Origin of the sequence: Sphingopyxis sp. SE2 (genome assembly GCF_032227185.1) — a bacterium.
GTDB lineage: Bacteria > Pseudomonadota > Alphaproteobacteria > Sphingomonadales > Sphingomonadaceae > Sphingopyxis.
Map to the genome: position 1 here is coordinate 2,980,262 of NZ_JAPMXW010000001.1, position 115,343 is coordinate 3,095,604.

Genomic DNA, 115,343 nt, shown 5'->3' on the forward strand with positions numbered 1-115,343 from the left:
GGACGCCTTCGGCAATCTGACGCATCCGGTCGAGACGGTGGTCGGCGTCTATTTCCGCCAATGCGCGATCGCCATGTCGTGCCGCCAGCTCGCGCGCGCCGGGCTGTTCCTCGCGATGGAGGGGCGCGACCCGCTGACCGGCGAGCAGCTCGTCGAACCGCACCGCGCACGGCGGATCAACGCGATCATGATGCTGTGCGGCCATTACGACAATAGCGGCGAATTCGCCTTCCGCGTCGGCCTTCCCGGCAAGAGCGGCGTCGGCGGCGGCATCCTCTGTATCGCGCCGGGTCAGGGATCGATCGCGGTCTGGTCGCCCGCGCTGGGCGAGGCGGGAACCTCCTTGGCCGGCGCCGTCGCGCTCGAACATTTCGCCTATGCGGCGGGATGGTCGGTGTTCGACTAACCCTCAGTCGTCAGCGAGCAGCGCCAGCTTGACCCGCGCGGTGCCGCTGCGGTGCATGCCGATCTCGCGCGCCGCGGCTTGGCTGACGTCGATCACGCGGCCGTGGGTAAAGGGACCGCGGTCGTTGATGCGGACGATCACGCTATCGCCGGTCGACATGTTGGTGACGCGCACCTTGCTGCCGAAGGGCAATGTGCGGTGCGCCGCGGTCAGCTGGCCGGGGTCGAAGCGTTCGCCGTTCGCGGTGCGGTTGCCGGCGAGTTCGTTGCCATAATAGCTCGCCATGCCACCGTCGATTTCGGTTTCCACGTCGGCGGCGTCGGCAAGGGGAATCGCGCCGGCGGCGACGGCGGGTATGGCGGCGGCGTCACTGTCCTGTGCAGCGGCCGACGCAACGAGCATCAGCGGCATGACCATGGTCGCAAGAGCCCGCATGGCATCCTCCCTTTTCGGTGAAGCGCCAAAAGCAGCGGCGGCCTGCCGAAACAAGCCGCCGCGCGTTAAACTGAACAGATTTTGCGTTCGAAAGTGCGTTTCGGCCCGTTTTTAAGAACCAAACCGAAATCAGACGTCGAGATTCGCCACCGAAAGCGCGTTCGTCTGAATGAAGTCGCGCCGCGGTTCGACCTCGTCGCCCATCAGCCGTTCGAAGATTTCATGCGCGACATCGGCTTGTTCGGCCTCGACACGCAGAAGCGAACGGTTGGCGGGATCGAGCGTCGTTTCCCAAAGCTGTTCGGCATTCATCTCGCCCAGCCCCTTGTAGCGGCTGATGGCGAGCCCCTTGCGGCTGTGCGCAAAGATCGCCTCGAGCAGTTCGGACGGGCGCGTGACCGGATTGGCCTTCGCGTTCGTCGCGGCGGGGACATCGCCCTCTTCGCCGTCGGCAATCTCGGTTTCGACATCGGCCGCCGCGCCACTCGCCTTCACCAGCCGGCCGGGGCGGGCATAGGTGTCGGCCTGTTCGGCGGCGAGCTTGTGCATCCGGCGCGCTTCCTGGCTGGCGAGGAAACCCGCGTCGATCGCATGATGATCGCTGACCCCGCGCCAGCGGCGCTCGAGCGTATAGCCGCCACCCTCGACCGCTTCGACGGTCCACACCGCTTCGGCCCCGCCCGTCAGCGCGCGCTCGGCGGCATTGAGCCAGGTCGCAGCGGTCGCGGCGGCGCTGTGGCGGCCCGCGGTGTCGAGATCGGGATCGAGCGCGCCGGTCAGCGCGAGCGCCTCGACCAGCCCGTGATTGAGGGTACGCGGCACATAACGCATCAGCGCGCGCAGCCGCCGGCCGTGATCGATCAGCGAGCGGAGATCGGCGCCCGAGCGCGCGCCGCCCGCGGTTTCGAGCAGCAGCGCATCGATCCCCGCGTCGACGAGATAATTTTCGAGCGCGGTGTCGTCCTTGAGATAGACCTCGCTCCGCCCCTTCGCGACCTTGTAGAGCGGCGGCTGGGCGATGTAGAGATGGCCGTTCTCGATGATCTCGGGCATCTGGCGATAGAAGAAGGTGAGCAAAAGCGTGCGGATATGCGCGCCGTCGACGTCGGCGTCGGTCATGATCACGATCTTGTGATAGCGCAGTTTTTCGAGGTTGAACTCGTCGCGAATCCCGGTGCCGAGCGCCTGGATCAATGTCCCGACTTCCTTCGACGAGATGATGCGGTCGAAGCGCGCGCGCTCGACGTTCAAAATCTTGCCCTTCAGCGGCAGGATCGCCTGCACATGGCGGTCGCGGCCCTGCTTCGCCGATCCGCCCGCCGAGTCACCCTCGACGAGGAAGAGTTCGCATTTCGAGGGGTCGCGTTCCTGGCAGTCGGCGAGCTTGCCGGGCAGGCTCGCAATGTCCATCGCGCCCTTGCGCCGCGTCAGCTCGCGCGCCTTTTTCGCGGCTTCGCGCGCCGCGGCGGCGTCGATGACCTTCTGGATCACCGCCTTGGCATGCGCGGGATTTTCCTCGAGCCATTCGGTCATCCGGTCGGCCATCAGGCTTTCGAGCGGCTGGCGGACTTCGGACGACACGAGCTTGTCCTTGGTCTGCGAGCTGAACTTCGGATCGGGCAGCTTGACCGAAACGATCGCGGTCAGGCCTTCGCGCATGTCCTCGCCGGTCAGCGAGACCTTCTCCTTCTTCAGCATCCCCGACTTTTCGCCATAGCCATTGAGCGTGCGCGTCAGCGCGGCGCGGAATGCCGCGAGATGCGTGCCGCCGTCGCGCTGCGGGATGTTGTTGGTGAAGCAGAGGACATTTTCATAATAGCTGTCGTTCCACTCGAGCGCGACGTCGATGCCGATGCCGTCGCGTTCGCTGCTGATCGCGATCGGATCGGGGAGCAGCGCATTCTTGTTGCGGTCGAGATATTGGACGAACGCCGCGATCCCGCCCTCATAGAAAAGGTCGTGCGTTTCATGCTCGGCGTGGCGCGCATCGACGAGCTTGATGCGCACGCCCGAGTTCAGGAAAGCGAGCTCGCGATAGCGATGCTCGAGCTTTTCGAAATCGAATTCGGTGACATTTTTGAAGGTTTCGGTCGAGGCGCAGAAGGTGACGCGCGTCCCTTTCTTGCCCGCGGGGGCAGGACCGGTGACCTTGAGCGGCGCGACCGAATCGCCATGTTCGAAGCGCATCCAATGCTCTTCGCCGTCGCGCCAGATCGTGAGTTCGAGCCATTCGCTGAGCGCGTTGACGACCGAAACGCCGACGCCGTGCAGACCGCCCGACACCTTATAGGCATTGTCGTCGCTCGTATTCTCGAACTTCCCGCCCGCGTGGAGCTGGGTCATGATGACCTCGGCCGCCGAAATGCCTTCCTCGGCGTGGATGCCGGTCGGGATGCCGCGGCCATTGTCCTCGACGCTGACCGAGCCGTCGCTATTGAGCGTGATCAGCACGAGGTCGCAATGCCCCGCGAGCGCCTCGTCGATCGCATTGTCCGAAACCTCGAACACCATATGATGCAGGCCCGAGCCGTCGTCGGTGTCGCCGATATACATGCCCGGGCGCTTGCGGACCGCGTCGAGGCCCTTCAATACCTTGATCGAATCGGCGCCATAGGCGTTGCTGTTGGGCTGATTGGCGGGCGCGACCGGCGCCGTATTTTCTGGGGTGTCCGTCATAACGATTATATAGGGTCGCGGACCCGAAAACCCAAGCGAAAATGCGGCTCTCGGGCCTTGGGCGACGAGCGTTGCGCGGGGACGCCGCGGCGGCTAGTTTCAGGGGCATGAAACAAGGCCTCGCTTCTCCCCTCGCCCTGCTCCTCGCCGCCTCGCTCGCCGCGTGCAGCCAGCCCGCTCCGCCCGCCGATAACGCCCCCGTTGTCGCGGGCGAACCCATCGCGACGCGCGCGGTGATGATCGGCACCGAGGGACCGAGCCTGCCCGCCTGTTCGAGCATCAGCCGCGTCAAGACGGGCGGCACCGACGTCTATTGGGCGCCGAACGAGACGCGCGCGGTCAAGGCGAAGCTCGCCGGCGGCGCGAATGTGTCGCTGTGCGAAGCCGCGGAAAACGACGCCTGGTTCGGCGTCGTCTTCGCCGCGCCCGGTACCGACCCCGACATGTGCGGCGTCGGCAAGTCGGTCCCCAACGCGCGCGAATATCAGGGCCCGTGCCGCTGGGGCTGGATCAAGGGCGGGACGGTCCAGCTCGGCGGCTAAAGCCACAAAATATACGGATGAACGCGCCGAAACTGTCGCCTTGGTCGCTTTAGGACCGGCGCGCGATACAGTCGCTTGCGGGCGATGATCGACGGTTCAAAGAGCCAGCTTTCAGGCTGGCACAGCTGGGTAATGTAGGAAAGTCGTCTTTTCGAGTCATCCTTACCCCTCTCTTGTCGGGAGCTGAAAGGATGGCGAATGTCCGGAAACGACCGGTTGCGGCCATTGAGAAGAAGCCCTCCTTCAGGGGAGGGGTTGAGTGAGTCTATCGGCCTGCGCAAGGCCGATAGACCCCACTACGACCAGGCAGCAGCTGCCAGTCTGCGTTGCCCCTCCCTGAAGGGAGGGCCAAATTGCCGCAACGTCCGCTCCCCACCCCGAAGCCGACGCCCCTACCCCCGGCAATCCTCGATCACGCGGCCGATTTCCGATTGCACCGGCAGCGTGAGCGCGCCGCCGCCCGGGGTTTCGAGCGCGAAGCGGCCGCGGCTGAACGCGATGCGGTCGAGCCGCGGGTCGCGGGTCGGCAGGTTCGCGCTGCCGCCGTCGAAGCGGATCGCATCGGTACCGGCGCTGGTGCGCAGGCTGACATTGCCCGAGAGCGCCGATGTCATGCGGATGCCGCCGCCGCTGCACGCCATCGTCAGCAACGGATTCGCGCTGCCCGTCGGAACGAAGGCGGCGGTGCGGCTCGCGGCGTCATAACGCCACGCGCCGCGATCGATCGCGCGATCCTCCCAGCCCGCCGTCGACGTCGGCAGCGGCGCCGGCGCCGGCGCGGGCGCGACGGGCCGCGGTGCGGGGGGCGGGGCCTCAGGCTGGGGGATCGCGGCGCAGCCCGCGACGACCAGCATCAGCGTCGCTGCCGCCGCATAACGGAACCCGGACATTTGCATCCTCAAAACCCCTGCCAATCGATCACTTCATTCAGCGGCGCGCGCGGCACCGGCCACCGGTTCACCGCCGCTTCGGTATCGGCATAGCCGATCGCGAGCCCGGTGAACAAAATCTGTCCGTCGTCGAGCCCGAGCGTGCGGCGCACCGTCGCGCCGTACATCGCCCAGCATTCCTGCGGGCAGCTCGCGAGGCCCTGTTCGACGAGCAGCAGCATCACCGATTGCAGCCACATCCCCATGTCCGACCATTGCGGCGGCCCCATGATGCGCGAGCAATGGAGAAAAAGCATCACCGGTGCGCCGAACCCCCGGTAATTGTCCATGAACCGAGCGAGCCGCCCCGCCTTGTCCTCGCGCGGGATGCCGAGCGAGGCGTAGAGCGCCTCGCCGACCCCGAAGCGGCGGTCGGTCCAGGGCTCGGTCAGCGCCGGCGGATAGATATCATATTCGGGCTCATGCCCCTCGCGCCCCATCGCGATGCGCGCCGCCACGGCATCCTTCACCGCCTGCCACGGTTCGCCGGTGAGTAGCGTCACCTGCCACGGCTGCAGATTGCCGCCCGAGGGCGCGCGCTGCGCCGCCGCGAAAATCTCCTTCAGCAGCGCCGGATCGACCGGCCTGTCGGTAAAGGCACGCACCGAGCGGCGCGCGTGGAGAGCCTCGGTCACGCTCGTATCAGTCGCTGGCATATTTATCCTCTCGCCTTTTGCCGAACAGCAGCTTGCGTTCGAGCCGGGCTTTCAACTGGCGGTAATAGGAAAGCAGGAAGACGTCATCCTCTTCGGCGACCGGGCGCCCGATCTTGGCGCGGATCGCGTCGGCGACCTCGCGCATCGCGCGCGGATCGCGGCCGCGTAGAACCCGCTCCAGTTCCTGCAGCTCGAAAATGCCGTAGACCGCGAGTTCGGCCTCGGTGAAGGTCATCGCGCCGCCCGCCGCATCGACTCCGATGTCTGCGTCGAGCTTGACGCGCTGCGCCATCACCACCCACGTGCCCGCGATCAGATCGCCCATTCGCATCCGGTCGCGGTTGAACAGCAGAAACAGGCTGAGCGTCAGCGACCAGAGAATGCCGGCAAGCATGATCCAGCCCGAAACCATATCCTCCGCCGCGCCGGCCCCGAGCATCATCAGCGGCAGAAAGATTTCGAGCTCGCGGATCAAATTGCGTGCGACCACCGCGTCGGCGGTCAGGCGGCCGCCGTCGCGCGCGACGACGCGGATGCCCATCAGGCGTTTGCCGGGCGTCGCGGCGCGCGAGCCGAGCTCGAAGCCGATGAACCAGAAGGTGCGCAGCACGAAAGCGCCGAGCAGCCACACGACGACGGTGACGTCGGACTGCGAAGCGAGGCCGACCCACAGCATGAACAGCGAAAAGAGGAACAGCGCGAGCAGGATCAGCAGCAGATCGACGAGCAACGCGCCGAAGCGCAGTCCCGCGCTCGCGATCTTGAGCTCCAGATCGACGCCTTCGGGGGTCACGAACTGGCGGATCTTCTTCGCGCTGGCGGCGCGATGTTTCGCGTTGGCGGCGGCGGTCACGTCACATCCTCGCGCCGCGGGATGTAATAATAGGCGAGCCAGAAGAGCAGCATCAGCGTGCCCGTCGCATAGCGCAGCATCGTGTCGGTGATGAGCTGGCGCCCGAAGCCTTCGAGCAGCCCGGCCGCGAACAGCATCAGGATCACGCCGACCATCACCTTGCCCGCGGTTCGCCCCGCCTGCGACGCTGCCTGCAACCGCCCGCGCGCGCCGGGAAAGACGACCGCCGTCCCGATCCGCAGGCCCGCGGCGCCCGACAAGGCGGCGGCGAACAATTCGGTGGTGCCGTGGATGAACAGCCAGCCGCCGAAATCGAAACCGAGCCCCTTGGCGGAAAAGACCGCCATCATCGCGCCGAGCCCGATCCCCTGATAATATTCGAGCATCAGCGTCGGGACGCCGAAGGCGAAGCCGAGCGCGAAGGACAGGATCGACACGCGGCTGTTGTGCGTGAACAAATAGGTCGCGAAGACGTGCAGCCCGCTTTCGCCCTTTTCCGCCGCCGCCTTGCCGTGCCCGAGCGTCGTCTGGAGATATTCGGCGGTCGCGCGCGGGTCGCGGCCGCCCGACATCTCCTCGTCGACGAAATTGAAATACCATTCGGGGTTGCTCGCGACGAGCGAATAGCTGGTCAGCGCGCCGAGCAGGATGACGAGCGCGATGATCAGCGTCTCTTTCCACACCGAGCGCACCGCGGCGGGCCAGTCGTAGAGGAAGAAGCGGCGGAGGCGGTTCCAGCGGCTTTCACGCACGCCATAGACGAGGAAATAGCCGCGGATCGACAGCGCCTCGAGATGATCGAGCAGCGCCCTGTCGAGGCTCGTCGCGCGCGCGATCGACAAGGACGAGAGCGTCGCGCGATAGAGGATGGGAAGCTGGAGCAGCTCGTCGCTGGTCAGCGCCTTCGCACCCTTCTTCTCGAGCTTGGTGAGCAGAAGGTCGAAGGCGATCCAGTCGGCCTCGCGCTCGGCGCGGAAACGGCTGGTCGAGAAGTTCGGCGCGTCGATCACGCGGGCTGGAGCGGCGGGCGGGATCACAGGCTGCCCTGCCTCTTGATGCCGAGATAGGCCTCGACCGCGCTCGCCCCCATCGCGTCGGCGGGAACTTCGATTACATCCGCGCCGAGGCGCTGGAGCCGCGCGATCACCAGCTGCCGGTCGCGCAGCATCGCCGCGGCGACGTTCGACCGCGTCACGTCGGCGCCGGTCTCGGGCCGGCGCCGCTCCTCGCTCTCGACCTCCTCGTCGCGGATCACGACGAAGAGCAGGCGGTGTTTTTGCACGAGCCGCCCCGCTGCGCGGATCATCAGGTCGGCGCTCGTCGCGTCGGTGAATTCGGTGAAGAGGATGATCAGCGAGCGACGGTTGAGCTGCGCGCTGAGCGTCGTCAGCGCGAGGGTGAAATTGCTCTCGACATGCGCATAGTCGATCAGGCTCGCGGCGCGCTGCAGCGCCGGGAAATCCTGCGTGTGCATATAGGCGGGGGTCAGCGCCTGCGGCTTGGCGGCAAAGGAGAAGAAGCTGATGCGGTCATTGAGCTTCAGCCCGACATAGGCGAGCAGCAGCGCCGCCGACACCGCGCGGTCGACGCGCGGCATGCCGCCGACGGGTTCGGCCATCGTCCGCCCGCTGTCGATTGCGAGCACGACGCGGTTGTCGCGCTCGACGCGATATTCCTTGGCGAGCAATTTGACGTGGCGCGCCGACGCGTTCCAATCGATTGCGCGCCGGTCCATCCCCGGCTGATATTCGGCGAGCGCCTCGAACTCGGTACCTTCGCCGCGGAAACGCTGCTGGCGAAGGCCGAACCAGCTGTTGCGCTGGAACAGCCGGCTGCCCTCGTCGGTCACCGCGCGCAGGCTGGGGACGACATGGGTCGCGCCGCCGATCTCGAACTTGCGCTGTTTCCATACGAGTCCGAGCGGTCCCGCCCAGCGGATCCACAGCGCGTCGAGCCGCGCCTGCCCGCGCCGCGATGCGGTGAGCGATAATGTGCGGACGAGTGCATCGCCCGTGGCCACCCTGCGCATATCGCCCGCGAGGCGCCCGTCCTCGGCGAGTCTTTCGTCTAGCGCGAGCGCGAATTCGGCATGCGGCGGAACGCTGTGGCCGCTTGCGATGAGCGACAGGTCGAACGGGTCGCCAACGCCGACCTGATGCGGGAAGCGGGCATCGAGCGTCAGATGGCGGGGATTCGCACCCGAAATCGTGTCGAGGATCAGGCAGGCAAGGATCGCCCCGATCCAGCCGGGCGCGACAAGCCACAGCTCGGGCCGGATCAGCCCGAGCGCGAGCGCCATCGGGGCGCCCGCGAGCAGCAGATAGATCGCGCGGCGGGTCGGATAGATCAACGCGGCACCTCTTCGCGTTCGAGCAGGGCCGAAACGACCTGTTCGACATTGCGGCCCTCGATCTCGGCCGCCGCCGACAGGATGACACGGTGGCGAAGCACGCCCGCGGCGAGGCGCTGGACGTCGTCGGGGATCACATAGTCGCGCCCGTCGAGCGCCGCCGCCGCGCACGCCCCGCGCGCGAGCAGGGTCGCGGCGCGCGGCGACGCGCCGCATTCGAGGTCGGCGCTCTCGCGCGTCGCGCGGACGAGGCGGACGACATAATCGACGATCTCCTCGGCGAGGCGCACCGTCGCGATGGTGTCGATCGCGTCGCCGATCGCCTTCGCATCGGCGACCTGCGTCACCCCGAAATCGCCGACCACCGGGCTCTTGAAGCGCCCGCCATGGTCGGCGACGATGCGGCGTTCCTCGTCGGCGTCGGGATAATCGACGACAAGCTTGAACAGGAAGCGGTCGAGCTGCGCTTCGGGAAGCGGATAGACGCCCTGCTGTTCGATCGGATTCTGCGTTGCGAGCACGGTGAAACGCGGGCTCATCGCGTGCGGCTCGCCATTGATCGTCACATGCCGTTCCTGCATCGCCTCGAGCAATGCCGCCTGCGTCTTGGGCGGCGTGCGGTTGATTTCGTCGGCGAGCAGCAATTCGGTGAAGATCGGCCCCTTGGTCAGGGTGAAGCTCGACGTCTGGAAGTTGAACAGATTCGACCCCAAAATGTCGCCGGGCATCAGGTCGGGGGTGAACTGGATGCGCCCGAAATCGAGCCCCGTCGCGCGCGCGAAGGCCTGCGCGAGCAACGTCTTCGCGGTCCCGGGCGGACCTTCGAGCAGGACGTGGCCGCCCGCGAGCAGCGCGATCGTCACCATGCGGGTGAGCGGCCCTTGCCCGAACACGGCCTTGGCGACCTCGCTCTCGATCGCGGCGCCGAGCGCCTGAACGCTTTCGAACCTTTGGGCGACGGGATTAGCTGTCACGGAGTAGATCCTTCCTGATGTCGTGCAGCGCCTGCGCGTCTGCAAGGAATTCATGCGTGTTGCGCGCGAGCGGCAGCCGCCGCGCGAGCGACGAGAAAAGGTCGCTGCCTTTCCCCAAATGCCGGTCGATCCACGCGTCGGTTTCGGCGCCGTCGAGTCCGGCGGGCGCGTGCAGGCGCCGCGCGATCGCGATGCGCTGGCTCTTTACATAAGCGTCGGCACCGTCGAGTTCGCGGCGTGCCTGCTTGATGAGGTCGGCGCTGTTCGCGATCAGCGCCGCCTTCGACACCGGGATCGCGCGGCCGGGCTTCAACGCCGGACCGAAGCGCATCCACGCCTGCCACAGCGCGAGCAGCCCCGCCGCGAGTAGGCAGAGCGTGATGCCGATGAAGGGCGGGACGAAAGCGAAGCGGAGCAGCGAACGCTGCCCGCCGAAGCCGTTGAGCGTCACGTCGAAGGCGAGCCCGTCGGCATCGGCATAGTCGGCGATGGCGTCGATCAGCATCGCGCCGCCGACCGCCCGGTCGCGCGAGGCAAAGGCTAGATTGTTGATGAGGTCGGGGTCGGCAAGAATGTAAAGATCGTGGTCGCCGACCTGCGCCAGCACCGCCCCCCCACCCGGCGCGGCGATCAGCGTTTCGAGTTTGTCACCCGAAATCGTCTGCACATTGGCCGGCAGCCAGGCAGTGAAGCTGTGTCCCGCCAGGCGCGCTTGCACGTCCTGCGCCTTGCCCGGCGCGGCCTTGATCGCAACCTTGCCGAAATGCGTGGGCGGAAGCATGGCATCGCGCGGCTTGACCGGAAGGCCGACGCTGACCCAGCCGGGCTTGGGCGTCTGGCCGGGCACTGCCATCGTTTGCCATTTGGGCAGTATGATCAGCGCGGGGCCGGCCCGGTGTCCGTCGAGTAGTTCGGCGATCTCGGGAGCCCGGGTGCGGTGTGTCGGCGTCAGAACCAGCAGCGGCTCATATTCCCCATAAGACTCCGTCTCGACCCTCCGCCGCAGTTCGACCTCGGCGCCCGCGCGCTCGGCAAGGTCAACGATCGCGGCATAGCCCGGCGCCGCCTTCGACAGCGCATGGCCGCCGCCGTCATTGCCGCTGCTGAGCTGCGGCCCGAGCGCGATCAGCGCCCAGAGCGCGATGAAAGCGACCACGCCGATCGCGACGACCGCGGCGATCAGTCGCGGGTTAAACCCATGATCGTCGGTGAAGGCCCCGCTCATGCGCGCGCCCAATTCTTCGGCACCGTCAGCTCGGCATAGGCCGCGCGGCATTGCTCCCACGCCCCGGCGTCGATCGATCGCCCGCCGAACAGGCTGATTTCGACCGCGCGCGCGATGCGGCCGAACGCGCCGCGCGCAACCGACGGCAGGTCGTGCGCATCGGCCAGGTCGCGCGAAGTCATCGCGGGTTTGACAAGCCCGGGGCGGCGCCCTTCGATATCCTCGACGCTGCGATAGAGGAGTAGATGCACCGCTTCGGCGAAGCGCCCCTCGGCGGCGAGTGCATCGGCCTCGGCGAGCAGTGCGCGCGCCGCGCCGGCCTCGGCCTGTCCGACAGGATCGTCGGCATCCGCGTCGCCGCGCTTGCGGCCAAAGCGCAGATTGTCGACCCACCGCGCAAAGGCGGGGACGAAATGGTAAAGGAGGAACAGCAGGATCAGCGCGATCCCGATCCACATCAGCGGCTTCGCCGCGGGCGCGCTCCACTCGAAGAAATTGCCGATCGCATTGAGCAGCGACTTCAGCCACTCCGGCGTCGGCGGCGGGGGTGGAGGCGGCGGCGGAAAGGCGGTCTGGATCTCGCCCCCCGCGATCGTCTGGCTATAAGCCGGGTCGACGAGTTCGGGGTCGAGCAGCCACCCCTGACCCCCACCGGCGCCGGACGTGTCGGCGGCGGCCGACGTCTGGGCGATCCACATGGATATCATGTTGAAAAGATGATCTCGCCCCGCTCGCTCATTGCCGATCTTGGTAGCGCGAGCGTGCTCCGCAAGGCAAGAGATGCTTGCGCGCCGAACTGCCCCGTTCTAGCGCGCGGAAAAATCGGCCGGTTCGTTACAATGGAAACCACCGGCCGCGCGACAGGAGAGACAGGTGGACGCGGCGCAGGCGGTACATGAAAAATTCCTTGGTGCGCTGGCGAGCGGCAGACTGCCCGGCCGCGCCGATGCACCCGACCCCGCCGCGGCCGGCCTGTCGCGCGGCGACGCCACCGACATTTTCCTGTCGCAGCTGACGAGCCGCCAGATGGACCGGCTCTCGCGCCATCTGCAGGCGCGCGGCGAAGGTTTCTACACGATCGGCTCGTCGGGGCACGAAGGCAATGCGGCGGTCGCGGCGGCGCTGCGCGTCACCGACATGGCCTTCCTCCACTATCGCTCGAACGCCTTCCAGCTCCACCGCGCGCGCCAGCTTCCCGGCGGCACGCCGACATGGGACATGCTGCTGAGCTTCGCCGCGTCGTCGGAGGATCCGATCTCGGGCGGGCGGCACAAGGTTATCGGGTCGAAGCCGCTCAATATCCCGCCGCAAACCTCGACGATCGCCTCGCATTTGCCCAAGGCGGTCGGCGCCGCCTTTTCGATCGGCATCGCGCGCCGCCTCGGCATGACCGGGCTGCCGCTGCCCGACGACGCGGTCGTGCTCGCCAGCTTCGGCGATGCCTCGGCGAACCATTCGACCGCGCAGGGCGCGTTCAACACCGCTGGTTGGGCGGCCTTCCAAGGCTCGCCGATGCCGTTGATCTTCCTGTGCGAGGATAATGGTATCGGCATTTCGACACGCACGCCGACCGGCTGGATCGAGGCGCAGTTCCGCAACCGCGCGGGTCTCCACTACATCAAATGCGACGGTACCGACCTCGTCTCGGCCTATGCCGGTGCCATCGAAGCTGCCGATTATGCGCGGCGCACGCGCAAGCCCGTGTTCCTCCACATGGGCACCGTCCGCCTCTATGGTCACGCCGGATCGGACGTGCAGGGCGCCTATCTGCCCAAGGCGCTGATCGAGGCCGACGAGGCGCGCGACCCGCTGCTCGCGGGCGCTGCGCTGATGGTGGAGCATGGCTGGATGAGCGCGGCCGAGATAGCCGACGCCTATGAAGGGATCGGCGCGACGCTCGCGCGGCAGGCCGAAGCGGCGATCCTGCGTCCGAAGATCACCACGTCCGCGCACGTCATGGCGAGCCTGATCCCGCCGAAGCGCGACGTGGCGCGGGTCAACAGCCCGTCGGACGAAGACCGCAAGGCGATGTTCGGCAGCGACGCTGGGCAGATGGACAAGCCGCAGCATATGGCGCGCCTCCTTTCCTGGGCGCTCGCCGACCTGATGCTCGCGCACAAGGAAATCGCCGTAATGGGTGAGGATGTCGGGCCGAAGGGCGGCGTCTACAACGTCACGGCGAAGCTCCACCAGCGCTTCGGATCGGCGCGGGTGGTCAACACGCTGCTCGACGAACAGGCGATCCTCGGACTCGCGATCGGCATGGCGCACAATGGTTTCCTTCCGATGCCTGAGATCCAGTTCCTCGCCTATGTCCACAATGCCGAGGACCAGATCCGCGGCGAGGCGGCGACCCTCAGCTTTTTCTCCGACGGGCAATATAGCAATCCGATGGTCATCCGCATCGCGGGGCTCGGCTATCAAAAGGGCTTCGGCGGCCATTTCCACAACGACAACAGCCTCGCGGTTTTCCGCGACATTCCCGGCGTCATCCTCGCTGTGCCATCGAACGGGCGCGACGCCGTGGCGATGCTCCGCGAATGCGCGCGGCTCGCGCGCGAAGAACAGCGCGTGATCGTCTTCGTCGAACCGATCGCGCTCTACATGACGCGCGACCTTCACGAAGAGGGCGACGGCCTGTGGACCAGCGTCTACGAGGCGCCGGGCGAAGGTGCGCCGATCCGCCTCGGCGACGTCGGCGTCCACGGCGACGGCACCGACCTCGCGATCGTCACTTACGGCAATGGATATTATCTGTCGCGGCAAGCCGAAAAATTGCTCGCCGACGATGGGGTCAAGGCGCGCGTGATCGACCTTCGCTGGCTCGGCCCGGTCGACGACGCGAAGCTGGTGGCGGCCGTCGGCGATGCGCAGCGCATCCTGATCGTCGACGAATGCCGCATCACCGGTTCGCAGAGCGAAGCGTTGATGGCGGCTTTCGTCGAGCGGGCTCCAGACAAGAAGCTCGCGCGGATCGCCGCCGACGACAGCTTCATCCCCCTCGGCAAGGCGGCGACGCTGACGCTGCCGAGCCGCGATTCGATCTATGCCGCCGCGAAGGAGCTGATCGCATGAGCGGGCGCAAGACCGCGATCGTCGTCGCCTCCGGCCGCGGAACCTATGGCAAGGGCGAACTCGGAAGCATCGCGCGGTTTCACGGTGCACGCTTCGGCGAACTGATCGCCGATTTCGATGCGCAGCGCCGCGACCGCGGTCAGCCGACGGTCACCGAACTCGACGGCGCCGACCGCTTCAGCGTCGGGGTGCATATGCGCGGCGACGTTGCGGCGCCGCTGATCTACACCGCGACCGCGCTCGATTATCTGAGCATCGACCGCGACAAATATGACATCGTCGCGGTTCTCGGCAATTCGATGGGCTGGTACAGCGCGCTCGCACTCGGCGGCGCGGTTTCGGTCGAGGACGGCTTTCGCATATCTAACGCGATGGGCCTCAACAGCCAGACACACGGTCCGGGCGGGCAGATTTTGCTGCAAGTGGTCGACGAGGATTGGCGTCCGGTACCCGGGCTGCGCGAAATGCTGCTGGACCTTGCCGCGGCGATCGACACCCGTCCGGACCACGCGCTCGCGCTGTCGATCGACCTCGCCGGCATGCTCGTGCTCGCGGGCAATGAGGAGGGGCTTGCCGCGCTGCTCGCCGAAGCGCCGCCGACCCCGGCGCGCGATCCGTTACGCCTCGCGGGTCACGGCCCCTTCCACACCCCGCTGATGTTCGGCAGTTCGGACAAGGCCCGGGCCGAGCTGCCCGCTGCGCTTTTCGGCCGCCCCGACATTCCGATGGTCGACGGCCGCGGCCATATCTGGCGCCGCTTCTCCAGCGACCCGGCCGAGATCTGGGATTATACTTTCAGCCACCAGATTCTCGCGCCTTATGATTTCGCGCTGTCGGTGCAGGTCGCGGTCAAGGAATATGCGCCCGACGCGATCATCCTGCCCGGCCCCGGTGACACGCTCGGCGGCGCGATCGCGCAATCCCTGATCGGCGTCGGCTGGCAGGGCATGACAAGCAAGGCCGATTTCATGGCGCGGCAGGCGTCGGACCCCATCCTGCTCTCGATGGCGCGCGCCGATCAGCGAGGGCTGGTTACCGGACAGCGATAGGGCCGGCAGAGAGGAACGTCCCTGCCGGCCCTGTTGTTTGCCCGGGGTCAGGTGGGGTTGACCCCGGGCGGATGAACGGCAGCGCCAATGGGGACCAACTCAAGGGCGGTACACCGTTCATTTTCCTTATAGGCGCACCGCGCGGCACCTGGCCGGGTTCCCGTGCGATCATGCACCGAAACGGACCCGATCGCCCGGCGCGGCGCGCGCATATTCGGCGGTGAACTGCAATCGCAACAGTTCGGCGACATTGCCCGCTCCGGCGCGGCGCATGATATTCGCGCGGTGCACCTCGACGGTGCGCGGGCTGAGGTCGAGCCGCCGCGCGATCGCCTTGTTGCCGAGCCCGGCGGCGATCGCATCCAAAATGTCGCGCTCGCGCGGGGTCAGCGCCGCCAGCCTCGCTTCGGCCTCACGGTGCCGCGCGAGCGCGCCTTGCGCCGCGTGCCAGTCGGCAAGCGCCGCGTCGATCGTGCGCCGGACGAGGCGGAGGTCGAGCGGCGCGGGCAACAGATCCTGCGCGCCGCCGCGCAGGATCGCGCGCGATTCGGCGATACTGAGCCGCTCGGCAGCGACGAAGGCGAAGATCGCGGGGCGCCCCGCGATCCGTTCGAGCAGCGCCGTGCCGTCGGTTCGTCCCGGCTGGCGCCAGCGAAAAAGCAGCACGCCGGACAGATCGTCGCCCTCGGCCTCGATCCACGCGTCGGCGCTCGCAAAGCTGCGAACGACCCGCGCATGACCTGTGGCAAGCGTGCGGAAACAGGCCGCCCGTTCGACAGGGTCGGGCAGGATCAGATGGATATGGCCCCCGCTTTCGGTCACGCTGCGATGCTGCGCGCGGAACGATCGGGCCGACAGCGCGAAAGGATCGGCGGCGGCGCCATATCGGCGCGTTTTCGAATTTCGCGCCCCGCGTTCCGGATTTTGGTGACCCCTACGGGAGGGGTCCATTTAAATCTTAGCCTAACAAAATCAATAACTTAAAGACAACCCAATGTGATCCTTTTAGTGCTTTCGTACTACCATTTTGTACCAGCATCGCAAGCACCAAATGGCCTCTCAGATCGCTTCAATATAGCACCATGCGGGTGCGGCCCACGACAACTTTGCGCCCCATCTCAGTCATCGAAGCTTCTCTGCCCGATCGCCTGGAAGCAGACATCGAATGAGCTGGCTCGACCCAGTCGAAATGAGCGTCGCCGAAATCACGATGATGGGAAAGGCCATTGCCTACGCCGACGCGGCGACCGTTCTCAAGGATCGGCATCGCCCTTGCGGACGGCAGCGTTGCCTTGGTGGCCGAATTTGATCCATTTACCTGATGGCCCCTCCGGGAGCCTACTGCTCCCGGCTTTGCCATGGAAGGCGTGTCTTTGATTCAACGAAAATAAAGGCAGCAGCGCTAGGCGTTTGGCATGGATGACGGTGCGCCAATCGAAATTGCCAACGATGATCCCCTGTGGAACCAAGCGATCCAAGATGTGAACGCGTGGCGCGGCGCGTGTTTGCTGCATTTCTCGGCGGCTGAAGCAGCCGTCACCGAAACGCTGCTCCTTCTCAAGGCCATTCCGGGTCGACGGGAAACGGTACGGCTGCGGCATTTGATCGGTCAGCGGTTCGATGACCTCAGCAAGCTTATCGAGGCAGAAGGCGCTTTCGCTCAAGAAGGCAAGGCGGCCGCCAAGGCCCTTTCGGATCTCCGCTCACTCGAGGGCCTGAGGTCGTTTCTTGCCCATGGTCAGGCCAAGATCGCGCTCGAGCGAACCGGAAAATGGGTCGTGATCTTGCGCCATGTCTCGATCCGCGGGCAGCAGGCTGAACGCCTGATGCTGCTTTTCGAACAAGCCGAAGCCGAAGAAAGGCTCGCCGATCTGAAGCGCAAAAGCCAGAAGCTTTGCGCGGTTCTCGGCAATTTTCGGCGAATCGTGAAGAGCTGAACGGGCGGCACCGGCATGGCCGGACCGGGCTCTAGGCTTCGCCCTGAGCCTTGGCTTTCCAAGCCGCATCCCATTCGGGTGACGATCCCGGCCGTGAGCGGTGCGCTATTTTGCCAGTGAAGCTCTCTTCCTAGGGCTGCGGCTGTGATACGTTACGAGTAGAGGGGGAAGAATGCTTACTCAGATCAAGAAGATTAAGGGCTTAGGCGTTTTTGGCGACTACGCGGCGGCCGCCGATTTTCCGGCCTTTGGCCGCTACAATGTAGTCTATGGCGAGAATGGCTCTGGCAAGACAACCCTCTCACGCCTGCTTGCCTGCCTAGAGGTGGGGGAGCATCCGGATCACCCCGATCTTGAGTTCACAGTTGAATCGCAGTCCGGTCAGCTCACGAAGGGGGTGAAGTACGGCCGCCGTGTACGTGTCTTCAACAGCGACTTTGTCGAAGCGAACATCGGTCGTTTCGACGGGCCGCTTCGGCACATTCTCATCCTCGGGGAAGAGAACAAGACCATTGCTGAGGAGCTGAAGGCTGAAATCGCCATTCGCGACGATCGGGTAAAGCGTATCCAGGCCAATGAAGCTGCCGTGGTCAAGCTTGTGAATGACAAGGGCAAGCTGTTTTCTGCCATCGCCAAGACCATTGGTGAGGCCACCAGCGGGTCAACCCTTCGCAGCTATCGTAAGCCCGACGCCGAGACCGCCTACGCCAAGCTTGGGGATGAGAGGGCTCTATCCGACGACGAATACGAGGTTCACAGCGGCACGGTTCGTCAGGAGCAAATGCCCGAGATCAACCCGCTCACCATCCCGCGCGGTCCCGAACGACCGGGGCAGGCGCCCATCAGCGCCTTGCAGGCTGCCGCTGGCGCCGCGGATCGTGCCAAGGCACTGACGATGCGTTCGGCGCAGTCAGCCGTTATCGCCCGTCTTGCGGAAAACCCCGATATAGCCCTGTGGGCCGAACAAGGCGTTGGCATCCATGCCAAACATGCAACCGGTCGCTGCGAATTCTGCGACCAGCTCATGCCCGCTGACCGCCTCAAGGCACTTTCCGACCATTTCAGTGTCGAAGACCAAAGACTGAAGGAAGAAATTGAGGCGGAGCGTCTCAGCCTCCGCGCCATCATCGATGCGCTTGGTAGGACAGCGCTGCCCGATCGTCTGATGTTCTATTCCGAACTTCGAGCAGATTGCGACGCGGCGCAGACGTCGGTTGAAGCTGAGCTCGCGACCCTTCAGCTGGACCTCGAGAAGATCGATGGGACCCTCGCCGAAAAGCTGACTTTGCGGACCACGACCTATGATCCGGAAATCGCCAGTGATACTACACAGCTGACCGCAGCGCTTGGCCTGATCAAGGCGCTCATCGCGCGTCATAATGACAAAACGGCAGGCTTCGAGAGAGAGAAGCGGGCGGCCCGCGACGCCATTGAGGCGCATCATCTTCAGTCCATCAAAGCCGACGTCGAAGAATTAACCGACAAGGCTGCAAAGCTGAATGCCGAAATCGAGCTGTGGCAATACGGCGGTGAGGATCTGGAGGAAAAACGCGGGATCGAGGCTCTGTCTCAGTCAATTCGAGAGAAGCAAGCCAAGGTTTCAAGTGCGCATGCGGGCGGCGTGGGTCTGACCGACCTTCTCAAACAGTTCCTTGGTAGGACGGAGCTACGCTTTGAGTCCGGCGATGAGGGCTATCGCGTCCTGCGGCGCGGCAAGCCGGCCAAGCGCCTAAGCGAGGGCGAAAAGACAGCCGTCGCCTTCATCTACTTCCTCGTGCAGCTCAAGGATCAGGATTTTAACATTGGCGAAGGAATTGTCGTCATCGACGATCCGATTTCCAGCCTTGATGCTTCGGCGATCTATCAGGCCTTCGCATTCCTTAAGAATGAGACCCAGCGCGCGAAGCAACTATTCATCCTGACCCATAATTTTGAATTCCTGAAATTGGTCATAAACTGGCTACAGAATGCGCGTGGCCAAGAAAATACGAAATCCTATTCGATGGTACTGTGCGCAGAGACTGCGGAAGGTAGATCCGCGAGGCTAACTCCGCTGGATAGACTATTGGTCGATCACCCGACCGAGTATCATTATCTTTTCAAGGTGCTCCATACGTTCAAATCAGATGGCACAATCCTCGGTTGCTATCACGTTCCAAATATTTCTCGTAAATTACTTGAGACGTTCCTCGATTTCCATGTTCCATCGCGTAAATCACTTTATCAGAAAATGGATGACGTGGATTATGACCCGCTCAAGAAGACAGCAATTTATAAATTTGCAAACGACCTGTCGCATCATACAGGAAAGAGTTTCGATCCTGCCCTTGTGGCAGAGGCGCAAAAGAACGCGGAATATTTATTGGATATGATCAAGTCCGTAGCGCCACTTCACTACGAAGGCCTGAGGAAACTCTCTGAGGGGTAATTTGGTTCTCCGTCCCCCGTTGATCGATGGCATTTTCCATCAGCGTTCTGGGGGTGCGCTGAGGGCTGCGTCTTCACACAGGAGTAGGCGGCGCAGGCGCGCAAGCATGTCGATGCTGCTCGACACATCGATGGTCGCAGTCTCTAAAAGGGTCGTGTGGCCGGTGATCCGGTGCTGGGCGTGGACTGCCTCTGTCATGCCCAAGCCTGGATGGTGCGGATATAGCAGCGTTAGCCGCGGAGCATGATAGAGCTGCGCATAGGCCATCATCTGATAGACGTCGGCTTGGGAGACCCCCTGCTTGGGATCATCGATTCGTGATGCGATCCTTTTCCATTTGGTGTCGATAACATGCGCCACGACGCCCGAACGACGGATCAGGATGTCCGGTTTGGTCTGGAACAGGCCTCGGCCGCTGTCCTCGGTAGAGAGGCAGAACAACCGCCCGCCCTGCAGAGATACGGTAAACTCTGTTCCGACAAGTGCGCGTGCTATCAGCCGCCCGACATACTCCTCAAACAAGGTGTTCATTTCGAAAAGGAGGGCCGTCCCCTGACCCGTCCCGCCGGTCGTTGTTTGGTAGCGGCCCCGGAGGAATAGCTGGGCCATGGCGTACAAGTCCCGCCAAGGACGATTGGTACGATCGATGACTGCTTCATCCCATCGCAGTCCCGACACCGATACATCGGTGATGTCCGCATAGACGAAGGCGAGTTCGCGCAATCGCTGTTGGTTGGCCGGACGACGCGATATGCGGGACACATGGGAAATGGCCGCCTTCATGATGCGGTTAAGCGCTATGTCCTCCGACAGAAGATCGAAGCGGCAGGCCAGTCGGGATGGGTTGACCGCATGGCGGGTGAACTGCCGGGTAATGTCGAGCCTGCCGCGTAGTGTGGGCAGATCTTCCTCATGCCCGACATAGCGACGCGGCATTCCCTTACGCAGGGCTTCGGTCAGCTTGTCGCAGAAGATGCGGATCAGGATTTCAAGCAGCGTTTCGCGCTGCCAGGCAAGATCAGTCACTGTACCAAGGTCAATTTTGAGATCGAGCGCGACAGCCAGCATGTGAATCAGGCGTTTTCGGATCGCCGCATTCTGATGATCGATCTTTTCGCCTGGCGCTACGTCTATCTTGGGTAGAATCTCCAAACTGCAATCGTGGGTCGCCAGAATTCCTACCACGCCCCGCGCGCGCAAGGCGTGTCGACCGTGATCGAGCACGCCGCCTCCGCCCCGCCCGGCAAATGCCGATCGGGCGGCTAGACTGGCCAGCTTATCAGCGTGGTGCGGGGGAATCTGGTCCTCGCCGTCACCATAGGTGAGATTGTCCCACTCACGAACGGTGTAGGACGGCATCAGATTTCGAATTCCGAGAAATCGAAGCTTGCCTTCACGCTCCAGCGCAGCTTGTCGCCCCCAAATTCATCTTCAGCAAAGCCCGCCGGCGCGGAAAGCCTTTTTGCCTCAATGAACCGAGCACCCGCCGCGCCGTCGCTGTCGCCGAGCACGGCAGCGACCTTTGACCAGTCCTCATAGAAATACTCGGCCAGAAGCGGGATGACCTTGTGGCGCATGACGTCCTCAACGTCCGCACGTCTGCGGCATCCTGTGAAATAGGCGTGACCGATCTGGTGTTCTCGATCGAAAAGATACTCGATCCGTTCATTGATGGTTCGCATTAGTTTGCACACATCGATTCCGTCGACATTATTGGCGTCGATTTGCTTTGCCGCCAGCGCTCCGCGAAGCGCTTCGGTGTCTGGCATCAACTCGCGGAACGTGAAGCGGCGGCGCAGCGCGGTGTCGAGCAACGCGATTGAACGGTCAGCGGTGTTCATGGTGGCAATGATGTGGAGGTTCGACGGTACGCCGAAGCTTGTTCCGGAATAGGGTAGCCGGACCCGTACTTCGTTCTCGCAGCCCAAGCGTTTGTCCACTTCGAGCAACGTAATCAGCTCGCCGAACACCCGCGAGATGTTGGCCCGGTTGATTTCGTCGATGACCAGCACATGTGGCCGTGCGCCGGCGACGGGGCGCTCCGCGTTGGGGCCAATGACGACAGTTTCCAGCGCATCCCAATCGATCTCGTCCGGATCCAATCGATAGGCGGACTGCCGCCGAAAGTTCCGCGGGTAGAAGGCACTTCGCTCTGCGCCCTCGTCGTCGCGCCAGATCCATTTGACGCTGCGACGGTGGGGATGGAAGCTGGCATCAGGATCGAATCGATACTCGCCGGTCACCTGACCGAAGGCGCGATAGCTATCCCGTCCATCGGAAATGATCACATAATCATCGATCTGAAGGCCCGATCGGAAAGCGTAGGTCATCTCGATATTGGGGTCTTTGCCGGAGGCATCGGGATCCTTTTTCTCGTTCCACTCCTTCCGAATTTCTTCGAAATCGTCGAAGCGTTCGTCGGACCAGTTGATATCGCCACCCCAGCCCAGATGGATCAGCGCTCCGTCGAGCCCTTCCTTAATCCGATCCTCTTGATTGCCGCGCTGTCCGAGGGCGATCTTATAAATCGATCTCGAGCGGTCGAGCCGGTGCGTGGGCGCGTCACCCGTGTCGAGCCGCGCTCTTTCGCTGATGAGCTTGAAGACGCCGGCATGCGGCTTGAGGCTGAAGCCGCCTGATGCGCTAACATCCTGCTCCTGGTCACCCTCCAGTTCGGTTCGGGTCGTCGGCCTCAATCCTTCGACGAAATCCTCATAAGAGAAAGACTGGTGGAAGGTGACGAACTCGATCTGCCCTTCGCCAGCGAGGCGGCGATATTCGGCCATCAGGCCATCCCTGTCGTGGCACAAGTGCGCCGCCGCAGCGTCTCCGAGACAGAGCCGCACGGCTTCCCACGCCGTGGCGTAGGTCTTGCCGGTTCCGGGCGGGCCGTAAAGGATCAGGTTAGTGGCTGTGGATGGCCCAGCCATGGGTTCGGACGTCATGGTTTCTTGCCTTTCGTGCGCGACAAGCTGATAAGTGAAGACGGTGGAGCTGCTCGGATTTGGTGTAGTGTGTTTAGGTGCGGGGACGTTGGCACATTGCTGGAACTTCACGCTCCCAAGCGCGCTGCAGATTGCGGGGAACGCATCCTGCAGCCCCATGTCCCGGCTCAGGTCTCCGGCACGGATTGAGATCTCTGCCGCGCCTTTGTCGCGGGCAGGCTCGACAAAATAGTTGCGGGCGCATAGCCGGATGCGATCCGCATTGCGGATAAGATGCTCGTACCGCTCGGGTGGGGTGACGGGGGAGTCATCGCTGTCGACGATGATATAGCCCGCATTATGCAACAGGGCTGCGGCATCGTCCTTTTGGCCCCAACCTCCATTCAACTTGGTCTTGCTGCGCAAGAAGCCGACGATCGGTTTTGTCGGATAGACGCGATCGGGCCGCTCGCGTGTAGATCGGACCCAGTAGTCGCGCGGGTCGCCGAAAGCGTCGAATATGGCGCCGTGCTCGCCGGCTTGGCGGTAGCTGTCATAGGCGTCCATCGCGGTCTCGATGCCCTCACGGGCAATGGATACGGCGTCCAGCTCCTTGTAATTATGGGCGACCCATAGCGCGCCCTGTACATCGATCATGTCGCGTGGCGCGAGGCCGCGCACTTCGAAGGCCTGACGCACTGCCTGCATGAAGCGGAGTTCGTCGCGATAGGTCTCCGCCATCGATGCATGATCTGGAAACCGGCGGCCCAACGCTTCCTGCCAGAAATCCTGGCGCACCGAATGACGGATGTAGATGCCGTCATTCGGCGCCAAATGCAGGTACATGAACTCTGCAATCTGGCGTGCCGGATCAGGCTTGCCCTGCGGAACGGCCTCGACCCAGGCAGCGACAAAGGTCGCCAGTGCATCGGGAAAGCCGTCGGGTGGGCCCAAGGCAGCGGTTACAAGGGCACGCAAGGCTGGCCAGAGACGCTCGCGATCCGCGTCGCCTTTGGGGGACATTGGCCAATAAGCACGCCACTGTAACAAATTGCTTTTGACCAGTGCTGTGTGAATCGCGTCGGCGAGCTTTTCATCGGTGCTGGCCTGATCGATCGCTGTTCTGAGCTCGTGCGCGACCTCCAGCTTATAGTTCCGCTCTCCTTCGTCGAATTCTGGATCGGGGTGATCGAAACGATCGAGCGCCGGAAAGAAATGGCGCAAGCGGTCGATCCAGCGGGTGACGGCCGCCGGATCGAGGACGAGTGCAGAGTTCGGTTGCAACAGGGTGTCTAGCAGCCGATGCAATTGGTCAGCGTCATTGATCCGGACGACAAGGCAGTCGGATTCGCCGAAGGACCAGTCTCGGCTGAGAGCGGAATGCCGTCCGCCATCCTTCACCCCCCGTTGATAGGGACGGGCGTCACAGGCGAAGCCACTGGCTGCCAGAAGCCCCCGCCACTTTCCGTCCAGAAAGACGTTACGCGCCGGATACTCGATTTCCCAGAGGAGGCGATCACCTTTGCCAAATTCGAAGGCGAGCATCTTCTTTGTGACGCCTGCTCCAGGGCGCAGGGCCGAACTGCGGATCACATCGAAAAGCGAGCGGCGCAACGGCGCGGTACGCTCTTGTTCATTTTCTTCGAGGCGTGCCTCGAATTCCCCCCACATTCAGATCTCTCCAATTTCCAGCAAGGCTGATTCAGTGCCGAGCCAAAGTTAAATCATCCAAAATCTGGGGCATGCACACTATCCAAACTGCAGCCGTGAGGCCCCGCCCGTTGCCGGGGTGGAGACGTCCGCGTTTCTCATTGCGCTCAAGCCCCGCGAAATTTTCGAGTCGAACCTTTGCCCTTATCAAGGGTCTAGCCATAGCGGGCGAGGGTGACAAATTCTGTCGCTGCCGATGGACCGCTCGGCTCGGGGATGGTCAGCGTCAGTCTGCTGGGTGCAACCGGAAGGAGCAACGCCATCAGGTTCCTTGTCCGTTGTCGGCTTCCTGGTCGGCGCGCGGGGCCGCGCGCCGGCGCTCGACGCGCCGGAGTCTGTGAATGCGATCGTCCAAGCACTCGCGCATCTGGGGAAGGGCAATATCGACGCGGATGCGATCGGGCGCTTCGCCGCGCGGCTCGACGATGCCGGTACGCGTGCGCTCGTTGCGGCCCGTCCGGCCATGCCGGGCTGGATGGGCGACATTGTCCTTAAGATTCAGGCGACGCGCGATAAACTTTCCCGATAGGGAAATTTTGGGCGTTTCGCGCATAACGTCGCTTGAAATACCCCGTTCGGGAAAATTATAACTTGAAATCGTCCGGTCGATCTCATATTTCCCGCTCGGGAAAGTGAGGGCATATGCTCGATATGACGACGATCGGCCAGATTGTTCGAGACGAGCGCAAAGAACTGGGGCTGCGCCAGGACGAATTGGCGGCTGCCAGCGGAGTGGGCTTGCGCTTCATCGTCGAACTTGAGCGCGGCAAGGCAACGGCACAGATTGGCAAGGTCATTACGGTTCTTGCGGCTTTAGGCTGCGAGCTTCAGATCCTTCGTCCCGACGGGATCGTGATCGCGGGACAGCCAACATGACCGCCGACATTCTTGAGCGACTTGTCGTTTGGTCGGATCAGCGGGTCGCCGGTGAACTTTCCATCGACCGTGGCGGCGCGATGCGTTTCAGCTATGCCGACGATTGGCTGGCCGATCCAGCGGCAGGCCCGCTTTCACACGCGCTTCCCAAGCAAGCAGAGCCATTCGGCGATGCGTTATGTAAGGCCGTCTTTGGTGGACTCCTGCCCGAAGAGGGGCAACGAACAGCCATCGCGCGGGCGCTAGGTGTATCGCCTGACAATCCTTTCCGATTATTGGCTGCGCTCGGCGGTGATGTTGCAGGCGCGCTCGCCTTTCTGCCCGAAGGGGAGAAACCGCCGCTGCCTCCTGAAGGTGAGCCGCCCCCTGCGCTGGATGATGCCGAGCTTGCGGTTTTAATCGGTCGCCTGCCGCGCGTACCGATGCTGGCCGGGCAAGGGGGCGCTCGGCTCAGCTTGGCTGGCGCCCAGGGCAAGCTCCCCGTCGTGCTGGCCGAGGGGCGGGTGGCCGTGCCGCGCGTAGGTGAGCCATCTACACACCTCATCAAGCCGGAGCCTGATCGCTTTCCCGGCCTTGCCGCCAATGAAGCCTTCTGCTTGGCGCTGGCGCGAGCGGTTGGTCTCGATGCTGCCATGGCGGAGTGGCGAGAGGTCGCCGATAAACCCTATCTGCTGGTCACTCGCTACGATCGTCTGGATCGCGATGGCCATACGATCCGGTTGCATCAAGAGGATTTTGCGCAGGCGCAAGGCGTGCCATCCAATCGCAAATATGCCAGCGAAGGCGGGCCAACCTTCCGCGATTGCTTCGCGTTGGTGCGCCACGCGACGACCCGGCCGGCACGCGAGGTGCTGAAGCTTGCCGACGCGGCAATCTTCAATGTGATCATCGGCAACGCTGACGCCCATGCGAAGAATTACAGCCTCCTTCGCCAGAGCAACGGCGAGGTGGTGCTGGCACCGCTGTACGATCTGGTCGCAACCTACATGTGGCCAGAGCTGTCAGCGAAGCTCGCCATGCGTTTCGGCCGGGCCGCTACGCTGGAGGAAATAGATGCCGGAAGCTTTGAGCGCTTTGCTGGCGATACGGGACTGGCTCTGCCGTTCTTGCGTCGAAGAGCTGCGGCGATCAGTGGTACGATCGCGGAAGCCATCACCATCAGCGTTCATGTCGCCGGTATTCGGGATGCGGATCAACTGGGCGATCTACCGGCGATCGTGCACGATCGGGCTACACGGCTAGCGCTGAAGACGAGAACGCAATGATCACTAAGTCTGACGTGAAGAGGATGGCAGCCACAACACACATGGGCTAACCCCAGTAATAAGGCTTGCATGAGAGCCTTGGTAGGAAGGGCTGAGCGACCGTATCGCAGTCTGTACGCCCGGCCTGGTCGAAAGTTGCGCGAACAAGCGCCTCATCGACGGAAGTTTCGACCCACGCACCCAAGATATATTTTGGGTCGATGGGCTCCATCACTTGGACCTCCGCATCCGATGAAGTCGGCCAACTTGACGGGAGACCGTACTCGCTACGAAAGCTGGCCCTTGGATCAGCCGGTAGAGGAAAGTCTTCGAAGAGCCTCTCCAGCGCATAACCACCATATCGTTTGCCCTGTTCATATTTCATGGCATTTGTCGCCGCTCCCTGTTGGAAGAATAAACAATGATTGTGCCATAGGAGTTCGGGCCTAAGGATCAGGATTGCCCAAGATCTGTTTCCTGCGCGGTAGCGCTTCGCGTTGAACATGGCAGGCGCGTAGCAGGAAATCGATACGGAGATCGCGTCGTCCCGTTCGTCAAGTCGTTCGGCATCACTTGTTTGAACCGCGAAGCCTGCATGAGCCAGAGTCGCCCGGCTCAGAATTCCATGACGGAGAATGTGGGACAGATTCTCAACGCGGGTAAAATGTAGGATATGCTCGATCCCGCGTTGATTGATTATGGAGGCGATATGATCTGCGATAATCGATCTGTAGTCCTTCTTGCCGCGCATTTTGACCCTTGCTTATAATGCAGATAATAAATCTAAGTGAATACCATATCTATGATCGATAGGATTATAAACAAACCTGCTCGCTATTGTGAAAAACGATAATATATCTTATGTTAAATTACCGGAGTCTGAGCCTCAGTAGTGCGGTGCCCACGTTCGACGGCTGCCAGCTTTCTTGAACGGCCGCGATAACGCAGGGCGTTCACCAGCCTGAGATCAATTCTCGCGCGTCGCTTTTGCCATTGCGATAGCAGCTTCAAACCGCTTCCTCGTAGGCTCCCGCAATCGAGCCAAGCTGAAAGTCCGTGCAAAATGGGCAAGGACATCGGCTTCCGCCTTGCCTCTTCGGACAAGAGGCAAAGCTAGGCTCGCGAGTTCAATGAGAGGAATGTCTCGGTGAGATCGCCAATCTGATCGGGCCGGTCGATACGCAACCAACTGGCCAGTATCCATCGTTTCGTGGAACACCACGTTCCGGCCATCTTCTTGCACCGATGGATGACGATCGGAAATTGCCTGTGTAACGATATCCTGAATAATCCGGCCTGCCCGCTCCTTTTTGTGAACGCGGGCGATCCTTTCAATCAGGATGTCTTCATACATTGGCGCCTCGGCCTCAAGTGTGGCGTCGATCAGCCTTTCAAGTCTTGGCTTATACTCTGGCTGATAGATCTGTTCGACCTCTTCCAATGGCACAACCAGAGAGGCGATTTGGTATTCGGTGCCGATTTCGATTGCAGGAGGCGAATAACTTTTCTCGCCATCCTCGGGGCTGGAGAGGCGGACCACGGCGGCTTTGTCGACGGGCCCTGCCTTATCGTCATCAGACAGGACATGCAGGCCGCGCCCTGCGCTCTTGACCAAGCCCTTTGAATGAAGCGAATTTCCACGAGAAGGGGAAAGGGCATTGTTTACCAGTTCTTCCCACTTTTCCTCGCCCGGGCGAAAGTTGGCGGGTGCCCGATCTGCGTCGGACAGAGCCAAGACGTCCACCAGCGCCTTCTTTAACTCACCATTAGACCAAACGCGTCTATCAGACATCAGATTGAGAATGGCGTTCTGAACCTGTGACTCGGTGACACGCGTCAAGTTCACATTGGAATCGGGCGCTTCGGCGGCGCTGAGGGCATCCGTTTTTTGAGCTGGCTCCGGCCAAGCATCAGCGGTTGCACCACCATCAGCCGGTGATTGCTCTGCCGCAGGTGCAGGCTCGGTGTCATCGGGCCAAGGAAGCCGCCAAGTCCGCAATTCCGTATGACGGCTTATCCATTCTTCGCCATCGTTGACCGGTTTGATTCCGCGCGCGGCAAGAAATGCGGCAACTTCATCGACTACTGCCTGCCGATTGCGAACGAAACGCGAGGCGAAACAACGCCAGATCGTCCAACCGGCACGCTCAAGGATACGCTGGCGCATCATGTCATCTGGCCACTTGTCGGGCCCGTGGTAGCGATCCCCGTCGCATTCGATGGCAATGCGCTGGTCGTTGTCCCCCTCGACCACGAGATCGATTCTGAAGTTTCCGACACGAACCTGAGTGTTGACCCGGAAGCCGCGTTCGCAAAGCAAGTCGAACATTTCCCGCTCGAAATCGGATTCGCACCGATCACGCCGATCCTTCAGATCAGAAGTTTCAGCCGGGTAGGGGCATCGAAAATGCTCCAGGAGGGATCGACGCAGTTGATCGCTCGTGCGCAGCTGATCCAGCTCAACCGAGCGAACAAGGTAGGTTCGATCTCGAGCCCGCGACAAGGCGACATTGAAGCGCTGTTCATATCGATTGCCTGAAAGCGGGCTATCCTCCCGCTGTGCCACCAACGAGACGAACATGATGTCCCGTTCATCACCCTGGAAAGCGGTCGGATCACCAACCCGAATGGTGTGGCGCTCCATCACCTCAGTTCCGAGACGCTGCTCGATCTCCTTGTAAATGTGCGCGGCCTGGTTCTGACCCAGCAATGTGGTGACGCCGATCGTTCGCTTCGACATCCTTTCGTCTTCCGCGATCGCCGCGATCTCAGAGACGATGAATTCCGCCTCGGGAACATTCACGTCTCCCTTGCGGAAGCCGTCCTCCACGAAAACGTCAATCAAAGGCGGATCCAGCCGCTCGGATGCCATCGGCAACCGCAGCGGCGTCAGCCGATGGCCGTAGAACTGGCCTTTAGAGAATTCGATGATCGGAGCGACACAGCGAAAATGCTCCGTCAACATTATGGCGCCGCCAGCGAAAACGACCTTGCCAAGGTCGTACAGGGACTGCTCTTCCCGCAAGCAGGAACGATAATCCGCTACTTGGGCCGCGAGGTGCCTGCTGGCGAGTTCATCAGCGCGGGCCTGATCGCGCCCAACGAGCTCGGGGCTTACCTGCTTGTCATCGCCCACGATGAGGATCTTCTGGGCGCGTAACAATGCTGGAAGAGCTGCCACGGTTGACTGCGACGCTTCATCCACGATGACGACGTCAAACAGGCCGAGATCGGCAGGCAACGATTCCGACACCCGGTAGTGCGGCATGATCCAGCAAGGCAGAGCCCCCTTGGCGCGATCGGACGCAGCTCGTGCCTCCCGACGATATCGCCCTGCCCGTTTGCCAGTGCCCTTGCCGATCCTGCGAACTGCATCCGCATAGGCCGCCAAAGCAGCCTTCACGCCATCGGTCGCTTTCCGGCTTAGCTCGAGCCAGGTCCGCAATTCGATCGAATGTTCGTATGCTTCCTTGAGCAGGGCCTCCTTTTCGGCTCTCTCACTGCCAAGTTCTTGCAAACGGGCATGACGATCAATGCGTGCAAGCCAAGTGCCAAGTCGCCTGAGCTTCCAGCGTTTGACCCAATCACCCGGGGTGAGGCTGTCTTCCATGCCTTCGACTGGTTCGGAACGGAGTGCCTCTGCCCAACGAGAGCCGCCCGATGCCGAAATGGCTGTGCAAACCGCCTGGATCGTTTCGAAAGCCTCTAAAAGACCTTCGATGTGAGCAAGCCTGAGGGTCAGGCCTTGCCATTCCGAATGGAAGGCTTCGTTAGAGACATCCGGGTTGCCCAGAGCACGTACTGCATAGTCCTGCAACTCGCGGGCAATGTCGCCACCAGCCGATGCCAGGGAAGCGATCAATCTGGAGCGTATAGCTTCGGCGCTTTCCAGCCGGTATTTCAACCGGTGCGTCTCGACCACCTCACGTAGCTTGCCGGCGGTTGGGCTACCCTCCGATACCGACAGAGCCCAACTGGCAATGATTTCCCGCGCCCGGCCATCGACAAGCTGCTGTTGGGAGACAAGCGCGCCGACATTCTCGAGGTGTTGCTGTTGTGCGCGCATGCGCTTCGCAATCGCGAGGCCATCCTGATCGATCTGGTCGCCCACGCCCAACGAAACGAGATGATTCCAGGCTCGGCGAAGCTTGCGCGAACGCTTGATACCGACGATGAACCGTTGAATTTCGAGCCATTCGTCCGCGTTTCGCGGAGCCTCGCCAAGCAACGTAACCTGCGCCAGCTTTGCCTTGACCTTCCCGGCGAAGAGACCACCCACAAAACCTAATGCCGCCTTGCCTTCGCAAAGCCTCTGCAAGGCCTCAAGCAGCTTTTCATCGTCGAGCACGTCATCTGGCACATTGATGGGCCGGGTTAGGAAGTGGCTCCCTTCTAAGATAAGGTGGTCGATATCTGGCTGGAGACGAGCAATCGCCGCCAACATCTCTTGGTCCTCGCCGCTCCTAGCGTCGCGAATGGCGGCCGTCGTCCACGTATATGGTGCTGAGGCCACTTTCGTATCCAGGACGCCAAGCTCATCCAGCTCATGCGCGAGGCCGGCCAATTGGGCTTCGGCTTCCCCTTCCGATATTCGAAGGTTCGGCAACGTACCTGCGGCGATTTGTCGGCGCAGTTCTTCGGCCCGGGACAGATCGCGGTGAACGGGCAGCAGGCTGTCAATGGAAGGCAGGCTGGCCAATTTCGGGATGGGAACGCCCAGATAGCCGATGTCTTGGTCAACCTTCCGTCGCGCCTGCCTGAGCGCCACGATGTCGCTATCGTCGAAACGGGGAGCGTTTTCTGGATCGGCATCAACATCATCCGGCAACCAATTTGCCAGTTCAGGTTCGGCCACTACCATCCGTGCCGCCCGCACGGGTTCGATCGTTTCTCCGTCTAGCACGACGGGTGACACTGCCGTTCGCCCGATCGTATCGACTTCATTGTCAATACGGGCGAGGCTGCGGTGCAGGTTGTCGATTTGATGATCGAGGTCAGAAATCTGCCGCTCAAGCTCATGGCGGCGTAGCCGCTGGAGCTTCTCAGCAATGATGTCGACCGACTCCTGAAACTGCTTCAGACCGTCGCGGTCGCTGTCGAGTAAGCTCACCGCAAGCGGTCGCACCGCCTCAGGCAGCTTGTCGCGCAGGACACGCAAGGCGGGTGCCTTTTGGGAGGTGACGAGCACCCGCTTACCCAGCGCAAGGTAATGGCTGATGATGTTGGCGATCGTGTGCGTCTTGCCGGTGCCCGGCGGCCCCTGGACCACGACGCCCGGGCGCACTTCGAGCCGTTGCACCACCTCCACCTGCTCGCGATTGAACGGCTTGGGAAAAAACAGGTCACTACCCGAGCCGTCCGGTGAGGTGACGCCGGGAATGGTCGATATACCACGGAACTGCGGGTATTCGGGTTCTTCGATCGTATCGGACGGCTCGACCAATAGGGCGGCAACGGCGGCAGGTAGATCGGGGGGCTCCGCGCCGTCCAGCAGGGCCGCCCGGAAGCGCCGGAGATCTTCCATCAGCTGCGTTGCGCGCCGCTCGCGCTGGAAGAAGGCGAACGCGGTGCTGACCTGCAAGTGCGTTTCAACTGAGGGTATCCGCCGCGCCTCGGCCGGATTTGCATCCGGCACATAAATGCCATCTGGATCGAACAGTGCCGAGGCTTGGCGCAACACGGGCTCGAAGCTCTCGGATGCGAAGGGCGAAAGCGCTACCTCGTCCAGTGCCGCCAGGAATCTTTCTGTGGCTGTACGCCATTGGTCCAGCGCGTGCAGGCCCATCCGACCGAGTGGATCGATCTCAAGGTCTGGATCAGCCTCAAGGCGCGGACGCGCTTCGATGCAATGGGTTTGCTCGTCGAGTGAGAGCTCCATCGTCATCGACAACAGTGGGTAACGTAGACGTTGGCCGTTGCGGAACAGCGTTGCAAAGCCAATGCCGCATATCAGTTCGAGCGGAACGTCGCTGACCCCCTCCAACTGCTGGCGCAGCATATAAAGGGCGTTGTACAGCTTGATGGTCTCGCGGCGGGGCTTTTCGCGTTCTGCCCATAGTCTCCATGCCCCTTCTAGCCAGGCATGGAAGGCCGCCTCGACGCTGTCTCGACGCTCATAATCGGACAAGGCGATGTGTTGCGGCGCTTCTTCCGCGTTAAGCAATTCGAGCTCGACAAGGCCGGCTGTGGCGATTTCCACCTTGAGTGACGGTATCGCTGCTACATCGTCGCGCAGGGATAGCCAGAGTGCCAGTTCCTGATTCGGTGGCGCTGGCGGCGCGATCTTGGCGAGCCGTTCAACGCGCAGCCAGACGGGATCATCCCCAGACCCCTGATCGAGCGACACGCCAGGCAGTCCGGCAACCTCATCTTCCGTCGCGACAAAGCCGCGATGGCTGCGATAATCGAGTTCGACCTTCAGTCGGTCGCGCTCGGTGGCCTCCACATAGTCGATCAGGCTTATCAAACGAGCATGCGCGGCCGTCAGCTCCGGTCCTTTCGCTGCGCGGGTGGCCATCACTTCGTTTCCAACTTGCAAATCATCTTGCTCTTCTGACGAGAAGTCCTGAAAATTCTGCATATGGGAGTCGATGCGCTCGACAATTGAGCGCGCCAAGGGGTGCCGGAATCTGTGCAGTTCGCCTCTCATTAGGCCCAGGCGTTCGCGATCATCGTAATGGAAATCGACAAGATCTTCGATGGCGCGGAGATTGTCTTCAATCGCCAAGGCAGCGGGCAAACCCAAAGCCTGCATGGCGGTGACAATGTCAAATCCGCTCATTGCGCCGTGGCCCTTTCCTGATTGAGTCGGAACAGGCGGACGAGGATTTCATCGTCGCTGAGCAATCCGGCGCGGAAATCGTCACCCCAGCCATAAGCTTCGGCGACGGCTCCATCGAGGACGCGGTGGGCATGGTCAAGCCAGGCAGGGCGGGCATTGTAGAGATTGGTGAGCGTGCGCCTGTCCAGTTCCTTCGCTGCAGCCTCGTCCACTGGTAGGATGCGATCAGGATAACTGGGCACCACTTCGGGTTCGCGGCCGACTAGATCGGATGGGTTGAGCCAGTTTTCGCGTAATTCATTAAGCCGCGCGGCAGCAACTGCGATGGCCTGAGCGCGCGGATCATTCGCATAATCGGTGGCAGGGATGTCGGGCGTGAGGCCTCGGGGGAATGGGAAGGTCGCAAATGTGGAAGTATGAGTATAGCGCGGCCGATCCTGCAAATCTGAGCCTTTGCGGAGCGACCAAAGCTCGTGCATGCGACTATGCAGGATGCCGAAAGTAGTGTCATCATCTCGAGGAATGACAATCAAGTTCTTGTCCGGCAAGACTGGCAACCTCAACCAAACGAATAGCCTGTGCTGAGCAGTTTCCGGGGTGACAATATAGCGGTCAACGCTTGCGATCCGAGATCTCATTTCTGCCCGAGGCCAATGAGGCTCCCACCATCTTGGTCCGGCCCTCTCTGCCAACTCTTCTCGCAACTGCTTAACCGTTTTGCCGTCGGCATCAGGTGTGGTTGCGATGTGATGAAAGGCCGAGGAGAAGATCGCCGCATTTCCTTCGGAAAGCCCCAGCGGTAGGTCAATGAACCAGTAGTCCCGCGGCCGTCCGGTTACATCATCGCCGTTCCAATAAGGCTTGAGCACTGTGTTGTTTGTTTTGCCGTTAGGGTTAGATGGCTCCAACAGCCACTGGCGCGCGATCTTGCCAGGCACGTCAAACGGTCCGCTTTTTTGGATGCCGAGGAATGCGCCATCGGCATTCTGACGCAGTGGACCCGCGAGTGTCAGGTTGAGACCGGTAGTCAGGTCTGGGTTGATGGAATCAACTTCAGCGCCGTTCAATCTCGTTGGTTGTTCGCTTTCACCGAAGCAAACCAGCGAGACATCAACCGCCGCCCCTTCAATAGTCCATTTCTGCTCCGGCCAGGCATCGAATACGCGCGTAGTGGCGACAACCCTGTGCATGACAGGAAGATTTGTGTTCTTACGAATAGAGTTAGTGGCCACGAAGCCTGCGCGCTTGGCCAGCCCGGCTTCAATCTTGGACCGGGCGTTTTCGAACCAGTAGCAGACAAGATCGGTGAAGCCGGGCAAACGGCCCTCATAGACGGAACGGATGGCAGCGGTTTCATCCGTGCCCAGCTTACGCTTCATCAGTTTCGCGCCGAGATATGGTGGGTTCCCTAGAATGGCCTCGGCATCCGGCCACAGGCTTGCCGTGCCATCGGCATTCACGATAGCGTTCCGCTGCTCGATATTCCCCAAGGTCCGCAAGATCGGGTTTCGTGACGCATCGAAGCCGTTTCGGCGCATCCACTGGATTTCGCCGATCCATACCGACACTCGCGCCAGTTCGGCGGCATAGGGATTGAGCTCGATCCCCAACACATTCTCCGGCCCCACGCGCGGAAATTCGCGCGGTAAGCCCAGCTGCTCGGCCTCCAGATTGGCGCGATGCTCGATGTCCTTCAGCGCCAGCAATGACAGGTTGAGGAAATTGCCGGACCCGCACGCCGGGTCCAGAACGCGGAAATTCCGGAGCCGATCCAGAAATGCCCGGTGGATGGCGGTCGCATCATTGAACGCTTTTGTCCGCGCTGCGAGGTCCTTGCCGCGCAGCAACTTTTCCTTCGTCTGCACGGGCGCATTTTCGATTAGCGTTGTGATGCGCTCTTTTGCGTCTGCCCATTCGCGCTCCAGCGGCTCGATGATCACTGGCCGCACGATCATCATGATCTTGTTGCGGTCCGTGTAGTGCGCGCCGAGTTGGCTGCGCTTGTCCGGGTCCAACCCGCGTTCGAACAGGGTGCCGAGGATCGACGGGTCGATCTCGTCCCAAAACAGTTTGGCGGCGGTCAGCAGGTTGTTGATGTCGGCTTGTTCCAGTGGGATGACGCTATCATCGTCGAACAGGCCACCGTTGAACCACTCGACCTTTTCGAAGCCGACCATGCCGCCCGACTTCATCGCCGCGAAAAGAGTGCGGGCATGACTGGTGAACTGCGCGGGCGCGCTATGGCTGGCCTCCAGCATCCGCTGGAACATTTTGTTGGGCAGCAGGTCCACGTCTTCGGCGAACATGCAGAACACCAGCCGGTTGACGAAGTGCGCCACTGCGTGGGCCTCATGCCCTCGCTCGCGCAGGCGTTGCGCCAGGGCGGCGAACTCCTGCGCCGCCTCTTCCGTCAGCATTTGCCGAGTCTTGGTCGGGCGGAGACGTTCCGGATCGTCGAAGCAGGCGCGCAGCAAGTCGCGCTTGCCCGCGTCGGCCAGATCCTCCAGCGCGATCTCATGGACCTGCTGGACCGTGTTGGTCCAGTTGGTGTGGACGCGGATGCGTTCCATGTCCGACACGATCAGCAGCGGCGGGCTTTCCAGTGCGATCGAATAACGCAGCAGCTGGTCGAATGCCTTGCCGAGGTTGGCGGCGCGGCCCTTGTATTCCCAAGCGAAGCAGCCCTTGCGCCAGACATCCGCCCAGCCTTCGCCGCCGCTGGTCTTGGTGGCGCCCTTCTCAAAGGTGAACCATTCGCCCTTGGGATCGGCGGCAATCGGATCGTCAACACCCAGCAGGCGGCACAGGTCGTTGAAATGACTCTGGGATGCCGTTCGCTCCTTAAGCTCAACGTTGCGCCATTTGGAAAGAAACTCGTGCGGGGTCATGCAAAACCTTGTGCGTGAAGGGGAAACCCTTCGGGAATCGACGCAAGCAGGTCGACGATCCTGTCCTGATTCCAAACCCATCCGCGTTGAAAATCAGGAAGTTGCAACTTACCTTCATGGCACTCGCGCATGAGATCCTTCAGCGCAACCGGATTAGTTTGAAACCACGTCGCCAAGAGCAGCCCCCCAAGGAAATAACACTAACCCCACCGCATTACGTACAACCTACGAGCAATGCTCTATTTTCACTGCTGAGCTATCATACCGGTAGTCCATCGCATGCCAAGTTCAGATCACGATCTTGATGTCCTTCATAGTGTGTCCATGTGTGTCGCATGTTCGCGTTTCTTAGCTCCCTCAGATCTGCACGCGGGTTGCATCAAGATGCCGAAATGCTCGGTCCCGGCAGGTGAGCAGGATCACCTGCATACGCTGAGAGGCTTCCTCCAGGATTTCCGTCATCAGATCGAGCCGGCCGTCGTCGGAATAGACCAGCGGATCGTCGAGGATCAGCGAAACCGGCATGCCCTGCTCCAGCAGCATGTCGGCAAAGGCAAGGCGGGTCAGCACCGCCAGCTGCTCCTGCGTCCCCTTCGAAAGCATTCCGCAGGCTTCGTTCAGGCCTGATCGCGTGACCGAGGCCAGGCCGAGCTCTTCGTCAAAGCTGATGTCGGCGCCGGGAAACAGGCGCTCGACATGGACGCGAGCACGCTGGGCCACTGGGCCAACGAAGGTCCGGGATGCCTCCGCGCGCGCCTCGTCCAGCACATCCTTGAGCAGTTTGATCGTGGCCGCCTCTTCGTCGAGGCGCGCCAGCGACTGTGTTGCGGCATCGGCTTCTTCGGCTGCGGCCGCGGCCAGGCTCGCCAGGCCCTTGCCACCCTCGCTCTCAATGATCGCCTCAAGGCGGGCGATATCCTTTTCGAGGTCGCTCCGCCGGGTTTGACCGGCCCTTGCCCGGCTATCAATCGTTTCGATCTTGCGGTTGATCGCCTGCACATCATGCGCGGTGGCGTCGCGTGTCGCCTCGGCCAGTTTGACAGCGGCTTGGGCCGCATCCTCCCGGGCTTTAACGATGGCGTCGGCAAGCCCGGCAAAATCCGGCTTCCGTTCGAGCTGAGCGATGCGATCCGACGCATGGGTCTGATCGCGCTCCGCGCCCGCCTGCTCGGCGGCAAGCGGGCGGTCCCTATCCTCTATTTCACGCAGGTCCTGAACGGCTTGGTCGTGCAGTGTTTCAGCGCGCACCGCGGCAGTTTCTGCTGCTTCCAGGCGTCGGGTGAGCTGATCGGTCGAGATCTCGTCTTCATCAGACGCCGGCGATTCCGCTGGGACACCGGCCACGAACAGCTTGAGAGCATCGGGGCCTGCCGCGAGATCCAACAGCGGCTGCGCCGGCGTGAGGCCGGCGATCTTGGTTTCCAGCAGTTGGACGGTCCCCTGCGCGTCGCGCGAAGTATCGTTTCGCGTCCGCGCCGCGGCAAGGTCGGCCAGCTGCCATTCGGCCAGCTCCAGATCCTGTCGCTCGAGCAATTCGGCGAGGCGGGCGGTTGCACTGGCTGCCGTTGCCGGCGGGCGGATGAAGAGGATGCCGTCACCCAAGGCAATCTGAGTCTCACCGGTCAAGGTGCGCGGGCTATTTGGTGTCAGGGGCTCGCCGTCCATGGTGATGCCCGTAGCGTCGCCCGTAAGCTCGATTGTGGTAGCGCCAGCATTGACGGCTGCCCGCGCCTCCGCGACAGCGCGGTCATTGGCTTCCAAGCGAGCGAGCGCCTCAGCCGGAATGACGCGTGCGGCCTGATGGCGAGCATCGACCAGTTGCCTTTCAAGGTCGAGTAGATCGGTGCACCGCTGGCGTGCATCGGCGATCGCCGCGCGGCGCTGACGCCCAGCGAGACGTCCCTCCCCCTCGACAAGCGCCTGGCGAGCTGTGGCGCGATCATTACGCGCCTTGTCGAGCGCTGCCTTCGCGTCAGCGACTTTCGTGCGTCCCGCTTCCAGCTGACCTGCAAGCTGATCGCGATCGGCGGTGATTGTGGCCAAAGATTCACCAGCGGCCGTGAGCGCTTCCCTCGCCGCCTCGTGCTGAGCCTGCAGATCCTCGAGACGATCGAGGTTGGTAGAGAGATTTTCATGTTCAGCTTTGCGCGTCTCCAGGATCTGCGCGGCAGCCTTGGCGACATCTAGAGCCTGAACAAGATTGGCGCGCTGTTCTTGCTCGGTCTCGTCCGTCAGCTCCCGCTCGATAACCTTGAGTCGGCCGCGCGCCGTTTCCAGCTCGCTGAAGCTCTTTTCGAGCGCATCGAGCCGAACAGTCGCGTCCGCAGCGGTCTGCCGCGCTTGCTGGTCTCGATCCCGCGCCGCCTGCCAACGCCCCTTCGACTGCGCCTTTCCAGTGGGCGTCCAGTAAATGTCATATTGCTCATCGATCCGCTTTCGGACGCGCTCATAGGCAGCGCCGCCGACGATCGTCCCGACCTCCGCCTCCAGCGTCGCCTGGATGCTGCTGCGCACGATGCTGCCGGGCGCCGTCACTTCGAGCGCCTGCGCCTGCGGAACCCAAAGCAGACCGAGCGCGCCATAGGTGGTCGGGTCACCACGCTGGCTGCTATCCTTGACGAACCCTAGAAGCGCCTGCAGCCGATTTTCAGCCTCCTCGCCCTGCGCCCGGCCCTGCGGCCCCGTGACTTCGACTTGGGGGCCTTTGAGAAAGCGCTTGGCGATTTTCCAGCTGTCGGCGCCAATATCGAAACTGACTTCGATTTCTGGCGCGACCGCCTCCCCATAAGGCGCAAAACTTTGGGCGAGCTGATTCTTCGTGGCATGGCGGACGAAGAAAGCCGCACGCAGGGCCTCAAGGATCGTGGATTTCCCACTCTCGTTGGGCTCGATGACGATGTTGAGCCCCTCGCCCAGCCCTTCGATCGTCAGGGGCTCGCGGAACTTGCGGAAATTGTTGAGGCTGATCCGCCGCAGTTGGAGGCTCATGCTTGGCTCCCCCGATGATATTCAACAAAGAGCCGCTCCATCGCGCGCCGCGCCAATATGGCTTCAGTCCCGCCGGCTGCGATTGTCTCGGTGAGTTTCTCAGCCGCTATGCCGAGCAATCCCTCGACCTTGAGATCCGCCAAGTCCTGCTCGCCCGGCCGGCCGACAAGATCGTCCGCCCGGACATCCAGGAAACGGAGGCGATGCCGCAGGTCATCTTCGAGCCGCGACAGGATCTCGACACGGTCGGCAAGGCTCGTAATGCCTGCAAGCGAAAGGCGCAGCAACGTTGCCGCAGGATCGATAGACGAGAGCAGCACGTCGCATTCCGCCGAAAAGGCGGCCATGTCCTGCAAGGTCCAATCCCTGAGCAGCCATTGGAATCGGCCGGTGCGCACGGGTTCCACCTTTGGCTCCACTCCCGGCGCAAGCTCGATCATCAGGGCATGGCCCGGCTCATCGCGCTGAAAACCGTCGGTTTCGGGAGTTCCGGCATACCAGGTGCGCGGATCGACCTTGAGCGCGCCATGCCAATCGCCGAGCGCCAGATAGTCGAGACCGGACCGCTTCGCGCGATCCGGCGCGATCTGGTTCTTGGTCTCGCCGCGCGCAGAAAAATCGCGGATCGAACCATGAGCAAGGCCGATACGCAGCTTCGCGCCGGGCGTTTCCATGCTGTCGAACAACTCGGTCGGATCGTCGAGATGGTGACGGTGGAGGAGCGGTGCGGATAGCAGCCAGAGCCCTGCTTCCATCTCCTGCGCGACGGGCTCGGTGAGCAGGATGATATTGTCCGAGGCTTTGTGACGGACGCGGTCCCACAGTCCGCCGTTGCGGGCATAGTCGTGATTGCCCGGGAGCAGCCACCAGCGGCAGGGATAGCGCTGCATGCGCGAGACTGCCTGGACGATGACCCTATCTTCGGGACCCTCGGTATCGAAGATGTCGCCTGCGACAATGACATGTTCCACCTGGTTGGCGGCAGCGACTTCGCCGATCCGGTCGATAGCGTCGAATCGGGCTTCGCCAAGCGCCGCGCGCACCTCGGGCTCGAACCGGCCGAAGGGCTTGCCGAGCTGCCAGTCAGCTGTGTGGAGGAAACGCATGGATCAAGATCCCGTATTGTGGGGCGCAGAAAATGGAGGAAGGGCACAGAGCGTGTTGACGAGCCGCATCTGCTCGATGCTGCTGCAGTTGGCCTCGCGCAAGCGGTCGCTGCCAAATACAAGCGCGAGCGCTTTGGCGCGTGAAACCGCGACATTGATGCGGTTGAGCGAGAAGAGAAATTCCATGCCGCGGGCGGTCTCGTCGGCCGAGGAAGCCGTCATGGAGACCAGGCATATAGGGGCTTCCTGGCCCTGGAACTTGTCGACTGTGCCGACGCGGATGCTGCTCGGCAGCCCTGCCCGCAGCGCGTTGACCTGTGCGTTGTAGGGAGCGACCACGATGATGTCGCCGGGGCCGACAGGGCGCGTGGCGCCGCTCTTGTCGGTCCAGCTCCCTTGCAGGAGATTCTCGATTGCCGCGCCGATCGCCGCAACTTCCTCAGCGGCAATCTGGGCATTACCGTCATGAGCAACCGGCACCCAGAACGCGCCGGCCGTGGGCCAGGCCGTTCCGGTAACGCTCTGGCGCTTGGTATCGCTATGGCTGGCAAGGCGTCCCTCGTAGACCTGGTCGGAGATGAAGTCGCAAACTGCGGGATGCATCCGGCGGGTCTCGGCAAGAAATATGCCTCGATCGGCAGGCACCGTGGCATGTTCGCCCAGCATCCATTCCAGGCATGACAGGTTGGCAGGCGCAGGATGCGCGCCCTGGATGACCTGAGGCAGTTGGCGCGGATCGCCGACCAGCACGACATTGCGCGCGGCCCGCCCCATGGCGACCATGTTGGCGAGGCCCACTTGCCCCGCCTCATCGACAAACAACCAATCGAAGCCCTGCACATTCTCATCGCGCGCGAAGAAGAAGGCCGTGCCGCCGACCACATTGGCGCGGGCGAGGATCAGGTCATCATTGGCCGTGGCGCGGTGAACGGGACAATCGCTGGCATAGCCATCATCGCCTCCGGAAACCTTGTGGGCAAACGACACGGGAAAGGTGCCACCTTCTTCCTCGCTAGCACGCAGGCAGCCGAGCAGAACATTGCGGATCGCTTCATGGCTGTTCGAGGCGACGGCGACCCGATGTCCCGCTTTAGCCAGCGCCAGGATCACCCGGGCCGTGACGTGCGTCTTGCCCGTGCCTGGCGGTCCCTGGATCGGGAGCAGCGTCTGGTCCATGGCGTGCGCCGCGGCAATGGCGCCCGCCACCGGTTCCCCGCCGCAGAGGATATCGCCGTCGATGCCGTTCAGGCGCGGGGCGGCGCCCGACAGCAGATCATCGACGGCACGATAGAGCCGCGGCCCGCATTGGTCCTCGATCACGTCGCGCACCGCTGCGGCCAACACCTTGGTATCGAGCGGCCAATCCGGATGCAGGGTCAGCCGATCGGTGAGGAGTTCGGCCCTTGCCACGCCGACCTTCAAGGTGATCGTGCATGCATCGCGATCCAGCGCCTCAATCGCAACGGTTGACGGCGGCCCGTCAATCCCGGGCACAGTGGCCTTGCCGCCTTGGCGCAATTTGGTTTCCTGAGACGGAAAGCGATAGGTGCGCATCACCGAACGCTTGATGGGTTCGATCCCGGATATCGCCTCGAGTCCCGCCAGGGCGTCGAGATCATCGACAAGGTCTTCCTCATCGCGCGCCGCGCTATCGAAAACCGTCCATTGAGCAGGTTTGGCTTCACGCTTGTGGAACAGCCCCAGGTTGAACAGCAATTCCTGACGCTCTGGAGTCAGAGAGGATGCGGCCAGGCGATCGCGCAGCGCCGTCGTTTCCTCGTCCTCGACCACCTCCTGCTCAGCCGCGTCCTGCGTAAGCACGGGCCAGGGACCATCGGGCCGGATACCGACTAGCCAATCGCGCAGTAGCTGGGTCGACTGGCAATCGATCCGATTATAGTCCTCGATCTCGTCGAGGATTTGCTGATCGCCCGTCTCGCGCCAGTTTTCATAAGCAACGACCGACCCGCCCGCTGTCTTGACCTCGCCTTCGCGCTTCAAGCCATAAAAGGCCTCCAGCGCCTTTATGGAGTAGCTCGGTTCGGAAGCGATGAGCGCGCCGCGCACGACCGCATAGAGGTCGACAAAGCGGCGTTCGCGCATGAGTCGGTCGAGAAAGGCCTCGCCGATACCATAGCGCGTGGTGAGACGCCGCAGCGCGGTGATCTCATAGGGTGCGTAATGATAGATGCGGGCCTGCGGATAAGCCGTGAGCCGATCGCGAAAAAACGCAAGCAACCGTTCGAGCGCTTGCGCTTCGGCCGCATGGTCATGAGCCCAGAAGGCATGGAAACTATCATCGGCCCACACGCCGTGCAGATATTCAAGGCCTCCCTCATAATGGGGGTCGCCCTCGATGTCGTAGAAGAGATCGCCCGCCTGCGGCCGAGGGAGCAGGTCAAAGCCTTTGCCTGGCTGTGCCGGACGCAACTCGAAGGCGGGTTCGCCGGTTTTGCGCGCGTGCTGCAGTCTGGCCTGGCCGACAAGCTTCTCCGCCGTCGCACTCGCAACGCCGCGCACCGGGCCGTCATGCCGAGCCAGCGCGGCCATGGTTTCGATGCCGGATGCCTCCAACTTCTTCACTTGGCCGCGTGTAATATTGGCGACCTGGAACAGGCTGTCCTGGCTCGCGAGGACGGTGTCGCAATGGTCGGCCCATCGGCACAGCGAACAATCCGCGCATGGGGTCGGCCGCGTTGGAACAGGGGAAGCAACAAAGGCCTCAAGCTTAGCCCGCGCACCGCGCGCATAATGGGCATAGTCGGCCAAACGCAGCGTCGCGCGCGTGCCATCTCCTAGCTGCACATGCGCGCGCTCCGGCATCACGCCCTGGATCTCTGCCAAAAGGTCGGAATAGAGCACGAGCTGCAGCACATGCTTGGGATGGGCTTTGCGCTTGAGCTTGGTGTCGGTCACTTCATAACTGAACGGCCCCAGCAATGATGGTCGCTCGACCCGCTCAAGAAAATCGGACCAGCCACCCCAGCGCTCGGCGAGAAAAGCTCCTTGGAAGATGATCTGCGAGCCTTGTGCCAAGGCCGCGCGCGTCTCGTCCGCATTCTGTGCAAGGTCGCCGCGCGCAATCTCGAATACCCCGTTGCCCGCGTCTTTCAGCTTCTCCAAATGGGCGGCCTCACGGGCATCGCCTTGTTTCTGAAGCAGCGCGGCATCCTCGGTATCTTCCCGGGGAGTGAGCGGCTCGCCGCGCATATAGGCAAGGTCGAGCGCCGTCGCATGCGCGCAGCCGACGAACCGCATCAGGTCCGTCGCTGAATGTCAATCGGCGTGCAAACGGGACCCCCTATCGGCGCGCAAAAGGGACCCCCTTTTCAAGATGGCGCAAGGTTGATCGGACACGCGCTCTTGCGCTGCGCGCGGCGTAGGGAGGGCGGAGCCCGACCGGAGGCGCGCGCAGCGCAAAGGCATCTTTTAATCGGAGGTCGGCGGGGGTGGTCAGCTGCGGTTTTTGAAGCGCCAGCTGTCATTGCCGGTCTCGACGATGTCGCAATGATGGGTCACGCGATCGAGGAGCGCGGTGGTCATTTTGGGATCCCCGAACACCGTGGGCCATTCGCCGAACGCGAGGTTGGTGGTGATGATGACGCTGGTCTGCTCGTAGAGCTTACTGATCAGATGGAACAGCAACTGGCCGCCTGAGCGGGCGAACGGTAGATAGCCCAGCTCATCCAGCACCACGAGATCGAGGCGGGCGAGCTGGGCGGCGAGTGCACCGCTCTTGCCGATCCTGGCCTCTTCCTCGAGGCGGGTCACCAGATCGACGGTGTTGAAGTAGCGGCCTCGCGCACCCGAGCGAACGACATTGGCGGCGATAGCGATGGCCAGGTGGGTCTTGCCGGTGCCCGTGCCGCCCACCAGGACGATATTGCGCCGTGCGGGCAGGAACGCGCCGCTGTGCAATGAACGCACCAGCCCCTCGTTGATCGGTGTGCCCTCGAACCGGAACGCATCGATATCCTTCACGACCGGCAGCTTTGCGGCCGCCATCCGGTATCGGATCGACGCGGCATGGCGATGCGTCGCTTCCGCCCGCAGAAGGTCGGTCAGTATCTCCATCGTGGTGCGCTGGCGCTGAAGGCCGGTGGTGACCGCATCGTCGAACGCGCCCGCCATGCCCTTGAGCCCAAGCCCGCGCATCGCCTCGATCATGTCATGCCGCAGCATCGAAGGTCCTCAGCTGGTCGTAACGGGCGCAGTCGGCGATCGGCGGATGGCGTAGCGCGCTATCCTCGGAGGTGATGATCGTAAGTGGGCGCGGCGGCTCGCGGCGGCGCGCCAGGATATTGAGGATCAGATCGTCGCTCGCCGTGCCGGTCGCCAGCGCTTCGCGCACGGCCGCTTCGACCGGATCCAGGCCATCGGTCAGCACGGCCGACAGCACACGGACGAACCGGCGGTCGGCATCGTCGCCGTTCCCCAGCTTGCGGCGCAGGCGAGCCAGTGCCGGCGGCAGATCCCAGTCCTGGAAGGGCGCACCGTTCCGTAGCGCGCCGGGCTTGCGGGCCAGCACCGGCAGATAATGCCAGGGGTCGTAAATCGTGCGGTTACGCCCGAAGTAGCGAGGATGCTCGGCGACAACCTCCTCGCCGCAGCGCACGATGATGCGGTCGGCATAGGCACGGACCTGCACCGTGCGCCGCGCCATCGTCGAGAGAACCGAGTAGCGGTTGCGGTCGAAGCTGATCAGGCAGGTGCCCGTCACGGCATGCTCGCTCTCGTTGAAGCCGTCGAACGGCCCCAGCATCGGTTGCAGTGCCGATCGTTCGATCTCCAGCGCCTGCGCCACGGTTAGCTCGCCCTGCTCAGGATGCGCCTGCCGTTCCGCCCAGCGCCGACACTCGGCCTCCAGCCAGCCATTGAGCTCCTCGAGGCTGGCGAACCGCAACCGGGGCTGGAAGAAGCGGCCCCGGATCGTCTGCACCTGGTTCTCGACCTGCCCCTTCTCCCATCCCGCCGCAGGCGAGCAGGCGGTCGGCTCGATCATATAATGGGCGGTCATGATCAGGAACCGCCGGTTGAAGACCCGTTCCTTGCCGGTGAACACGCTGGTCACCGCCGTCTTCATATTATCGTAGATGCCGCGCCCCGGCACGCCGCCGAAGAAGGCAAAGCCGCGCGCATGCGCGTCGAACAGCATCTCCTGGCTCTCGCGTGGATAGGCTCGGACATAGACCGCTCGCGATGCGCACAGTCGCATATGCGCGACCTTCACTCGCATCGGTGTGCCGGCGATCTCTACATCCTCATGGCTCCAGTCGAACTGGTAGGCCTCGCCCGGCTTGAACGTCAGCGGGATGAAGGCGGTGACACCATCGCCGGCATCCTTGCGCCGAAGGGCCTTCCAGCGCGCCGTGTAGCGGCGCACGGCATCGTAGGAGCCCTCAAAACCTTCGCGCACCAGCAGGTCATGGATCCGCGTCATCCGCAGCCGCTCGCGCCTGCCGCGCACCTCATTCTCTTCCAGCAGCGTATCGAGCCGATCCTGAAACGGACCGATCCGCGGCAGTGGCTGAACCTTGCGCTGATAGTCGAATGTGCCTTCCGGCGCTCGGATCGCCTTGCGGATCACCTTCCGCGACACATGCAAATCCCGCGCGATCGCCTTGATCGCCTTACCACCGGCATACTCGCGCCGAATCCGAACCACTGTCTCCAAAACCAACATCCCGATCTCGCCGCCTGATTATCCAGCCGGCTGCTTAAACCATCGAAATGAGGGGTCCCTTTTAGACGCCGATCACCCCGCTAACGGGGTCCTTTTTGCACGCCGGTCCACAGACGCGATTCCGCGAAGCAATGCTGCCAGCATTGCGGCTGCCGCGGCAATAGGTGATGATCGCGCCTTCCGCGACGTCAGCGAACTCGCAGCTATAGCAATGCCGACGCTGATCATTCCAGGAATGGACGAGAGGCATCCACAAGCACTAGCGGAGCAGCTCGCTGACCTGCTGCCGCACGGCAAGCTGGCTGCGGCAGCAATGTCGGACGCGATCGTGACAGCCGAGGATTTCGCTCGATGCCTGGCGCCTGCCATCCGCGAATTCCTGAACGAGCTTCCGCCGCTGCCCACAGCATCAGCAGGCCCTGACTAATCGCCGAGCTTCACTCAAGGTAGCCGAGCTTTTGGCTGGCATGGGCAAGCCCAATAGTCATTTGGCGAGATGACTTGCCGTCACAAATCGGTGGCATCAGGCACCAGTCGCCCCGATGCCGCAAATCGTTTCTTGCAGTCATATGACTTTGGAAGGAGCCTAACGGAAATTCACGTCGGAACGCTTGGAATCTGAATGGTTTCACCTGTATAGACGGGTGATGGATCTTATGCCTCGACTGAACTCGAACAGCGCCAAGCGGTCTGCCGACGGTGCTTCCCCCGATGCCCCACCGCGCTACGCAGCAATCAAGCAAAGCATCCATGATGCTATCCGCGACGGCCGTTTGAAACCGGGCGACCGCGTGCCGTCGGAAGCCGATCTGGTCGGGCAATTCGACGTCTCGCGCATGACGGCGAACCGGGCGCTTCGCGAGTTGCAATCGGCAGGTATCATCGTCCGCCGCGCGGGTAGCGGCTCGTTCATCGCCGAGCCGAAGCCGATCGGCCATATGATCGAGATCCGGAATATCGCCGAGGAAATTCGCGGACGCGGTCATGACTACCGCGCGCGAGTCATCCAGAATGTCGAGGAGAAGACCAGCGCCGAGACCGCCGCCCTGCTGGAAGTGCCGGTGGGCACGAAAATCTTCCACTCGATCATCGTCCACCACGAGGCCGAATTTCCGATCCAGCTTGAGGAGCGGTTCGTGCTTGCGTCCGCCGCGCCCGATTATGGTACGCTCGATTTCACGCAGCTCACGCCCAACGAATATTTGACGCGCACCGCGCCGCTCGAGCGGGTCGAGCACCGCGTCCGCGCGGAAATGCCCGACGCACGCACGCGCGGCATGCTCGGTCTCAACGAGGGGGAACCGGTTCTGCGCATGACCCGGCGGACCTGGAGCAACGGTCGGCTGGTGTCGCACGCCTGGCTCTCCCATCCCGGCACGCGCTTCGAGCTTTCCGCCGCCTTTTCGGTCGACGACTGACGCGTCAGGCCGTGCTGCGGGTAACGACGGGCTTGCGGCGACGGCGCAGCCAGCGAAAATCGGCGCGGCTGAAGCTTTTGAAGAGTAGATAGAAACCGGTCCCCGAGAGCCATAACGCGCCGAAGGCGACGAAGATGATCAGCGGGTGATTGAAGCTCTTCCGGTTCACATAATCCATGTTGTGGAGCATCCAGAAGAAATCCCAGGTCCGCCAGGTATCGCCGCGCATCACGAGGAAGCGCGCCGTGTCGAGCGAGACATAGGCGCTGCTGTTCTCGGCGTCGGCAAAGTCGACGCGCCACATCGCACCTTCATGGTCGCGTGATTCCAGGTTTGGCTTCGCAATCACGCTCACCTTGCGGATCGGTGCCTCGTTCATCATCGACGCGACTTCGCGGGCCATCCCCTCATCGACGCGAATATCCTCGCCGCTCGTAGCATCGACCAGCCGCACGCCCTTGGTGGTGCGGAGTTCGTAGATCGGTCGGACGCCAAGATCGCGCAAAACCACCCCGGTGACGGGCTCACCGCGCGGCAAGCCGGCGACGTCAAAATACTCTCCCGCGGGCAAGGCATGCGCATGCGACATGCCGCCGCCGTGACCGCCTACCTTATCCTTGTCGAGCAGCGCCATCACCGAACCGCTGAGCGCCCAGAGCAGGAACTGGAGACCCAGGATGAGCCCCACCCATTTGTGGATGCGCCGAAAAAAGAGCGGCGTCAGCCGGATGCGTTTCATGCCTGCTTCCTCTTGCGGCGTTTGAAGGACCAGATCAGCAGCCACGCACCGGAAAGCGCCATCGCGAAGACGCTCCAGGTCACGACGCGGAGCAGCGGGTTGTTGACGTCGGTCCGCTCATCATAGTCCATGATATGGAGCATCCACGCGAAATCGAAGACGCGCCAGAGTGCGTGGCGCCGCGAAATCAGCTCGCCGGTCGTCGGCGACAGATAGAGCGTCGGGCGGTTCCAGCCTTCGAACTCGATCTGCCAATAGGGTGGCTTGCGCGCCTGCATTTCCTGAGGCGCCTCGGTCAAAAGTCGCACTGAGACGATCTCGCCGTCACCGGTGTAGATGCGCCGTGCCTGTTCGCGGACCTGGGACTCGGTCAGGGCAGGCAGCGGCGCACCCGAACGCGCGTCGAACAGGCGCGCGCCTTCAGGGGTCTCGGCGCGCCAGACCGGTTGGCCGAAAAAGCGCTGGAGACGGATTTCAGACACCCCCGGCGCGGCCGCGACGACCTTCGACGGCGCTGCGAGGCCGTCGAGGTCGAAGGGCTGGGCCACCGGGGAGCGCACCAGATGATCGCCGTGGATGGTGTCGATGTGAACGACCACCATGTAGAAGCCCGTCAGCGTCCAGAGCAGCGCCTGGACGCCGACCACCAGGGCCAGCCATTTATGCGTTCGCCGGACGAGCAGCGGCCAACGGATCGCCATATCGATTACCCTCAGAACGCGGTGCGGAAGCCGACGTAGAAACGCCGTCCGAGCAGGTCATAGGTCATCGTGTCGGTGTTCGCATCGGTGAAGCTCTGGATATAGGGCGCCTTGCGATCGAAAAGATTGTCGACCCCGAGCTGGAAGCGTGTTTTCTCGTCGATCTCGAAAGCGACCTGGAGATTGTGGTAGAAGACGTTCGGCGTGCTGTAGCCGATCTCGCCAGGCGCCGCATTGAAGTCGGTCGCCTTGCCGACCCACTGCGTCGACCAGGTCGCGCTGACACCGTCCTTTTCGGCGGTCAGCACGCCATAGCCGCGCCACTTCGGATAACCGCCATTGCCGCCGCCGATAAAGCCGTCGAAGTCGATCGGCGCGCCGCCCGGGAAGGGCAGGACGACATATTTGTTGAGATAGGTCACGTTGACGTCAAGCGAGACGTTCACGCTGCCGATGTCATTGTTGTAAACGAGACCCAGATCGAGGCCGTTCATTTCCTCGCGGCCCGTATTGATCGGTTGCGCGGAGAGGAAGGTGACTTCGCCGGTCAGCGGGCTGCGGGTAAATTCTTCGCAGAAGGGATGCGACAGATTCTGGCTCGCATAACAGATGCCGAGCTTGGTCGACCCGGGAATAGCACGGATCGCATCCTTGATCTTGATGTCGAACCAGTCGGCAGTGAGCGAGAGTCCCGGAACCAGTCCCTTCGGTGAAATCACCGTCCCGACCGTCCAAGTCGTCGAGCTTTCGGGTTTCAGATTCTCGTTGCCGCCGACCGTCGTCAGGATCGTTGTACCGAGCTGAACATAATTGGCCGGCACGCCCGACGCCTGACAATTGGCGATCAGCGTCGCGTTTCCGCTTGTCGCATAGCGCGAGCAGGGGTCGGTGGTCGTCAGATTGCCCTCGGAGACACCGCCGAACAGTTCGGGGACGTTCGGAATGCGAAAGCCGGTGCCGTAGGTGCCACGGAGGCGGAAGCTGTCGTTGATGACCCAGTCGACGCTCCCCTTGTAGTTCCAGTCGCTGCCGAACAGGTCGTAGTTCGAGTAGCGAACCGCGCCGTCGAGAGTAAGCGACTGGAAGAAGGGTGTGTCGGCCAGAACGGGCACCGACAGTTCGAGATAGGCTTCCTTCGCCGTGCTCGTTCCGGAGATCGGATCCTGCTGGTTCGTGTTCGCGATACCAAGCACCGTCAGCGGGTCCGGATCGCGCCAACCCTTTTCCTTACGATAGACGACACCGGCCGCGAAGGAGACGGGTCCCGCGGGCAGCTTGAAGAGATCGCCGTTGATATCGGCCGTCACCGTCGCGAGCTCATTGCCACCGCGGTCGCGCGACGTGAACAGGATATAGTCGAGCACTTCGGGGGTCAGGTCGCCGAAACCCAGATAGTCGGCGCAGGGGATCGAAGCCCCCGCCGCGAGGCTGCACTTGGTCGTATCGAGGGAATTCGCCACTCGCTCAAGATTGGCGATATTCGTCGAGCCATCGACAGCGGTATTGCGACCGAAGGCACCCGCCACTTCCCAGCCCCAGTCGTTCGAGAGCTTGCCGCGGAGGCCGAAGGTGCCCTGCCAGGTGTCGGTTTCCTGGAAGAATTGGCGCGGGCCGGGCTCAGCGAGGCGGCGCTGGATGAGGACGATATTCTGCCCCGTCGGATTGGTCGGATTGCTCGCCGCGATCGAGAGGTTGCGCAGCGTTCCGGGCGTCGCGATCTGGTTCGACTTGCGGAAGGTGTAAAGGAATTCGCCGAACGCCTCGATATTGTCGGTGATGTCATAGTCGGCAAAGAAGGCGGTGCTGACGCGTTCGACCGGGCTGACGGCATTGAGGAACGGGTTCGAGTTAAAGTTGTGCTTCGCAGCGCTGTACGGCTCGAAGAAGTTGCCGTTACCGCCCAGCACCTGATTGAAATTGATCTGCTGGCCGTTCGGCAGCACCGCGCGGCCGCCGATCGTCGAGGCGCTGTTGACGCAGCCGAGCGCTCCCGGCGTGGTTTCGGCAAGCGAACAGGGCGCACGCGACGCCATGTTGACCGCACTCGTCTTCTGATAGGTGACCGCCGCCATGAATCCGCCGCGATCGTTGCGGACGCCCCACAGGAGGTCGGCGGTGAAGTCCGAGCCATCGCCCTTTTCGGTGATGCCCTGGCGCACACTGAGGCCGAGACCTTCATAATCAGTCCGGGTCACGAGGTTGACCACGCCCGCCATCGCGTCGGCGCCGTAGATCGCCGAGGCGCCGTCCTTCAGGACGTCGGTGCGCGCGAGTGCGGCCACGGGGATCATGTTGAGGTCGGGCGAGGAGTTGGCGCCGGTTCCGCCCGCGACGAGGCGGCGACCGTTGAGCAGGACGAGCGTACGCTTGATGCCGAGGCCGCGAAGATTGACCTGCGCGGTGCCATAGCCATTGTTCGCCCAATAGGCCGAGGTCTGGTTGCCTGCGAAGCCGGCGTTGGCGGGAAGGCGCTGCAGCACCGTCTCGATATTGACAACCCCGGTGTTTTCGATCTGCTCGGCCGACACGACCGTTGCCGGACCAACCCCCGCCAGATCCTGCCGGCGGATGCGCGAGCCGGTTACGACGATGTCCGAGCCGTTCGGGGCATCCTCGGCGGCGGGCGGCTGCGCCGGAGCGTCGCTCTGCGCAAAAGCCGGCGTCGCAAAGGTAGCGACCACTGCGGCGCTGGCGAGCAAAAATGTCTTGGTCATAGCGAAACCCCCTGATGGTTGGCTGATTCCCCTCAGAGAGCATCAAATGTATATACAGGTCAATAGGAATTTCTTGAATTATCTCAATTAGTTATACAAGAAAATGGGGGCGCAAGACACGCATTAAATACGCATGCCAAAGCGTTACCCCTCATCGATTTTGAAATTTTTTTCCAGGCCTGAGCCTTTTCGCGCAAGGAGCCACCTGCCCCTTCCTTCACCTTACTTATGAAATGACAGGATAAGTAGGCCGGCGCAACGCGGTGCGGCTGGCACGGGGCCGCCTAATGCGACAGTATCTGTTCCAGGAACGTCCGCGCACGTTCACTTTTCGGAGCGGCAAAAAAATCGACAGGCTTTGCATCCTCGATGATCTGCCCCTGGTCCATGAACAATATTCGGTCGGCCGCCTCGCGCGCGAATCCCATCTCGTGCGTCACGCACACCATCGTCCGCCCCTCGCCAGCAAGGGCGGTCATGACGTCGAGCACTTCCTTGATCATCTCGGGATCGAGCGCCGATGTCGGCTCGTCGAAGAGAAGAATCCGGGGTTCCATCGCCAGCGCGCGCGCGATGGCTGCCCGCTGCTGCTGCCCGCCCGAAAGCTGCCCCGGATATTTGTTCGCCTGATCCGCAATCCTCACTTTTTCGAGATAGGACATAGCCCGCGCCTCGGCCTCCGGAAGGGCGACGCCGCTGACAAGGACGGGCGCGAGGGTACAATTTTCGAGCACCGTCTTGTGCGGAAACAGATTGAACTGCTGAAAGACCATGCCGACCGAGCGAAGCGCCGCGGCGGCGTCGCGCGAGGCGTCCGTCACCTTGGTGCCCTCGATCAGGACCGCGCCGGAATCGGGCACTTCGAGCATGTTCATGCAGCGGATGAGCGTCGACTTGCCCGAGCCTGAAGGTCCGCAAACGACAACCCGCTCGCGCGGCGCAACTTCGAGGTCGATTGTGCGGAGCGCGTGATAGGGGCCGTAATATTTCTCGACTTGCCGAAGGCTGACAGCCGCTGGAGGCGAAGCATCCGTCATGATGTCTTCCGTCCGCCGCGCATGGCCCGCACCCGCCCGAAGGCCGCATCGAGGTCGACGATCAAATCCTGCGGCGCCTCGAGCCCCGCGTGAATGCGGATCAGCGCGCCGTCGGCCTCGCCGTTGGGAAAATCGCGTATCGGCGCGGGCCATGCCGGGACCGCGAGGCTTTCGAAGCCGCCCCAGCTGGAGCCGAGCTGGAAAAGCGAGAAATTGTCGAAAAAGCTGCTTGTTTCAGCTGGAGTCAGGCGATCGAGCTGGACGCCGAACAATCCGGACGCACCGGTGAAATCTCTCTTCCAGATCGCATGACCCGGATCGGCGGGGTGGGCCGGATAGCGGACTGCGACCACCTCGGGCTGCTCGAGAAACCAGTCGATCAGCGTCATCGCGGTGCGCTGATGACGCTCAAGGCGCGTGTCGAGAGTTCGAATTCCCCGGTGGACCAGATAGCAATTGTCGGGGCTCGCGCAATTCCCCCAACGCGCCGCAGCGTCCTTGAGCTGGCGGTAGATGGTCTCGCTTGCGGCCGTCATCGTTCCGAGCAGGCAATCGGAGTGTCCCGAGAGATATTTGGTCGCCGACGCGACCGAGACATCGACGCCATGAGCGAGGGGCTTGAAGAAAAGCGGCGTCGCCCAGGTGTTGTCGATGGCGGTCACAATTCCCCGGCTGCGCGCAACCGCCGTTATCGCGGGCACGTCGATCATATCGAACGTCTGCGAGCCCGGGGTCTCCATATAGATGAGCCGGGTATTGCTACGGCACAGCGCGGCGATGTCCGAGCCGATATCGGGCCGGAAATATTCCACCTCGACTCCGAAGCGCGCGAGCACATCGGTCAGGAATTTTCGGGTCGGCCCATAGACGCAGTCCGCGACGAGCAGATGGTCACCCCCGCCGACGAATGCCGTGAGGGCAAGCGCGATCGCGCTCGTTCCCGACGAGGTGATGACCGTCGCGTAGCCGGCCTCGAGTTCGCTCACGGCCTCGGCGAGCGCGAAAGTCGTGCGCGTTCCGTAAAGGCCGTAGATGACCTCGTCATAGAGACCTTGGTGCCGGTCCATATAGGCTTCGACGCTATCGTAGATGATGGTCGACGCCCGATCGACGGGCGGATTGATGAGGCCACGCTGATCGCGCGGTCGGGGACCGGCATGAACTGCACGGGTCGGATCCTGCCAGGCGCGCCCGTTCGGGTTCGTCGGCCCGGCGGGCCATTCTCGGTCGTGATTATCCTGCATGGTATAATTTCCGTTCGATCTTCATGCTGAGCCGGGACAGCGAGAAACAGAGGAGGAAGAAGATTGCCCCGGTGAAAAGATAGGCTTCGGCGAAATAGGGCCGCCATTGCGCCTCGACGTAGGAAAGGCGCGTCGTCTGCAACAAGTCGAAGACGCCGACGATGAGGACAAGCGTCGTGTTCTTCACTTCGCTGATCGAGGTGTTGACCAGACCCGGCACGCTCACTTTCAGCGCCTGCGGCAACTGAATGTGGCGCCGCGCCTGCCACTTGGCGAGACCCAGGGCCTGCGCGGCCTCGGCCTGCCCGCCGGGAACCGCCAGCAAGCCGCCCCGGATGACCTCCGCCATATAGGCAGCGGTGAAGAGGATGAGCGCGAGCTGGACGCGCGGCAGGCTGTCGATCGAGAGGTAGGAGGGCACGAACAGCGGGAACAGGACCGCAGCGAGAAAGAGCACGCCGATGAGGGGCGTTCCACGAACCAGCTCGATGAACGCGACGCTCGGCCAGCGAATGCCGCGCCGCGCCGACCTGCGGCCGAATGCGAGAAGGATGGCGAGAGGGAAAGCGCCGACCACTGCGATGCTCGCGAGCAGCAATGTGACCGGCAGGCCGCTCCACTTCTCCATCGGCACATAAGCGAGGCCCGCGACCCCACCGCGCAGCAGGAGCATGGCGATCGCGATCGCGCCGAGCCAGGCAAGACCGAGGCGGCTGCTCCAGAATCGCGGGACGAAGGAGAGCGCGAGGCAGGAAAGCAGTATGGCCGCCGCCGCCGCAGAGCGCCACTGCTCGGCTTCGGGATAGGTTCCGAACAATATGAGCCGCGCATTTTCGCGGAGGAAAGGCCAGCAAGCGCCGCTGGCCAAGCGGCACTCGGCCGCGCCCCCGGAATAGGTCGCGTCGATCAACAGCCAGGACAGGCCCTTGCCGGCAGCCAGCGCGGCGAGGGCGAGGATTAAGACCGTCAGGATCGATTGGCGCCCTCCCCTAAACAGGTTGCGCCGGATCCACGACGGCCAGGCGGCGATCGAGCGCAGCGGAAACGGTTCGAGGGTCGCCGTCTGGATGCTCCGGCCGGGCTGTCCGGTAACGCTCCACCCCATCCGGCGCGCGTAGAGGCCGGTGACGAATGACAAGGACAGCGAAAGCAGGAGGAAGGTCAGAACGATCAGGCCGACGCCCTCGATCGCCTGGCCCGTCTGGCTGATGACGGTGTCGACGACCGAAACAAACTCGGGATATCCGATCGCCACGCCCAATGAGCTGTTCTTGATCGTGTTGAGATGCCAGCTCGTCATCGGCGGTATCGCGATACGCAGCGCTTGCGGAACCACGATCCGTCCCATCGCCTGAGCCGGCGACAGCCCGAGCGCCTTCGCGGCTTCGCGCTGCCCCGCGGGAACCGCGAGGATCGCGCCGCGGAATATTTCGGCCAGATAGGCCGAAGCATAGACAGAAAGGCCGGCGACCAGCGTCAGAAATTCGGTGGAGAGCGAGAGGCCGCCGACGGTTCCGAAACGCCCTGCCCGCGGCAGATCGATCCCGCCCCACAGCAAAAACGGAAGGATAACAATGCCGGTCAGGGCTAGCGCGGCCCTGGCTCGAACGTGTTTGCGCCGGCGGGCAACAAACAGAATAGCGCAGGCCGCAAGCGCGATCAGCCATAGCGGCGTTACCGGATCGGCGAGCGTGAGCGCCGGGAGGTGCAGTCCGCGGTTGTCGAGATCGACCGCACCGACATCACCCTGGCCGGGAGCAGGGAGACCGAACAACAATGCGGCGTACCAGACAAACATCTGGAGCAGCAGCGGGATGTTGCGAACCAGCTCGATATAGAGGCCGGAGAGCCGAGCAAGCAGCCAGTTCGTCGACAGGCGCGCCATACAAACTGCAAGGCCGAGCAAGGTCGAGAAGATAATACCGAGCGCCGATATCAGAAGCGTGTTGAGAAGACCCACCGCCAGCGCCGCGGCATAGGAATCGCCCGGCGCGTAGGCGATCAGCGTTTCACCGATCGCGAAGCCCGCCCGGTCGAACAGGAAACCGAACCCCGTCCGGATGTTTCGGTCCGCAAGATTGTCAGCCAATGTCGCAAACAGGCCGTAGGCGGCCACAAGTCCGCCCGCCAAAAGCAGCCAGGGCAACACAGCGATTACAAGGCGCCTCTGCGTATGGGTCATCGCATCGGCAACGGGTAGATCAGCCCGCCGTCCCGATAGAGCTTATTTTGCCCGCGCTCGACGCCGAGCGGCGTAATGTGCCGGTCGAAGATTTCGCCATAATTTCCCGTCGCTTCGATCGCCCGATACGCCCAGTCATCGTCGAGTCCGAGCGACTTGCCGAATCCGGGCAGGCCGCCGAGCATCTTGCGCACTTCGGGGTCACGCGAGGTCACGCGCATGCGCGCTGCATTCGCGCGGGTGACCCCCATTTCCTCGGCAGCAAAGAGCGCGTTCAGCACCCATTTGTTGATCTCATACCATTGCTCGTCGTCGCTGCGCACGACGGGGCCTACCGGCTCCTTGGTGAGTCGTTCGGGCAGCACAACATAATCGTCCGGATGCGTGGTATCGGCGAGACGGATCACCGTCAGCGTGAAGGCATCTGTGGTCATCGCGTCGCACCGCCCGGCAAAGAAGGCGAGCTTGGCTTCCTCGGGATTCTCGAACACGACCGACTGGAAGCGCAGCCCCTTGCGCTCGAAATATTCGGCGGTGTTGAGTTCAGAGGTCGTTCCCTTGGTGATGCAGATCGACGCGCCGTCAAGATCTGCGGGCAGCCGCACGCCCGATCGCCGGGGCACCAAGAAGCTCTGCCCGTCGTAATACATGGTGCCGACGAAATTCACCCCGAGGTCGGTGTCGCGCGTCAGCGTCCATGTCGTCGTCCGCGACAGGACGTCGGCCTCGCCCGTCTGCACGATCGTGAAGCGCTTGTTCGAGGCGACCGGCATGAACCGGACCTTGCGGGCATCGCCGAGGACCGCGGCGGCGAGCGCCCGGCAATAATCGACGAAGAACCCCTGCCAGCGCCCGCGCTTGTCGAGATAGGACATACCGAGCTGCCCCGTATGAATGGCGCAATTGAGCGTTCCGCGCGCGCGAATCCGCGCGAGCGTAGATCCCTTCGCCGCGGCAATCTCATATCCGCCGGTGCCGGCCGGCTCGCGGTCGCAGCCGCCAAGAAGCAGGGCGCCGGCGGCGAGCAGCGCCGGAAGCCAGCGGCGCGGTGCGTGCGACCTATTCATAAACGAGACTTTCGATGCTAGCGCCATAAGAAATAGCTATAGGGAGCGATGTCCAATGAACCTGCGTCACCTCGAAGCCTTCAGAGCCGTAATGCTCTCCGGATCGGTCACCCAGGCCGCGCAGTCGCTCAACCTGTCGCAACCCGCGGTGAGCAAGATGCTTGCCGAGCTCGAGCATCAGCTGGGCTTTCAGCTCTTCCTGCGTTCGCGCGGCAGCGCGCTCACCGTGACGCCCGAAGCCGACGCCTTTTTCTACGAAGTCGAGCGGAGTTTCTCGGGTATTGCGGCCCTGAAGCGGGTAGCGGAAGACATTCGCAACATGGCGACCGGTACGCTCCGGATCGCCGCCCTCCCGGCGCTCGCGGTCAGTTTCCTGCCGCGCGTGATCGCGGCCTTTCGCGAGACGCATCCCGGCGTCACCGTTCAGCTCCAGACCCGCAGTTCCTCGACGGTGCGGCAATGGATGGCGAACCAGCAGTTCGACATCGGGCTCGCGACGCCGGCGCGCGAATTGCCCGGCATAAGGATGGAGCGCTTCCTGCGCTGCCCCGGCGCCTGCGTTCTCCCTGCCGGTCACCGGCTGGCCGTCAAGGACGTCATTCGGCCGGCCGATCTCGAGGGCGAGCCCTTCATTTCGCTCGCGCTCGAGGACGGCGTGCGTCACCGCATCGATCGCATTTTCGAGGACGCGGGCGTCCACCGCGAGATGGTCATCGAAACCCAATATGCGATGACCATCTGCGCGCTTGTCATGCAGGGGGTCGGATGTTCGATCCTCAACCCCGTGACCGCAGCGGATTATGCCGAGCGGGGCCTTACGGTCCGTGATTTCGCGCCGGAGGTCCATTTCGAATATATGCTCTTCACGCCGAAGTTGAGGCCGATGTCCCAAGTCGCTGCGGCCTTTATCGCGGTGCTCGAATCCCACCGCGACGCGATGTTCGGCTCCGACGCCAGCTGAAGACACAAGACGCCGCACGGCCCTCACGGCCACCGATCAGAAGGAGGCGGTCGCGCGAACGTACCAGAAGCCCCCGTTGAACCCCGTCGGCGCGAAGCGGAGATATCGGATCCCGTTGTTGATCTGGGATTGCCGCGCCTCGACGTCGGGGTAATTGTCGAAGATATTCTCGCCGCCGACCGCAAGCTTGAGCATGTCGCTGACCTTGTAGGACAGCTCGAGATCGACCAGCAGTTCGGCGCCGCCCGTCTGGTCGGCAGCCGGTGCGGCGCCATAGTCGGTCCATTTGCCATAATAGTTCGCGCGCGCGACGAAGCCGAAGCGCTCGCCCGCATAAGTGAAGGACGCATTGCCCTTCCACTTCGGAACGAAGCCCTCGAGTTCGAGCAGCCGCTCGCGGTCCGCAGTGATCACCGGCGAAGCCTTGATGACATCGGTTTTGGTATAGTTGCCGTTGAGGCCGAGCGTGGCCTTGCCGCCGCCGAGGTCGAAGCCCACGGTGAGCACCGCATCGACGCCCTGGGTGCGGCTGTCGAAGGAGTTGGTGAAGAAGCTCACCTGCTGGAAGGAATCCCCACCGGGAATGCCAAGCGCCGCGAGCTGCGCGCGCTGCGCCGGGGTGAGATTGAAATTGCCCGATACGGCGATCCGGTCTTCGACCTTGATGTTGAAATAGTCGAGCGTGAAGGTGATGCGATTGGAGGGCTTCACCACGATGCCGCCGGCGACGTTGAACGAATTCTCGGGCCGAAGCGGCGTCGCGCCGAAGAATTGCGCCACCGGATTGTTGGGCGCGATAATGCCTGCGGTCAGCGGCGCCCCGGTTATCGAGTCGATGTTGGTCTGGACTTGCGAGGCGTTCGACTGGCCCGGCGTCGGCGCCCGAAAGCCGGTGTTGACCGATCCGCGCACCGCGAAGACGTCCGAGAAATCATATCGCCCGTTGATCTTCCAGGTGAATTTCGAGCCGAAGTCCGAGTAATTCTCGTAGCGGCCGGCAAGGCCGAACTGGAGCGCGTCGGTGAGATTGCCTTCGAGCGACGTATAGGCGGCCCAGTTGCTGCGCGCGAACTCGCCCGCCTGGATGGGACTGAAGCCCGGGAAGCCGTTCGAGCCGACCGGCAGTCCGACGCGGTTTCCGGTATCGGGATCGATGACCGACGCGAAAGGACCAACCTGCCATGATGCGATGTCGCCGGCCGTGATCTCATATGTCTCGCGCCGATACTCGAGACCGCCGGCAAGCGTCAGCGGATCGGAGGTGCCGATCGCGATGGGGTAAGTGAGATCGAGATTGAAAGCGAGTTCGCGCTGCTCGAGCTGCCCCGGCTTGAAGGATGTTGGCGACGCGAGGCCAAGCGACGGATTGACCGTATTTTCGATCCGGTAGGAAGCATGGTTCTGACCATAGGAAGCGCTGAGGTCATAGGTCAGGCCCGAGGAGAATTCGCCCTTGAGGCCGGCCGCAAGCGCCGCGTCGGTCACCGTGGCGCCGAAATCCGGCGTAAAGCCGCCGGGAAAGAGCTGGCGGAAGCTGAAGCGCTGTCCTCCGGGCGTATTGGTGAGCGGAATCGAGGTGGAAATGAAGCTGGCATTGGGGTTGCGGTAGAAGAAGGCCGTCGTGCCGCGGCTCCAGCTATAGTTGCCGAAGGTGTAGAATTCCATCTCGTCCGACAGTTCGATGCCGGCATTGACGAAGATGCGCGCCGCCTCGGATTCGGGATTTCCCCAGCGCTGCGCCGGGACCGGGACATCCTGAACGCCGGCATCGATGAGCGCCTGCGCGTCGGGACGCTGGATACCGCGCGACGTCGTGCTGGCGTTCACATATTCGCCGCTGATGTTGACGAAACCGGCGTCGGTGAAGGGAAGCCCGACATTGCCCTGGACGAGGAAATCCTCACCGTCGCCCTTGTAGAATTGGCCATAGCGGGCGATCAGCAATCCGCCTTCGCGATCGCGGCGCAGACCGAAATTGAGAACGCCGGCGATCGCATCCGATCCATAGAGCGCCGACGCGCCGTCACGCAGAACCTCCAGCTGGCCGATCGCGATCGACGGAATCGCCGAAAGATCGGGTCCCTGCGATCCCCGGATATAGGGAACATTGGTGAACTGGACCGTCGCGCCGCGATGGCGCCGTTTGCCGTTCACGAGCACCAGCGTCTGGTCCGGCGGCAGGCCGCGCAGCGAGAAAGGCCGGGTGAAAACGGCGCCGTCGTTGCTGACGAGGCGCTGGACGTTGAGCGACGGGACCTCGGTGCGGAGAAGATCGTTCATGTCGGCCGTGCCCTTTTCGAGCAGTTCGGCGCCGGTGATAATGTCGATTGGCTGGGCGGAATCGGCCGCCTTGAGATCGTTCCGCCGCGTGCCCGTCACAACGATTTCGCCCTGCGACGCGCCCGGCTGCGGCGCCTCTTTGGCGTTATCCTGCGCGAAGGCGGCGGCGGCCGAAATGCCTGCCAGGACGGCGATAATCGAGCCACTCGTGCGAAGCAATTTCTTCATGGTCCCCTCCCATTTGCGAAAGCTCTCGGCTTCGCCACCGAGCTATCTTCGCGGCCTTGGCATGACCAGAAATAATCACCACTCATCGCTACAAACGAGATGGTTATTCCATATGGTTATATCTCTCGCTGCGGCATCGAGCAGCGCCCGGTCGCTGTTACTCGATCCCTTCCCGGGGGTCCGTGTGGAACACAACGGCCTTTCTATCGGCGCCGAAGGTCAAGACTTCGAATGCTTCGACATTTCCGTTCGGGGAGCCGCGCGGCATGCCGGGCACGGCGAAGCCGGACATATCGCGCAGTTTGTCCTCGACCGCCCGGTCGACATGCCGCGTCGGCACATGCCCCTTATTTTTTGTCCATATCGTGCCCAGCATGAGGATCGGGTTCGGGTTCGACAGGTTTCGGCGTTTCCGGCGCGGCCTTTGCCCGTGGCGGCACAGCGGCCTTCGCGGCAGGTTCTTGCTTGGGGCGGGATTTCTCCGGAGGCACTGCCTCTTTGGTCGGCGCCGCCGGGGCAGACGCGGCGGGCGTCTCGTCCGCTACGGGCATGGTCTCGACCATTGCGGGCGGCTCACCGGCAGTGACCTCACTCTGTTCCGGTGTGACGTCGCTCTGCTGCGCGGGCTCAGTGCCGCATCCTGCCAGAGCAAATATCAGCGCGGCGGCGCTCGCCAGGGGAATGAATCTCGTCATATCTGTCTCCTCTTGGTGTCGGCAGGTCATGCGCGGAATTCAGAAACCTTGCCGTCGCTGCCGAACGCCATCACTTCGAATGCGTCCACGCTTCCGTCCGGCATTTCCATTCCTGGTGAGCCGCGCGGCATGCCGGGCACGGCGATCCCTCGAATGTCGCGTGGCTTGTCGTGAAGGAGCCTCGCGACATGCTGCATCGGCACATGACCCTCAATGGCATAGCCGCCGATAACTGCCGTGTGGCACGACGCCAGCTGGCCAGGCACACCATATCGCGTCTTTACGGCGGCCATGTCAGCGCGGTTCTCGACAGTCACATCATAACCCGCCTTGCGCGCGATATCCGCCCAAGCTTCGCAGCAGCCGCATTCGGGATCGCGATAAACGAGCATTCGCTTGGGGCTGGACGTCTCGGCGCCCGGCGCGGGCGCCGCGCCATTCTTATCGCTGGTCGCCGCCGGGCCCGAGGCAGAATTGCATGCCGCAAGCGCCATCCCCGATCCGACCGCAATCAGGCCGAAAAGATGACGGCGCGTCATCGGATTTTTCATGTCATTTCCTCGCGAGAATGGATTTCATCTGTTCGATTTCGGCTGCCTGCCCCGCGATGATGCCGCGGCAGAGTTCGCGTATCTCGGCATCTTTGAGAGAAGCCTGTTCACACATGAGGATCGCACCCGAATGATGCGGGATCATCGAACGCAAGAAGGCCGTGTCGCCGATCGTCGTCTGTGTCCGGATGAGCCCGAAGCTCCCGAAGAAGGCAACTGCCGATCCCAGCAGCAGGAACGTATTGAGACGTTTCGACGGGAACATGCCCGGCATTGCGACGATCATCAGCACGACCATCGGCGAGACCATCATCAGCGTCATGTAGAGCATGTTGAGATTATTGTAGAAGCTCGAGAGGCGGTCGATCATGACGAACATCACCAAATACATGATGACGCCGCTGACGATCGTCTGCAGCGCGAGGCTGCGATAGGCTGGTTTCACGGCATTTCTCCTCGACGTGTCGCCACCCCGCGAAACTTCTAGAACCAGGCCCGCACCCCCATCACGAAGCTGACGCCGCTCGCATCCTCGCCCGCGGCGCGGGCAAAACGCGCGGTATCGCCGACCTTGCGCGCCCATTCGACGCCGACATAAGGCGCGAATTCCTTCACGACCTCGTAACGCAGGCGAAGCCCGAGCTCGAAATCCGAAAGCCCCGAACCAACGCCGGTCTCGGGGACATCCTGCAGCGCAAAATTGACTTCCGCCATCGGCTGGAGGATCAGTTTCTGGGTGATGCGCTGGTCGTAATAGCCTTCGAGCCGGGCGAGCAGGTCACCCTTGTTCGAAAGAAACAGCGCGCCCTCGACTTCGAACCAATGGGGGCGAGCCCCTCGAAGCCGATCGTCGCATAGGTGCGGTCGGGGCCGGGCCCAAGATCCTGCCTGATACCCGCCTGCGCGTTGAAATAGGGTCCGATCGCCCGGCTGTAGAGCGCCTGTACCTCGGCGCTCTCGATGCCTTCGCCGAACACGCCCTCGCCTTCGCTCTTGATCGTCAGCCGGTTAATGTCGCCGCCGTACCAAGCCTCACCGTCCCAGCGGAACCCGTCGCGGCCCTTGCGCGCCTGATATTCGGCAAGGTTGAAGCTGATGAAAGCGATGGTCTGCGCACCATTCTCTTTCATCATGTCGTGGCGCGAATGCTCCATTTCGGCTTGGGGATAAATGCGATCGGCATACCAGTCGCCGGGAGGCGCAGGCGCGGTAGCATCGCCCGGCGGCAAGTCGGTGCCGCTGGCGCCGCTCATCGTCGCCATGCCTTCCATTCCGGCCATGGGGTCCGCAGACCCGCCCTTCGGGGTGCAATGGCCCATTTTGGCATGTTCGGGCGGACAATCGGGATCGGACGGCGCCGCCGTGCCATGATCCATCGCGTCCATGTCAGAAGCGCCCTTGCCCGAAGCCTCCGCCTCGGGCGTACAATGACCCATCGCCGCATGTTTGGGCGGGCAGGTCGAAGTTTTGGGCTCCATGTCCATGCCCTGCATGCTCCCATGGTCCATCTGCTCCATCGACCCTTCGGCGGGCGCTTCGGGCGCGGGCTGCGCTACCGGCGCTGGCGTTGGCGAGGGAGCGGGTGTCGGCGCGGGCGCCGCACCATGCATCGAATGATCCATCGACTGCGCCGCGGCGGGCACAGCAAAGGTCAGCGGGGCGATACCCGCGAGGAGAAGCGCGACCCGGGTCATTCGCCGTCTCCCTTCGGACGGACGCTGACGACGCGCATCATTCCCGCGTGCATGTGATAGAGAAGATGGCAATGGAACGCCCAGTCGCCGAGCGCGTCGGCGGTAAAATCGAAGCTCGCGATGCCGCCCGGCTGGACAAGCACCGTATGCTTGCGCGGCGACCGGTCGCCCTTGCCCGTCACCAGTTCGAAAAAATGACCGTGGAGGTGGATGGGGTGGCTCATCATCGAATCGTTGATGAGGTTGATCCGCACGCGCTCTCCCTCGATGAAGGGGATGGGCTCGTGATAGTCGGACATCTTGATGCCGTCGAACGACCACATGAAGCGTTCCATATTGCCGGTCAGATGGATGTCGAGCGAGCGCGAGGCGGCGCGGGTATCGGGGTTGCGCTCGAGCGCGACAAGGTCATGGTAGGTCAGCACCTTGTGCCCGACATTCTCCAGTCCCTGCCCCGGCTCGTCCATGCGATCCATCGGCATCGGCGAGATCGTCTGGACGCTCGGGTCGCGCTTGACCTGCGGCGCGACACTGAAGTCGCGCATGCTGTGCTGCATGCCTCCGCCCGATCCATGATCCATGCCCGCCATCGCGCCGCTTTCCCCCGCTGGCGTACAATGGCCCATCTTGGCATGTTCAGGGGGACAGGAAGGATCGCTCGCCGGCATGGGCATGGCGCCCATATCGCCGCCCGAATGGTCCATACCCGCCATCGAGCCGCCCGACATGTCGCCCATGCCCATGTCCTTCATGGTCGCGAGCGGCCGTTCGCGGAGCGGCGGCACCTCGGCGACCATGCCGGCGCGCGGTGCGAGCGTCGCGCGTCCCATGCCCGACCGGTCATTGGCCTCGGCAACGAGCGTATAAGCACGGTCCTCGACCGGCGTGACGATGACGTCATAGGTTTCGGCGACCGCGATCTGGAACTCGTCGATCTCGGTCGGCACGACATTGAGGCCGTCGGCCTGCACCACGGTCATCCTGAGGCCCGGGATGCGGACGTTGAAGATCGTCATCGCCGACGCATTGACGATACGCAGGCGCACCCGCTCGCCCGGGCTGAAGAGCGCGGTCCAGTTGTCGCGCGGACCATGGCCGTTGACGAGGAAGGTGTATGTCGAACCATTGACGTCGGCGACGTCGGTCGGGTCCATCCGCATCTTGCCCCAATCGATCCGCTCCTTGAGCGGTTGATCCTTGCCGGCGAGCAGGCCCGCCAGCGTCTGGCGCTGCATGTTGAAATGGCCGGGATTGACCTTGAGCTTGCGGAAGATCGCCTCGGGCGACAATTGACTGTGGTCGGACAGGACGACGACATGCTCGCGATCGTAGCCGATCGGGTCGGCGCCCGCGGGATCGATGACGATCGGGCCATAATGGCCGAGCTGTTCCTGAAGCCCCGAATGGCTGTGATACCAATAAGTCCCCGATTGAACGACCGGGAATTCATAGACAAACTTCGAGCGCGGCTTGATGCCGGGGAAGCTGACGCCGGGCACGCCGTCCATCTGGAACGGCAGGATCAGCCCGTGCCAGTGGATCGAGCTGTCCTCGTCGAGATCGTTGACGACGGTCAGGCGCGCTGTCTGCCCTTCCTTTAGACGGACGAGCGGCGCGGGCACGGTGCCGTTGATCCCGATCGCGCGGCTGACCTTGCCGTCGATCCGCATCGTCTGCCGGGCGATGCGCAGCGTTATGTCATTGCCGGATACGGTCGGAAGCGGCGCGGTGATGCCGGACGACACCGACTGGGCCCAGGCCGGGAACCATGCGGCCATCGCCGCAGCAGCCCCTCCACCCAAAGCTCCACTGACGAACCGACGCCTTTCCATCTGCATATTCTTTCCGACCGTTACTGACTGTTCCTAAAGCTATACGCAGGCGGCACGGCTGCCCCTCAATAAAAATGCCGGACGATGAGGAGATGCCGCCTGAACGAGCGGTCGAACCCTCAACCCTCGGCGCTCGCAGATGTTCCCGCGAGCAATTCCCGGAGCCTGGTCCGCGCTCGATAGAGGCGCGTTTCGACTGTTTTCTCGCTGACGCGCAAAATGACCGCTGTTTCGGCCTGGCTGACCTCGTCGACACCGCGGAGGAGCAACACTTCGCGCAAATTCTGCGGCAGCTGATCGATCGCCCCGCGAACCTTGGCGAGCTCTCGCCTGTCGGTCGCCGCGGAATCGGGCCCAGGACCATCGCTTGCTACGTGATGCGCATTTTCGAGCGGGAGCGCGCGGGAGAAAAAGGCGCGCACCTTTCGCCGTCGTGCCCAGTCGCGACATTTGTTGAGCGCGATACGGGCGATCCATGTGCGGAAGGGGCGTTCGCCATCATAGCGATCGAGCGCCGAAAAGCCGGAGACGAACGTCTCTTGCGTCAGATCCATCGCCTCGTCGGCATCGCCGATCTGCTTTACGATGAGCCGGTAGACGCCCGTTTTGTAACGGCGCAGCAACTCGCGATAGGCGTCTTCGCGGTGCGCGCGCGCAAAGGCCGTCAGATCCTGGTCGCTACATTGCGATAGGTCGGCGCTCACCGCGCATCGGCGGTCAGCGCCTTGACCACGCTTTTGTCGAACATTTCCGCTTGATCGGGGTTGAGAACCCCGCGCATCGCGAAGAGATGCTGGAGCGTTTCCTTCTGCAATGTCCCCATCACCTCATGCGTCTCGTCGATCGCCTCGGTGACGCGCGGTCCATAGCCATGCTCGGCTTCGATCGCCTGCGCGAGCCGGACATTGGCGGCGCGCATCTCGAGTTCGAGCGCCTGGCGGCGACCGGCGAAGTCGGCTTCGATCCGCTCGAGTTTCTTTTCCTGCTCCGGGGTCAGGTCGAGTTGGCCGTGGAGAAGCGCATGAAGTTCGGTTTCGCTGGCTTTGGGCGCATCGGCCACCAGACGGCCGATGAACACGCCGGCAATCGCCGCGGCGAAGGCAATGAGCCCCAAGAGAAGAAGACGGCGCGACGGCATTGCTACTGTACATCCAGCAAGGTGGAAGGCACCAATGCGCTAGGCGGGCCGAATGGGGTCAGGGGGCTTGCCGCGACCGCCGGCTGGGAAATCGCACTCCCCGCAAAAACACCGCCGCCGAGCGAGACAAAGGCCGCGAGCGCCATCAGGCGGCGCATCGCTACCGCTTCGCGCCGGCGGATCGCCAATGCGCCCATGATGCGATCATCGAGCGCATCGAGCGCTGCGGGCAGATCGATCCTGTTCAAAATGCGAAGCTCCTTATCCATCGATCGTCTCTTCAAACCTTTCCATCATTGTACATACGCGCCGAAGCGCCTCACCCCTCACACCAGAATATTATTCCGGAATATTTGAGGGCCATGCCGATATCCTGCGTATTAGCAGGACAGACACGCATTTGGAGGTGTTCATGTTCAAGTCTCTTCTCCCCTCTGCAGCGGCGGCTTTCGCTCTGCTTCTCATGCCGGCCACGGCAAGCGCGCACACCAAGCTCGTCAGCTCGACGCCCGCCGCCAATTCGACCGTTTCGAAGGTCACGTCGGTCAATCTTCAGTTCAACGAAAAGATCGTCGCCTCGACCCTCAAGACCGAGCTGGTCATGACCGGCATGCCCGGCATGGCCAATCATGCCCCGATGAAGGTGCCTTACTCGTCGATGATGGGCAAAGAGGGCAAGTCGGCGATGCTGATGCTCAAGCGGCCGCTGACAGCCGGAACCTACAAGGTCACATGGTCGGCGGCGGGCGCTGATACCCACCGCATGGGCAGCGAATTCAGCTTCACCGTAAAGTAAAAGACGGTGGGGGACCCCGTTCTGATCGGCATCAGGTTCGCACTTTATGCGGACCTGATGCTCATCGCCGGCCTTGCTGCGTTCCCGCTTTTTGCGCTGACGCGGAGCGAACGCCATGAGCCGCAGCCGATGATGGCCGCGATCTGGCGCGCAGAACGATGGCTCTGCGCCATCGGGCTGCTCGTCTCCAGCCTCGGAATGGGCGTGCTCGCGGCCTCGATGCAGGGCGTGGGCATCCTCTCCCTGGAGTTCCAACCCTTTTGGGATCTGGTTCGCGAAACCGAGGTCGGCATGGCCTGGATCTACCGGAGCGCCGCGCTGCTCGTTGCGTTGGCGGCGGCAGTCTGGATGACGCGCCGGCCGACAATCGCAGCCGCCATACTCACTCTTGCCGGCTCGGTCGCCGTCGCGACCTTGGTCTGGTCGGGCCATGCGGGCGCGACCGAGGGCGCGGCGGGCACCCTGCATCGGGCCAGCGACATATTGCACCTGATCGCAGCGGCGGTCTGGATCGGCGCAATCGGCGCCTTTCTTATGCTGATCTCGCCCCAGCGCCTCCGCGAATGGCCGGGGGGACTCCAAATTGCGTCGCGGAGTCTCGATCAATTCTCGCGCGTCGGTACGATCTGCGTCCTCGTCATCGCCGCCACCGGCCTCGTCAACAGCCAGATGATCGTCGGCGCCGAGAATCTCGGCCGCTCCCTCGGCTCGCCCTATGGACAATTGCTCCTCGCCAAGCTTGCGCTGTTCGGACTGATGTTAGCGCTCGCGGCGGCGAACCGCTGGCAGCTGACCCCGGCGCTCGCGGCCGCCGTCCCGGAGACCAATACCGACAATGTCGCCGCCGACCCCGACCTCGCGATCGCAGCCATGCGCAGAAGCCTGGTCATCGAAGCGTCGGCCGCGCTCGCCATACTCGCGCTGGTCGCCTGGTTCGGCACGCTCGAACCCTTCGTCGCCGTCGATCCGGTTTGACCGCCAGCACCGTCTCATGGTCCGGTTCGATCATGCTCGGGGCCGGCTGGGCGTTGATTGACGCACGCATCGGGAGCAGCCGTCCTCATAGCCATGTGGCGCATCAGATCAGCCTCGCCGTCGAACGAGACCTCGAAATTTCCGGTGATGCCGACATGATAGTCCCTGCCGGACACGCCATTGCCATCGCATCGCATGTCCGGCACCGCCTGGGACCGCCGGGCGCCCTCGTGCGATCATTTTATCTCGACCCGCTTTTTCGTGCCGACGCGCGGCTGTCCGCCGGATCGGCGCCCGTCCTGTTGACACCAGTAGAGACGGCCGGACTATGCGATATCGCTAGCGGCGCGGACGCGAAGCGCTGGGCGTCCGACTATCTCGACCGGTCGCAGGTGCGTCCGGTGGATGCACGCCTGTCCGAGGCGCTCGCGGCCCCTAGTGATTTGTCGACCGCGCGCGCGTTGGCCGACGTCGCCTGCCTCTCGCCCTCGCGCCTTCGCGAAATCGTCTGCCGCGACTTCGGCGTGCCTCCGGCCAAATTGCTGCAGTGGCTCCAGCTTCAACGCGCCGTGCGGGCGCTGGTCGGCGGCGGAGGTCTCGCCGACGCAGCGGCGGCGGGAGGCTTCGCCGATCAGTCGCACTTCACGCGCCGCTGCGCTCAATGGCTAGGCGTGACGCCTTCGGCTGGCCTTAGCGCCTTCGCGTTCGAAATCGTGCCCTGAGCCGGATGCGCCTCGCACCGCGTCGCTCCGGCGAAACATTCAAGACCGCCGCGCCTGCTTGCCCCTAAGCGTCTCCTCGAGACCGGCGAGTGCGGCCGCAATCCGGCGGCAAGCCAAAGCGTCGAAAGGAGACGGCCATGCCCGACCCGAAACCCGTAGCAAGATCCTACACGCCAGCGGCAGGATATCACTTCCTGACGCCCTTTTATGATTTCGGCGTCGCGGTGACGACGCGCGAGCGCGTGTGGCGCGACCGTCTCGTTCGCCATATGGCGCTCGGCGAGGGTGACGTCATTCTCGATATCGGCTCGGGTACGGGAAATCTCGCGCTGGCGATCGCTCGCCATAGCCGGGACGTCCGCTATCTTGGTTTCGACCCCGACGAGGCCGCGACGCGAATTGCCCGAACGAAGACCGCGCAGATTGTTCCACCGCCGGAGTTTCGAGTTGGCTTTTTCGCGGCTTCGGCGATCGATGACTGGCCCTCGCCTTCCAAGATTGCGATCTGCCTCGTCCTTCATCAGGTCGGGCTTGAGGAAAAGGCACGTCTGCTACGCGAGGCCCGGCAGGTGCTCGCGCCGGGCGGCAAACTCTATGTCACCGACTATGGAGAACAGCGCAGCCGCCTCATGCGGTTGCTGTTCCGCCTGACGATCCAGCAGCTCGACGGCGTCCAGGACACCCAACCCAACGCCGATGGATTGCTCCCGGTGCTGATGAGAGAGGCAGGCTTTTGCGATGTTCGCGAACTTGAGACGTTCCGCACGCCAACCGGTGCGATCGCGATCATCGAGGCCCGAAAGCCCGGGACCTGACGGCACAGGGCAAAGAAAATCCAAGGGATAATCGCCTTTCTTGCGTATCGATAGAAGCGGCTCCATTCTGGAACCGCCAGGAACGACGCCAGCGGCGAACTCGACCGGTGGCGTTTGGACCGCCCCGCCGCGAGGCGGGCATCCGACACATACGGGAGCGGCGGCGATGCACGATCATCAGGGCGCAGAAAAAGGCAGCGGGAGCACGACCGATCCCGTCTGCGGCATGACGGTCGATCCGGCCACCACACCTCACACCGCGACGCATAGCGGCAAGCATCACTATTTCTGCAGCGCAGGCTGCCTCGCCAAATTCGAGGCCGATCCCGATCTTTATGCCGCAAAAAGCGAGCCGGCCGCAGCCGATGCACCCGAAGGCGCCATCTGGACCTGCCCGATGCATCCCGAAATCCAGCGCGCCGGCCCCGGAAGCTGCCCGATCTGCGGCATGGCACTCGAGCCCGTCATGCCGACAGCATCGGACGGCCCCAGCGAAGAATATCGCGATATGCGGCGGCGCTTCTGGATCGGGCTCCTTCTCGCCCTTCCGGTGGTTGCGCTCGAAATGGGCGGCCATCTGACGGGCCTCCACCAATATGTCGGCCGCCAGACGAACAACTGGATCCAGATGCTGCTCGCGACCCCCGTCGTGCTATGGGCTGGCTGGCCCTTCTTCGAGCGCGCCTGGCTCTCGATCCGCAACAAGAGCCTCAACATGTTCACCCTCATAGCGATGGGGACGGGCGTTGCCTGGGGCTACAGCATGATGGCGGCGATTCTCCCGCAAATCTTCCCGGCAGCCTTCCGCGCCGCCGATGGTTCGGTCGCGGTCTATTTCGAGGCCGCCGCAGTCATCACGGTCCTGGTGCTACTCGGGCAGGTGCTCGAACTCAGGGCCCGCGAAACGACGAGCGGCGCGATCCGCGCGCTCCTTGACCTGACACCGAAGCTCGCCCGGCGCGTCCGCAGCGATGGAAGCGACGAGGAGGTAGCGCTCGAGGAAGTCGCGGTCGGCGACATGCTGCGCATCCGTCCGGGCGAAAAAGTCCCCGTCGATGGCATCGTCGTAGAAGGCCGCGGCACAGTCGACGAATCGATGGTTACGGGCGAATCGATGCCGGTCACCAAGGCGGCCGGCGCGGCGCTGATCGGCGGGACGATCAACCAGACGGGCGGCCTGCTCATGCGCAGCGAGAAGGTCGGGCGCGACACGATGCTCGCGCGGATCGTACAAATGGTCGCCGACGCGCAGCGCAGCCGGGCGCCGATCCAGCGTCTCGCCGATACCGTTTCGGGCTGGTTCGTGCCCGGCGTCATCGTCGTCGCCATCGTCGCTTTCATTGTCTGGTCGCTTCTCGGCCCCGCGCCCGCCATGGCCTACGGCCTTATCGCCGCCGTCTCGGTGCTCATCATCGCCTGCCCCTGCGCGCTCGGTCTCGCGACGCCGATGTCGATCATGGTCGGCGTGGGGCGTGGCGCCGAAGCCGGCGTGCTGATCAAAAATGCCGAGGCGCTTGAACGGATGGAGAAGGTCGACACCCTCGTCGTCGACAAGACCGGGACGCTGACCGAAGGCAGGCCCTCGGTCGTCGCCATCGACGTCGCCGAAGGCTTCGAAGAGCAGGATCTGCTCCGGATTGCCGCGAGCCTCGAGCGCAGCAGCGAACATCCATTGGCGGCCGCGATCGTCAAGGCCGCCGAGGACCGGGGCCTCGCGCTGGTCGAGCCATCGGGGGTCGACCAGCCGGTCGGCAAGGGTATCGTCGGGGTCGTCGTCGACAAGGCGATAGTCCTCGGCAATGCGAGCTTTCTTGAAGAATATGACGTCGATCTGGGCGCGCTCACCGAGGCAGCCGACCGCCTTCGCACAGACGGCGCGACGGCGATCTACATCGCGGTCAATGGCAAGGCGGCCGGGGTCATCGCCATCGCCGACCCCGTCAAGGAAACGACGGGCGACGCGCTCGCGGCGCTGCGCGAGGCCGGAATCAAGGTCATCATGCTCACCGGCGACAATCGCGTCACCGCCGAGGCGATCGCGCGGCGCCTCGGCATCGACGACGTTGAGGCCGACGTCCTCCCCGACCAGAAGAGTGCGGTCGTGCAGCGGCTGCGCGAAGAGGGCCGGATCGTCGCGATGGCCGGCGACGGGGTCAACGACGCCCCCGCGCTCGCCGCCGCTGACGTCGGCATCGCGATGGGCTCGGGAACCGATGTCGCCATCGAAAGCGCGGGAGTGACGCTGCTGCGCGGCGACCTTCTGGGCATCGTGCGGGCGCGGCATCTCAGCCATGCGACGATGGCGAACATCCGCCAGAATCTCTTCTTCGCTTTCGCCTATAATGTCGCCGGGATTCCGGTCGCTGCGGGCGTGCTCTATCCGGTCTTCGGACTATTGCTCTCGCCGGTCATTGCCGCCGCTGCGATGGCACTCTCGTCCGTCAGCGTCATCGCCAATTCGTTGCGGCTGCGCTTTGCCAGAATCTGATCGAAACCACCGGAGAAGTTCGGACGCAATAAGGGGAAATGATATGAGACGACTGACGATTACAGCAATCACATTGGCCATGCTGGTGGCCGTCCCGGCTCAGGCGACCGAGCCTGTGGATTATCAGGGCGCGGCGGCAGCGCTCGCGCAGTATAAATCAGCGATGGAAAAGCGGGACCTGACCGGCGTCGAGGCACTCTTTTCGCCAGACGCCCAGATATTCGAGTCGGGCGGCGTCGAAGGGAATTTCGCCCACTATCGCGACCATCACCTCGGTCCCGAACTCAAGGAGTTCAGATCCTTTGCCTTCCGCAACTACAAGATATCGGTTCGGGGCGAAGGCGATGTAGCGATCGCGACCGAGACCTATAGCTTCTCGATCGTACTCGCGAGCGGCGAAACAATCGAGCGGGACGGCGTCGCAACGAGCGTCCTTAAATGGGAAAACGGAAAGTGGCAGATCGTCAATCTGCACAGTTCCTCACGCAAGCCCAAGGTGCGGCCGGCGGGCGGCGCCTGATCGCGTGAAGAAAGGGCTCGCCCCCGAGGCTCGCGGGCCCGGGCGGGCCCTGAGGCCTCGCCGAGCCCGCGCCTGAACGAAACGCATAAGTCCGATCGAGTAAGGGGCGCCCGGAATTACCTCGACGCGGCAAGTACGCAAACCACCTGTCTCCTTTGCGACAAGGGAAAACCTGTTGCGGTGCGTATCATCTGTTGAACAGCCTTTGCATCGCGTTCGGCTTCACAGCTCGACGCTTGTTTTGAGGGAGATAGACGATGGAGCGTTTTCGAAACTTCGATTTCCGGAAGCACATGCCTAGCTTGGCGTTCACGCTCCTGGCCGTTGCCGTCATAGCTGGCGCTGGAGCAATCACCGTCTATCTCGGCCTGTACAATATAGCGGCCGATGCACCTCATAGCCGACTGACTTACAGCGTCATCGAAACATTCAGGGAGCAATCCATCGCAGCCCGGTCCGGATCGATCGCGGTGCCGGCGGATTTGGCGGCTCCGGCGCGGATCGCATCGGGCGCCGGACTATACACGGAGATGTGCAGCGGCTGCCATCTGGCGCCCGGAATGGAAAAAACCGAAATGAGTCAGGGGCTGTATCCGCAAGCGCCCATCTTGTTCAAAGGTTCGGATCGTTCTGCCTCGGAGCAATTCTGGATTATCAAGCATGGAATCAAGATGACCGCCATGCCGGCTTGGGGGAAAACGCATGATGATCGTCTTATCTGGGATATGGTCGCGTTTGTCCGAAAACTCCCGGGCCTGTCGCCGGCACAGTATCAGGCTATGACGCAGGATGCGCCAATGGACCACGACGCGATGATGAAGGGCATGACCAAGGCTGAAGGCGCGAGTCAGGAACCAAGTGGGGCGGGCGAACACGCTGGGCACTGACGTCATCGACAATCATACAGCACCGGGGTGAATCGACACGTTCCGACCTCCGACATCCCTCTACTTTGCCGGTGGGACGGAAGGTCTCGACTTTCGCTACGGGCCGGAGCCAGCGAATTGTCTTGGCGCGGCTAGTCGCAGGTGGAAAACAGCAATTCGGAATGGATTTAGCGGGGCTATGCACATGGAGCGCGACCTTGTCCGCGAACTGATCGAGCGCTGGCGCGGCGATCCCGGCTCGACCTATCAAAGCTGGTTCCTATGGGAGGAACGACTGAAGAATTTTCGTTCGATCAGAAGAGGAATCTCGCAGGTCGTCGCCGAAATCGAGGCCGGCACCTTCGGAGCGGCATATCGGGGTTCGTCATTGGAGATCATTGTTCATTCGGTCGCCGAACAACGACAGATTTTCAAAGGTGCGGATCATGCCTTCTTGTGGAAGCCCAAACTCAGAATCCCCGACATCTACGAGAACGCCGACAATCAACGAGCCTTTGGCAGACTTCTTCACCATTGCTCCTGCTGCGATACTGCGGAAGAAGTCGTCGCCGGGATCCACGCAATCGATAGACAGAAGATCAAAGGGTTGGGTCCCGCGGTAGCCAATCTTCTCTATTTTCTGCATCCCACTCTTGTGCCTCCCTTCAACACGGCAATCGTCAAGGGCTACAACGCGGTGACGGGTGCCAATGTGAAGCTTGGCAGCTGGGAGCATTTCCTGGCCATGCGCGCTGGCATACTCGATCTCAACGACCGCTACCGTGATCTTCTCTCCAACGACTTGGGGGCCATTGGCGGGCTGCTGTTCGATATCGGATCGGGAAGGTTTCCGGCCCCGCCGCGCAGCGATTCGACCGAAAACGCGCGCGACTGGACTGCCATGCTGGACGAAACGCGCGCGCAGACGCAAAAGCTCGACAAGGCTATTGCAAATCAGAAAGAGAGCGACCGGACGCACGGCGAAATCCAATCCTGGCTTCGAGATCTCGGGCTTGCACTGGGATATGACGTCTGGATAGCGGCAAACGACCGGGGGCGCCTTCATGAGGGCTTGCCGCTCGGTTCTCGATGTCTCGATAGCTTGCCGCATGCCATCGCAACCGCCAAGGGAAGCGATGCAATAAGGCTGATCGACGTTCTTTGGCTCGATCACTCGACCGCTACGGTCGCGGCGGCATTCGAAGTAGAGCATTCGACATCCATCTATTCCGGAATTGTCCGCATGCTCGATCTCGCGCTGAGCAGCGAGAATCTTCATTTATCGACGGCACTTTTCCTTGTTGCACCCGACGCCCGAGAAGCAGATGTCCGCGCCCAGCTCCGACGCCCGGCATTCAGCCGGATCGGAGATCTCGACATCTCCTACCTGCCGTATAGCGAACTCGAGCGGCACCGGACCGCCATCGCCCGCTTCGGATCGGGCCTGAAGGCGATTAAGGCGATTGCCCATCAATTGCCTTGAGGCTCCGAGAACAGGGTTCCGTTCCAAACCAATCGATCATTGCATCGTTGTGACGTTCGCGGCGCTCGCAAAACACGAAAATTTCACGCGTGGCAGGCGTTCAGGATCAGACTGCTCTGATCTGCTCGTGGAAATCGCCCTGACCCGCTCAGCGTCCCATCATCCTTGTTCCCGATGTGGCCATGCGACAGCGCCCCTGGAGTGACGAGCATACGATGACCTGCGTCCAGAAGAGATATTCCTCCCGGGCACGTTAGCGCCCGGGAGGACCGACGGCCGCAGGGGTGCCGCCGGGGACCTCGCAGAACGAGGAGCTCAGAAGAAATAGCGCAGCTGCAGTCCGTACTGACGCGGCTCGCCGTAGATGTAGAGCGGCAGGGTCGGATTCGAAACACCGTTCGCGTCCGTCCCGATCGTGCTGTAGCTCACATATCGCTCGTCGGTCAGGTTTCGGCCATAAAGCGCAATTTCCCAAGCCTCGCTCCCAGGCTGCCATGCAACACGACCGTTGACGAGTGTCGTAGCGTTTCCTGAGAAGAGCGGATTGTTGTTTGGCTTGAAAAAGACGCTGTCGCGCCATGACACATCGGTCCGCAATGTCAGCGTTCCGTCCCCGAGTGGTGCCTTATATTCGCCGCCAAGGGTGATGTTCCACTGCGGCGCATTCGGCAGGCGGTTGCCCCTGAGGCTCCCACCAACATCATCAAAATAGACGTCGTAGCGGGCATCGAGATAAGCGATCGTCGATGTGAGCGTCAGCCGATCAAGCGGACGCGCCATGAACTCGGCCTCGACCCCCTTAATCGTCGCCTTACCGGCATTCGTCGTGCTGGCGACGCCATTGTTATATTCGACCACCTGGAGATTGGTATAATCATAATAGAAGGCCGAGAAGTTCGCGCGAAGCCGCCGGTCAAGGAGGGTCGATTTCAGGCCGACCTCATAGCTCCATACATATTCCGGCAGGAACGGGTTGCCGTCGCCCAGTTGAAATCCGCCCGACTTGAATCCGCGGGTTGCCGACGCATAGGCCATGACATCATCGCTGACATCGTAATCGATCCCGATTTTCGGGGTCCAGGCGGTCCACGATGATTTGGGTTGGCCGGCATCGACCTGGTTCCCGTTCAGGAAGATTTGATAGGCAAAATCCTTCTTTTCATAGGAGTAACGCAGACCACCCGTCAGCCGAAGCCGTTCGAAGAATTCGTAGCTTGCCTGGCCAAAGAGCGCGAAGGCATTTGTCGTGTTATTCTCTGGGATCGCAAGCCGGCGTCCAGGCTCGATGATGCGGATTTCATCATTGCCCTTCTCGTTGAGATAAAAGGCGCCGACGATCCAGCGCAGCTTGTCTGCATCGTTGTTGAGGAGTTGGAACTCCTGCGTAAAGGTGCGCGAGCGCTCGTAGAACTCAATGTCGCGGAGGAAGAGGTCGGTCGAATCGACGTCGAGTGCCTGGACGACCTTGCTTTTGCGGAGCGCGGTGATCGAGCGGATCGTGACCGGTCCACCATCCCAGTTCATCGTCGAGGAGGCGCCCCAGGCATCGACATCGTAGCGCGGCAGGCGGTCGAGCGCAGCCTCCCTGTAATTGGCCGGGATGGTCGCACCCGCATCGATGAAACCCTGCGGATAAAAGGGCCGCACCGACCGCGCTCCGGTTTCGCGATCACGACTCGCATCTGCCCGCAGCACGATCTCAAGACGATCGCTGGCGTCGATAGCCAGGGTCAACCGCCCCGCGAGATTGTCCTCATTCTGATAGCGCCGCCCCGAGACGATGTCGCGGTAGATGCCTTCGCGCTGGTTCGCGAGCAACGTGATGCGGCCCCGGACGCCTTCACCGAGCGGCCCGGAAATCGTCCCGCTGGCGGAGCGCTTCTCATAATTGCCGATGGTGAGTCCAAGCGTGCCGCTCAGTTCCTCGGTCGGCATTTTGGAGATGATATTGAGGGTGCCGCCGGCAGAGTTGCGACCAAAAAGCACGCCTTGCGGGCCGCGCAGCACCTCGATGCGTTCGACGTCGAACAGGTCTTGATAGCTCGTTGTCGGGCGCGAAATATAGACACCGTCGTAATGGACGGTCGTGCTGGGGTCGGTTGCGACGCCGAACGCGGAAGTCCCAATCCCGCGAATATTGATGATCGCCATTGAGTCGTTGGTAATCGAAACACCCGGCACGAAGAATTGCAGGTCCTCGACGTTGGATATGCCCGTCGCGGTGAGCGCCTCGCCGGTCATTGCCGTCACGGAGACCGGAACCGACTGCAAATTTTCCTCACGCTTCTCAGCGGTTACGATGATCTCGGTAAGGCCCTCAGACTGACTTTCCTGAGCGTGCGAGGGCATCGCAAACCCCATTGCGATCGCCGCCAGCGAAGCGCCATGCACCGCACGACTCTTTGACACGCGATAGTATCGAATATTCATTATATTTCCCCTGTTTAGAAAACCACGCGATTGCGCAGCCCAATGAAGTTCGGGGAAGTCGAGGACAAAGCCATACACGCCCGCAAGCCGCTGATTACGACCTCCGGGTTCGAGCACTCAACAACCCCTACTGAGATTGACTACGCACCAGAACTGCTCACCCCTTAAAAATAGTGCGGAGGACTCCAGATTCACAGCCTTGCATCTACCGATTGGTCCGACCCGCCAGAATCGAGTTGACGCGGGAAACGCCAAGGATCATACTTTTAACGTGAAACGTCGGATATCTCTTCTGCTGCTTATCGGAGCCTTGCTGGGTCTTCTTGCCCAGGAAGCGGCGTTCGCCTCCGCGCCGGCAATGCCGATGCAAGATACCGCGATCGCTGCGCCGACGATGAGCGCCGAATGCGCAGAAATGATGGGCATCGACAAGTCGCAAGACAAGGAGCCCTGCCAGGGCCTCACGCTCGACTGCATCGCCAAGATGGGCTGCGCGGTTCCACCCGCGGTGGTATCGTCGGCTGTGCCGCTCGCGATCGCGGCTCACATGCCGGGCTTGCTCGATCCGCTTCCGATCCGGCGGCTCGCTGGCCGGATGATCGGTCCCGAACCGGATCCACCCCTGCTCCTCGGCTGAATTGCACAAGGCGCGTCGGCCATTCCGGCGCGCACTTCCCAGCTTTTCAACCGAGGAATTCGACATGAAGACGATATTTGCCGTTGCCGCGCTCGCCGCCGCAACCCTTGCCGCTCCCGTTCTCGCGCAGGAAGCGCCGGACGGCCATTATGAATGGCAGACCCGCCAAGTGCCGGGACCGAACAAGTCCAACACAACTTCGCGGGTCCGCGTCTGGGTGAAGGACAAATCGGCGCAGATGGCTGAATGCAACTGCGACATGATGAAGTCCAGTCCGGCCGACTGCATGAAGAAGATGTCTGGCGACCACATGGCGCACCCCGGAGCGTAAAGCTCTCCGTCCCCGGCGCCCTTGCGCCGGGGACGGTCCTGCCCGGTCCACAAAGGGGGACATCATGCGCCTATTCTTCGCGGCGGCTTTGCTTGCGCTGCCGGCGGCGAAGAACAGGGCAAAGGGAGGTTGCCGCGCCCAGTACCGTTACCGCGCAACTGACCAGCATGGCTCCCATATGACGGTCAGCCCCAACGTATCGGCGGAGTGTAGAACCCGCTCCGTCGGCACCATCTGTGACCGACGCTGCGTGGGTCGCCGAGAGCTAACGGCAGCGATTGAAGTAGTGCTATGCGACTACCGATCGGCACAGCACTTCGCAAGGAGCAATCTAATCATGAACTCCAGCCTTTATCACGACAGTCCAGATCATGGGCAAGATCGACACCGTTGCCTCAGAGGCGGCCTAGGCGGCACTGCGCTCGCCTTGACGCTCATCTGGACAACCGCGGCATTCGCGCAATCTGCGCCTGGACAGATAGTACCACGGCCTGCGATCGCATTGCCGGCCGCCGAGCCTATACTTACCCTCAACGAGGCCGTTGATGTGTCCTTGGGCGACCAGCCCAGTGCTGCCGCCTTTGAACGCGAAGCGGACGCATCCGAACAGGCTGCGATCGCGGCGCGGACGCTTCCCGATCCACAGCTAACCTTAGGGACGCAGAATCTTCCGGTCACCGGGCGCATGGCCTTCGATCCATCGGCCGACTTTATGACCATGCACACGATCGGTATCATGCATGAGCAGGTGCGTCGTTCGAAGCGTGAGGCAGAAGCCGCGCGACTGCGCGCGGAAGCGGTCGTCAGCCGCACCGAAGCCACCGTCCAGGAAAGACGGATTGCGCGCGACGTGATGGTCGCTTGGATAAACGCGGTCGAAGCTCAGGCAAAGCAGCGGCTTCTCGATCGGATCATGGAAGACCTCAGTGTCGCTTATCGAGTTATGGTCGCGGGTGTTCCGACCAAAGGGTCGACGCCCGCCGATGCGCTTCAGATGCAGGCGGAAATCTCGCTCGCCCGGGCTCAGTTGGCAGACGCACAGGGACAAGAACAGCGGGCGCGAGCGGAACTCTCGCGCTGGATCGGCAGCGCCGCGCAGCGGCCACTCCCAAACAGCATTCCCGCGGTCGCGCTTCCAGCGAACGCCCAGAAAGCCGTCGATCTGTCAATTCACCCGCAGATACGGCTCGCTGACGCGCAGGAGCAGGCCGCTCTGCGACAAGTCGATGTTGCACGGCGGGAACGCAAGCCTAATCTGACCTGGTCGGCGATGTATGGCTGGCGCCCCGATCTTGGGGATATGGTGACGGTGGGCGTTACCATCCCGCTCCAGATCAACCGATCCCGTCTCCAGGACCGCCGCATCGCCGAGGCATCTGCGCGCGCCGACGCGGCACGGCTACGGGCCGAAGACGCGCGGCGAGATCTCAGCGGCGCCTTGGGCAAGGCGATAGCGGACTATGGGGGGGCTGATGCCCAGCTTTCTATTCTGGTTAATCAGTCCGTACCTTCGCTCGAGGCCTCCTTCGATGCCGCAGAGGCACGTTACAGCGCCGGCGAAGGCACACTTGAGTTGCCCCTGTCGCTCGTGCGGCGATATGTGGAAACGACGATGCAAGCGCTTGAACTGCAGGCACGGCGTGGGCGCGCAGCAGCTGAAATCGTCTATCTGACCCAGGATATCGTGAAATGATCAAGAACAAAAAGATCCTTGCGGCCGGCGTCGCGCTCGTGGTGGCCCTCGCCGCTGCGGGCTACTGGTTCTCGATGGGCGAACAGCCGTCCGCCGGAAGCGCAAAGGGTGACGTCGTGAACGGTGTTGCCCAGGATGGCTCCGGGCGAGTCGTAAAATATTGGTACGACCCGATGGTGCCGATGGAGCGCTATAATGCCCCGGGCAAATCGTCGATGAACATGGACCTTCAGCCCAAATATGCGGATGAAGGGGGCGATAGCGGCGGTATCCGGGTATCCTCGCAAACGCAGCAAAATCTGGGTGTGCGGACTGCGCGTGTCGTGTTCGATCGGCTGGCGCCTGCGGTCACCGCTATCGGCCGAGTCGAAACTGACGAGCGGCGTATTGTCGAGGTGCAGACGCTCACTGCAGGTTTTGTCGAGCAACTCAGTGTACGCGCGGTCGGCGAAGCAGTGACGAGGGGAAGCCGCGTCGCCGCTGTCTACGCGCCCGACCTCCTGGGTGCGCAAAACGAATATGTCGCGCTTCTGAAGATACCCGGATCGGTCATTACGCCCGACCTCAGGCGTGCGACCCGCCAGCGCCTCGTGCTGCTAGGGCTGCCTGAACCCGCAATACGCAACCTGGAGCGCGGCGGGCATCCACAGCGCACCTATGGCGTTTTCGCACCGCGATCAGGCATTGTCACGGCAATCGGCGCACGACCCGGTGCGCGTGTCGAGCCGGGCCAATCCATTCTTACGCTTGCTGATTTGTCACAAGTTTTGGTCGTGGCCGAAGTTCCAGAGATATCACTCGGCCAGATCCGCGTCGGTCAGTCGGTAAAGATCACCTTTCCGGCTTATCCCGGAGAGACCCGCGAGGGCAGGATCGATTATATCTTCCCAACGCTGGATGCCGAGGCCCGCACCGTCCGTGTGCGGATCGCGCTGCCCAATCCGGCCGGACGGCTCAAGATCGGCATGTTCGCCAATCTGGAGATAGCCGGCAGTCCGACAGGCGCGCTCGTCGCGCCAACAGAAGCCGTTATCGTGACAGGCAAGCGCAACGTGGTGATCGTCCAGCGTGGCGGTGTCTTCATTCCCGTCGAGGTCGAACTTGGGCGAACGGTCGGAGACAAGACCGAAATCCGGCGCGGGCTGGCGGCGAACGACGTCGTCGTCGTTTCAGGGCAGTTCCTGATTGATTCCGAAGCCTCGCTGGCGGGTGTGATCGAACGCCTGTCGCAAGGGCAGGCCGCAGCAGCGCCGCAGCAAGCGCAAACGAGCCTAATTGAAGGGCGCGGGGTTATCACTGCGCTCGATCTCGGAGCCGGCCGGGTCACGTTGTCGCACGGGCCGATCCCCGCGATCGAGTGGCCGGCGATGACAATGACCTTCCCGGTCAAGAATGCGGCGCTTCTACGCGGCCGCAAGACCGGCGAGCGCGTGCGGTTCTCGTTTCAGAAGCCCCAACAAGGACAAACCCCTGTCATCGAGCGGATGGCGCTGGAGACGGCGCAATGATCGAGCGCATCATCCGCTGGTCGGCTGCCAATCGAATGATCGTTCTGCTGGCTGCCGCCTTCATCACCGCCGCAGGATTGTTCGCGGTTAGTCGCACGCCACTCGATGCGATTCCGGATCTCTCCGACGTGCAGGTGATCATCCGGACCCCCTATCCTGGGCAGGCGCCCCAGATTGTCGAGAGCCAGGTCACCTATCCGATCGCAACAACCATGCTCTCGGCGCCCGCGGTACGGGCCGTGCGCGCATTTTCCATGTTCGGGGACTCTTTCGTTACCGTCATTTTCGAGGACGGCACCGATCTCTACTGGGCACGGTCGAGGACGCTCGAATATCTCAACCAGGCAACCGGCCGGCTGCCGCCAGGTTTGACGCCTGCGCTCGGTCCCGACGCAACAGGCGTGGGCTGGGCCTATCAATATGCGCTTGTCGACCGCACGGGCGGCAATGACTTGGGACAGCTTCGGGCATTGCAGGACTGGTTTCTCAAGTATCAGCTCAAGGAAGTGCCGGGCGTTGCCGAGGTCGCCAGCGTTGGCGGAATGGTTCGCGCGTTCCAGGTCCAGGTCGATCCCGAGCGGCTGCAGCTTTACCGATTGTCAGTCAATGACGTGATGGAGGCGCTGAAGACCGCCAACAATGAAACCGGCGGATCGGTGATCGAACGCGCGGAAGCCGAATACATGATCCGTGTCGGAGGGTATCTGAATACGCTTGACGATTTCCGCAATATTCCACTCAAGGTCGGCGAAGCTGGCGTTCCCGTGACGATCGGCGACATAGCGCGCGTCCAGATCGTCCCCGATTTCCGACGCGGCATCGCCGAGCTCAACGGGCAGGGTGAAGTTGCAGGGGGGGTCGTGGTCGTGCGCGCCGGCGCCGACACGCGCGCGGTCATCGACGCGGTCAAAGCGAAGCTTGAGGAGCTCAAGCCCTCGCTGCCAAAAGGCGTCGACATCGTACCTGTTTACGACAGGTCCAGCGTGATCGACCGCGCGGTCGAAAACCTGACGCACAAGCTAGCCGAAGAGTTCATCGTCGTCGCGATCGTCTGCGCCATATTCCTGCTGCATTTCCGCTCTTCGCTGGTTGCGATCCTGACATTGCCGCTGGGCGTGCTTGCCGCCTTCATTGTGATGTATTTTCAGGGGGTGAATGCGAACATCCTGTCGTTGGGTGGCATCGCGCTCGCGATCGGCGCCATGGTCGACGCGGCCGTGGTCATGATCGAAAATGCGCATAAGCGGTTGGAACATGTCGAGCATGAGCATGGAGGAATGACCGAGAAGCTCAGGCGGCGCACCATCGTCGACGCCGCTGCAGAGGTCGGTCCCGCGCTCTTCTTCTCGCTGCTCATCATCACGCTGTCCTTCCTGCCGGTGTTCTCGCTCGAGGCACAGGAGGGTAAGCTCTTCAAGCCGCTGGCCCTGACCAAGACCTATTCGATGGCCGCTGCTGCGGGCCTGTCGGTGACGCTTATCCCGGTTCTGATGGTGATGTTCATCAAGGGCAAGATCCGCCCCGAAGACAAGAACCCGATCAACCGGGCGCTGATCGCGGCCTATCGCCCAGGACTTGCCTGGGTGATGCGCTGGCCAAAGCTCGTGCTTGGGCTGGCCCTCGGTGCGCTCCTCATCACCGCCTGGCCGTTGTCGCGCTTGGGCGGAGAGTTCATGCCGGCGATCGCCGAAGGCGATCTCCTCTATATGCCCACAGCCCTTCCCGGGCTTTCGGCCTCCAAGGCTTCCGAACTGCTCCAGATCACCAACCGGATGATCAAGACGGTTCCCGAGGTGAAGACAGTATTCGGCAAGGCTGGCAGAGCCGAGACCGCGACCGACCCGGCGCCCCTTGAGATGTTTGAGACGACGATCCAGCTCAAACCGGAAAGCGAATGGCGACCCGGCATGACGATGGACAAGATCATCGCCGAGCTTGATGCCCGCGTCAAAGTCCCGGGGCTTGCCAATGTCTTCGTCCAGCCGATCCGTAACCGGATCGACATGCTCGCAACAGGCATCAAGAGCCCAGTAGGCGTCAAGGTCACCGGCGCAGACCTGGCGACGCTCGACCGGCTGGGGGCCAACATCGCGCAGGTTGTGAAAACGGTACCCGGCACGACTTCAGCGATCTCGGACCGCATCATGGGCGGTCGTTATATCGACGTCCAGGTCGACCGTCTGGCTGCGGCCCGTTATGGACTCGCGATCAGCGACGTCCAGAACACAGCCGCAGTGGCCGTCGGGGGCATGCCGGTCGGCGAGAAGCTTGAGGGCCTGGCGCGCTTTCCGATCAACGTGCGCTTTCCGCGCGAAACGCGCGACAGCGTGGAGGCGCTACGGAATCTGCCGATCGTCGCACCAACCGGCGGGATCGTGCCTCTGGGCGCGGTCGCCACCATCCAGGTCGTCGATGGCCCAGTCATGATCAAGAGCGAGAACGCGCGGCCCTCAGTCTGGGTCTATGTCGATGTCCGCGACCGCGATATCGTGGGCTTCGTCAACGAGGCCCGCCAAATGGTCGCAAACCAAGTCAAGATGCCGTCGGGCTACTCGCTCTCCTGGTCGGGCCAGTTCGAATATGCCGAACGCGCATCGAAAAGACTGGCCTGGATCGTGCCGCTCACGATCGGGATCATCTTCCTGCTGCTCTATATGGCGTTCCGGCGGATACGCCAGCCGCTCATCGTGCTGCTCGCACTGCCCTTCGCCCTCGTTGGTGGCGTTTGGCTTATCTACCTGCTGGGCCATGCGGTCTCCGTGGCGACCGTAGTCGGCTTCATCGCGCTGGCGGGTCTCGCCGCTGAGTTCGGCGTGATCATGCTTGTCTATCTCGACCGCTCCATCGAGGAGCGGATTGAGCAGGGCAAATTCGCCCGCGAGGAGGATCTGGAAGACGCGCTGATGGAAGGCGCGGTCCTCCGTGTACGCCCAAAGGCGATGACGGCCGCCGTGATCCTGGCGGGTCTCTTCCCGCTTCTTGTGGGCACGGGAACCGGCTCGGAGGTCATGCAACGATTGGCGGCCCCCATGGTCGGCGGGATGATTACGGCGCCGTTGCTTTCGCTCTTCGTGCTGCCCGCGATCTACAAGCTGCTTGGCGTGAGGCACTTTCTGCGCGCGCCTGCGGATGAAGAGGAGGAGCCCGCCGCCAGCCCGCAGACCGCCTAAGGAGCACCCGATCAATCTGACCTAAGACCATGAAAGGAAATGAGGATGATGAACTGCTGTGGACCTGCCGCGATGATTGCCGTCCCGATCGTTCAACACGTCTGACGTGCACTACCAAGCCACCGTTTAACCTTGAAGGAGAAGACCATGAGACCACTGCAGCTAATGACCGTACTCAGCCTCGCGATGTCCCTCGCAGCCTGTGGCGATAAGAAGGAGACCAATGCTCCGGCGGCAAACAACACTTCCGAGATGACCGGCAATATGGGCAACATGGCCATGCCGGCCGACGCCGTTGCAAAGACCGCCAAAGGGACGGGTACGGTTACGGCGATCGACAAGGCGGCCGGCACGATCACGCTCGAACACGGCCCCATTGCCGAGGCCAATTGGCCGGCCATGACGATGGCATTCAAGGCGCCGCCCGAACTTGTGGACAGCGTGAAAGTCGGTGACAAGGTTGGATTTGACCTCGCGCTGAAGAATGGCACCGGCGAAATAACAGCGATTACCAAGCAGTAGAAGCACGTGCTGTGCCGCCGCTGGCGGCACAGCACGTGCTCAAGATAGCGCCACGGTAAGATTTCGTCAGCGCATGGCCGGAGGCACTATCGCTTACATCCCGAGACACTGGGCAGGCAAGAACAGACCGGGGTTTGAGTAGCAACGAACAGAAAACATACATAATGGCCGGTGTTAGGTATCGTCGATGCCGGTAGCGCTGGGATCTCGCATGGCCGCACTCGGCGGGGGGCTTAGAAGTTTCCCCGGACAGCTTCCTGCAGGATCAGCTTGTCCAGCGTCAGGTCCGGGATCGCACGCCAAAGCCGCGCATTCTCCTTCTCCAGATTATTCATCCGACGCGCTTGGTCGGTCTTCCGCCCGCCATATTCCTTGCGCCACCTATAATTAGGTCTGTTCGCTGACCGCATCCGCCGACACGCCTCAGCGGTCATCGCACCCGGCGCCAGCACGACCTCCGCCTCACTCAGCTTGCCAATAATCTCCTTCATGATCCAAAATAACATTGATTTTGGACCACTCAGAAGGGGGCAGATCATGTCGATCCGACCTGACACCATCTCCGGAGCACTTTCAAAATGTCGCCTCAACTCCCGGACCAACCCCATTTTGTCGGACCACGCCGACAGCTACGGATGCAGGGTCGAGTTCTATGACCGGATACCCCACACGTAAAAAGAACTGATACTGGCTTAGGGATTGACGGGGCTGTCGCATAAGGAGATCGTGCGGTGGAAGCCGCGCGCATTCCGCCGCCGGGCACGCGCGTCATGTGCGGTGGGTCTGTCGGTGATGTGAAGAGGAACGAACAAGGGTAGCAAGTCATGACCGAGGTCAAACACAGTGAAGCCGGCAGCGGCCAAGGTGGCCGCGACGTCGTTCTGATCACGGGCGCGAGCGGCTTCATCGCCGCCGCGCTGATCGCCAAACTTAGCGAGCACTACACGGTCGTCGGCCTCGATCGCGCCGGCCCTCCCGACCCGCCGCCACCCGCTGCGTCCGTTGATTTCGATCTTGGCTCTGACGAGGCGGTGCGCGCCGCGCTGAATGAAGTCCGTGCCCGCTATGGCAACCGTATCGCTTCGGTGATCCACCTCGCCGCCTATTATGACATTACGGGCGAGCCCAACCCTCTCTACGACAAGATCACCGTGCAGGGGACGCAACGGCTGATCGATGGCTTGCAGTCGTTCGAGGTCGAGCAGTTTGTCTTCGCCAGCACGATGCTGGTCCACAAACCGACCCCTACCCCGGATGAGCGTATCAACGAAGAATCGTCGATCGGTGCGTCCTGGGCGTATCCACAGTCCAAGGTTGACACCGAAGCATTGCTGCATGAGCATCACGGGAAGATTCCCGTCGTCTACCTGCGCGCTGCGGGAGTTTACGACGACGATGGACGCTCGGCGTTTCTCGCCCAGCAGATATCTCAGATATACGAGCACCGCCTGATTTCGCATTTCTATCCCGGCATGCTGTGTGCGGCGCAGTCATCAGTGCACCGCGACGATTTAGCCGATGCCGTGTTGCGTCTGGTGGACCGGCGGCACGATCTTCCGACCGAGCTGCCGCTGCTCATCGGCGAGCCCGAAGCGCCCGGCTATGCCGAGATTCAGGACATCGTCGGCGAGGCGCTCCACGGCGAGGGGTGGAAGACGATCCGCATTCCGCAGCCGCTCGCGAAGGCCGGGATCATTCTGCAGAACGAAGCGCTCGGCAGGGAAGACTTCATCCAGCCCTGGATGATCGACAGCAGCAATGACCACTATATTCTCGACATCTCCCGCGCGCGTTCGCTGCTCGGATGGGAGCCGAAACACAGCCTTCGCGACACCCTGCCCGCGATCGTTGCCGCGTTGAAGCGCCATCCAAGGGCCTGGTACCGGAACAACAAGCTCAACGAGAATCTGGTTGCCTGGCACGATAGGCCAGAGGCAGAACCTGTAGGGCTAGGCCACCAGCCCGCAGCGGCAGGCGACGGGATGGCCGGGATGGATCACGGGGCTGTGGACCATAGCAGTATGGACCACGCCGCCATGGGGCACGGACCTGGCGCTGCGGACATGGCAAAACCCGGCCATGGTGCACATGGCGATTACATGGCCATGATGGACCGCGATGAGCGCCGCGCCCGCTGGGCTCTTTACGCCAACATCGGTCTCGGTCTCTGGCTCGCCTCCAGCCCGCTCATTTACGACTCCGTTACCACACAGAGCGTCGGCGAGGCCGCACGCTTTGTTACGGTTGATCGCGGGCTGCCGTCGATAGAGTGGCGCGCGAACGCGCTGAGCATCAGCGATTTCGTCAGCGGTCTAGCGATTGCGCTATTCGGTGCGTTGTCGCTCTCCGCACGCACCAAGACATGGGCGCAATGGGCGGTAGCTTTTGTCGGCATTTGGCTGCTGTTCGCACCCCTGGTCTTCTGGAGCCCGAGCGCTGCGCAGTACAACAACAACTTGCTCATAGGTTCGGCGGTGATCGCCCTGTCGGTGCTAGTACCGATGATGCCAGGCATGAGCATGGCGGGCATGATGGACCCCAAGAACATCCCGCCGGGCTGGACCTATTCGCCATCCACGGACGCGCAGCGGCTGCCGATCGTCGCCATGGGGCTGATCGGCCTGCTCACCTCGCGTATCCTGACCGCCTATCAGTTAGGCCATATCGATACTGCATGGGAGCCATTCTTCGTTGGCTCACTTGCCGATCCGCGTAACGGCACCGAGGAAATTATCACCTCGGCCATGTCGAAAGCCTGGCCAATCCCGGATGGAGGTCTCGGCACAATCAGTTACGTGCTCGAAATCCTGATGGCGGTGATGGGTACCCGCGACCGCTGGCGGACGATGCCGTGGATGGTGACCTTCTTCGGCATTCTCGTCATCCCGCTCGGCATCGTGAGTATCTATTTCATCATCAGCCAGCCTATCGTCATCGGTACGTGGAGCACGCTCGCGCTGATCGCGGCGCTGGCAATGCTGATCATGATTCCTTTCGCTCTCGATGAAGTCATCGCTATGGGCCAGTTCCTGGGCTGGGCGAGGCGCAAGGGCAAGCCACTGATCCGCACCTTCTTCCAGGGCGATGCGATTGAGGCGGGCGAGGTGGACGCGTCCGACGCCATGGCATCACCGGCGGCATTGTGGGCGGACGCGAAGAAGGGTCTGACGCTGCCATGGACGCTCGCGGCGAGCATCTTCATCGGCGTATTGCTGATGTTGACGCGGGTGCTGTTCGGTACGGAAGGCGGCATGGCTAACAGTGACCATATCGTCGGCGCGCTGGTCATTACCGTCACCATCATTGCGACGGCAGAAGTCGCCCGCGCCCTCCGCTTGATCAACGTTACGTTCGGCGCTTGGCTTGTCGCCGCGCCGTTCCTATTGACCGGCGTCGGCCAGCTCGGCGCGATCGTGTCGGTGGTCGCGGGGCTTGCCCTCGTCTGCTTGAGCCTGCCCCGCGGCAAGCGCAGTGCCGAACATTACGCGAGTTGGGACAAATACGTGATTTGAGCATCGCCCGCGCCCGGCGTCGGCGCATCGTTCGAGAAGCTCAGTGAAAGGGGTGCGGTGATCGTGCCGATGGACAGGATCAAGGTCGACAATGCGAGGGCGGGGGCGCACGACCGCGCAATTGGCCGATGGGAGAATGAAGGCGGCGCCTTCACCGGCTTACACCAGCACCGGACGCCCACCGTCGCCGGCGAGATAGGCGATGCAGCGGGCGGCAATCTGCGCGTGCGGCTGATCGCGCTCGAAAACCTCGTCGTGGCGCTGCTGGCCGGGGGACCCGAGAGCCAATCCGAGTTGGTGCGAGAAATGGCCGCCTATATTTCTCCCAGGCCCGGCGCGACGCCCCACCGACTAACTGTCGAGGCGGCGCGCAACATGCTCGCTCTCCTCGAGCGCGCTGCGCACTACAAGTCGCTCGACCGGGACTTCGAGCGATGAGCTTCAACCCCTACTTTATATTCGCGACCGGAATCGAGAACAGCTACCCACGATCAAGAACGGTAGCCATCGCGTCAACGAGATGGCCAGTGCGGCCATTGCGGGCGACGGCGCGACGATTTCGACGGGGTCGAGGAGCCGGACGACCGGCGACCATCGACAAGGTGGGCGCCGTCCAACCCGGCGCTTCAACTTACACTCAAGGCCGCCTAACCGATGCAGCCCGGCCCCACACCCTGCTGATGGACACAACCGATCGCAACTCACCGACTTACCGCTCGCCGCATAATCTGCTCGGCTCGACGTTCCGCTTCTTGAAGCTATAGTAGGTATAGCACTCACATCAGGTCGGTTAGCAGCAATGGCGTTCTGCCCACCCGGCTGCTTTCACAAGAGGAGACAGAGCGCATGACGTTGCAGCTTGGTGATACAGCGCCGGACTTCGAGGCCGAGACGACCGAAGGCCAAATCCGTTTTCATGAGTGGATGGGTGCTGACTGGGCGGTCTTCTTTTCCCACCCCAAGGACTTCACGCCCGTCTGCACGACCGAGCTCGGGGAGGTCGCCCGCCTCAAACCCGAGTTCGACAAGCGCGATACCAAGGTGATTGGGCTGAGCGTTGATCACATCGAGGATCACCACGCCTGGGCCGGCGACATCGCCGAAACGCAAGGCCACGCGCTCAATTTTCCGATGATCGCCGATCCTGACTGCCGGATCGCCGAACTCTACGGGATGATCCACCCAAAAGCCAACGACACACTCACTGTCCGCTCGGTGTTCATCATCGGACCCGACAAGAAGCTCAAGCTCAGCCTCACCTATCCAGCGAGCACGGGCCGCAACTTCGAAGAGATACTCCGCGTCATCGACTCCCTGCAGCTGACCGCCAAATACAGCGTAGCGACGCCGGTGAACTGGCGGCAGGGCGAAGACGTCATTATCGTTCCCTCGCTCAGCGATGACGAGGCCCGCCAGAAATTCCCGAACGGCTGGCGGACCGTGAAGCCCTATTTGCGCATCACCCCACAACCGCAGGATTAAGTGCAGGCGGTCGCCGCGATGCTGAAGCCACTGCCTAATCAAACCCCCGCATCCACGGGCTCGCCTCGAAATGCGTCGAGGATGCGGCATTCGTCGAGGGTGGTGTGCCCGCATTGCTTGAGGAGACGCTCGAGCGTGGCTTCTAGCGCCCTGAGGTCGGCAATCTTGGCTCGGACCTCGCGGAGACGTGTGGCGGCCATCCTGTCCACCTCCGCACAGGGCGCGTCGTCCGCCCGCTCCGAAAGGGCAAGAAGCCCCCGCACGGTCTTGAGCGGAAAGCCGAGCTCGCGCGCCCTCCGGATGAACCTGAGACGCTCAAGATGATGGCGGTCATAGACCCGGTGTCCACCCGCGCTGCGGCCAGGCTCGGGCAGCATCCCGATCTGCTCATAATAGCGGATGGTCACCACCTTGCACCCGGTGAGAGTGGCCAACGCTCCGATCGAGAGGATTTTACCCATGCCCTTGAACCTATAGCAGCTAGAGGTCCTATCATAGTGACGAGCCTGTGTTTGTGAATGCGGAGAGTTGGCTATGGAGGATTGCTGCAGAGATGCTGGCGACCCGAGTCGCGAGAAAAGCGATACTGCGCTGATGATCTCGTCAGAGCCCTCCACGGCACCTCTCGCGCCGACGACGGCACGCGCCGGGCGCCGCGCGACGGCGACGCCTGCTGCTCAGGCAGCTCCTCTGACCCGAGCAACGATGCCGTGTCTCACGAGCCTCACCCTAGCCCTGACGGACGTCCGCAAGTGATGGGTGACGACTGCTGCTCGGCGAAGGAGCAGGAGATCGCCGCCTTGAGCGCTCATTTGGGCGTGAAGCGCGTGCTCCAAATGGTCCTTGCGATCAACCTCATCATGTTTGTTGCTGAGTTCACGGCCGGGATGCTGGCGAACTCCACCGCCCTCATGGCCGACTCGGTCGACATGCTGGGGGATGCGCTGGTCTACATACTAAGCCTCTACGCACTTCAACGCAGTCTGCGCTGGCGTGCCGGCGCCGCAGTCGCGAAGGGCGGAATCATCGCTGCCTTCGGGATCTGGGTCATGATCGAAGCGGCCTTGAAGCTGGTCAACGGCGTGAGCCCCGCCGCCGGGACGATGGTTCTCTTCGGACTGATCGCGCTGGTTGCCAACCTGACTTGCCTCGCGCTGCTCTACCGCTTCCGCCACCGCGACGTGAACCTGTCCAGCACGTTCGAGTGCTCGCGGAACGACGTCATCGCCAACACCGGAGTTCTTCTCGCCGCTGGCGGCGTCTACGCAACCGGCGCGGCCTGGCCTGACATCCTCGTGGGCGCCGTTATCGCGGTGTTGTTCTTCCGCTCCGCGATCCGGGTACTTCGCCAGGCCTGGCAACAATTCAGGTCAGCCAGCCCCGCCGTGGCGGTGGTGTTGGATTGAGACATAGTCTTCAAACAAAGGAGCTTTATCGATGTTGAAGCAACTAACGGCGCTGTTCCTGCTCGGCGCTGCCTTCACCTCCCCGGCGACGGCAGGGGCGGCCAGTCCGGCGAATGCCGTGATGTACAAGAATCCCGGCTGCGAGTGCTGCGACGGCCACGCCGCGGCGCTGCGCAGTGCAGGGCTGAACGTGAAAGTGGTTCCGACCGAGGATCTCTCCGCGTTCAAAGCGCGGGCTGGAGTGCCCGAGGCGCTTCAAGGCTGCCATACCACGATGGTAGGCGGCTATGCCGTGGAGGGGCATGGGCCGATAGCGGTGGTCCAGCGGATGCTGAAGGAGAAACCCGCCATCCGCGGGATCGCTTTGCCGGGCATGCCGTCGGGATCTCCTGGTATGTCTGGGCCGAAGACCGCGCCGTTCAAGGTGCTGAGCTTCGGCGCCGGGGGCACGAAGGTCTATGCTGTCGAGTAGCGGGTGAACCGATCGATCCAGAGAGAGGCCGACATGCCTGACGATGATCTCGCCTATCTTCAGCGCCGCGTCGAGGCGGAGCTCGAGATGGCGCAACGCTCCGAGACGCCCGAGGCCACGGCAGCGCACTACAAGCTCGCGGAAGCCTATCTTGAGCGGATCGAGGTCCTCCGGATATCGGCAGCGGCCGTGCCGGGCGGAAAAACTGCTGCCGATCCGGAAGTTGCCGTTGCTGGGGTACCGAAAAGGCGAAAAGTAGCATCCGGCGAACGAGCAGAACGATGATATTTCGTCAGCTATTCGAGCCGGAATCCTCTACCTACACTTACCTGATCGGCTGCCGCGACACAGGAAAAGCGGTGTTGCTCGACCCGGTTCTGGAGACCGTTGATCGCGATCTCGCCGTCCTGCAGGAGCTGGAGCTGACGCTTGAATATACGCTGGAAACTCACATCCATGCGGACCATGTCACGTCCGCGTGCCGGCTACGCAGCCTGACCGGATCAAAGGTCGCCTATCCGGCGATGGACGGCCTCCCCTGCGCAGACGTTGGTGTCGGTGAGACCGACCCGCTCAGCGTCGGCAGCCTCACCTTCCAGCCCCTCTTCACGCCTGGCCACACCAACGCGCACCACAGCTACCTTATCGATCTGCCCGGCTCGCGCCGCGTGTTCACCGGCGATGCCCTCCTGATCGACGGCTGCGGCCGCACGGACTTCCAGAATGGTGATGCGGGCGCGCTCTACCGGTCGATCCACGAGAAGATATTTTCGCTTCCCTGCGACACGCTCGTCTACCCGGCGCACGACTACCAGCATCGCCATGTCACGACGGTGGCTCAGGAGCGCGAGCGTAACGCGCGGTTGGGTGGCGGCAAGACGCTCGAACAGTTTATCGACATCATGACCGCCCTCGACCTGCCCTACCCCAAGCGGATCGACATCGCGGTACCGGCCAACCGCCTGTGCGGCGACTGTCCCGAGATGGAGAAAACGGAGCCTATGGAGCCCCCCGGACCTTCGGTTCAAGGCTAGCGCGAACCACTCGTCGGATCGAATTTATACCGATCACGGCTTCACTGGGACCAATCGCGCACGCCCCGGTCTGGATCATGCCTTCGCAGCAGTGCGCGGCGGCCACACACTGGTGGTGCCCAAACTCGATAGGCTCGCGCGCTCCGTTCCCGATGCCTGGGCAATCGGAGATACCCTGACGACACGCGGCGTAAAATTGCAGCTTGGCGCCAGCATTCATGATCCCGCCGATCCCGTAAGCGTGGTCTGAAGGCCGCAGTTACGCGGCCTGAGCGATCGGCTGCTGGGGCTGCCAGTTCCAGGGCATGAGCTCGTCCCAGCGGGACGCGGGCCAGCCTGAGGCGATCTTCTCGATGACATCGGCAATATAGGCCTGCGGCTCGACGCCATTGAGCTTGGCCGTCTCGATGACGGAGTAGATGGCGGCGGCGCGTTCGCCGCCGGCCTTCGATCCGGCGAACAGCCAGTTCTTGCGCCCGATCGCGATCGCTCGGATGGCGCGCTCGGCGATATTGTTGTCGATCTCCGCCATGCCCTCGTCGATGTAGCGGGTCAGCGCGTCCCAGCGCTTGCGACCATAGGCGAGCGCCTTTGCCATCGCCGACTTGGGCGATAGGCGGCGCAGGGCGTCGTCGATCACGCCACGAAGCGCGTCGATCTTTGGCATTGCTTGCTCTTGCCGGTGTCGGCGCCGGACATCAGGCGGCTGGCCGCGGACGTCCTCTTCGATCCGGTAGAGCCCGGCGATGCGATCGAGCAGGTCGGTGGTTAGCGGCGTCGGGCTCGTCTGGTGGCACTCGAAGATCTTGCGGCGGAAGTGCGCCCAGCAGGCGACCTCCTGGATGCCGTTGCCCTGGTAGAGCTTGTCATATCCGGCATAACCGTCGGCCTGAAGAAGGCCGGTGAACGACCCCAGCTCGCTCTGCGGATGGATGCCGCTGCGATCGGGGGTGAACCGATACCAGGCGAGCGCCGGGGTGGCGGCGCCCGATGCGCGGTCATCGACGACATAGGCCCAGAGCCGCGCCTGCGCGGTGCGGCCCTTGCCGGGCACGAGCATCGGCACCGGCGTGTCGTCGGTGTGGAGCTTGGCGGCCTTCAGTCCTTCCTCGCGGATGCGGCTCACGATGGGATCGAGCAGATGCGCGGCCTGGCCCGCCCAGCCGGCGAGGGTTGAACGATCGATGTCGATGCCCTGCGCCGCCATCATCTCTGCCTGGCGATAGAGGGGGAGATGGTGATCGAACTTGTGGACGACGACATGGGCGAGCGTCGCGAAGCTGGCCTTGCCACGTGCTATGGCCTTCACCGGCGCCGGTGCCTGGACAATCCTGTCGCAGGCGCGGCAGCTATACTTGGGCCGCACGGTGCGGATGACGCGCCACTGGACCGGGGCAATATCGAGCTGCTCATCACTGTCGTCGCCAAGCGGGCGCAGCGCGCCGCCGCAATCGGGACAGGTGCAGTTGCCGGCCTCAGGCTCGATCCGCCGTTCGGCGCGCGGCAGATGATCGGGCAGCGCGCGCACCGGCGAGGGTCGCTGGGCGGGCGCCCTGTCGGCGGTGCGGCTGTCCGCGACCTCGGCTTCGCCTTCGAGCTCCTCGAGGGCGAGCTCAAGCTGCTCGATCTGCAGCGCGAGCTTCTCCGAGGACTGGCCGAAGGTCATGCGGCGAAGCTGCGCAAGCTGGTGGCGGAGGGTATCGATCAGCGTATCGCGGGCCGCGAGAGCGGCTTCGAGCTCGGCGATCCGAGCGTCTTTGTCGATGCAGGAAGAGGCTGGTTCCGACACCCCGGATACCTAGCAAAACAGGCGCTGCGATGCCAGTAAAACCCTAACTAATCCGCCACTTTTTACCCTGCGAGCAAGGGCACTGCAGTGCGTTCGGGACGCCGCCAGTCGATGCCTTCGAGCAGCATCGAAAGCTGCGCCGCGGTGAGGCTGACCTTGCCCGCCTTGGTGATCGGCCAGACGAATCGGCCGCGGTCCATGCGCTTCGAGAACAGGCACAGGCCCTGACCATCATACCAGAGCAGCTTGACCAGATCGCCGCGCTTGCCGCGGAACGCGAACAGCGCGCCCGAGTGCGGACTCTTCTCCAGCACCTGCTGCACCAGCACCGCGAGGCCATCGAACCCCTTGCGCATATCGGTGGCGCCGCAGGCGAGATAGATACGTGTCGTCGGTGGTAACGGGATCATCGGGCAAGGACGGACATCACCCGAGCCAGTGCGCCGGCATCGACCGCCGCATCGACCGTGAGCCTTACCCCCGACGGGAGCTCGATCCCGATCTGGCCGGTTCCCATCATCGCGGCGGTCGACACGGACATATCTACCTCGGCAAATGATGGAGGCGCAGTGCGCTTCAATCCGTCCAGATCGCCCGCCAGCGCGCGTCGGCGCCATGTGTAGAGCTGTCCGCTACCGATCGCGTGCCGCTTGCAGGTCGCACCGATCGAGCCATCGGAGCCGAACGCCTCGCGCAGAATGGACAGCTTCTGGTCCGCTGACCAGCGGCGGCGCCCGGCAACCACCGCGATCTGACTACTCATATGATTACTCATATGACCACTCACGAGAGTACTCGCTCCCGCCACCTCGATATCCTCGCTCATCACCGCTCCTCGCAAAGAGCGGCAATCAATACCGCGCAGCAGCTTCCTGCAAGGCGGCCTTCAGGACACGGTTACCCGATCCCATGGGCAAGCTGTTTTTCAAGATCCTGGCCACCTTCGCAGAGTTCGAGGCCGACCTAATCAGGATGCGGACCCGGGAAGGCATGGCTGTTGCTCGCGCCAAGGGGAAGTTACGGGGTAAAAAGCCAAAGCTATCGGATCGGCAGCAGAAGGAATTGCGCGGGATGTACGACACGGGCGATTACTCGATCAGCGACCTCGCCGAGCTGTTCTCGATTTCGCGTCCAACCGTTTATCGCACTCTGGGCCGGCAGGATGCAGGCGCTACCGCCAAGGCAAAGCCAGCTTGACGATGTACATTATATGGTGCATATAATGGCTATGGGATCGGGTACCGCACAACGCATCGAACTGGTGTTTTACCAGACCGATGCAGGCAATGTACCCGTTCGTGACTGGTTGCTTGGTCTTTCAGAAGCCGATCGCCGGGAAATTGGGCAGGACCTACAGCGGGTCCAGTTCCGCTGGCCGGTCGGCATGCCGTTGGTTCGCCCCATGGGTAAAGGGCTGTTCGAAGTGCGGACGTCCTTGCCCGACAGCACGATCGCTCGCGTGTTGTTCTGCTTCCATCAAGGTGAACTTTACTCGCTGCACGGGTTCATCAAAAAGTCGCAGAAGGCGCCCGCGGCTGATTTGAAGTTGGCGCGAAAGCGCCAGAAAGAGGTTGAAAATGGCTGATAGCAAGCATCGTGGTCCGACGCTGGACAGCTTCCTTGAGGAGGAAGGAGTCCTTGCGGAATTCCAGGCCAAGGCCATCAAGGAAGTTATCGCGTGGCAACTCGCCGAGGCGATGCGCGAGCGCAAGCTCAGCAAGAAGCGACTGGCGCTGCTGATGCACACCAGCAGGACACAGGTCGACCGCATACTTGACCCTACCGATGGCAATGTGACGATCGAAACCTTGCAGCGCGCAGCAGCTGTCGTGGGACGCAGGGTTGAACTCGCGCTAATTTGAGGTCGCTAAGGCACCCAACCTTCGGAAGTTCCACACATGTCCGTGAATTCGTTGTCTGGCGCACAAACCTTGAGGTGACGCCTATTTGCTCATGCGGGCGAGACGTCCCGATCCGAATTCAATCAAAGGAGAAGTGCCATGAAGGAGTCCCTTAACGCCGTGCTGGCCTTGACCCTCGCCGCGACAATCGCGGGGTGCGGCAAACAAGAGGATGCCGTTGCAACGAACGGTGCATCGACAAAGGATACGGCCATACCTGCTGCGGAAACACGGCATGGCAAGGCCTAGGGAACAGTGACGGCGATCGATGCGACCGCCGGCAGCGTGACGCTCGATCACGGCCCCATCGCCGCGCTCGAATGGCCGGCGATGACGATGGGCTTCTCCGCGAACCCTAAAATTCTGAAGGATATTGCCGTCGGCGACCGTGTCGCGTTCGAACTCGACTGGGACGGCAAGGCAGGCGTCGTGACGCAGATCGCAAAAACGGGGACGACGAAACCCTGAACCCGGGAAGATCGCGGTGCCGGGCGACAGGCTTCTTACGCCGCCCGGTCTCAACCGGCGGCCTCGCCCCGGCACGATAATCTCCGACGGTCAGAGCGCGGAAGCGCTATGCCAGAGCATGTAAGCTGCGACCGTGAAAATCAGGCACGCGAACACCGTGGTAAGCATGCCCTTGCCCGAGAGGATCCGGGCATAGCGTGTTCCGGCCACCCCGCCGAGCATGCCACCCGCGATGAAGACGCCCGCCAGCGTCCAGTCGACCAGCCCAGACACCGCATAGTTGAGCGCAGTGGTCAGCCCGAAGGCGGTCACTGCGACGAGACTCGTGCCGACCGCATTGAGGATCGGCATATTCGTCGAAGCGATCAGCCCCGGCACGATCAGGAAGCCGCCGCCGATGCCGAAGAAACCGGAAAAGCCACCGGTGCCGAGCCCGAACCCAAGCACCTTGGGAGCATTGTGGCGATTGCAGGCGGCACCTTCGATGCCCGGATTGTTTCGCCCGCGCAGCATAAACCCGCCGACGACAAGCATCAGCAGCGCGAAGAGGAAGAGCAATTTCTGCCCGTCGATCGCCTTTCCAAGCGTCGAGCCTGCCAGCGCACCGACGATGCCGCTTCCCGCATAGAGAAAGCCGCAGCGCCATTTGACGGTCCCGGCGCGTGCATGCTGTGCAAGACCCGAGGCGGCATTGGCGGCGACCGCGAGCGCGCTCGTCCCGATCGCGACATGCGGGCTCCCGACCCCGACGAGATAGACCATCAGCGGCACCGCGAGAATCGACCCGCCGCCGCCGACGAGCCCGAGCGTGAAGCCGACGATCCCGCCCGACAGCGCGCCAAGCAGATATTGGGCAGTGTCGAGGCTCACCCGCCCTCGCCGATCCGCGCGGGCGCAGCGAGCCATTCGCGGCCGCGAAGCATGCCGTGCCAATAGAGTGGCGGCAGGATCTTCGCCTTGAGCAACCACGAAAGACGCGACGGCCGCGTGCCCTCGATCAGCCATTTGGGGAAGGTCGGTAGCAGCTTGCCGCCATAGCCGAATTCGGCGAGGATGACCTTGCCCGCCTCGACCGTAAGCGGGCAGCTGCCATAGCCGTCATAGGCCGCCACCGGCGCTGCACCGTCGAGCGCGGCGAGCACGTTCAGCGCAACGACGGGCGCCTGCTTGCGCGCCGCCGCCGCAGTCTTGGCGTTGGTCGTCGCGGCGACATCGCCGAGCGTGAAGACATTGGCATGGTCGGGGTGGCGCAGCGTCGTCTCGTCGACCGCAACGAAGCCCGAGGGCGCCGCGAGCGGGCTCGCCGCGATAAAATCGGGCGCGACCTGCGGCGGCACCACATGGATCATGTCGAAGCGTTCCTCGACGCGGCGGACCGTATCGCCGCGGCGCTGCTCGAACAGCGCGACCTTGGCCGCGCCATCGATCGACACGAGGCGCGATTCAAGCTGCAGGTCGATGCCGTAGCGCGCGATATAGGCTTCGAGCGCCGGAACATAGGCAGCGACCCCGAACAGCGCAGGCGTGGCATTGTGGAACTGGACGTCGGCTTGGCCGAGCACCCCCGCGCGCTCCCACCGATGGCACGAGAGATACATCGCCTTCTGCGGCGCGCCGGCGCATTTGATCGGCATCGGCGGCTGGGTGAAGAGCGCGCGGCCGCCGCGGAACCGGCGCACGAGCCGGTCGGTATAGGGCGCCAGGTCGTAGCGATAGTTGGAGGTGACGCCGCCGCTGCCGAGCGCCGCTGCCAGGCCGGGGATCGCCTCCCAGTCGAGCTTGAGCCCCGGGCAGACGATGAGCGCGCGGTAGCCGATCACGCGCCCGTCGGCGAGCGTGACCCGGTCGTTCGCGGGATCGAAGGACGCGGCGGCGGCGCGGATCCATTCGGCGCCCGCCGGAATCAGCCCAGCCTCGCCGCGCCGCGTGACCTCGGGGGCGAAAACACCGCCGCCGACCATCGTCCAGCCCGGCTGGTAATAATGATCCTCGCTCGGCTCGACGATCGCGAGCGACACGTCCGGGCGGCGCCGCAGGATGCTCGCGGCGGTAGCTATCCCCGCGCTGCCGCCGCCGATCACGAGAATGTCGTAGCGCGCAATCCCGCCGCCTTCGCCGCGCGCCGCAGTCATCGCCGCGAGCTGCTCCGAGCGCGCGCCCGAGCGGCAATAGGCAAGCACCGGACCCGGCAGTTCGGCGAGCGCGCGTGCCATCGCGGCGGCATCGCTCTCGTCAATCGTGCCCGATACGACCGGGATGTGAAGGAAACGGACGCCCTGCGCCTCGGCCGCCGCCGCGACCGCAGCCGCCGTCGGCTGGCCCGCCTCTTCGCCGTCGGGACGGGTGCAGACGATCGAGCGGAAACCCGAGGCCGCGAGCGCGGCCACGTCCGCCGGGTCGATCTGCGGCGACACGCTGAGCGCCGGGGTCAGGGTCCTGATGGTCATAATCTCTCCGTTCGTGAAAGGGCGCCGGCGCTCAAAGCCGGTCGACCGGTATCTTGAGGTAGGCGACGCCATTGTCCTCGGCGGGCGGCAGGCGGCCCGCGCGCATATTGACCTGCACCGACGGCAGCAGCAGCACCGGCATCGCGAGTTCGGCGTCGCGCGCGCGGCGGCGCTCGACGAACTCATCCTCGGAAATTCCGTCGCGGGCGTGGACGTTGGCGGCGCGCTGCTCGGCGACGCTGGTTTCCCAGCGATGCTCGCGCCGCTCGGCGGTCAGATAGTCGTGGCATAGGAAGAGCGGCGTTGCGCCGGGGAGTTCGAGAATGCGGCGCAGCGATCTGAAAAGGGTCTGCGCATCGCCGCCCGGAAAATCGGCGCGCGCCGATCCGTAGTCGGGCATGAACATCGTGTCGCCCACGAAGACGACATCGCCGATCGCATAGGCGACGCACGCCGGCGTATGGCCAGGGACGTGGAGCACGGTGATCGGCAGTTCGCCGATCGCGAAGCGGTCGCCGTCCGACCAGAGGCGGTCGAAATCGGATCCGTCGCGCCGGAAATCGGGTCCGGCGTTGAAGATGTTGCCGAACACTGCCTGCACGTCGCGGATATGCTCGCCGATCGCGATCGCACCGCCAAGCCGGTTCTTGAGCCAAGGCGCCGCCGAAAGATGATCGGCATGCGCGTGCGTCTCGAGCAGCCAGTCGACCGTAATGCCCGCGGCGCGCGCATGCTCGGCGATCGCTTCGGCCGACGCGGTCGAGGTCCGCCCCGCAGCCGCCTCATAATCGAGCACACTGTCGATCACCGCGCCGCGCATCGTGGCGGGATCGTGGACGACATAGCTGATCGTCGAGGTTGCAGGGTCGAAGAAGGCGCGTACCGATGCCGCGCCTTTTGGCACCGCCCCGAGCTGTGCGGTGGCCGCGGCCAGCGCGGGGTCGTCGCCTAGGACATCCGCCGCGCTCATGACGGCAGCGGCCAGAGATGCGGTCGCGCCGCGTCGCGGCGCCGGAAATGAGCGGCGAAGTCTGCAATCGCGCCGATACTCCATTCGGAGAAGCGCGCGTCGGCATCGGCCGAAGCGAGCGCGGGATCGCCCTGCCCGACCCCGTTCGAGGCGACTTCGGTGACGTCGAGCGGCAATGCCACCTCGAACTCGCCGAACATCGCGCCCGAGATCTGGCTCGTCCGCGGAAGACCGAAGGCGCTCGACCGTGCCGCGGGCCGCGCGGCGTCCATTCGCATCAGCTCGGGCGTGAGGTGCGGCCCGACCGAAGTGACGGGGTAGGCGCCATGGCCGCGCTTGCTGCGGATCGCCTGTGCGACCTGCGCCATCAGCGGCGCGTTAGTCGAATGTCCATTGCAGACAATGATTTGGCTGAGGCCATAATCGAGGAAGGCGGTGATCATATCCTCGAGCAGCATGCTGAAGGGAGCTTGACCCCGCCCGCCGCGCCGCGGAAGAAATTGGCGTGGCCGAAGATCAGCACCGGCGCGTAGATCGCCGCGAGCGCGAGCCGCGAGCGGAATTCGGGCCAGCTTAGGTCCGGCGGCGCAGGCGGACGCTTGCCCGGCCGAGGTTCCGACTCTGTACGCGGACCCGCATCAGCGCTGGCGGCGGCGTCAGCGCCTCCCGAGACCCGCGCCCAGATCGATGGCGTTGAACAGCAGTTTGATGACGACGTGCGTCTGCACGGCGCCGACGGCAGAGATGCCAAGACGAGCCGCTGCCGTCTTAGTCCCGAAACAAATCCTCGCAAGGGACGGTTGGAAGCACAGTTTCGCGTCATGGCAAGCAGCGGCTCCTCAGCTGGGGACGGGCGCTAGATTCGGCCTGGAAGGCATCCCTCGTAGGTAGAGACGCAGCGCAGCCGGCCAACCCCACCACGTATTTTCAGGACAGAGGTGCGTGCATGGGCGACGATATCGCGGAAGGTTGCGAATCAAGCGCCGCGCGTCGCAGCATGGCGCAGCAACTGGCCGAGAATCGAAAGCCGCGAGCGCGTCGCAATGATGTGCGGCTGAGCGTCTAGCCGGAACAGCCCGCCGGCATCGCAGGCGGCGTCGAGATCGCGCGGCGCAGACGCCTTGTCGAGCAATTGCTCAAAACGCTCTGGAGGAAAGCGCCCGCACCGGCGTTGCGGCGCACCGCGATGCTGGTGCGGAGTTCACCGCGGCCTCCGTTCGGAAACGTAGGTCCGGTGCGGGGGAGAGAGTTTCGAAAAAGAGGCGAAAGAGGCGTCAGTAGAAGCGGAGATTGTCGATTTCGCCCCAGGCGCTCGCTCCGCCCTCGCGCTCGACGACGACGCCGACCTGCACCAGATCGTCGCCGCGCCAAGACGGCACATCGCCGCGACCGGGCCGCGTCGGAACGAGCGCGGTGAACGGCACGCGCAATTCGGACCAGCCCTCCTTCGCCTCGACCACCGCGGTCCACTCGCCCGCTAGGGTGTTGACGACGATCAGGTAGCGGCCCGCCCCGCGCATATCGAGACGGACGCCGGCGAACTTGCGCGCATCGACTGGCCGCACCGAACCGCGACTGAGCGGAACGATAACCCCGCCCTCGGGCTTGTCCTTGAGCGACATCTGCACCGCGAAGGCGAACGCCGATCCGCCGCCGGTGTGCGTCACGCGGTTCGTGACCACCGACGAGCGCTCGACGCCGCCGTCCATATCGGCGAGGCGGAGCGTGTCGAGCGCGCTACGGCCATCGGTCCGCTCGAAATCGTCGATCAGCTCGGCAGCAGGCGTAGCGGGCAGCGCGGTCGCGAGATTGCCCGCGGGCGGCTTGGTGCCGCCGCCATGGACGAGCTTGCCGTCGACGAACACGCGGTCGATCTTGTGAACGTCGCCGATCGTCTCCCAGGGCTTGCCGTCGATGAGGACGAGATCGGCGCGCTTGCCTTTCTCGATCGTGCCGCGGTCGCCCGAAAGCCCGAGCGCGAGCGCGCTGTTCGACGTGCTGGCGAGCAGCGCCGCCTTCGGCGTCAATCCAGCCGCGACGAGCAATTCCATTTCCTGCAGCGTCGAAAAACCATGTTTCGCACCGCCGATACCGGCGTCGGTGCCGACCGCGATCGGAACGCCCGCGGCGAACAAGTTGCGGACATTTTCTTCGGCGAAGCCATATTTGCGGATGCGCTGGCGCGTCGCGGCGTCGTCCTTGCGCCCCGGTCCGATCTCGTCGGGCTTGAGCTGATAGATGGCGAGCGTCGGGGCGTAAAATGTCCCCGCCTTCTTGATCCGGGCGATCGCGTCGGCGTCGAGCACCGCGTCCTGGATGCTGTGCGCGATCACATCGACCCCGGCTTGCGCCGCGAGCTTGCCGCGCTCGACTGTCACCGTGTGGGTGAGGACGCGTTGGCCATGCTTGTGCGCCTCGTCGGCAATTGCAGCGAGCGTCTCGACGTTCATCGAGGTTTCCTCGGGCAGCTGGCCATAGCGCCAGCCGTCGGCGAACGCCTTGATATGGTCGGGCCGATAAGCCTGAAGCGCCTGCACCTCGCGCCGCGCGCTCTCGGCGGTCGCCACCCATTTGGTGGTGTTGGTGTCGGCCCAATCGGCGCCGTGGCCCCCCGGCGTGCTCATGCGTGCGACGAAATTGACGTGCGGCGCGTAGATGTCGGCGAGCCAGGCGCGGCGCGGCGCGAAGGCTTCGGGCTGCTGGTGGAAGTCGTTCACGGTCGTCACGCCGCTCGAGAGGTAAGCGTTGGCGATTTGCGGCAGCGCGGCGGGCGAGCCCGACGGCGACCAGTGCGTATGGACGTCGATGAAGCCCGGGAGCAGCGCCTTGCCGTCGGCACGCACTATCTTCGCGCCCTTGGGAGCCTTGACGTCAGCTCCGACCGCATCGATCCGGCCACCCCGCACGACGACGGTGCCGCGATAGGGATCCTTGCCCGTGGCATCGAAGATCGTCGCGCCGGTGATCGCGACCAGCTCGCCGCCCGGTTCGGCGAGTACCGACTGGCTCGCCCAGCCAAGCCCGGCGGCGAGCGCCGTTCCCGCTACGATCATCTTCCGAAAACTGGCCACGCGCGTCTCCTCGATTGTCTGATTGTCGCCCTGCCCTGCTTTGACGCAGCGGCGGTAGATATCCCCACCAGCCTGTTCGGTCCGCGCCCGCCATGTCGCAACAATATGCGCTTGTCGACCGCATTGCTGCTGCGGAACCGCGCCGCACTTGCGTCTCTGCTTCCTGTACGCCCCGGCCGGGGCGAAGCCGGAACGGGACAGTCATGAACAGAGCTTTCGCCTTCATCCTCATCTTCGCCATGGTCGCCGGGATTGCGGCGGGCTGGTTCGTGAATTCGCATTACCCGGCCGCAAGAGCCGCCGAAATCGCCGACAATCTCTCGATCCTTACCGACCTCTTTCTGCGGCTCATCAAGATGATCATCGCGCCGCTCGTCTTCGCGACCCTCGTTGCTGGGATCGCGCATATGGAAGACGCCGCCGCGATCGGTCGCGTCGGCGCGAAGACGATGGGCTGGTTCATCGGGGCCTCGATCGTGTCGCTCTCGATCGGGCTCGTCATGGTCCACCTGCTCCAGCCGGGCGCGAGCCTTGCGCTCGACCTGCCGACAACCGGCGCTGAAGGCGTCGTCGCGACCGGCGACTTCTCGCTCAAGCAATTCGTCACCCACCTCATCCCGCAATCGATCGTCCAGGCGATGGCCGAGAACGAGATCCTCCAGATCGTCGTCTTCTCGGTCCTCGTCGGCTCGGCGGTGGCCGCCATCGACGACAAGGCTCCCGCCGTGCTCGCCCTCGTCGAGCAGGTCGCCGCGATCATGCTCAAGGTAACCGGCTTCGTGATGAAGACCGCCCCGGTCGCAATCTTCGCCGCGCTCGCCTCGACCGTCGCGACGCAGGGCCCCGGCGTCCTCGTGACCTATGCGGGCTTCGTCTCGGGCTTCTATCTCTCGCTCGGCGCGCTCTGGCTTGTGCTTTTCCTCGCCGCGCTCGCGATCATCGGCACGCGCGCCTTCGGACTGTTCCGCGGCATCCGCACTCCGGTGCTCCTCGCCTTTTCGACCGCCAGCTCGGAAGCCGCCTATCCGAAGACGATGGAAGAGCTCGAGAAGCAGGGCGTCAACCGCCGCATCGTCTCCTTCGTCCTGCCGCTGGGCTACAGCTTCAATCTCGACGGCTCGATGATGTATTGCACCTTCGCCGTGCTCTTCATCGCGCAGGCCTATGGCATCGACATGACCATCGGCCAGCAGATCACCATGCTGCTCCTGCTCATGGTGACGTCGAAAGGCATGGCGGGCGTCCCGCGTGCCTCGCTCGTCGTGATCTCGGCGACACTCGCCTACTTCAAACTGCCCGAGGCCGGGCTGCTCCTGATCCTCGCGGTCGACCATCTGCTCGACATGGGCCGCTCGGCGACCAACGTCGTCGGCAATTCGGTCGCTGCCGCCGTCATCGACCGCTGGGAAGGCCGCAGAATGGCGCGCGAAGCGGCTGCCGGCGAGCCCGTACCCACCGAACAACTACCCTCTCTCGCAACCAAGGAGTGAATATGTCTCGTATCGAAAGCCGTCTCGCCAGCCTCGGGATCGAACTGCCTGAGGTCTGTCCGCCGGTCGCCAACTATGTGTCGTCGACGCGCTCGGGCAACATCGTGCAGATCTCGGGCCAACTCTCGACCCATGCCAGCGGCGGGATCAAGGGCACCATCGGCGCCGACTGCAGCCTCGCCGACGGCATCATCGCCGCGCGGCTCTGCGCGATCAATCTCATCGCGCAATTCAAGGCGGCCACCGACGGCGATCTCGACCGCGTTGCCCGCGTTCTCCGGCTCGGCGGTTACGTCCAGGCAGGTCCCGAATTCTACGAGATCCCGGCCGTAATGAATGGCTGCTCGGACCTCATCGTCGACGTATTCGGCGACGTCGGCAAACATGCGCGCTCCGCGATCGGCGTCTACCGCCTGCCATTCAACTTCGCGGTGGAAGTTGATGCGGTGATCGAACTGGCCTGAACGGCGACAGGCGGCGGAAACTGGAAAATTTCGCTGTAGTGCAAAAGGTTGTAATTTTCTGCGCCAATGTTGATGGGGATACGTCGATAACTTGCGTCATAGCGAGACGAGATGGGGAGAAATCCATCCGCCGCACGGAGGACGACGCGCCGATCGGGTCGAAACAAGGGGACATGGCATGACGAACCGCACATATTCGAACTACCGCAAGCATATTCTCGCCGCAGCATCGCTGATCGGAATGATCGCCGCACAAAACGCGGCCGCCCAGGAACAGGCGGCGGAGACCCAGGCCGCGACCGAGCCGCAATCGGCTCCCCGCGGCGAAGAAATCGTCGTGACCGGCAGTCGCATCGCTGGCACCAAGATCACCGAAGCCTTGCCCGTGACCGTGGTCGGCGAGGACGAGATTGCGGCGACCGCTGCGGTGTCGGGCGACGAACTGTTGCGGTCGATCCCGCAAATGAGCGACCAGTCGTTCAACAGCAGCAATGGTCAGACGAGCAGCAATTTCGCGCGCGGCGACGTCGGGTCCATCGATCTGCGCGGACTGGGAGTCGGCAACACGCTGGTCCTGCTCAACGGGCGCCGGCTTGTGCAGCACCCAAGCAGCCAGGCGAGCACGTCGCTGGCGCCGGTCATCACCTATAATAGCAACTCAATCCCGGTCTTCGGTATCCAGCGCGTCGAAGTGCTCCGCGACGGCGCGGCAGCCCTCTATGGCACCGACGCCGTGGCGGGCGTGGTCAACACCATCCTTCGCGACAATGTGAACGGCGGCGGTTTGTCGGTCCAATATGGCGGAGCAGAGGGAACGGGGCTGCGCGAATTCAACGGCTCAGGTTATCTCGGCACCGACTTCGCCGAGAATCGCGGCAATATTTCGCTGCTGTTCAACTACACCAACCGCACGGCGCTGTCCTCACAGGACCAGGATTATACCGCGACATCCGATCACCGCTTCTTCGACGATTTCGCAGGGACAGTGTTCGCAGGCTCGAACAGCTTGGACGACACCAGCACTTTGTCCCAGTGGGGCAATTTCACCACCGGCGTTCGCGTACGCCGCGGAACGACCAATATCACGACCACGGGCGGGGTGTTTTCAATCCAGCCGACAGCAAATGGCGGCTGCTCGGCCGATCTGGGGGGCGGGATCTGTATCGATGATGCGACGCGTGCCACGACCGGCGCTGATCGCAACACAAGGTGGGACGCCCAAGCCAATTATCCGCTTTCGATTATTCCCCGGCTGGATCGTGTCAACGTGTTCGCGAACGGCCACTATGACCTCAGTGACAATCTGACCGTCTTCGGCGAGGCCGGCTATTATTATGCCAAGACGCGGAGCATCCAGGACAGCGTCTTCTCGATCGGTTCGATCCAGATGACGGTGCCGGCGTCCAACTACTGGAACCCCTTTGGCCCCGTAACCTTCGCCAATGGCACGTTAAACCCGAACCGCCTCGCGGGGATCGACGCGCCCGCCGCCGGCCTGCCGGTGACGATCACAAGCTATCGTTTTGTGGACATGGGACCAACCGTCGTCGATGTCACCAACCGCCAGTTCCGGGCATTGCTGGGGCTTCGCGGCGAGGCGCTCGGTTTCAACTGGGAGACGGCGGCGCTCTATTCGCAAGCAACGGTCCGCGATGTTCAGGATGGGATCAGCGCCACGCTTCTCCAGCAAAGCCTCGCGCTCTCGACGCCCGATGCCTATAATCCGTTCAATGGCGGCAGCGCGACCAATCCGACCGGTCCCGACACGACACCTAGCAATCAGGCCGCTCTCGACGCTATCGCGATCAAGACGGTTCGCGCGGGCAAATCTACGCTGGCGCAGTGGGATTTTCGGGCATCGAAGGCCGATCTTCTGACGTTGCCCGCCGGCAACGTCGGCATGGCGCTTGGCTTTGAGCTGCGTCGCGATTCCTATCTCGACGACCGCGACGAGCGCGTCGATGGAACAATCACCTGGACAGACACGGTCACCGGTATTGTCCAGCCATCCGACTTGTTCGGCGTCAGCCCGACCCCCGACACCAAGGGCTCGCGCACGGTCTTCGCTGCCTACTCCGAACTGGCCGTGCCACTGATCGCGCCCGAAATGAATGTTCCGCTCATTCGCAGCCTCGAGCTACAGCTGGCGGGCCGCTACGAGCATTATTCGGATTTCGGCAGCATCGCGAAACCCAAGGTGGCCGCCGCTTGGGACCTCTTCGATGGCTGGCGAATCCGCGGCTCGTGGGCGCAAGGCTTCCGCGCGCCGAACCTCGAGCAGACCAAGGCAACGATCATCACACGCGGCAATACGCGGACCGATTATATCCGCTGCGAGGCCGATTTGCGCGCGGGCCGCATCACCAGCTTCGACGCTTGCGCCCAAGGTTTTGTTACCACCGGACGGCGCGCGGGCAACCCCGACCTGAAGCCGGAAACCTCGACCACCTGGACGATCGGTACTGTGCTCCAGCCGCCGGCCTTCAATACCGGCCGACTCCGTACCACCTTCACGGTGGACTATTGGCAGGTCAAGCAGAAGGGCATCGTCGGCGTATTCGGCGAAGGCAACGCGCTCATCAGCGATTATCTCCTCCGCCTTCAGGGGTCGAGCGATCCCACCGTGGTCCGCCTGGCGCCGACGGCCGACGATATCGCATTGTTCGCCGGGACTGGCATCGCACCGGTCGGTCGGGTGCAATATGTCGACGACCAGTATCGCAACCTGGAACCACAGACGGTGCGCGGGATCGATTTCGGGCTCAACGTCGGGCTTCGCGACACGGGAATCGGCGATTTCACCATGTCCGCCAACGCGGCCTATCTGCTCAAATATTTCCGCGACGTGTCCCCTGACATCCGGGTCCTGCTCGATGCGCGCGCGGCGGGCGACATCAACATCGACACGGTCATTCCGGAAGGCGGTAATCAGGTTCGCCGCGACGCTTTCCCAAAATGGCGCGGCTCGGCCTCGCTTACTTGGAAGCTTGGGCAATTCACGGCTGGCGGCTTTGTAAGCTACACCGGCAGCGTCATCGACAACGACATTTCGATCGGCGGAGAAAACCTGATCGTAAAGGCGTACACCACCGCGAGCCTGTATGTGCAGTATGACCTTAAAGGCGGGTTCACCGATGGAACCCAACTGCGTGTCGGAGTTCGCAACATTACCAATGCGCAACCGCCGATTGATTCGAGCGGCTTCGGCTACATGGGTTCGCTTCATTCGCCGATCCCGCGCTACTGGTACGTCAACGTCCGCAAGACTTTCTGACGCACCTCCCGTCCGGCCGTCGCGCACCCCCGGCGCGGCGGCCGGATTGCTGCCCATTCCATCCCTTCGCACAAGGTGATCCCGGCGTGACACGACATTTCTCCGACACCATCTCCCCGGCCCGCACCCCCCGCGCGGTGCGCGCCGCGCTTCTCGGCACCACGCTCACGCTCCTCGCGGGCTGCGCCGCCGATGCCTCCTCGGCGCGCCCCGCCAACACGCCACCGCCGCCCGCGGAACCGGCGGCAGCGCCGGCGCCCGCACCGTTCGCGAGCACCTACCAACCGCGTCCCGCCGCCGACACGGCGATCGTCGGCGCCTCGATCCTGACCGGCACCGGCACCCGGATCGACAATGGCACGGTGCTGATGGCCGCAGGCAAGATCATCGCGGTCGGCGCCGATGTCGCTGTTCCCTTAGGCGCGCGCGTCATCGACGGGCGCGGCAAGTGGGTCACCCCCGGCATCATCGACGCCCATTCGCACCTCGGGGTCTTTCCGGCGCCCGGCGTCCAGGGCCATGCCGACGGCAACGAGAATATCGACCCCTATACCGCGCATGTCTGGGCCGAGCATTCGATCTGGCCGCAGGATCCCGTATTCACCAAGGCCCGCGCCGGCGGGGTCACCAGCCTGCTCATCCTGCCGGGTTCGGCCAACCTCTTCGGCGGCCGCGGCGTGAGCGTGAAGAATGTGCCCGCGGTGACCGTCCAGCAGATGAAATTCCCGGGCGCGCCCTACACGCTGAAAATGGCTTGCGGCGAGAATCCGAAAGGTCGCTACGGCAGCCGCGGCCGCGCCCCCGCCACGCGCATGGGCGAAGTCGCGGGTTTCCGCCGCGCCTGGATCGACGCCGCCGAATATGGCCGCAAGGTCGATGCCTATGAAAAGAAGCACGCGCGCGGCGAAGGCGGCGAGGCGCCCAAGCGCGACCTCGGGCTCGAAACGCTTGCGGGCGTGCTGAAGGGCGACATCCTCGTTCAGAACCATTGCTACCGCGCCGACGAAATGGCGGTGATGCTCGATGTTGGCCACGAGTTCGGCTACAAGACGCGCGCCTTTCACCATGCGGTCGAGGCTTACAAGATCGCCGACCTGCTCGTCGCCGACGATGTCTGCGTCGCGACCTGGGCGACGCGCTGGGGCTTCAAGATGGAAGCCTATGACGCGATCGAGGAAAATGCCGCGATCCTGAGCAAGGCGGGCGTCTGCGTTGCGATCCACTCGGACGAGCAGCGACTGATCCAGCGCCTCAACGTCGAAAGTGCGGTCGCGATCGCCGCCGGGCGCCGCGCGGGGATCGACATTCCGCAGGAGGAGGCGATCAAGTGGATCACCCTCAACCCCGCGAAGATCATGGGCATTGCCGACAAGACCGGCTCGCTCGAGCCGGGCAAGATGGCCGACGTCGTGCTGTGGAGCAAGAATCCGTTCAGCGTCTACGCCATCGCCGAGAAGGTCTTCATCGACGGCGCGCTCGTCCTCGACACGAGCGATCCCGCCACGCGCTACCGAAGCGATTTTGAAATCGGCCAACCGGTCGGGGAGGAATGAGATGCAACGACGGCTCCCAGTTTTCACAGGCATCGCCCTGGCCCTCGCTGCGACCGCCTCACCGGTCGCAGCGCAGACCTTCGCGATCACCAACGCGCATCTTCTGACGCCCGGCCCCGTCGGCGAGGTCCAGAATGGCACGATCCTCGTGCGCGATGGGCGCATCGCTGCCGCCGGCGCAAATGTCGCCGTCCCGTCAGGCGTGCGCACGATCGACGCCAAGGGCGCGACGGTCACTCCGGGGCTCATCGCGGTGAACACCGCGCTCGGCCTCCTCGAGGTCAGCTCGGTCGACGGTTCGGTCGACAACAAGACGCATAATTCGGGGATCAGCGCCTCGTTCGACGTCCAGTACGGGCTTAACCCGGCGTCGACGCTCATACCTATCGCGCGGCTCGGCGGCGTCACCCATGCGGTCGTGATGCCCGACTATGACGACAGCGACAAGGAACGCGAACTGCCCTTCGCGGGCAAGGCGGCGCTGATCTCGCTCGGCGAGGGCGCGGCTATCCTCCATCGACCCGGGGTCGGCATGATGCTCGAGCTTGGCGAGGATGGCGCCGCGCGCATCGGCGGCTCGCGCGCTGCCGAATTCGTGCAGCTTCGCCAGATTTTCGATCTCGCGCGTCAGGCGCCGCGCGACGAATATCCGTTCGAGCTCTCGCAGGCCGATGTCGCGGCGCTGAAGCCCGTGCTCGCTGGCACGATGCCGCTGATCGTCGTCGTCCACCGCGCCGCCGACATCCAGCAGGTGCTGAAGCTGGCGCGCGACTACAAGCTCAAGATCATCCTGTCCGGCGCCGAGGAAGCCTGGCGCGTCGCCGACGAAATCGCGGCGGCGAAGGTCCCCGTGCTCATCAATCCGACCTCGAACATCCCCGCGAACTTCGACATGCTCGGTGCCTCGCTCCAGAACGCGTCGATCCTGAAGGCAGCGGGGGTCGAGATTGCGATCGGCGGCAACGACGCCGGCCACCGCGTCCGCGAGATGCGCTATAATGCCGGCCTCGCCGTATCGCGCGGGCTGCCCTATGCCGCAGGCATCGAGGCGCTCACGCTCGCACCCGCCCGCATCTTCGGCGTCGCCGACCAGATGGGTTCGATCGCACCCGGCAAGGCAGCCGACATCGTGATCTGGGACGGCGATCCGCTCGAGCCGCTCACCCAGCCGACCGCGATCTTCATCGCGGGCAAGGAACAGCCGCTGACGTCGCGCGCGACCGAACTCGGCAAGCGCTACGCGCGCTAACGCGCCGCGCCCGTACTGAAGGTCAGGACGGGCGCGCCGTGAGCGGCAGCGCGGTGGTGAACTTGATTTCTTCCATCGAGAAGGCCGAGCTTACATCGGTGAGCCGGATCGAACGGATGATGCGCCGATAGACCGCGTCATAGGCGGCCATGTTCTCGACCCTGAGCTTGAGCAGATAGTCGACGTCGCCGGTCATGCGGTAGAATTCGACGACCTCCGGAATATCGCGGATTGCCGAATTGAGCATCTCGAGCCAGGCTTCGCTATGCTCGGAAGCGCGCAGGCTCACGAAGACCGTAAGGTCGAGACCGAGCGCACTGGCGTCGAGGATCGTGACGCGCCGCGAGATCACCCCGCTTTCCTCGAGCCGCTTGATCCGCCGCCAGCAAGCATTCTGCGACATATTGGCCTTGGCGGCGACGGCCGCGACCGAGAGCGTCGCATCCTCCTGAAGAAATCCCAGAATCCGGACGTCGGCATCGTCGAGTGAAACGCGGGTCATGGTTTTCCTCCTTCAAACGTCTTGCGCGCTAACGAAAGAAGGCGCGGGTCGCGGCGAGGCGTCATCCTCGCCGCCTCCATATCCATCGGCGCCATCACTGACGGCATCCGACGCCGGCCCCATCCGTGCGATCGCCGTCGTCGCAGCGACATCCATGGTCACATTGCCAACCGTCCGCACGAGATCGGGGATCATCTCGACCGCAATCAGCAGGGCGAGCGGCTCGATCGGAATACCCATCGCGACGCAGATTGGCGCGATCGAGGTCAGAAAGCTCACTTGTCCAGGCAGACTCACCGACCCGATCGTCGTGATCGCTGCCACCGCGGCGCCCGCCGCGATCGTGGACGGCGCGAGCGATATGCCAAGCCAGTGCGCGACATAGATGGCGACCGCGAGGTTCATCGCCGGGCTCGTAACGCGGAAGATCGCGACCGCGACCGGCAGCGATACGCGCGACACCGAGCGGTCGACCCCGAGATCGGTCGATGCCTTCAGCATCGGCGGCAAGGAGGCGAGCGACGACTGGGTGCTGAGCGCGACCGCCTGCGCGGGTGCGACCGCCTTCGCGAAGGCGAGAAGCCGCACGCGGCCACCGAATACCGCGACCGGATAGGCGAGCGCCCAGGCGGCAAGCCCGGCGCTCGACACGATCACGACATAATGGGCGAGCGCGCCGATCGCCGAGGTGCCGGCGCGCGCGCCAACCCCGAAGGCCAGCGCGAGCACGCCGATCGGCGCGAGCGCGAGCACCCAGCCGACGATGAGCAGCACCGCGCTAGCGATCGTGTCGAAGAAGGCGGTCACCGGCTCGCGCTGCACCGCGGGCAGCCGCGCCAGCGCGACCGCAAAGACCGCGGTGAAGAGGATGAGCGGAAGAAGCGCGTCGTTCGCGGCCGCGGCAAACGGATTGGTCGGTACGATCGAGCGGAGGAAGGCGGCAATCCCGACCGTTGGCGCCTCGACATGGGCCGATGTCGTAAGGCTCCCCGTGAGCGAGCGCGCGGCGTCGGCCGGCATCGGGAAGATACCGAGCAGCGCGGGAATGAGCAGCGCCGCCATCGCGGTCGAAATCCATAGCAGCGCAATGAACGTGACGACCGAGCGCATCGCGACGCGATCGCCGCGCGCGCTATCGACCGTCTTTGCGATCCCGGTGATCAGGAGCGAGACGACGAGCGGGATGATCGTCATTCTGAGTCCGTCGAGCCAGATACCGCCGATGCTGTCCGCAATCGTTACCGCATCGATGAGACCGGCGAGCCCGAGCCGCGTCCATCCCACGCCCAGCGCCAGTCCAGCGACCAGCGCCGACAAAATAAGCCAGGTTCTCGCCATGCGATCACTCCTCCTGCCTCCGATACGGGAGGCCCCTTGGCTTTGACGCGCTACGAACCGAACACCCCATCGCCCAAAGCGCGATTCCGCGAGGAAGTTTTGCGGCCCCTCGCCAAATGTTGCAGTTCCGAGGCGAATCCGGGACAGATGATTCGACCGGACCGACGTTGTTCATGTAGGATTTCGATCATTTGATCGACCAAATACCGAACTATCAGTTCAAACATCCCAACATTCGCCAAATTCCTGCCAAAGTCGGTGATGAATTCACCCTAGCACTCATGTCATAAAATGTCGCCACAAGGGGACGCACGATGACATTCAGTGCCTATGGGGCCGAGTATGAGACTGAAAACGTCACGGCCGGCGATGGCTGGCAGACGTTCGAACTTATCGCTCCACCTCCGGAAAAGCCGCCGGCCACTCCCGCTTTGCCGTCCGACAACGCCGCGCCCGATCTTGTCGAAGCTTTCTGGCCGCACCTCCCGCTACTCAGGAAATATCTCCGCCGCCGCGTCCCGGTCGCCGACCTCGACGACATTCTCCAGGACGTTCTCCTCAGCATCATTCGCCGCGCCGACGCCGCCGCGGTCGCCCATCCCAAATGTTATCTCTTCCAGGCCGCGCAGGCCGCGCTCATCGATCGCCATCGCCGCCAGACGACGCGCCGCAGCGACTGCCATTGCCAGCTCGACGAACCTGACCATCCGGTCGACGAGATGTCGCCGCTGCGCATCCTGCTTGCCAAGGATGAGGTCCGCGCTGTCGAGACCATGCTCAGCCAGCTTCCCGAGCGGACGCAGGAAATCCTCGTCGCGATCCGTGTCGAGGGGTCGAGCCTGAAGAGCCTCGCGAACCGCTACAACATCTCGACGAGCGCCATCGAAAAACATGTGACCAAGGCCGCCAAGGCGCTCTCGGTCGTCCGCCGCAGCGATCTCGTCGCGGCACATCGCAACGGCGTGTCGCCGCAGCGGCAGAAACTCCTCTCCAATTCCATCTGAGAAAGAAAATATAGATGACGCTTTGCAGTATGGTTCACGAGCAGACGCGGCTCATCCACGGCGATACCCCGTGCGACGCGCTCCAGCGGACCCCCGGTCCGCCGATCCAGCGCGGCTCGACCGTTCTTCTGCCCAGCTGTGAGGCGCTCTACGACGGCGGCAAGGTCACCTACGGCCGCGTCGGCCTCTCGACCCAGCGCACGCTGCGCGATGCCCTGCGCGATCTCGAGAATGCCGATGAAGCCTTCATCTATCCCTCGGGCCTCACCGCGATCACCGGCACGCTGCTCGCGCTGCTCTCCGCCGGCGACGAAGTTCTCGCCTGCGACACCGTCTATAATCCGACCCGGCGTTTCCTTGCCGGCACGCTCGCGCGCTACGGCGTCACCGCGCGCTACTTCGATCCCGCCGACGATGCCGAAGCCATCCGCGCGATGATAACGCCGAAGACCCGTGTGATCTTTCTCGAATCCCCCGGTTCGCTGAGCTTCGAAATGCAGGACATCCCGGCGATCGCCGCAATGGCGAAGGAAGCCGGGATCATGACCGTGATCGACAATACCTGGTCGGCCGGCGTCCTCTTCAAGCCGCTCGATCACGGCGTCGACGTGAGCATCCAGTCGCTCACCAAATATGTCTGCGGCCATTCGGACGTGTTCATGGGGCTCGCCGCGACGAAGGGCCACGCCGCCGAACTGCTCGCGGCGTCGAGCTACGAGACCGGCTGGGCGGTATCGCCCGACGA

96 protein-coding genes and 3 pseudogenes (2 of these 99 running past the window's edge) are annotated in these 115,343 nt (G+C 63.1%); 47 read left to right on the forward strand and 52 right to left on the reverse strand.

Annotated elements, in window-relative coordinates; genetic code table 11:
- Positions 1-406, forward strand: partial view of a glutaminase gene (locus OVY29_RS14280; protein WP_037556885.1) — the 3' end only. 524 nt of this gene lie to the left of the window's left edge; only the last 406 of its 930 coding nucleotides appear in the window; the start codon falls outside the window, past its left edge; the stop codon is at positions 404-406.
- Positions 407-409: 3 nt separating this feature from the next.
- On the opposite strand, the gene OVY29_RS14285 is transcribed toward OVY29_RS14280, so the two are convergent.
- Together OVY29_RS14285 and gyrB are read right to left on the reverse strand one after the other, a co-directional pair.
- The gene (locus tag OVY29_RS14285; protein ID WP_037556884.1) at positions 410-841 is read right to left on the reverse strand and encodes a septal ring lytic transglycosylase RlpA family protein; all 432 of its coding nucleotides are present in this window, start codon (positions 839-841) and stop codon (positions 410-412) included.
- Between the two features lie 129 nt (positions 842-970).
- On the reverse strand, positions 971-3,517 hold the full coding sequence (gene gyrB / locus OVY29_RS14290; protein WP_037556883.1) for a DNA topoisomerase (ATP-hydrolyzing) subunit B: 2,547 nt from the start codon (positions 3,515-3,517) through the stop codon (positions 971-973).
- A 107-nt stretch (positions 3,518-3,624) separates the two neighbouring features.
- On the opposite strand from gyrB, the gene OVY29_RS14295 reads away from it, so the two are divergent.
- Complete coding sequence (locus OVY29_RS14295; protein WP_037556882.1) at positions 3,625-4,059, forward strand: hypothetical protein; 435 nt, start codon at positions 3,625-3,627, stop codon at positions 4,057-4,059.
- A 392-nt stretch (positions 4,060-4,451) separates the two neighbouring features.
- Here OVY29_RS14295 and OVY29_RS14300 read toward each other — a convergent pair whose 3' ends face one another.
- The 8 genes from OVY29_RS14300 to OVY29_RS14335 all read right to left on the reverse strand — a co-directional run bounded on the left by OVY29_RS14300 (position 4,452) and on the right by OVY29_RS14335 (position 11,744).
- The gene (locus OVY29_RS14300) at positions 4,452-4,949 is read right to left on the reverse strand and encodes a hypothetical protein (protein WP_313911598.1); all 498 of its coding nucleotides are present in this window, start codon (positions 4,947-4,949) and stop codon (positions 4,452-4,454) included.
- Between the two features lie 8 nt (positions 4,950-4,957).
- Positions 4,958-5,644: a nitroreductase gene (locus OVY29_RS14305; RefSeq protein WP_037557277.1), complete on the reverse strand. Its 687-nt coding sequence runs from the start codon at positions 5,642-5,644 to the stop codon at positions 4,958-4,960.
- On the reverse strand, positions 5,631-6,497 hold the full coding sequence (locus OVY29_RS14310; RefSeq protein WP_037557276.1) for an RDD family protein: 867 nt from the start codon (positions 6,495-6,497) through the stop codon (positions 5,631-5,633). The genes OVY29_RS14305 and OVY29_RS14310 overlap by 14 nt, the downstream gene beginning before the upstream one ends.
- Positions 6,494-7,534, reverse strand: coding sequence for a stage II sporulation protein M (locus tag OVY29_RS14315; RefSeq protein WP_081933214.1), 1,041 nt, complete (start codon positions 7,532-7,534; stop codon positions 6,494-6,496). The genes OVY29_RS14310 and OVY29_RS14315 overlap by 4 nt, the downstream gene beginning before the upstream one ends.
- Complete coding sequence (locus OVY29_RS14320; protein WP_037557274.1) at positions 7,531-8,847, reverse strand: DUF58 domain-containing protein; 1,317 nt, start codon at positions 8,845-8,847, stop codon at positions 7,531-7,533. The genes OVY29_RS14315 and OVY29_RS14320 overlap by 4 nt, the downstream gene beginning before the upstream one ends.
- The gene (locus OVY29_RS14325; RefSeq protein ID WP_409581482.1) at positions 8,844-9,713 is read right to left on the reverse strand and encodes an AAA family ATPase; all 870 of its coding nucleotides are present in this window, start codon (positions 9,711-9,713) and stop codon (positions 8,844-8,846) included. The genes OVY29_RS14320 and OVY29_RS14325 overlap by 4 nt, the downstream gene beginning before the upstream one ends.
- 97 nt (positions 9,714-9,810) lie before the next feature.
- The gene (locus OVY29_RS14330; RefSeq protein ID WP_313911599.1) at positions 9,811-11,046 is read right to left on the reverse strand and encodes a DUF4350 domain-containing protein; all 1,236 of its coding nucleotides are present in this window, start codon (positions 11,044-11,046) and stop codon (positions 9,811-9,813) included.
- Complete coding sequence (locus OVY29_RS14335) at positions 11,043-11,744, reverse strand: DUF4129 domain-containing protein (RefSeq protein WP_313911600.1); 702 nt, start codon at positions 11,742-11,744, stop codon at positions 11,043-11,045. The genes OVY29_RS14330 and OVY29_RS14335 overlap by 4 nt, the downstream gene beginning before the upstream one ends.
- 175 nt (positions 11,745-11,919) lie before the next feature.
- On the opposite strand from OVY29_RS14335, the gene OVY29_RS14340 reads away from it, so the two are divergent.
- Both OVY29_RS14340 and OVY29_RS14345 read left to right on the forward strand, forming a co-directional pair.
- Entirely contained in the window at positions 11,920-14,121 is a 2,202-nt protein-coding gene (locus OVY29_RS14340) for a dehydrogenase E1 component subunit alpha/beta (RefSeq protein WP_037557295.1), read from the forward strand.
- Positions 14,118-15,170, forward strand: coding sequence for an ACP S-malonyltransferase (locus OVY29_RS14345; protein WP_037557293.1), 1,053 nt, complete (start codon positions 14,118-14,120; stop codon positions 15,168-15,170). Before OVY29_RS14340 ends, OVY29_RS14345 begins: the two co-directional genes overlap by 4 nt.
- A 168-nt stretch (positions 15,171-15,338) precedes the next feature.
- On the opposite strand, the gene OVY29_RS14350 is transcribed toward OVY29_RS14345, so the two are convergent.
- On the reverse strand, positions 15,339-15,992 hold the full coding sequence (locus OVY29_RS14350) for a response regulator transcription factor (RefSeq protein ID WP_037557298.1): 654 nt from the start codon (positions 15,990-15,992) through the stop codon (positions 15,339-15,341).
- A 343-nt stretch (positions 15,993-16,335) separates the two neighbouring features.
- Here OVY29_RS14350 and OVY29_RS14355 point away from each other — a divergent pair, with 343 nt between their 5' ends.
- The 3 genes from OVY29_RS14355 to OVY29_RS14365 all read left to right on the forward strand — a co-directional run bounded on the left by OVY29_RS14355 (position 16,336) and on the right by OVY29_RS14365 (position 19,535).
- Positions 16,336-16,479 carry a hypothetical protein gene (locus OVY29_RS14355; RefSeq protein WP_313911601.1) on the forward strand — a complete coding sequence of 48 codons (144 nt, stop codon included), beginning with the start codon at positions 16,336-16,338 and terminating at the stop codon, positions 16,477-16,479.
- A gap of 106 nt (positions 16,480-16,585) precedes the next feature.
- The gene (locus OVY29_RS14360) at positions 16,586-17,107 is read left to right on the forward strand and encodes a hypothetical protein (RefSeq protein WP_313911602.1); all 522 of its coding nucleotides are present in this window, start codon (positions 16,586-16,588) and stop codon (positions 17,105-17,107) included.
- Positions 17,108-17,279: 172 nt separating this feature from the next.
- Positions 17,280-19,535, forward strand: coding sequence for an AAA family ATPase (locus OVY29_RS14365; protein ID WP_313911603.1), 2,256 nt, complete (start codon positions 17,280-17,282; stop codon positions 19,533-19,535).
- Positions 19,536-19,574: 39 nt separating this feature from the next.
- Here the strand turns inward: OVY29_RS14365 and OVY29_RS14370 are convergent, their stop codons facing one another.
- The gene (locus OVY29_RS14370) at positions 19,575-20,894 is read right to left on the reverse strand and encodes a 5-methylcytosine restriction system specificity protein McrC (protein WP_313911604.1); all 1,320 of its coding nucleotides are present in this window, start codon (positions 20,892-20,894) and stop codon (positions 19,575-19,577) included.
- Complete coding sequence (locus OVY29_RS14375) at positions 20,894-24,130, reverse strand: AAA family ATPase (protein WP_313911605.1); 3,237 nt, start codon at positions 24,128-24,130, stop codon at positions 20,894-20,896. The genes OVY29_RS14370 and OVY29_RS14375 overlap by 1 nt, the downstream gene beginning before the upstream one ends.
- Positions 24,131-24,476: 346 nt before the next feature.
- Here OVY29_RS14375 and OVY29_RS14380 point away from each other — a divergent pair.
- The 3 genes and pseudogenes from OVY29_RS14380 to OVY29_RS14390 all read left to right on the forward strand — a co-directional run.
- A pseudogene (locus OVY29_RS14380) lies at positions 24,477-24,698 on the forward strand (hypothetical protein); the annotation flags it as partial.
- Between the two features lie 113 nt (positions 24,699-24,811).
- Entirely contained in the window at positions 24,812-25,045 is a 234-nt protein-coding gene (locus tag OVY29_RS14385) for a helix-turn-helix transcriptional regulator (RefSeq protein ID WP_313911606.1), read from the forward strand.
- A complete protein-coding gene (locus OVY29_RS14390; RefSeq protein ID WP_313911607.1) occupies positions 25,042-26,310 on the forward strand; it encodes a type II toxin-antitoxin system HipA family toxin in 1,269 nt (422 codons plus the stop codon). Before OVY29_RS14385 ends, OVY29_RS14390 begins: the two co-directional genes overlap by 4 nt.
- A 46-nt stretch (positions 26,311-26,356) precedes the next feature.
- On the opposite strand, the gene OVY29_RS14395 is transcribed toward OVY29_RS14390, so the two are convergent.
- The 8 genes from OVY29_RS14395 to istA form a co-directional block, all read right to left on the reverse strand.
- Positions 26,357-27,040 (reverse strand): DarT ssDNA thymidine ADP-ribosyltransferase family protein, encoded by a 684-nt coding sequence (locus OVY29_RS14395; RefSeq protein ID WP_313911608.1) that lies wholly within the window; start codon positions 27,038-27,040, stop codon positions 26,357-26,359.
- A 216-nt stretch (positions 27,041-27,256) separates the two neighbouring features.
- Positions 27,257-33,070 (reverse strand): DUF3320 domain-containing protein, encoded by a 5,814-nt coding sequence (locus OVY29_RS14400; protein WP_313911609.1) that lies wholly within the window; start codon positions 33,068-33,070, stop codon positions 27,257-27,259.
- Positions 33,067-35,958, reverse strand: a complete 2,892-nt coding sequence (locus tag OVY29_RS14405; RefSeq protein WP_313911610.1) for a DNA methyltransferase — start codon at positions 35,956-35,958, stop codon at positions 33,067-33,069. The genes OVY29_RS14400 and OVY29_RS14405 overlap by 4 nt, the downstream gene beginning before the upstream one ends.
- A gap of 357 nt (positions 35,959-36,315) precedes the next feature.
- A complete protein-coding gene (locus OVY29_RS14410; protein WP_313911611.1) occupies positions 36,316-38,946 on the reverse strand; it encodes an AAA family ATPase in 2,631 nt (876 codons plus the stop codon).
- Positions 38,943-40,052 (reverse strand): DNA repair exonuclease, encoded by a 1,110-nt coding sequence (locus tag OVY29_RS14415; RefSeq protein WP_313911612.1) that lies wholly within the window; start codon positions 40,050-40,052, stop codon positions 38,943-38,945. Before OVY29_RS14415 ends, OVY29_RS14410 begins: the two co-directional genes overlap by 4 nt.
- Positions 40,053-40,055: 3 nt before the next feature.
- Positions 40,056-43,310, reverse strand: a complete 3,255-nt coding sequence (locus OVY29_RS14420; protein ID WP_313911613.1) for a TM0106 family RecB-like putative nuclease — start codon at positions 43,308-43,310, stop codon at positions 40,056-40,058.
- 195 nt (positions 43,311-43,505) lie between these two features.
- Positions 43,506-44,234 (reverse strand): IS21-like element helper ATPase IstB, encoded by a 729-nt coding sequence (gene istB / locus OVY29_RS14425; protein WP_300501673.1) that lies wholly within the window; start codon positions 44,232-44,234, stop codon positions 43,506-43,508.
- Positions 44,221-45,735, reverse strand: coding sequence for an IS21 family transposase (gene istA, locus OVY29_RS14430; protein ID WP_300501672.1), 1,515 nt, complete (start codon positions 45,733-45,735; stop codon positions 44,221-44,223). Before istA ends, istB begins: the two co-directional genes overlap by 14 nt.
- On the opposite strand from istA, the gene OVY29_RS14435 reads away from it, so the two are divergent.
- Both OVY29_RS14435 and hutC read left to right on the forward strand, forming a co-directional pair.
- On the forward strand, positions 45,629-46,162 hold the full coding sequence (locus OVY29_RS14435; RefSeq protein ID WP_313912088.1) for a hypothetical protein: 534 nt from the start codon (positions 45,629-45,631) through the stop codon (positions 46,160-46,162). The two genes, istA and OVY29_RS14435, sit on opposite strands and share 107 nt — an antisense overlap.
- 229 nt (positions 46,163-46,391) lie before the next feature.
- Positions 46,392-47,153 (forward strand): histidine utilization repressor, encoded by a 762-nt coding sequence (hutC, locus tag OVY29_RS14440; RefSeq protein ID WP_313911614.1) that lies wholly within the window; start codon positions 46,392-46,394, stop codon positions 47,151-47,153.
- Positions 47,154-47,157: 4 nt separating this feature from the next.
- On the opposite strand, the gene OVY29_RS14445 is transcribed toward hutC, so the two are convergent.
- From OVY29_RS14445 to OVY29_RS14475, 7 genes are all read right to left on the reverse strand, one after another.
- Positions 47,158-47,892 (reverse strand): PepSY domain-containing protein, encoded by a 735-nt coding sequence (locus OVY29_RS14445; protein ID WP_053555643.1) that lies wholly within the window; start codon positions 47,890-47,892, stop codon positions 47,158-47,160.
- Positions 47,889-48,593 carry a PepSY domain-containing protein gene (locus tag OVY29_RS14450; protein WP_313911615.1) on the reverse strand — a complete coding sequence of 235 codons (705 nt, stop codon included), beginning with the start codon at positions 48,591-48,593 and terminating at the stop codon, positions 47,889-47,891. Before OVY29_RS14450 ends, OVY29_RS14445 begins: the two co-directional genes overlap by 4 nt.
- An 11-nt stretch (positions 48,594-48,604) precedes the next feature.
- Positions 48,605-51,307, reverse strand: coding sequence for a TonB-dependent receptor domain-containing protein (locus OVY29_RS14455; protein ID WP_313911616.1), 2,703 nt, complete (start codon positions 51,305-51,307; stop codon positions 48,605-48,607).
- A gap of 284 nt (positions 51,308-51,591) precedes the next feature.
- A complete protein-coding gene (locus OVY29_RS14460) occupies positions 51,592-52,344 on the reverse strand; it encodes an amino acid ABC transporter ATP-binding protein (RefSeq protein WP_313911617.1) in 753 nt (250 codons plus the stop codon).
- Positions 52,341-53,588 carry a cystathionine beta-lyase gene (gene metC, locus OVY29_RS14465; protein WP_313911618.1) on the reverse strand — a complete coding sequence of 416 codons (1,248 nt, stop codon included), beginning with the start codon at positions 53,586-53,588 and terminating at the stop codon, positions 52,341-52,343. The genes OVY29_RS14460 and metC (OVY29_RS14465) overlap by 4 nt, the downstream gene beginning before the upstream one ends.
- Entirely contained in the window at positions 53,578-55,704 is a 2,127-nt protein-coding gene (locus tag OVY29_RS14470) for an ABC transporter permease subunit (protein ID WP_313911619.1), read from the reverse strand. Before OVY29_RS14470 ends, metC (OVY29_RS14465) begins: the two co-directional genes overlap by 11 nt.
- 62 nt (positions 55,705-55,766) lie before the next feature.
- Entirely contained in the window at positions 55,767-56,837 is a 1,071-nt protein-coding gene (locus tag OVY29_RS14475; RefSeq protein WP_234715992.1) for an amino acid ABC transporter substrate-binding protein, read from the reverse strand.
- A 55-nt stretch (positions 56,838-56,892) separates the two neighbouring features.
- On the opposite strand from OVY29_RS14475, the gene OVY29_RS14480 reads away from it, so the two are divergent.
- Positions 56,893-57,798, forward strand: a complete 906-nt coding sequence (locus OVY29_RS14480; protein ID WP_003046376.1) for a LysR substrate-binding domain-containing protein — start codon at positions 56,893-56,895, stop codon at positions 57,796-57,798.
- Between the two features lie 36 nt (positions 57,799-57,834).
- On the opposite strand, the gene OVY29_RS14485 is transcribed toward OVY29_RS14480, so the two are convergent.
- The 10 genes and pseudogenes from OVY29_RS14485 to OVY29_RS14530 all read right to left on the reverse strand — a co-directional run bounded on the left by OVY29_RS14485 (position 57,835) and on the right by OVY29_RS14530 (position 66,464).
- Positions 57,835-60,306, reverse strand: coding sequence for a TonB-dependent receptor plug domain-containing protein (locus tag OVY29_RS14485; RefSeq protein ID WP_039578990.1), 2,472 nt, complete (start codon positions 60,304-60,306; stop codon positions 57,835-57,837).
- A gap of 157 nt (positions 60,307-60,463) precedes the next feature.
- Positions 60,464-60,646: a DUF411 domain-containing protein gene (locus OVY29_RS14490; RefSeq protein WP_039578987.1), complete on the reverse strand. Its 183-nt coding sequence runs from the start codon at positions 60,644-60,646 to the stop codon at positions 60,464-60,466.
- 7 nt (positions 60,647-60,653) lie between these two features.
- Positions 60,654-61,001 (reverse strand): hypothetical protein, encoded by a 348-nt coding sequence (locus tag OVY29_RS14495; RefSeq protein ID WP_137890128.1) that lies wholly within the window; start codon positions 60,999-61,001, stop codon positions 60,654-60,656.
- Between the two features lie 26 nt (positions 61,002-61,027).
- Positions 61,028-61,495 carry a DUF411 domain-containing protein gene (locus OVY29_RS14500; RefSeq protein WP_313911620.1) on the reverse strand — a complete coding sequence of 156 codons (468 nt, stop codon included), beginning with the start codon at positions 61,493-61,495 and terminating at the stop codon, positions 61,028-61,030.
- A gap of 58 nt (positions 61,496-61,553) precedes the next feature.
- Positions 61,554-61,943, reverse strand: a complete 390-nt coding sequence (locus tag OVY29_RS14505) for a DUF305 domain-containing protein (RefSeq protein WP_223181178.1) — start codon at positions 61,941-61,943, stop codon at positions 61,554-61,556.
- A gap of 92 nt (positions 61,944-62,035) precedes the next feature.
- Positions 62,036-63,246, reverse strand: a pseudogene (locus tag OVY29_RS14510) (copper resistance protein B).
- Entirely contained in the window at positions 63,243-65,078 is a 1,836-nt protein-coding gene (locus OVY29_RS14515; RefSeq protein WP_405053472.1) for a copper resistance system multicopper oxidase, read from the reverse strand. The pseudogene OVY29_RS14510 and the gene OVY29_RS14515 overlap by 4 nt, the downstream one beginning before the upstream one ends.
- Positions 65,079-65,197: 119 nt before the next feature.
- On the reverse strand, positions 65,198-65,782 hold the full coding sequence (locus OVY29_RS14520; protein WP_313911621.1) for an RNA polymerase sigma factor: 585 nt from the start codon (positions 65,780-65,782) through the stop codon (positions 65,198-65,200).
- A complete protein-coding gene (locus OVY29_RS14525; RefSeq protein WP_003046401.1) occupies positions 65,779-66,216 on the reverse strand; it encodes a periplasmic heavy metal sensor in 438 nt (145 codons plus the stop codon). Before OVY29_RS14525 ends, OVY29_RS14520 begins: the two co-directional genes overlap by 4 nt.
- A 2-nt stretch (positions 66,217-66,218) precedes the next feature.
- Positions 66,219-66,464, reverse strand: coding sequence for a hypothetical protein (locus OVY29_RS14530; RefSeq protein WP_137870392.1), 246 nt, complete (start codon positions 66,462-66,464; stop codon positions 66,219-66,221).
- A gap of 164 nt (positions 66,465-66,628) precedes the next feature.
- Here OVY29_RS14530 and copC point away from each other — a divergent pair, with 164 nt between their 5' ends.
- The 8 genes from copC (at position 66,629) to OVY29_RS14570 (ending at position 74,881) form a co-directional block, all read left to right on the forward strand.
- A complete protein-coding gene (copC, locus tag OVY29_RS14535; protein ID WP_011542702.1) occupies positions 66,629-67,012 on the forward strand; it encodes a copper homeostasis periplasmic binding protein CopC in 384 nt (127 codons plus the stop codon).
- 6 nt (positions 67,013-67,018) lie between these two features.
- On the forward strand, positions 67,019-67,987 hold the full coding sequence (gene copD, locus OVY29_RS14540) for a copper homeostasis membrane protein CopD (protein ID WP_077031247.1): 969 nt from the start codon (positions 67,019-67,021) through the stop codon (positions 67,985-67,987).
- 230 nt (positions 67,988-68,217) lie between these two features.
- Positions 68,218-68,709: a helix-turn-helix domain-containing protein gene (locus OVY29_RS14545; protein ID WP_313911622.1), complete on the forward strand. Its 492-nt coding sequence runs from the start codon at positions 68,218-68,220 to the stop codon at positions 68,707-68,709.
- A 137-nt stretch (positions 68,710-68,846) separates the two neighbouring features.
- Positions 68,847-69,524, forward strand: coding sequence for a class I SAM-dependent methyltransferase (locus tag OVY29_RS14550; protein ID WP_011542705.1), 678 nt, complete (start codon positions 68,847-68,849; stop codon positions 69,522-69,524).
- Positions 69,525-69,690: 166 nt separating this feature from the next.
- Entirely contained in the window at positions 69,691-72,012 is a 2,322-nt protein-coding gene (locus OVY29_RS14555; RefSeq protein WP_077031248.1) for a heavy metal translocating P-type ATPase, read from the forward strand.
- Positions 72,013-72,055: 43 nt separating this feature from the next.
- Complete coding sequence (locus OVY29_RS14560) at positions 72,056-72,532, forward strand: YybH family protein (protein ID WP_053555655.1); 477 nt, start codon at positions 72,056-72,058, stop codon at positions 72,530-72,532.
- Positions 72,533-72,789: 257 nt separating this feature from the next.
- Positions 72,790-73,419 (forward strand): c-type cytochrome, encoded by a 630-nt coding sequence (locus OVY29_RS14565; protein ID WP_137890118.1) that lies wholly within the window; start codon positions 72,790-72,792, stop codon positions 73,417-73,419.
- A gap of 184 nt (positions 73,420-73,603) precedes the next feature.
- A complete protein-coding gene (locus tag OVY29_RS14570; protein ID WP_137890117.1) occupies positions 73,604-74,881 on the forward strand; it encodes a type II restriction endonuclease in 1,278 nt (425 codons plus the stop codon).
- Between the two features lie 315 nt (positions 74,882-75,196).
- Here the strand turns inward: OVY29_RS14570 and OVY29_RS14575 are convergent, their stop codons facing one another.
- The gene (locus tag OVY29_RS14575; RefSeq protein ID WP_313911623.1) at positions 75,197-77,311 is read right to left on the reverse strand and encodes a TonB-dependent receptor; all 2,115 of its coding nucleotides are present in this window, start codon (positions 77,309-77,311) and stop codon (positions 75,197-75,199) included.
- Positions 77,312-77,510: 199 nt separating this feature from the next.
- On the opposite strand from OVY29_RS14575, the gene OVY29_RS14580 reads away from it, so the two are divergent.
- The 6 genes from OVY29_RS14580 (at position 77,511) to OVY29_RS14605 (ending at position 85,172) form a co-directional block, all read left to right on the forward strand.
- The gene (locus OVY29_RS14580; RefSeq protein WP_313911624.1) at positions 77,511-77,948 is read left to right on the forward strand and encodes a hypothetical protein; all 438 of its coding nucleotides are present in this window, start codon (positions 77,511-77,513) and stop codon (positions 77,946-77,948) included.
- A gap of 64 nt (positions 77,949-78,012) precedes the next feature.
- On the forward strand, positions 78,013-78,279 hold the full coding sequence (locus tag OVY29_RS14585; RefSeq protein ID WP_137890115.1) for a hypothetical protein: 267 nt from the start codon (positions 78,013-78,015) through the stop codon (positions 78,277-78,279).
- Between the two features lie 337 nt (positions 78,280-78,616).
- Positions 78,617-79,972 (forward strand): TolC family protein, encoded by a 1,356-nt coding sequence (locus tag OVY29_RS14590; protein WP_313911625.1) that lies wholly within the window; start codon positions 78,617-78,619, stop codon positions 79,970-79,972.
- On the forward strand, positions 79,969-81,480 hold the full coding sequence (locus OVY29_RS14595) for an efflux RND transporter periplasmic adaptor subunit (RefSeq protein ID WP_137890113.1): 1,512 nt from the start codon (positions 79,969-79,971) through the stop codon (positions 81,478-81,480). The genes OVY29_RS14590 and OVY29_RS14595 overlap by 4 nt, the downstream gene beginning before the upstream one ends.
- A complete protein-coding gene (locus OVY29_RS14600) occupies positions 81,477-84,650 on the forward strand; it encodes an efflux RND transporter permease subunit (RefSeq protein ID WP_137890112.1) in 3,174 nt (1,057 codons plus the stop codon). The genes OVY29_RS14595 and OVY29_RS14600 overlap by 4 nt, the downstream gene beginning before the upstream one ends.
- A gap of 147 nt (positions 84,651-84,797) precedes the next feature.
- Positions 84,798-85,172, forward strand: a complete 375-nt coding sequence (locus tag OVY29_RS14605) for a copper-binding protein (protein ID WP_171013497.1) — start codon at positions 84,798-84,800, stop codon at positions 85,170-85,172.
- 242 nt (positions 85,173-85,414) lie between these two features.
- Here OVY29_RS14605 and OVY29_RS14610 read toward each other — a convergent pair.
- Positions 85,415-85,678 (reverse strand): annotated as a pseudogene (locus tag OVY29_RS14610) (transposase); the annotation flags it as partial.
- A 318-nt stretch (positions 85,679-85,996) separates the two neighbouring features.
- Here OVY29_RS14610 and OVY29_RS14615 point away from each other — a divergent pair.
- The 3 genes from OVY29_RS14615 (at position 85,997) to OVY29_RS14625 (ending at position 90,166) form a co-directional block, all read left to right on the forward strand.
- The gene (locus OVY29_RS14615) at positions 85,997-88,684 is read left to right on the forward strand and encodes a vitamin K epoxide reductase family protein (protein ID WP_137890110.1); all 2,688 of its coding nucleotides are present in this window, start codon (positions 85,997-85,999) and stop codon (positions 88,682-88,684) included.
- Between the two features lie 57 nt (positions 88,685-88,741).
- Complete coding sequence (locus OVY29_RS14620) at positions 88,742-89,122, forward strand: hypothetical protein (RefSeq protein ID WP_137890109.1); 381 nt, start codon at positions 88,742-88,744, stop codon at positions 89,120-89,122.
- A 408-nt stretch (positions 89,123-89,530) separates the two neighbouring features.
- Positions 89,531-90,166 carry a peroxiredoxin gene (locus OVY29_RS14625; protein WP_137890108.1) on the forward strand — a complete coding sequence of 212 codons (636 nt, stop codon included), beginning with the start codon at positions 89,531-89,533 and terminating at the stop codon, positions 90,164-90,166.
- Between the two features lie 38 nt (positions 90,167-90,204).
- Here OVY29_RS14625 and OVY29_RS14630 read toward each other — a convergent pair whose 3' ends face one another.
- Entirely contained in the window at positions 90,205-90,627 is a 423-nt protein-coding gene (locus OVY29_RS14630) for a helix-turn-helix domain-containing protein (RefSeq protein WP_171013495.1), read from the reverse strand.
- A 294-nt stretch (positions 90,628-90,921) separates the two neighbouring features.
- Between OVY29_RS14630 and OVY29_RS14635 the strand changes: the two genes are divergently transcribed.
- The 5 genes from OVY29_RS14635 to OVY29_RS14655 are packed head-to-tail and all read left to right on the forward strand — an operon-like array spanning position 90,922 to position 93,328.
- Positions 90,922-91,572 (forward strand): cation diffusion facilitator family transporter, encoded by a 651-nt coding sequence (locus OVY29_RS14635; RefSeq protein WP_137890203.1) that lies wholly within the window; start codon positions 90,922-90,924, stop codon positions 91,570-91,572.
- Positions 91,573-91,603: 31 nt separating this feature from the next.
- On the forward strand, positions 91,604-92,044 hold the full coding sequence (locus tag OVY29_RS14640) for a DUF411 domain-containing protein (protein WP_137890107.1): 441 nt from the start codon (positions 91,604-91,606) through the stop codon (positions 92,042-92,044).
- Positions 92,045-92,077: 33 nt separating this feature from the next.
- Positions 92,078-92,329 (forward strand): hypothetical protein, encoded by a 252-nt coding sequence (locus OVY29_RS14645; RefSeq protein ID WP_137890106.1) that lies wholly within the window; start codon positions 92,078-92,080, stop codon positions 92,327-92,329.
- A complete protein-coding gene (locus OVY29_RS14650; protein WP_137890105.1) occupies positions 92,326-93,078 on the forward strand; it encodes an MBL fold metallo-hydrolase in 753 nt (250 codons plus the stop codon). Before OVY29_RS14645 ends, OVY29_RS14650 begins: the two co-directional genes overlap by 4 nt.
- A gap of 22 nt (positions 93,079-93,100) precedes the next feature.
- On the forward strand, positions 93,101-93,328 hold the full coding sequence (locus tag OVY29_RS14655; protein ID WP_313912066.1) for a recombinase family protein: 228 nt from the start codon (positions 93,101-93,103) through the stop codon (positions 93,326-93,328).
- A gap of 9 nt (positions 93,329-93,337) precedes the next feature.
- On the opposite strand, the gene tnpC is transcribed toward OVY29_RS14655, so the two are convergent.
- From tnpC to tnpA, 3 genes are all read right to left on the reverse strand, one after another.
- Positions 93,338-94,867 (reverse strand): IS66 family transposase, encoded by a 1,530-nt coding sequence (gene tnpC / locus OVY29_RS14660; protein WP_313911627.1) that lies wholly within the window; start codon positions 94,865-94,867, stop codon positions 93,338-93,340.
- A 62-nt stretch (positions 94,868-94,929) separates the two neighbouring features.
- The gene (tnpB, locus tag OVY29_RS14665; RefSeq protein ID WP_313911628.1) at positions 94,930-95,277 is read right to left on the reverse strand and encodes an IS66 family insertion sequence element accessory protein TnpB; all 348 of its coding nucleotides are present in this window, start codon (positions 95,275-95,277) and stop codon (positions 94,930-94,932) included.
- Complete coding sequence (gene tnpA, locus OVY29_RS14670) at positions 95,274-95,630, reverse strand: IS66 family insertion sequence element accessory protein TnpA (protein ID WP_313911629.1); 357 nt, start codon at positions 95,628-95,630, stop codon at positions 95,274-95,276. Before tnpA ends, tnpB begins: the two co-directional genes overlap by 4 nt.
- 146 nt (positions 95,631-95,776) lie before the next feature.
- On the opposite strand from tnpA, the gene OVY29_RS14675 reads away from it, so the two are divergent.
- The 5 genes from OVY29_RS14675 to OVY29_RS14695 all read left to right on the forward strand — a co-directional run bounded on the left by OVY29_RS14675 (position 95,777) and on the right by OVY29_RS14695 (position 97,236).
- Positions 95,777-96,064 carry a helix-turn-helix domain-containing protein gene (locus tag OVY29_RS14675; RefSeq protein ID WP_313911630.1) on the forward strand — a complete coding sequence of 96 codons (288 nt, stop codon included), beginning with the start codon at positions 95,777-95,779 and terminating at the stop codon, positions 96,062-96,064.
- Positions 96,065-96,089: 25 nt separating this feature from the next.
- Entirely contained in the window at positions 96,090-96,452 is a 363-nt protein-coding gene (locus OVY29_RS14680) for a type II toxin-antitoxin system RelE/ParE family toxin (protein WP_294048569.1), read from the forward strand.
- On the forward strand, positions 96,445-96,729 hold the full coding sequence (locus OVY29_RS14685) for an XRE family transcriptional regulator (protein ID WP_058818298.1): 285 nt from the start codon (positions 96,445-96,447) through the stop codon (positions 96,727-96,729). Before OVY29_RS14680 ends, OVY29_RS14685 begins: the two co-directional genes overlap by 8 nt.
- A gap of 138 nt (positions 96,730-96,867) precedes the next feature.
- Entirely contained in the window at positions 96,868-97,017 is a 150-nt protein-coding gene (locus OVY29_RS14690) for a hypothetical protein (protein ID WP_231728254.1), read from the forward strand.
- Positions 97,018-97,023: 6 nt separating this feature from the next.
- Positions 97,024-97,236: a copper-binding protein gene (locus OVY29_RS14695; RefSeq protein ID WP_231728255.1), complete on the forward strand. Its 213-nt coding sequence runs from the start codon at positions 97,024-97,026 to the stop codon at positions 97,234-97,236.
- A gap of 90 nt (positions 97,237-97,326) precedes the next feature.
- Here the strand turns inward: OVY29_RS14695 and OVY29_RS14700 are convergent, their stop codons facing one another.
- From OVY29_RS14700 to OVY29_RS14725, 6 genes are all read right to left on the reverse strand, one after another.
- Entirely contained in the window at positions 97,327-98,106 is a 780-nt protein-coding gene (locus OVY29_RS14700; protein ID WP_231728256.1) for a sulfite exporter TauE/SafE family protein, read from the reverse strand.
- Positions 98,103-99,683: a bifunctional protein tyrosine phosphatase family protein/NAD(P)/FAD-dependent oxidoreductase gene (locus OVY29_RS14705; RefSeq protein ID WP_058818300.1), complete on the reverse strand. Its 1,581-nt coding sequence runs from the start codon at positions 99,681-99,683 to the stop codon at positions 98,103-98,105. Before OVY29_RS14705 ends, OVY29_RS14700 begins: the two co-directional genes overlap by 4 nt.
- Before the next feature lie 31 nt (positions 99,684-99,714).
- Complete coding sequence (locus OVY29_RS14710; protein WP_058818301.1) at positions 99,715-100,653, reverse strand: MBL fold metallo-hydrolase; 939 nt, start codon at positions 100,651-100,653, stop codon at positions 99,715-99,717.
- Positions 100,650-101,111, reverse strand: coding sequence for a creatininase family protein (locus tag OVY29_RS14715; RefSeq protein WP_058818302.1), 462 nt, complete (start codon positions 101,109-101,111; stop codon positions 100,650-100,652). Before OVY29_RS14715 ends, OVY29_RS14710 begins: the two co-directional genes overlap by 4 nt.
- A gap of 518 nt (positions 101,112-101,629) precedes the next feature.
- A complete protein-coding gene (locus tag OVY29_RS14720; protein ID WP_156417122.1) occupies positions 101,630-101,785 on the reverse strand; it encodes a hypothetical protein in 156 nt (51 codons plus the stop codon).
- A gap of 142 nt (positions 101,786-101,927) precedes the next feature.
- Positions 101,928-103,724, reverse strand: a complete 1,797-nt coding sequence (locus OVY29_RS14725; protein WP_197412007.1) for an amidohydrolase family protein — start codon at positions 103,722-103,724, stop codon at positions 101,928-101,930.
- 203 nt (positions 103,725-103,927) lie between these two features.
- On the opposite strand from OVY29_RS14725, the gene OVY29_RS14730 reads away from it, so the two are divergent.
- From OVY29_RS14730 to OVY29_RS14750, 5 genes are all read left to right on the forward strand, one after another.
- The gene (locus tag OVY29_RS14730; RefSeq protein ID WP_058818304.1) at positions 103,928-105,214 is read left to right on the forward strand and encodes a dicarboxylate/amino acid:cation symporter; all 1,287 of its coding nucleotides are present in this window, start codon (positions 103,928-103,930) and stop codon (positions 105,212-105,214) included.
- 2 nt (positions 105,215-105,216) lie between these two features.
- On the forward strand, positions 105,217-105,678 hold the full coding sequence (locus tag OVY29_RS14735) for a RidA family protein (RefSeq protein WP_058818305.1): 462 nt from the start codon (positions 105,217-105,219) through the stop codon (positions 105,676-105,678).
- 178 nt (positions 105,679-105,856) lie between these two features.
- Positions 105,857-108,952, forward strand: a complete 3,096-nt coding sequence (locus tag OVY29_RS14740) for a TonB-dependent receptor plug domain-containing protein (protein ID WP_053555668.1) — start codon at positions 105,857-105,859, stop codon at positions 108,950-108,952.
- 137 nt (positions 108,953-109,089) lie between these two features.
- Positions 109,090-110,505 carry an amidohydrolase gene (locus OVY29_RS14745; RefSeq protein ID WP_058818306.1) on the forward strand — a complete coding sequence of 472 codons (1,416 nt, stop codon included), beginning with the start codon at positions 109,090-109,092 and terminating at the stop codon, positions 110,503-110,505.
- A 1-nt stretch (position 110,506) separates the two neighbouring features.
- Positions 110,507-111,754: an amidohydrolase family protein gene (locus tag OVY29_RS14750; RefSeq protein ID WP_313911631.1), complete on the forward strand. Its 1,248-nt coding sequence runs from the start codon at positions 110,507-110,509 to the stop codon at positions 111,752-111,754.
- A gap of 22 nt (positions 111,755-111,776) precedes the next feature.
- Here OVY29_RS14750 and OVY29_RS14755 read toward each other — a convergent pair whose 3' ends face one another.
- Positions 111,777-112,256 (reverse strand): Lrp/AsnC family transcriptional regulator, encoded by a 480-nt coding sequence (locus OVY29_RS14755; RefSeq protein ID WP_037512420.1) that lies wholly within the window; start codon positions 112,254-112,256, stop codon positions 111,777-111,779.
- A gap of 12 nt (positions 112,257-112,268) precedes the next feature.
- Positions 112,269-113,594 (reverse strand): dicarboxylate/amino acid:cation symporter, encoded by a 1,326-nt coding sequence (locus tag OVY29_RS14760; protein WP_082660530.1) that lies wholly within the window; start codon positions 113,592-113,594, stop codon positions 112,269-112,271.
- 314 nt (positions 113,595-113,908) lie between these two features.
- Between OVY29_RS14760 and OVY29_RS14765 the strand changes: the two genes are divergently transcribed.
- A complete protein-coding gene (locus tag OVY29_RS14765; RefSeq protein WP_053555670.1) occupies positions 113,909-114,598 on the forward strand; it encodes an RNA polymerase sigma factor in 690 nt (229 codons plus the stop codon).
- Positions 114,599-114,612: 14 nt separating this feature from the next.
- On the forward strand, positions 114,613-115,343 hold the 5' portion of the coding sequence (gene metC / locus OVY29_RS14770) for a cystathionine beta-lyase (RefSeq protein ID WP_310256014.1). The gene runs 475 nt beyond the window's last position; 731 of the gene's 1,206 nt are visible here — the first part of the coding sequence; the start codon lies at positions 114,613-114,615; its stop codon lies beyond the right edge, outside the window.

Excerpts from the sequence above, each read along its gene's own strand:
- OVY29_RS14675 (WP_313911630.1), top strand. The coding sequence starts at position 95,777 with ATGGGCAAGCTGTTTTTCAAGATCCTGGCCACCTTCGCAGAGTTCGAG.
- OVY29_RS14575 (WP_313911623.1), bottom strand. The coding sequence starts at position 77,311 with ATGAATATTCGATACTATCGCGTGTCAAAGAGTCGTGCGGTGCATGGC.
- OVY29_RS14735 (WP_058818305.1), top strand. The coding sequence starts at position 105,217 with ATGTCTCGTATCGAAAGCCGTCTCGCCAGCCTCGGGATCGAACTGCCT.
- OVY29_RS14525 (WP_003046401.1), bottom strand. The coding sequence starts at position 66,216 with ATGCCGTCGCGCCGTCTTCTTCTCTTGGGGCTCATTGCCTTCGCCGCG.
- OVY29_RS14330 (WP_313911599.1), bottom strand. The coding sequence starts at position 11,046 with ATGAGCGGGGCCTTCACCGACGATCATGGGTTTAACCCGCGACTGATC.
- OVY29_RS14335 (WP_313911600.1), bottom strand. The coding sequence starts at position 11,744 with ATGTGGATCGCCCAGACGTCGGCCGCCGCCGACACGTCCGGCGCCGGT.
- OVY29_RS14710 (WP_058818301.1), bottom strand. The coding sequence starts at position 100,653 with ATGAGCGCGGCGGATGTCCTAGGCGACGACCCCGCGCTGGCCGCGGCC.
- OVY29_RS14550 (WP_011542705.1), top strand. The coding sequence starts at position 68,847 with ATGCCCGACCCGAAACCCGTAGCAAGATCCTACACGCCAGCGGCAGGA.
- OVY29_RS14485 (WP_039578990.1), bottom strand. The coding sequence starts at position 60,306 with ATGAAGAAATTGCTTCGCACGAGTGGCTCGATTATCGCCGTCCTGGCA.
- OVY29_RS14595 (WP_137890113.1), top strand. The coding sequence starts at position 79,969 with ATGATCAAGAACAAAAAGATCCTTGCGGCCGGCGTCGCGCTCGTGGTG.
- OVY29_RS14755 (WP_037512420.1), bottom strand. The coding sequence starts at position 112,256 with ATGACCCGCGTTTCACTCGACGATGCCGACGTCCGGATTCTGGGATTT.
- OVY29_RS14325 (WP_409581482.1), bottom strand. The coding sequence starts at position 9,713 with ATGGTGACGATCGCGCTGCTCGCGGGCGGCCACGTCCTGCTCGAAGGT.
- OVY29_RS14590 (WP_313911625.1), top strand. The coding sequence starts at position 78,617 with ATGAACTCCAGCCTTTATCACGACAGTCCAGATCATGGGCAAGATCGA.
- OVY29_RS14685 (WP_058818298.1), top strand. The coding sequence starts at position 96,445 with ATGGCTGATAGCAAGCATCGTGGTCCGACGCTGGACAGCTTCCTTGAG.
- OVY29_RS14345 (WP_037557293.1), top strand. The coding sequence starts at position 14,118 with ATGAGCGGGCGCAAGACCGCGATCGTCGTCGCCTCCGGCCGCGGAACC.
- OVY29_RS14600 (WP_137890112.1), top strand. The coding sequence starts at position 81,477 with ATGATCGAGCGCATCATCCGCTGGTCGGCTGCCAATCGAATGATCGTT.
- copC (WP_011542702.1), top strand. The coding sequence starts at position 66,629 with ATGTTCAAGTCTCTTCTCCCCTCTGCAGCGGCGGCTTTCGCTCTGCTT.
- OVY29_RS14445 (WP_053555643.1), bottom strand. The coding sequence starts at position 47,892 with ATGAAACGCATCCGGCTGACGCCGCTCTTTTTTCGGCGCATCCACAAA.
- OVY29_RS14740 (WP_053555668.1), top strand. The coding sequence starts at position 105,857 with ATGACGAACCGCACATATTCGAACTACCGCAAGCATATTCTCGCCGCA.
- OVY29_RS14300 (WP_313911598.1), bottom strand. The coding sequence starts at position 4,949 with ATGTCCGGGTTCCGTTATGCGGCGGCAGCGACGCTGATGCTGGTCGTC.
- OVY29_RS14645 (WP_137890106.1), top strand. The coding sequence starts at position 92,078 with ATGCCTGACGATGATCTCGCCTATCTTCAGCGCCGCGTCGAGGCGGAG.
- OVY29_RS14680 (WP_294048569.1), top strand. The coding sequence starts at position 96,090 with ATGGCTATGGGATCGGGTACCGCACAACGCATCGAACTGGTGTTTTAC.
- OVY29_RS14385 (WP_313911606.1), top strand. The coding sequence starts at position 24,812 with ATGCTCGATATGACGACGATCGGCCAGATTGTTCGAGACGAGCGCAAA.
- OVY29_RS14390 (WP_313911607.1), top strand. The coding sequence starts at position 25,042 with ATGACCGCCGACATTCTTGAGCGACTTGTCGTTTGGTCGGATCAGCGG.
- OVY29_RS14420 (WP_313911613.1), bottom strand. The coding sequence starts at position 43,310 with ATGCGGTTCGTCGGCTGCGCGCATGCGACGGCGCTCGACCTTGCCTAT.
- OVY29_RS14585 (WP_137890115.1), top strand. The coding sequence starts at position 78,013 with ATGAAGACGATATTTGCCGTTGCCGCGCTCGCCGCCGCAACCCTTGCC.
- OVY29_RS14365 (WP_313911603.1), top strand. The coding sequence starts at position 17,280 with ATGCTTACTCAGATCAAGAAGATTAAGGGCTTAGGCGTTTTTGGCGAC.
- OVY29_RS14475 (WP_234715992.1), bottom strand. The coding sequence starts at position 56,837 with ATGAATAGGTCGCACGCACCGCGCCGCTGGCTTCCGGCGCTGCTCGCC.
- OVY29_RS14480 (WP_003046376.1), top strand. The coding sequence starts at position 56,893 with ATGAACCTGCGTCACCTCGAAGCCTTCAGAGCCGTAATGCTCTCCGGA.
- OVY29_RS14615 (WP_137890110.1), top strand. The coding sequence starts at position 85,997 with ATGACCGAGGTCAAACACAGTGAAGCCGGCAGCGGCCAAGGTGGCCGC.
- OVY29_RS14450 (WP_313911615.1), bottom strand. The coding sequence starts at position 48,593 with ATGGCGATCCGTTGGCCGCTGCTCGTCCGGCGAACGCATAAATGGCTG.
- OVY29_RS14640 (WP_137890107.1), top strand. The coding sequence starts at position 91,604 with ATGTTGAAGCAACTAACGGCGCTGTTCCTGCTCGGCGCTGCCTTCACC.
- OVY29_RS14460 (WP_313911617.1), bottom strand. The coding sequence starts at position 52,344 with ATGACGGATGCTTCGCCTCCAGCGGCTGTCAGCCTTCGGCAAGTCGAG.
- OVY29_RS14570 (WP_137890117.1), top strand. The coding sequence starts at position 73,604 with ATGGAGCGCGACCTTGTCCGCGAACTGATCGAGCGCTGGCGCGGCGAT.
- OVY29_RS14760 (WP_082660530.1), bottom strand. The coding sequence starts at position 113,594 with ATGGCGAGAACCTGGCTTATTTTGTCGGCGCTGGTCGCTGGACTGGCG.
- tnpB (WP_313911628.1), bottom strand. The coding sequence starts at position 95,277 with ATGATCCCGTTACCACCGACGACACGTATCTATCTCGCCTGCGGCGCC.
- OVY29_RS14395 (WP_313911608.1), bottom strand. The coding sequence starts at position 27,040 with ATGCGCGGCAAGAAGGACTACAGATCGATTATCGCAGATCATATCGCC.
- OVY29_RS14625 (WP_137890108.1), top strand. The coding sequence starts at position 89,531 with ATGACGTTGCAGCTTGGTGATACAGCGCCGGACTTCGAGGCCGAGACG.
- OVY29_RS14500 (WP_313911620.1), bottom strand. The coding sequence starts at position 61,495 with ATGGCGCTTGCGGCATGCAATTCTGCCTCGGGCCCGGCGGCGACCAGC.
- OVY29_RS14635 (WP_137890203.1), top strand. The coding sequence starts at position 90,922 with ATGGGTGACGACTGCTGCTCGGCGAAGGAGCAGGAGATCGCCGCCTTG.
- OVY29_RS14730 (WP_058818304.1), top strand. The coding sequence starts at position 103,928 with ATGAACAGAGCTTTCGCCTTCATCCTCATCTTCGCCATGGTCGCCGGG.
- OVY29_RS14555 (WP_077031248.1), top strand. The coding sequence starts at position 69,691 with ATGCACGATCATCAGGGCGCAGAAAAAGGCAGCGGGAGCACGACCGAT.
- OVY29_RS14495 (WP_137890128.1), bottom strand. The coding sequence starts at position 61,001 with ATGACGAGATTCATTCCCCTGGCGAGCGCCGCCGCGCTGATATTTGCT.
- OVY29_RS14455 (WP_313911616.1), bottom strand. The coding sequence starts at position 51,307 with ATGACCAAGACATTTTTGCTCGCCAGCGCCGCAGTGGTCGCTACCTTT.
- OVY29_RS14505 (WP_223181178.1), bottom strand. The coding sequence starts at position 61,943 with ATGTATTTGGTGATGTTCGTCATGATCGACCGCCTCTCGAGCTTCTAC.
- OVY29_RS14355 (WP_313911601.1), top strand. The coding sequence starts at position 16,336 with ATGAGCTGGCTCGACCCAGTCGAAATGAGCGTCGCCGAAATCACGATG.
- OVY29_RS14630 (WP_171013495.1), bottom strand. The coding sequence starts at position 90,627 with ATGGGTAAAATCCTCTCGATCGGAGCGTTGGCCACTCTCACCGGGTGC.
- OVY29_RS14560 (WP_053555655.1), top strand. The coding sequence starts at position 72,056 with ATGAGACGACTGACGATTACAGCAATCACATTGGCCATGCTGGTGGCC.
- OVY29_RS14370 (WP_313911604.1), bottom strand. The coding sequence starts at position 20,894 with ATGCCGTCCTACACCGTTCGTGAGTGGGACAATCTCACCTATGGTGAC.
- metC (WP_313911618.1), bottom strand. The coding sequence starts at position 53,588 with ATGCAGGATAATCACGACCGAGAATGGCCCGCCGGGCCGACGAACCCG.
- OVY29_RS14410 (WP_313911611.1), bottom strand. The coding sequence starts at position 38,946 with ATGAGCCTCCAACTGCGGCGGATCAGCCTCAACAATTTCCGCAAGTTC.
- OVY29_RS14400 (WP_313911609.1), bottom strand. The coding sequence starts at position 33,070 with ATGAGCGGATTTGACATTGTCACCGCCATGCAGGCTTTGGGTTTGCCC.
- istB (WP_300501673.1), bottom strand. The coding sequence starts at position 44,234 with ATGCTGCGGCATGACATGATCGAGGCGATGCGCGGGCTTGGGCTCAAG.
- gyrB (WP_037556883.1), bottom strand. The coding sequence starts at position 3,517 with ATGACGGACACCCCAGAAAATACGGCGCCGGTCGCGCCCGCCAATCAG.
- OVY29_RS14750 (WP_313911631.1), top strand. The coding sequence starts at position 110,507 with ATGCAACGACGGCTCCCAGTTTTCACAGGCATCGCCCTGGCCCTCGCT.
- hutC (WP_313911614.1), top strand. The coding sequence starts at position 46,392 with ATGCCTCGACTGAACTCGAACAGCGCCAAGCGGTCTGCCGACGGTGCT.
- OVY29_RS14705 (WP_058818300.1), bottom strand. The coding sequence starts at position 99,683 with ATGACCATCAGGACCCTGACCCCGGCGCTCAGCGTGTCGCCGCAGATC.
- OVY29_RS14405 (WP_313911610.1), bottom strand. The coding sequence starts at position 35,958 with ATGACCCCGCACGAGTTTCTTTCCAAATGGCGCAACGTTGAGCTTAAG.
- OVY29_RS14305 (WP_037557277.1), bottom strand. The coding sequence starts at position 5,644 with ATGCCAGCGACTGATACGAGCGTGACCGAGGCTCTCCACGCGCGCCGC.
- OVY29_RS14650 (WP_137890105.1), top strand. The coding sequence starts at position 92,326 with ATGATATTTCGTCAGCTATTCGAGCCGGAATCCTCTACCTACACTTAC.
- istA (WP_300501672.1), bottom strand. The coding sequence starts at position 45,735 with ATGTTGGTTTTGGAGACAGTGGTTCGGATTCGGCGCGAGTATGCCGGT.
- tnpA (WP_313911629.1), bottom strand. The coding sequence starts at position 95,630 with ATGAGTAGTCAGATCGCGGTGGTTGCCGGGCGCCGCCGCTGGTCAGCG.
- OVY29_RS14565 (WP_137890118.1), top strand. The coding sequence starts at position 72,790 with ATGGAGCGTTTTCGAAACTTCGATTTCCGGAAGCACATGCCTAGCTTG.
- OVY29_RS14515 (WP_405053472.1), bottom strand. The coding sequence starts at position 65,078 with ATGGAAAGGCGTCGGTTCGTCAGTGGAGCTTTGGGTGGAGGGGCTGCT.
- OVY29_RS14605 (WP_171013497.1), top strand. The coding sequence starts at position 84,798 with ATGAGACCACTGCAGCTAATGACCGTACTCAGCCTCGCGATGTCCCTC.
- OVY29_RS14415 (WP_313911612.1), bottom strand. The coding sequence starts at position 40,052 with ATGCGTTTCCTCCACACAGCTGACTGGCAGCTCGGCAAGCCCTTCGGC.
- OVY29_RS14295 (WP_037556882.1), top strand. The coding sequence starts at position 3,625 with ATGAAACAAGGCCTCGCTTCTCCCCTCGCCCTGCTCCTCGCCGCCTCG.
- OVY29_RS14360 (WP_313911602.1), top strand. The coding sequence starts at position 16,586 with ATGGATGACGGTGCGCCAATCGAAATTGCCAACGATGATCCCCTGTGG.
- OVY29_RS14375 (WP_313911605.1), bottom strand. The coding sequence starts at position 24,130 with ATGTGGGGGGAATTCGAGGCACGCCTCGAAGAAAATGAACAAGAGCGT.
- OVY29_RS14765 (WP_053555670.1), top strand. The coding sequence starts at position 113,909 with ATGACATTCAGTGCCTATGGGGCCGAGTATGAGACTGAAAACGTCACG.
- OVY29_RS14690 (WP_231728254.1), top strand. The coding sequence starts at position 96,868 with ATGAAGGAGTCCCTTAACGCCGTGCTGGCCTTGACCCTCGCCGCGACA.
- OVY29_RS14285 (WP_037556884.1), bottom strand. The coding sequence starts at position 841 with ATGCGGGCTCTTGCGACCATGGTCATGCCGCTGATGCTCGTTGCGTCG.
- OVY29_RS14715 (WP_058818302.1), bottom strand. The coding sequence starts at position 101,111 with ATGCTGCTCGAGGATATGATCACCGCCTTCCTCGATTATGGCCTCAGC.